The sequence below is a fragment of the Frigoribacterium sp. VKM Ac-2530 genome, assembly GCF_015350835.1.
In the GTDB taxonomy this organism is placed as follows: domain Bacteria; phylum Actinomycetota; class Actinomycetes; order Actinomycetales; family Microbacteriaceae; genus Frigoribacterium.
Window position 1 is genome coordinate 1,189,575 of record NZ_JADKSE010000002.1, and the last position, 109,908, is coordinate 1,299,482.

113 protein-coding genes, 1 tRNA gene and 1 pseudogene (1 of these 115 cut by a window edge) are annotated in these 109,908 nt (G+C 71.7%); 52 read left to right on the forward strand and 63 right to left on the reverse strand.

The features are described 5' to 3' along the window. Positions 1 to 639 carry the final stretch of a replicative DNA helicase gene (dnaB, locus tag ITJ48_RS14575; RefSeq protein WP_194614186.1) on the forward strand. The gene continues 765 nt to the left of window position 1, outside the view, so only the last 639 of its 1,404 coding nucleotides appear in the window; the start codon falls outside the window, past its left edge; it ends in the stop codon at positions 637 to 639. A gap of 1,016 nt (positions 640 to 1,655) precedes the next feature. Here the strand turns inward: dnaB and ITJ48_RS14580 are convergent. The 3 genes from ITJ48_RS14580 to ITJ48_RS14590 all read right to left on the reverse strand — a co-directional run bounded on the left by ITJ48_RS14580 (position 1,656) and on the right by ITJ48_RS14590 (position 3,832). Beyond that, positions 1,656 to 2,702 carry a hypothetical protein gene (locus ITJ48_RS14580; RefSeq protein ID WP_194614187.1) on the reverse strand — a complete coding sequence of 349 codons (1,047 nt, stop codon included), beginning with the start codon at positions 2,700 to 2,702 and terminating at the stop codon, positions 1,656 to 1,658. A 178-nt stretch (positions 2,703 to 2,880) separates the two neighbouring features. Further along, the gene (locus tag ITJ48_RS14585; protein ID WP_194614188.1) at positions 2,881 to 3,198 is read right to left on the reverse strand and encodes a hypothetical protein; all 318 of its coding nucleotides are present in this window, start codon (positions 3,196 to 3,198) and stop codon (positions 2,881 to 2,883) included. A 229-nt stretch (positions 3,199 to 3,427) separates the two neighbouring features. Then, complete coding sequence (locus ITJ48_RS14590; protein WP_194614189.1) at positions 3,428 to 3,832, reverse strand: hypothetical protein; 405 nt, start codon at positions 3,830 to 3,832, stop codon at positions 3,428 to 3,430. 332 nt (positions 3,833 to 4,164) lie between these two features. Here ITJ48_RS14590 and ITJ48_RS14595 point away from each other — a divergent pair, with 332 nt between their 5' ends. Next, on the forward strand, positions 4,165 to 4,662 hold the full coding sequence (locus ITJ48_RS14595; protein WP_194614512.1) for a recombinase family protein: 498 nt from the start codon (positions 4,165 to 4,167) through the stop codon (positions 4,660 to 4,662). A 137-nt stretch (positions 4,663 to 4,799) separates the two neighbouring features. Here ITJ48_RS14595 and ITJ48_RS14600 read toward each other — a convergent pair whose 3' ends face one another. From ITJ48_RS14600 to ITJ48_RS14615, 4 genes are all read right to left on the reverse strand, one after another. Then, positions 4,800 to 5,297 (reverse strand): CarD family transcriptional regulator, encoded by a 498-nt coding sequence (locus tag ITJ48_RS14600; protein ID WP_194614190.1) that lies wholly within the window; start codon positions 5,295 to 5,297, stop codon positions 4,800 to 4,802. Between the two features lie 4 nt (positions 5,298 to 5,301). Continuing rightward, positions 5,302 to 5,640 carry an Lsr2 family protein gene (locus tag ITJ48_RS14605; RefSeq protein WP_194614191.1) on the reverse strand — a complete coding sequence of 113 codons (339 nt, stop codon included), beginning with the start codon at positions 5,638 to 5,640 and terminating at the stop codon, positions 5,302 to 5,304. Positions 5,641 to 5,737: 97 nt separating this feature from the next. After that, complete coding sequence (locus ITJ48_RS14610) at positions 5,738 to 6,694, reverse strand: hypothetical protein (RefSeq protein WP_194614192.1); 957 nt, start codon at positions 6,692 to 6,694, stop codon at positions 5,738 to 5,740. Between the two features lie 343 nt (positions 6,695 to 7,037). Next, complete coding sequence (locus ITJ48_RS14615; RefSeq protein ID WP_194614193.1) at positions 7,038 to 7,976, reverse strand: abortive infection family protein; 939 nt, start codon at positions 7,974 to 7,976, stop codon at positions 7,038 to 7,040. A 271-nt stretch (positions 7,977 to 8,247) separates the two neighbouring features. Here ITJ48_RS14615 and ITJ48_RS14620 point away from each other — a divergent pair, with 271 nt between their 5' ends. Both ITJ48_RS14620 and ITJ48_RS14625 read left to right on the forward strand, forming a co-directional pair. Beyond that, positions 8,248 to 8,688: a hypothetical protein gene (locus ITJ48_RS14620; protein ID WP_194614194.1), complete on the forward strand. Its 441-nt coding sequence runs from the start codon at positions 8,248 to 8,250 to the stop codon at positions 8,686 to 8,688. A 31-nt stretch (positions 8,689 to 8,719) separates the two neighbouring features. Further along, positions 8,720 to 9,196, forward strand: a complete 477-nt coding sequence (locus tag ITJ48_RS14625) for a hypothetical protein (RefSeq protein ID WP_194614195.1) — start codon at positions 8,720 to 8,722, stop codon at positions 9,194 to 9,196. 87 nt (positions 9,197 to 9,283) lie between these two features. Here the strand turns inward: ITJ48_RS14625 and ITJ48_RS14630 are convergent, their stop codons facing one another. Beyond that, entirely contained in the window at positions 9,284 to 10,033 is a 750-nt protein-coding gene (locus ITJ48_RS14630) for a hypothetical protein (RefSeq protein ID WP_194614196.1), read from the reverse strand. 82 nt (positions 10,034 to 10,115) lie between these two features. Then, complete coding sequence (locus ITJ48_RS14635) at positions 10,116 to 10,652, reverse strand: hypothetical protein (RefSeq protein WP_194614197.1); 537 nt, start codon at positions 10,650 to 10,652, stop codon at positions 10,116 to 10,118. A 444-nt stretch (positions 10,653 to 11,096) separates the two neighbouring features. On the opposite strand from ITJ48_RS14635, the gene ITJ48_RS14640 reads away from it, so the two are divergent. Together ITJ48_RS14640 and ITJ48_RS14645 are read left to right on the forward strand one after the other, a co-directional pair. Further along, a complete protein-coding gene (locus ITJ48_RS14640) occupies positions 11,097 to 12,041 on the forward strand; it encodes a hypothetical protein (protein WP_370544945.1) in 945 nt (314 codons plus the stop codon). A 311-nt stretch (positions 12,042 to 12,352) separates the two neighbouring features. Continuing rightward, positions 12,353 to 13,510 (forward strand): DUF2357 domain-containing protein, encoded by a 1,158-nt coding sequence (locus tag ITJ48_RS14645; protein ID WP_194614199.1) that lies wholly within the window; start codon positions 12,353 to 12,355, stop codon positions 13,508 to 13,510. On the opposite strand, the gene ITJ48_RS14650 is transcribed toward ITJ48_RS14645, so the two are convergent. Continuing rightward, positions 13,507 to 14,793: an AAA family ATPase gene (locus tag ITJ48_RS14650; protein ID WP_194614200.1), complete on the reverse strand. Its 1,287-nt coding sequence runs from the start codon at positions 14,791 to 14,793 to the stop codon at positions 13,507 to 13,509. The genes ITJ48_RS14645 and ITJ48_RS14650 overlap by 4 nt on opposite strands. Before the next feature lie 495 nt (positions 14,794 to 15,288). Further along, positions 15,289 to 16,170, reverse strand: a complete 882-nt coding sequence (locus ITJ48_RS14655; RefSeq protein WP_194614201.1) for a site-specific DNA-methyltransferase — start codon at positions 16,168 to 16,170, stop codon at positions 15,289 to 15,291. A 434-nt stretch (positions 16,171 to 16,604) separates the two neighbouring features. On the opposite strand from ITJ48_RS14655, the gene ITJ48_RS14660 reads away from it, so the two are divergent. Beyond that, positions 16,605 to 16,940: a hypothetical protein gene (locus ITJ48_RS14660; protein WP_194614202.1), complete on the forward strand. Its 336-nt coding sequence runs from the start codon at positions 16,605 to 16,607 to the stop codon at positions 16,938 to 16,940. 298 nt (positions 16,941 to 17,238) lie between these two features. Here ITJ48_RS14660 and ITJ48_RS14665 read toward each other — a convergent pair whose 3' ends face one another. The 5 genes and pseudogenes from ITJ48_RS14665 to ITJ48_RS14685 all read right to left on the reverse strand — a co-directional run bounded on the left by ITJ48_RS14665 (position 17,239) and on the right by ITJ48_RS14685 (position 20,832). Then, on the reverse strand, positions 17,239 to 17,904 hold the full coding sequence (locus ITJ48_RS14665) for a hypothetical protein (protein WP_194614203.1): 666 nt from the start codon (positions 17,902 to 17,904) through the stop codon (positions 17,239 to 17,241). 34 nt (positions 17,905 to 17,938) lie between these two features. Beyond that, the gene (locus ITJ48_RS14670) at positions 17,939 to 18,616 is read right to left on the reverse strand and encodes a hypothetical protein (protein WP_194614204.1); all 678 of its coding nucleotides are present in this window, start codon (positions 18,614 to 18,616) and stop codon (positions 17,939 to 17,941) included. Between the two features lie 129 nt (positions 18,617 to 18,745). After that, positions 18,746 to 19,390 (reverse strand): annotated as a pseudogene (locus ITJ48_RS14675) (alcohol dehydrogenase catalytic domain-containing protein); the annotation flags it as partial. Positions 19,391 to 19,488: 98 nt separating this feature from the next. Next, entirely contained in the window at positions 19,489 to 19,827 is a 339-nt protein-coding gene (locus ITJ48_RS14680; RefSeq protein WP_194614205.1) for a hypothetical protein, read from the reverse strand. A gap of 57 nt (positions 19,828 to 19,884) precedes the next feature. Continuing rightward, complete coding sequence (locus ITJ48_RS14685) at positions 19,885 to 20,832, reverse strand: NADP-dependent oxidoreductase (RefSeq protein WP_194614206.1); 948 nt, start codon at positions 20,830 to 20,832, stop codon at positions 19,885 to 19,887. A gap of 164 nt (positions 20,833 to 20,996) precedes the next feature. Here ITJ48_RS14685 and ITJ48_RS14690 point away from each other — a divergent pair, with 164 nt between their 5' ends. Further along, positions 20,997 to 21,818, forward strand: coding sequence for a helix-turn-helix domain-containing protein (locus ITJ48_RS14690; protein WP_194614207.1), 822 nt, complete (start codon positions 20,997 to 20,999; stop codon positions 21,816 to 21,818). A 194-nt stretch (positions 21,819 to 22,012) separates the two neighbouring features. On the opposite strand, the gene ITJ48_RS14695 is transcribed toward ITJ48_RS14690, so the two are convergent. Further along, positions 22,013 to 23,614 carry an ATP-binding cassette domain-containing protein gene (locus tag ITJ48_RS14695; RefSeq protein ID WP_194614208.1) on the reverse strand — a complete coding sequence of 534 codons (1,602 nt, stop codon included), beginning with the start codon at positions 23,612 to 23,614 and terminating at the stop codon, positions 22,013 to 22,015. Positions 23,615 to 23,965: 351 nt separating this feature from the next. Further along, a complete protein-coding gene (locus ITJ48_RS14700; protein WP_194614209.1) occupies positions 23,966 to 24,664 on the reverse strand; it encodes an NAD(P)H-binding protein in 699 nt (232 codons plus the stop codon). A gap of 60 nt (positions 24,665 to 24,724) precedes the next feature. On the opposite strand from ITJ48_RS14700, the gene ITJ48_RS14705 reads away from it, so the two are divergent. Next, positions 24,725 to 25,333 carry a TetR/AcrR family transcriptional regulator gene (locus ITJ48_RS14705; RefSeq protein ID WP_194614210.1) on the forward strand — a complete coding sequence of 203 codons (609 nt, stop codon included), beginning with the start codon at positions 24,725 to 24,727 and terminating at the stop codon, positions 25,331 to 25,333. 28 nt (positions 25,334 to 25,361) lie between these two features. On the opposite strand, the gene ITJ48_RS14710 is transcribed toward ITJ48_RS14705, so the two are convergent. Next, a complete protein-coding gene (locus tag ITJ48_RS14710; RefSeq protein WP_194614211.1) occupies positions 25,362 to 25,988 on the reverse strand; it encodes a TetR/AcrR family transcriptional regulator in 627 nt (208 codons plus the stop codon). A gap of 101 nt (positions 25,989 to 26,089) precedes the next feature. Between ITJ48_RS14710 and ITJ48_RS14715 the strand changes: the two genes are divergently transcribed. Then, entirely contained in the window at positions 26,090 to 27,913 is a 1,824-nt protein-coding gene (locus ITJ48_RS14715; RefSeq protein WP_194614212.1) for a carboxylesterase family protein, read from the forward strand. Between the two features lie 109 nt (positions 27,914 to 28,022). On the opposite strand, the gene ITJ48_RS14720 is transcribed toward ITJ48_RS14715, so the two are convergent. After that, positions 28,023 to 28,691: a hypothetical protein gene (locus ITJ48_RS14720; protein ID WP_194614213.1), complete on the reverse strand. Its 669-nt coding sequence runs from the start codon at positions 28,689 to 28,691 to the stop codon at positions 28,023 to 28,025. A 132-nt stretch (positions 28,692 to 28,823) separates the two neighbouring features. Here ITJ48_RS14720 and ITJ48_RS14725 point away from each other — a divergent pair, with 132 nt between their 5' ends. From ITJ48_RS14725 to ITJ48_RS14735, 3 genes are all read left to right on the forward strand, one after another. Continuing rightward, positions 28,824 to 29,528 carry a response regulator transcription factor gene (locus ITJ48_RS14725; protein ID WP_370544946.1) on the forward strand — a complete coding sequence of 235 codons (705 nt, stop codon included), beginning with the start codon at positions 28,824 to 28,826 and terminating at the stop codon, positions 29,526 to 29,528. After that, entirely contained in the window at positions 29,518 to 31,302 is a 1,785-nt protein-coding gene (locus ITJ48_RS14730) for a HAMP domain-containing sensor histidine kinase (RefSeq protein WP_194614214.1), read from the forward strand. The genes ITJ48_RS14725 and ITJ48_RS14730 overlap by 11 nt, the downstream gene beginning before the upstream one ends. A gap of 277 nt (positions 31,303 to 31,579) precedes the next feature. Beyond that, positions 31,580 to 32,482 (forward strand): phosphotransferase, encoded by a 903-nt coding sequence (locus ITJ48_RS14735; RefSeq protein ID WP_194614215.1) that lies wholly within the window; start codon positions 31,580 to 31,582, stop codon positions 32,480 to 32,482. Positions 32,483 to 32,604: 122 nt separating this feature from the next. Here ITJ48_RS14735 and ITJ48_RS14740 read toward each other — a convergent pair whose 3' ends face one another. The 4 genes from ITJ48_RS14740 to ITJ48_RS14755 form a co-directional block, all read right to left on the reverse strand. Continuing rightward, positions 32,605 to 33,312 (reverse strand): hypothetical protein, encoded by a 708-nt coding sequence (locus ITJ48_RS14740; protein ID WP_228506229.1) that lies wholly within the window; start codon positions 33,310 to 33,312, stop codon positions 32,605 to 32,607. 113 nt (positions 33,313 to 33,425) lie between these two features. Continuing rightward, positions 33,426 to 33,956, reverse strand: coding sequence for a hypothetical protein (locus tag ITJ48_RS14745; RefSeq protein WP_194614216.1), 531 nt, complete (start codon positions 33,954 to 33,956; stop codon positions 33,426 to 33,428). A 67-nt stretch (positions 33,957 to 34,023) separates the two neighbouring features. Continuing rightward, the gene (locus tag ITJ48_RS14750; RefSeq protein ID WP_194614217.1) at positions 34,024 to 34,479 is read right to left on the reverse strand and encodes a hypothetical protein; all 456 of its coding nucleotides are present in this window, start codon (positions 34,477 to 34,479) and stop codon (positions 34,024 to 34,026) included. A gap of 6 nt (positions 34,480 to 34,485) precedes the next feature. Further along, positions 34,486 to 34,791 (reverse strand): Dabb family protein, encoded by a 306-nt coding sequence (locus tag ITJ48_RS14755; RefSeq protein WP_194614218.1) that lies wholly within the window; start codon positions 34,789 to 34,791, stop codon positions 34,486 to 34,488. A gap of 303 nt (positions 34,792 to 35,094) precedes the next feature. Here ITJ48_RS14755 and ITJ48_RS14760 point away from each other — a divergent pair, with 303 nt between their 5' ends. From ITJ48_RS14760 to ITJ48_RS14775, 4 genes are all read left to right on the forward strand, one after another. Then, complete coding sequence (locus ITJ48_RS14760) at positions 35,095 to 35,559, forward strand: phage holin family protein (RefSeq protein WP_370544947.1); 465 nt, start codon at positions 35,095 to 35,097, stop codon at positions 35,557 to 35,559. 89 nt (positions 35,560 to 35,648) lie between these two features. Next, positions 35,649 to 36,440, forward strand: coding sequence for an aquaporin Z (aqpZ, locus tag ITJ48_RS14765; RefSeq protein ID WP_194614220.1), 792 nt, complete (start codon positions 35,649 to 35,651; stop codon positions 36,438 to 36,440). A 117-nt stretch (positions 36,441 to 36,557) separates the two neighbouring features. Beyond that, entirely contained in the window at positions 36,558 to 36,971 is a 414-nt protein-coding gene (locus tag ITJ48_RS14770) for a hypothetical protein (RefSeq protein WP_194614221.1), read from the forward strand. Positions 36,972 to 37,307: 336 nt separating this feature from the next. After that, a complete protein-coding gene (locus ITJ48_RS14775; RefSeq protein WP_194614222.1) occupies positions 37,308 to 38,330 on the forward strand; it encodes a hypothetical protein in 1,023 nt (340 codons plus the stop codon). 146 nt (positions 38,331 to 38,476) lie between these two features. On the opposite strand, the gene ITJ48_RS14780 is transcribed toward ITJ48_RS14775, so the two are convergent. From ITJ48_RS14780 to ITJ48_RS14805, 6 genes are all read right to left on the reverse strand, one after another. Continuing rightward, the gene (locus ITJ48_RS14780; protein ID WP_194614223.1) at positions 38,477 to 39,322 is read right to left on the reverse strand and encodes an ABC transporter ATP-binding protein; all 846 of its coding nucleotides are present in this window, start codon (positions 39,320 to 39,322) and stop codon (positions 38,477 to 38,479) included. Beyond that, positions 39,319 to 40,350 carry an iron ABC transporter permease gene (locus ITJ48_RS14785; protein ID WP_194614514.1) on the reverse strand — a complete coding sequence of 344 codons (1,032 nt, stop codon included), beginning with the start codon at positions 40,348 to 40,350 and terminating at the stop codon, positions 39,319 to 39,321. Before ITJ48_RS14785 ends, ITJ48_RS14780 begins: the two co-directional genes overlap by 4 nt. A gap of 95 nt (positions 40,351 to 40,445) precedes the next feature. After that, positions 40,446 to 41,492 (reverse strand): FecCD family ABC transporter permease, encoded by a 1,047-nt coding sequence (locus ITJ48_RS14790; RefSeq protein ID WP_370544948.1) that lies wholly within the window; start codon positions 41,490 to 41,492, stop codon positions 40,446 to 40,448. Between the two features lie 36 nt (positions 41,493 to 41,528). Next, positions 41,529 to 42,566, reverse strand: coding sequence for an iron-siderophore ABC transporter substrate-binding protein (locus ITJ48_RS14795; RefSeq protein WP_194614224.1), 1,038 nt, complete (start codon positions 42,564 to 42,566; stop codon positions 41,529 to 41,531). A gap of 438 nt (positions 42,567 to 43,004) precedes the next feature. Continuing rightward, positions 43,005 to 44,057, reverse strand: a complete 1,053-nt coding sequence (locus tag ITJ48_RS14800; RefSeq protein WP_194614225.1) for a TerC family protein — start codon at positions 44,055 to 44,057, stop codon at positions 43,005 to 43,007. Between the two features lie 175 nt (positions 44,058 to 44,232). Beyond that, positions 44,233 to 44,754, reverse strand: coding sequence for an SRPBCC family protein (locus tag ITJ48_RS14805; protein ID WP_133738895.1), 522 nt, complete (start codon positions 44,752 to 44,754; stop codon positions 44,233 to 44,235). 221 nt (positions 44,755 to 44,975) lie between these two features. Between ITJ48_RS14805 and ITJ48_RS14810 the strand changes: the two genes are divergently transcribed. The 3 genes from ITJ48_RS14810 (at position 44,976) to ITJ48_RS16790 (ending at position 47,923) form a co-directional block, all read left to right on the forward strand. Beyond that, positions 44,976 to 45,899, forward strand: coding sequence for a PfkB family carbohydrate kinase (locus ITJ48_RS14810; protein WP_194614226.1), 924 nt, complete (start codon positions 44,976 to 44,978; stop codon positions 45,897 to 45,899). Positions 45,900 to 46,135: 236 nt separating this feature from the next. After that, positions 46,136 to 46,765 (forward strand): DUF1992 domain-containing protein, encoded by a 630-nt coding sequence (locus ITJ48_RS14815; protein WP_194614227.1) that lies wholly within the window; start codon positions 46,136 to 46,138, stop codon positions 46,763 to 46,765. A gap of 117 nt (positions 46,766 to 46,882) precedes the next feature. Beyond that, positions 46,883 to 47,923 (forward strand): C40 family peptidase, encoded by a 1,041-nt coding sequence (locus ITJ48_RS16790; RefSeq protein WP_194614228.1) that lies wholly within the window; start codon positions 46,883 to 46,885, stop codon positions 47,921 to 47,923. A gap of 170 nt (positions 47,924 to 48,093) precedes the next feature. Here ITJ48_RS16790 and ITJ48_RS14825 read toward each other — a convergent pair whose 3' ends face one another. Continuing rightward, a complete protein-coding gene (locus tag ITJ48_RS14825; protein ID WP_194614229.1) occupies positions 48,094 to 49,788 on the reverse strand; it encodes a SulP family inorganic anion transporter in 1,695 nt (564 codons plus the stop codon). Positions 49,789 to 49,888: 100 nt separating this feature from the next. On the opposite strand from ITJ48_RS14825, the gene ITJ48_RS14830 reads away from it, so the two are divergent. After that, positions 49,889 to 50,305, forward strand: coding sequence for a MerR family transcriptional regulator (locus ITJ48_RS14830; protein WP_194614516.1), 417 nt, complete (start codon positions 49,889 to 49,891; stop codon positions 50,303 to 50,305). Between the two features lie 36 nt (positions 50,306 to 50,341). Here the strand turns inward: ITJ48_RS14830 and ITJ48_RS14835 are convergent, their stop codons facing one another. Then, positions 50,342 to 51,445 carry a glycoside hydrolase family 6 protein gene (locus ITJ48_RS14835; protein WP_194614230.1) on the reverse strand — a complete coding sequence of 368 codons (1,104 nt, stop codon included), beginning with the start codon at positions 51,443 to 51,445 and terminating at the stop codon, positions 50,342 to 50,344. Between the two features lie 398 nt (positions 51,446 to 51,843). Here ITJ48_RS14835 and ITJ48_RS14840 point away from each other — a divergent pair, with 398 nt between their 5' ends. After that, positions 51,844 to 53,190, forward strand: a complete 1,347-nt coding sequence (locus tag ITJ48_RS14840; RefSeq protein ID WP_194614231.1) for a M23 family metallopeptidase — start codon at positions 51,844 to 51,846, stop codon at positions 53,188 to 53,190. A gap of 169 nt (positions 53,191 to 53,359) precedes the next feature. Here the strand turns inward: ITJ48_RS14840 and ITJ48_RS14845 are convergent, their stop codons facing one another. Beyond that, a complete protein-coding gene (locus ITJ48_RS14845; protein ID WP_194614232.1) occupies positions 53,360 to 54,292 on the reverse strand; it encodes a LysR family transcriptional regulator in 933 nt (310 codons plus the stop codon). A gap of 71 nt (positions 54,293 to 54,363) precedes the next feature. Here ITJ48_RS14845 and ITJ48_RS14850 point away from each other — a divergent pair, with 71 nt between their 5' ends. Continuing rightward, positions 54,364 to 55,401 carry an EamA family transporter gene (locus ITJ48_RS14850; protein WP_194614233.1) on the forward strand — a complete coding sequence of 346 codons (1,038 nt, stop codon included), beginning with the start codon at positions 54,364 to 54,366 and terminating at the stop codon, positions 55,399 to 55,401. Positions 55,402 to 55,501: 100 nt separating this feature from the next. Here ITJ48_RS14850 and ITJ48_RS14855 read toward each other — a convergent pair whose 3' ends face one another. Further along, positions 55,502 to 56,035 (reverse strand): N-acetyltransferase, encoded by a 534-nt coding sequence (locus tag ITJ48_RS14855; RefSeq protein WP_194614234.1) that lies wholly within the window; start codon positions 56,033 to 56,035, stop codon positions 55,502 to 55,504. Between the two features lie 147 nt (positions 56,036 to 56,182). Here ITJ48_RS14855 and ITJ48_RS14860 point away from each other — a divergent pair, with 147 nt between their 5' ends. Continuing rightward, entirely contained in the window at positions 56,183 to 56,836 is a 654-nt protein-coding gene (locus ITJ48_RS14860; protein WP_194614235.1) for a ScbR family autoregulator-binding transcription factor, read from the forward strand. A gap of 118 nt (positions 56,837 to 56,954) precedes the next feature. Here the strand turns inward: ITJ48_RS14860 and ITJ48_RS14865 are convergent, their stop codons facing one another. The 8 genes from ITJ48_RS14865 to ITJ48_RS14900 all read right to left on the reverse strand — a co-directional run bounded on the left by ITJ48_RS14865 (position 56,955) and on the right by ITJ48_RS14900 (position 65,296). Then, positions 56,955 to 57,905 carry a hypothetical protein gene (locus tag ITJ48_RS14865; protein WP_194614236.1) on the reverse strand — a complete coding sequence of 317 codons (951 nt, stop codon included), beginning with the start codon at positions 57,903 to 57,905 and terminating at the stop codon, positions 56,955 to 56,957. Positions 57,906 to 57,930: 25 nt separating this feature from the next. Then, complete coding sequence (locus tag ITJ48_RS14870; RefSeq protein ID WP_123548391.1) at positions 57,931 to 58,653, reverse strand: response regulator transcription factor; 723 nt, start codon at positions 58,651 to 58,653, stop codon at positions 57,931 to 57,933. Beyond that, complete coding sequence (locus ITJ48_RS14875; protein WP_194614237.1) at positions 58,650 to 59,972, reverse strand: sensor histidine kinase; 1,323 nt, start codon at positions 59,970 to 59,972, stop codon at positions 58,650 to 58,652. Before ITJ48_RS14875 ends, ITJ48_RS14870 begins: the two co-directional genes overlap by 4 nt. 53 nt (positions 59,973 to 60,025) lie before the next feature. After that, on the reverse strand, positions 60,026 to 61,066 hold the full coding sequence (locus ITJ48_RS14880; protein ID WP_194614238.1) for a MupG family TIM beta-alpha barrel fold protein: 1,041 nt from the start codon (positions 61,064 to 61,066) through the stop codon (positions 60,026 to 60,028). Beyond that, a complete protein-coding gene (locus ITJ48_RS14885; protein ID WP_194614239.1) occupies positions 61,066 to 62,658 on the reverse strand; it encodes a PTS transporter subunit EIIC in 1,593 nt (530 codons plus the stop codon). The genes ITJ48_RS14880 and ITJ48_RS14885 overlap by 1 nt, the downstream gene beginning before the upstream one ends. 28 nt (positions 62,659 to 62,686) lie before the next feature. Then, positions 62,687 to 63,595: an N-acetylmuramic acid 6-phosphate etherase gene (gene murQ, locus ITJ48_RS14890; RefSeq protein ID WP_194614240.1), complete on the reverse strand. Its 909-nt coding sequence runs from the start codon at positions 63,593 to 63,595 to the stop codon at positions 62,687 to 62,689. Positions 63,596 to 63,603: 8 nt separating this feature from the next. After that, complete coding sequence (locus tag ITJ48_RS14895; RefSeq protein WP_194614241.1) at positions 63,604 to 64,539, reverse strand: MurR/RpiR family transcriptional regulator; 936 nt, start codon at positions 64,537 to 64,539, stop codon at positions 63,604 to 63,606. Between the two features lie 136 nt (positions 64,540 to 64,675). Further along, positions 64,676 to 65,296 carry a superoxide dismutase gene (locus ITJ48_RS14900; protein ID WP_194614242.1) on the reverse strand — a complete coding sequence of 207 codons (621 nt, stop codon included), beginning with the start codon at positions 65,294 to 65,296 and terminating at the stop codon, positions 64,676 to 64,678. A 136-nt stretch (positions 65,297 to 65,432) separates the two neighbouring features. Between ITJ48_RS14900 and ITJ48_RS14905 the strand changes: the two genes are divergently transcribed. From ITJ48_RS14905 to ITJ48_RS14920, 4 genes are all read left to right on the forward strand, one after another. Then, the gene (locus ITJ48_RS14905) at positions 65,433 to 66,380 is read left to right on the forward strand and encodes a hypothetical protein (RefSeq protein ID WP_194614243.1); all 948 of its coding nucleotides are present in this window, start codon (positions 65,433 to 65,435) and stop codon (positions 66,378 to 66,380) included. Positions 66,381 to 66,465: 85 nt separating this feature from the next. Next, positions 66,466 to 66,942, forward strand: a complete 477-nt coding sequence (locus ITJ48_RS14910) for a hypothetical protein (protein ID WP_194614244.1) — start codon at positions 66,466 to 66,468, stop codon at positions 66,940 to 66,942. An 80-nt stretch (positions 66,943 to 67,022) separates the two neighbouring features. Then, positions 67,023 to 67,601 (forward strand): molybdopterin-dependent oxidoreductase, encoded by a 579-nt coding sequence (locus ITJ48_RS14915; protein WP_194614245.1) that lies wholly within the window; start codon positions 67,023 to 67,025, stop codon positions 67,599 to 67,601. Continuing rightward, entirely contained in the window at positions 67,598 to 68,542 is a 945-nt protein-coding gene (locus ITJ48_RS14920) for an FAD-binding oxidoreductase (RefSeq protein ID WP_370544949.1), read from the forward strand. The genes ITJ48_RS14915 and ITJ48_RS14920 overlap by 4 nt, the downstream gene beginning before the upstream one ends. Positions 68,543 to 68,673: 131 nt before the next feature. Here ITJ48_RS14920 and ITJ48_RS14925 read toward each other — a convergent pair whose 3' ends face one another. Next, positions 68,674 to 69,393: an SDR family oxidoreductase gene (locus ITJ48_RS14925; RefSeq protein ID WP_194614518.1), complete on the reverse strand. Its 720-nt coding sequence runs from the start codon at positions 69,391 to 69,393 to the stop codon at positions 68,674 to 68,676. Between the two features lie 152 nt (positions 69,394 to 69,545). Between ITJ48_RS14925 and ITJ48_RS14930 the strand changes: the two genes are divergently transcribed. Next, positions 69,546 to 69,944 (forward strand): MerR family transcriptional regulator, encoded by a 399-nt coding sequence (locus tag ITJ48_RS14930; protein WP_194614246.1) that lies wholly within the window; start codon positions 69,546 to 69,548, stop codon positions 69,942 to 69,944. Positions 69,945 to 70,089: 145 nt separating this feature from the next. Here the strand turns inward: ITJ48_RS14930 and ITJ48_RS14935 are convergent, their stop codons facing one another. Further along, on the reverse strand, positions 70,090 to 70,437 hold the full coding sequence (locus tag ITJ48_RS14935) for a hypothetical protein (protein WP_194614247.1): 348 nt from the start codon (positions 70,435 to 70,437) through the stop codon (positions 70,090 to 70,092). Positions 70,438 to 70,668: 231 nt separating this feature from the next. On the opposite strand from ITJ48_RS14935, the gene ITJ48_RS14940 reads away from it, so the two are divergent. The 3 genes from ITJ48_RS14940 (at position 70,669) to ITJ48_RS14950 (ending at position 74,566) form a co-directional block, all read left to right on the forward strand. Next, positions 70,669 to 71,127 (forward strand): DUF3817 domain-containing protein, encoded by a 459-nt coding sequence (locus ITJ48_RS14940; RefSeq protein ID WP_192042920.1) that lies wholly within the window; start codon positions 70,669 to 70,671, stop codon positions 71,125 to 71,127. Between the two features lie 95 nt (positions 71,128 to 71,222). Further along, the gene (locus ITJ48_RS14945; protein WP_194614248.1) at positions 71,223 to 73,463 is read left to right on the forward strand and encodes a heavy metal translocating P-type ATPase; all 2,241 of its coding nucleotides are present in this window, start codon (positions 71,223 to 71,225) and stop codon (positions 73,461 to 73,463) included. A gap of 239 nt (positions 73,464 to 73,702) precedes the next feature. Then, positions 73,703 to 74,566, forward strand: coding sequence for a tryptophan-rich sensory protein (locus ITJ48_RS14950; RefSeq protein ID WP_194614249.1), 864 nt, complete (start codon positions 73,703 to 73,705; stop codon positions 74,564 to 74,566). 104 nt (positions 74,567 to 74,670) lie between these two features. On the opposite strand, the gene ITJ48_RS14955 is transcribed toward ITJ48_RS14950, so the two are convergent. Continuing rightward, the gene (locus ITJ48_RS14955; RefSeq protein ID WP_192170254.1) at positions 74,671 to 75,708 is read right to left on the reverse strand and encodes an aldo/keto reductase; all 1,038 of its coding nucleotides are present in this window, start codon (positions 75,706 to 75,708) and stop codon (positions 74,671 to 74,673) included. A 273-nt stretch (positions 75,709 to 75,981) separates the two neighbouring features. Here ITJ48_RS14955 and ITJ48_RS14960 point away from each other — a divergent pair, with 273 nt between their 5' ends. Together ITJ48_RS14960 and aroC are read left to right on the forward strand one after the other, a co-directional pair. Further along, complete coding sequence (locus tag ITJ48_RS14960; RefSeq protein WP_194614250.1) at positions 75,982 to 77,001, forward strand: helix-turn-helix transcriptional regulator; 1,020 nt, start codon at positions 75,982 to 75,984, stop codon at positions 76,999 to 77,001. A gap of 309 nt (positions 77,002 to 77,310) precedes the next feature. Next, complete coding sequence (gene aroC / locus ITJ48_RS14965; RefSeq protein ID WP_194614251.1) at positions 77,311 to 78,396, forward strand: chorismate synthase; 1,086 nt, start codon at positions 77,311 to 77,313, stop codon at positions 78,394 to 78,396. 69 nt (positions 78,397 to 78,465) lie between these two features. Here the strand turns inward: aroC and dcd are convergent, their stop codons facing one another. Beyond that, positions 78,466 to 79,053 carry a dCTP deaminase gene (gene dcd, locus ITJ48_RS14970; RefSeq protein WP_123548404.1) on the reverse strand — a complete coding sequence of 196 codons (588 nt, stop codon included), beginning with the start codon at positions 79,051 to 79,053 and terminating at the stop codon, positions 78,466 to 78,468. Between the two features lie 44 nt (positions 79,054 to 79,097). Between dcd and ITJ48_RS14975 the strand changes: the two genes are divergently transcribed. Beyond that, positions 79,098 to 80,078 carry an NAD(P)H-quinone oxidoreductase gene (locus ITJ48_RS14975; RefSeq protein WP_194614252.1) on the forward strand — a complete coding sequence of 327 codons (981 nt, stop codon included), beginning with the start codon at positions 79,098 to 79,100 and terminating at the stop codon, positions 80,076 to 80,078. Positions 80,079 to 80,194: 116 nt separating this feature from the next. Here ITJ48_RS14975 and ITJ48_RS14980 read toward each other — a convergent pair whose 3' ends face one another. Beyond that, the gene (locus ITJ48_RS14980; protein WP_194614253.1) at positions 80,195 to 80,653 is read right to left on the reverse strand and encodes an Asp23/Gls24 family envelope stress response protein; all 459 of its coding nucleotides are present in this window, start codon (positions 80,651 to 80,653) and stop codon (positions 80,195 to 80,197) included. A gap of 129 nt (positions 80,654 to 80,782) precedes the next feature. Here ITJ48_RS14980 and ITJ48_RS14985 point away from each other — a divergent pair, with 129 nt between their 5' ends. Genes ITJ48_RS14985 through ITJ48_RS14995 form a run of 3 tightly spaced genes read left to right on the forward strand, consistent with a single transcriptional unit; the run spans position 80,783 to position 82,433 of the window. Next, on the forward strand, positions 80,783 to 81,340 hold the full coding sequence (locus ITJ48_RS14985) for an RNA polymerase sigma factor (RefSeq protein ID WP_194614254.1): 558 nt from the start codon (positions 80,783 to 80,785) through the stop codon (positions 81,338 to 81,340). Then, on the forward strand, positions 81,337 to 81,969 hold the full coding sequence (locus tag ITJ48_RS14990; RefSeq protein ID WP_194614255.1) for an Asp23/Gls24 family envelope stress response protein: 633 nt from the start codon (positions 81,337 to 81,339) through the stop codon (positions 81,967 to 81,969). The genes ITJ48_RS14985 and ITJ48_RS14990 overlap by 4 nt, the downstream gene beginning before the upstream one ends. Further along, complete coding sequence (locus tag ITJ48_RS14995) at positions 81,969 to 82,433, forward strand: hypothetical protein (RefSeq protein ID WP_194614256.1); 465 nt, start codon at positions 81,969 to 81,971, stop codon at positions 82,431 to 82,433. Before ITJ48_RS14990 ends, ITJ48_RS14995 begins: the two co-directional genes overlap by 1 nt. Positions 82,434 to 82,578: 145 nt before the next feature. Here the strand turns inward: ITJ48_RS14995 and ITJ48_RS15000 are convergent, their stop codons facing one another. From ITJ48_RS15000 to ITJ48_RS15010, 3 genes are all read right to left on the reverse strand, one after another. Beyond that, a complete protein-coding gene (locus ITJ48_RS15000; protein ID WP_194614257.1) occupies positions 82,579 to 83,499 on the reverse strand; it encodes an NAD(P)-dependent oxidoreductase in 921 nt (306 codons plus the stop codon). A 119-nt stretch (positions 83,500 to 83,618) separates the two neighbouring features. After that, a complete protein-coding gene (locus ITJ48_RS15005) occupies positions 83,619 to 83,792 on the reverse strand; it encodes a CsbD family protein (RefSeq protein ID WP_123548416.1) in 174 nt (57 codons plus the stop codon). Positions 83,793 to 84,081: 289 nt separating this feature from the next. Continuing rightward, positions 84,082 to 85,086 (reverse strand): aldo/keto reductase family protein, encoded by a 1,005-nt coding sequence (locus ITJ48_RS15010; RefSeq protein WP_194614258.1) that lies wholly within the window; start codon positions 85,084 to 85,086, stop codon positions 84,082 to 84,084. Between the two features lie 303 nt (positions 85,087 to 85,389). Here ITJ48_RS15010 and ITJ48_RS15015 point away from each other — a divergent pair, with 303 nt between their 5' ends. Next, a complete protein-coding gene (locus ITJ48_RS15015; protein ID WP_194614259.1) occupies positions 85,390 to 85,914 on the forward strand; it encodes a hypothetical protein in 525 nt (174 codons plus the stop codon). A 106-nt stretch (positions 85,915 to 86,020) separates the two neighbouring features. Here the strand turns inward: ITJ48_RS15015 and ITJ48_RS15020 are convergent, their stop codons facing one another. Beyond that, positions 86,021 to 86,173 (reverse strand): hypothetical protein, encoded by a 153-nt coding sequence (locus ITJ48_RS15020; protein WP_194614260.1) that lies wholly within the window; start codon positions 86,171 to 86,173, stop codon positions 86,021 to 86,023. A 108-nt stretch (positions 86,174 to 86,281) separates the two neighbouring features. Between ITJ48_RS15020 and ITJ48_RS15025 the strand changes: the two genes are divergently transcribed. The 3 genes from ITJ48_RS15025 (at position 86,282) to ITJ48_RS15035 (ending at position 88,505) form a co-directional block, all read left to right on the forward strand. Continuing rightward, a complete protein-coding gene (locus ITJ48_RS15025; RefSeq protein WP_194614261.1) occupies positions 86,282 to 87,523 on the forward strand; it encodes a hypothetical protein in 1,242 nt (413 codons plus the stop codon). An 81-nt stretch (positions 87,524 to 87,604) separates the two neighbouring features. Further along, complete coding sequence (locus ITJ48_RS15030) at positions 87,605 to 87,940, forward strand: PadR family transcriptional regulator (RefSeq protein WP_194614262.1); 336 nt, start codon at positions 87,605 to 87,607, stop codon at positions 87,938 to 87,940. After that, positions 87,933 to 88,505, forward strand: coding sequence for a hypothetical protein (locus tag ITJ48_RS15035; RefSeq protein ID WP_194614263.1), 573 nt, complete (start codon positions 87,933 to 87,935; stop codon positions 88,503 to 88,505). The genes ITJ48_RS15030 and ITJ48_RS15035 overlap by 8 nt, the downstream gene beginning before the upstream one ends. Positions 88,506 to 88,579: 74 nt before the next feature. Here the strand turns inward: ITJ48_RS15035 and ITJ48_RS15040 are convergent, their stop codons facing one another. The 3 genes from ITJ48_RS15040 to ITJ48_RS15050 all read right to left on the reverse strand — a co-directional run bounded on the left by ITJ48_RS15040 (position 88,580) and on the right by ITJ48_RS15050 (position 91,650). Continuing rightward, on the reverse strand, positions 88,580 to 89,464 hold the full coding sequence (locus ITJ48_RS15040) for a Rieske (2Fe-2S) protein (RefSeq protein WP_194614264.1): 885 nt from the start codon (positions 89,462 to 89,464) through the stop codon (positions 88,580 to 88,582). 83 nt (positions 89,465 to 89,547) lie between these two features. After that, positions 89,548 to 90,903 carry an APC family permease gene (locus ITJ48_RS15045; RefSeq protein WP_194614265.1) on the reverse strand — a complete coding sequence of 452 codons (1,356 nt, stop codon included), beginning with the start codon at positions 90,901 to 90,903 and terminating at the stop codon, positions 89,548 to 89,550. Positions 90,904 to 91,170: 267 nt separating this feature from the next. After that, entirely contained in the window at positions 91,171 to 91,650 is a 480-nt protein-coding gene (locus ITJ48_RS15050) for a hypothetical protein (protein ID WP_194614266.1), read from the reverse strand. A 149-nt stretch (positions 91,651 to 91,799) separates the two neighbouring features. On the opposite strand from ITJ48_RS15050, the gene ITJ48_RS15055 reads away from it, so the two are divergent. The 6 genes from ITJ48_RS15055 to ITJ48_RS15080 all read left to right on the forward strand — a co-directional run bounded on the left by ITJ48_RS15055 (position 91,800) and on the right by ITJ48_RS15080 (position 95,609). Beyond that, positions 91,800 to 91,873 (forward strand) — tRNA-Gly (locus tag ITJ48_RS15055). A 147-nt stretch (positions 91,874 to 92,020) separates the two neighbouring features. Beyond that, on the forward strand, positions 92,021 to 92,797 hold the full coding sequence (locus ITJ48_RS15060) for an alpha/beta hydrolase (protein WP_194614267.1): 777 nt from the start codon (positions 92,021 to 92,023) through the stop codon (positions 92,795 to 92,797). After that, entirely contained in the window at positions 92,794 to 93,489 is a 696-nt protein-coding gene (locus tag ITJ48_RS15065) for a hypothetical protein (RefSeq protein ID WP_194614268.1), read from the forward strand. The genes ITJ48_RS15060 and ITJ48_RS15065 overlap by 4 nt, the downstream gene beginning before the upstream one ends. Before the next feature lie 42 nt (positions 93,490 to 93,531). After that, positions 93,532 to 93,939 (forward strand): hypothetical protein, encoded by a 408-nt coding sequence (locus ITJ48_RS15070; protein ID WP_194614269.1) that lies wholly within the window; start codon positions 93,532 to 93,534, stop codon positions 93,937 to 93,939. Positions 93,940 to 93,986: 47 nt separating this feature from the next. Further along, positions 93,987 to 94,457, forward strand: coding sequence for a GNAT family N-acetyltransferase (locus ITJ48_RS15075; protein WP_192042944.1), 471 nt, complete (start codon positions 93,987 to 93,989; stop codon positions 94,455 to 94,457). 288 nt (positions 94,458 to 94,745) lie between these two features. Then, positions 94,746 to 95,609, forward strand: coding sequence for a DUF805 domain-containing protein (locus ITJ48_RS15080; RefSeq protein ID WP_194614270.1), 864 nt, complete (start codon positions 94,746 to 94,748; stop codon positions 95,607 to 95,609). A 127-nt stretch (positions 95,610 to 95,736) separates the two neighbouring features. Here the strand turns inward: ITJ48_RS15080 and ITJ48_RS16795 are convergent, their stop codons facing one another. Next, positions 95,737 to 97,455, reverse strand: a complete 1,719-nt coding sequence (locus ITJ48_RS16795) for an ATP-binding protein (RefSeq protein ID WP_370544950.1) — start codon at positions 97,453 to 97,455, stop codon at positions 95,737 to 95,739. Beyond that, on the reverse strand, positions 97,452 to 98,120 hold the full coding sequence (locus tag ITJ48_RS16800) for a response regulator transcription factor (RefSeq protein WP_192170244.1): 669 nt from the start codon (positions 98,118 to 98,120) through the stop codon (positions 97,452 to 97,454). Before ITJ48_RS16800 ends, ITJ48_RS16795 begins: the two co-directional genes overlap by 4 nt. Positions 98,121 to 98,282: 162 nt before the next feature. On the opposite strand from ITJ48_RS16800, the gene ITJ48_RS15095 reads away from it, so the two are divergent. Then, positions 98,283 to 99,035, forward strand: a complete 753-nt coding sequence (locus ITJ48_RS15095) for a hypothetical protein (RefSeq protein ID WP_194614271.1) — start codon at positions 98,283 to 98,285, stop codon at positions 99,033 to 99,035. Positions 99,036 to 99,637: 602 nt separating this feature from the next. After that, positions 99,638 to 100,489 (forward strand): GDSL-type esterase/lipase family protein, encoded by an 852-nt coding sequence (locus ITJ48_RS15100; protein WP_194614272.1) that lies wholly within the window; start codon positions 99,638 to 99,640, stop codon positions 100,487 to 100,489. Between the two features lie 152 nt (positions 100,490 to 100,641). On the opposite strand, the gene ITJ48_RS15105 is transcribed toward ITJ48_RS15100, so the two are convergent. Next, on the reverse strand, positions 100,642 to 101,454 hold the full coding sequence (locus tag ITJ48_RS15105; protein ID WP_194614273.1) for a ZIP family zinc transporter: 813 nt from the start codon (positions 101,452 to 101,454) through the stop codon (positions 100,642 to 100,644). Between the two features lie 312 nt (positions 101,455 to 101,766). Here ITJ48_RS15105 and ITJ48_RS15110 point away from each other — a divergent pair, with 312 nt between their 5' ends. Further along, the gene (locus ITJ48_RS15110) at positions 101,767 to 101,952 is read left to right on the forward strand and encodes a hypothetical protein (RefSeq protein WP_194614274.1); all 186 of its coding nucleotides are present in this window, start codon (positions 101,767 to 101,769) and stop codon (positions 101,950 to 101,952) included. Between the two features lie 162 nt (positions 101,953 to 102,114). On the opposite strand, the gene ITJ48_RS15115 is transcribed toward ITJ48_RS15110, so the two are convergent. The 6 genes from ITJ48_RS15115 to otnK all read right to left on the reverse strand — a co-directional run bounded on the left by ITJ48_RS15115 (position 102,115) and on the right by otnK (position 108,334). Beyond that, positions 102,115 to 103,344 (reverse strand): multidrug effflux MFS transporter, encoded by a 1,230-nt coding sequence (locus ITJ48_RS15115; protein ID WP_194614275.1) that lies wholly within the window; start codon positions 103,342 to 103,344, stop codon positions 102,115 to 102,117. A gap of 207 nt (positions 103,345 to 103,551) precedes the next feature. Further along, complete coding sequence (nhaA, locus tag ITJ48_RS15120; RefSeq protein WP_194614276.1) at positions 103,552 to 104,886, reverse strand: Na+/H+ antiporter NhaA; 1,335 nt, start codon at positions 104,884 to 104,886, stop codon at positions 103,552 to 103,554. Positions 104,887 to 104,961: 75 nt separating this feature from the next. Next, positions 104,962 to 105,132, reverse strand: coding sequence for a hypothetical protein (locus tag ITJ48_RS15125; protein WP_194614277.1), 171 nt, complete (start codon positions 105,130 to 105,132; stop codon positions 104,962 to 104,964). A gap of 289 nt (positions 105,133 to 105,421) precedes the next feature. Continuing rightward, positions 105,422 to 106,201 (reverse strand): DeoR/GlpR family DNA-binding transcription regulator, encoded by a 780-nt coding sequence (locus ITJ48_RS15130; RefSeq protein ID WP_314104633.1) that lies wholly within the window; start codon positions 106,199 to 106,201, stop codon positions 105,422 to 105,424. 10 nt (positions 106,202 to 106,211) lie between these two features. Continuing rightward, positions 106,212 to 107,009, reverse strand: a complete 798-nt coding sequence (locus ITJ48_RS15135) for a class II aldolase/adducin family protein (protein ID WP_194614278.1) — start codon at positions 107,007 to 107,009, stop codon at positions 106,212 to 106,214. Then, complete coding sequence (gene otnK / locus ITJ48_RS15140) at positions 107,006 to 108,334, reverse strand: 3-oxo-tetronate kinase (protein WP_228506925.1); 1,329 nt, start codon at positions 108,332 to 108,334, stop codon at positions 107,006 to 107,008. The genes ITJ48_RS15135 and otnK overlap by 4 nt, the downstream gene beginning before the upstream one ends. A 178-nt stretch (positions 108,335 to 108,512) precedes the next feature. Between otnK and ITJ48_RS15145 the strand changes: the two genes are divergently transcribed. Further along, positions 108,513 to 109,889: a homoserine dehydrogenase gene (locus ITJ48_RS15145; protein WP_370544951.1), complete on the forward strand. Its 1,377-nt coding sequence runs from the start codon at positions 108,513 to 108,515 to the stop codon at positions 109,887 to 109,889. Positions 109,890 to 109,908 lie beyond the last annotated feature (19 nt).

Below are 109,908 nucleotides of genomic sequence, written 5' to 3' on the forward strand. Positions count from 1 at the left end.
CACGGCCAGGCCTCGGTCTTCTTCTCGCTCGAGATGGGGCGCAGCGAGATCGCGATGCGCCTGATGTCGGCCGAGTCGAGCGTGCCGCTGCAGAACATGCGCAAGGGCACCGTCGACGCGCGCGACTGGACCAATATCGCGCAGGTGCGCGGTCGCATCAACGACGCGCCCCTCTTCATCGACGACTCGCCCAACATGACGCTGGTCGAGATCCGGGCGAAGTGCCGTCGGCTGAAGCAGCAGCACAACCTCAAGCTCGTGGTGATCGACTACCTGCAGCTGATGACCTCGGGCAAGCGTGTCGAGAGCCGTCAGCAGGAGGTCTCGGAGTTCTCGCGTGCGCTCAAGCTCATGGCAAAAGAGTTGCAGGTGCCGGTGATCGCGCTGTCGCAGCTGAACCGTGGCCCCGAGCAGCGTGCCGACAAGAAGCCCGCCATCAGCGACCTGCGTGAGTCGGGCTCGCTCGAGCAGGACGCCGACATGGTCATCCTGCTGCACCGCGAGTCCGCCTACGAGAAGGACAACCCGCGCCAGGGCGAGGCCGACTTCATCGTCGCCAAGCACCGCAACGGCCCGACGGACACGATCACCGTGGCCTTCCACGGCATGTTCTCGCGGTTCGTGGACATGCCCAGCTAGTCACGGTTCCTGTCGTCTGCGAACTAGTTTGTCGAAATGCAGCCTAGATCGTCGCTTTTGACGAAGAGTGACAATCTCATCTGCAGTTGAGTGAGCAGAATATTGAATCTGCGGCATCCAACTAAGGGTCGTTCATTGGGGCACCCCAAATAGTCCGCGCGGCGATTGCTTGTGTGATCGACGAGGGATTGGTCTACAACGTCCATGGCTTCGGCGCGTACGTCGGTTCCCGCGATATCTTCTCCAAAGCTCCGACGCTTAGTTCGGAGACGGGCCCGCCGAAGCCGTCGCGATCGGGTGGGCTTACGAGCAGGGAGGGGCCGGCTAGGGTCGGGCTTCGCCCGAGGCCGTGCGTACCATCACCGTGACAAGTGACGTTCCCCGAGTCGGCCTCGACCGGTGTCGCCGACGCCGTCCCGCGCAAGTGTCGTTCGGGCGACCCCTGTCCGGATCACCGTTGATCTATCACCCCAGGCCTACCGTGGGCTCATCGACTACGCCGCCAGCTTGGCGGTGACAAAGGGGCGGTTCGCTCGCGTACATGTCATCCATGCTCTTGTCGCTGAACTCATCGCCGACGAAGACCTCGAAGCCATCGGTGGCGCCAGCGTCCGTGCGCAGCTGGACGACTACCTACTCCATAACTCAGTAAATACGTGAATCTATGCTTGCGAGGGGCGTCGTGCTTCCACCCGGGGAAGCGTCACCGCCCCATCAGTTTCAACCGGACGGCGCTCGAGCGCTTGGTAGACCGTCGCGCGTCCGACGCTCAACAGCTCCACCAGCTCGGCGACCGTGTGGTCGCCGGCCCGGTGCGCGCCCCCAGCGACCGCGACGACGTCACGACGCCATTCCAATGGAAAATGTTTTGGGTAGTTGACCTTTTTTGGAGAACCCAAATCCTCATAGCGGAGGATTCGACTAAACCGGCAGTATTCCGTCGCCGAGCCACAGATCTTGGCCGCAAGGAGGCAAATTAGCCGACCGGCAGCTCTGATACAGAACTATCACCGTTCCTAATTTGCTGGAGTACGTCGCACGAAGCCGAGCAAACTGCGAAGTGCCTCGCGGTTGGTTGCCAAGCTGTCTACGTCCGAGGTAAGGCTCTGATCTCCGAGAACGCTCTCGGCAGTCCGATCCAGACTGATTGCAAGCAGGTGATCCGCAACGACTGACGTATGCCTTCGGTTGAGTACAGTAGCTCGTTGATGGAGAAGATGTACCTCCTTCTCGACGACCGCAGGATTCATTCCTGCGAGGGTTAGTTCAAGTTCGAGGGCCATGGCGAGGCCAGTTCGGAGAAGCGTCACGCGCGCGGCCGATTGGGTGGCATAGTCGCCAACCGTTTCATCTGAACCAGAGTCCCTATTGTCCATATATTGGATCATTCTGAGATGCTGAAGTGCAAGAGTGCACGTCGCGAGGATATCGCCGTCGTCCATATCTACTTGCCCAGCGAGGACATACCGCAGGTTTAGAGCTGCGAATAGGTCACAGATTGCCTCGGTTCGTACGTCGTGGCGGTCGAAGGCAGAGAGAAGAACAGTTTCCAGGCCAAGGGAAGAAAGTGGTAACCGTGGGGAATCTGCAGATCTCACTGGCCTGCCGCGGCGCACTTGAATTGCCTGTAAGTCGGCCTCGTAACTAGCTTCAACCTCAGTATTCAGGCCGATCTTCGCACGTTCTCTCGCGACGTCAAGCACTTCATGGAAAAAGTCGTCGTAGAGCACGCGCAAGTCGGGATACTCAAGCACTAGATGCATGACCTCGTGTCCGACCGCAAACGCTTCTTGCACCACCGACCTGCGGCTGCGTTCCAACAACTGTTCTTCTGTCTCTAGTAAGGCCGCCTCGCGTTCCTCGACCGAACATGCCATGCCAGACAAGACAATTAGTGCAGCTGCGGAGCGATCCCGATCAGCGATGTGCAATTGTTGCGCGCGCAGTTTAAACAAGTACGAGTCAACGACATTGGTTGGGGCATCACAAAGTTCAAGTCGTGTGAGTCGGTTAAAAATTTGGCCAATGTACTGGTCGAAGACGATGTGGTTCCCTGATTTCATGAGGAAAGTAGCAGGCTGGGCACCAGGGGAATGAACGACGTGCACCACTGGGGTACCGCCGCGTTCGTCGAGGCCTAGAATCGTTGAGTATGTCGACGCCCACTGCCTGTATTGGTTTGCAAGTGGGGGCATAACCCGATCGAAACAGTCCGCACCGTACATGGTGCGGACAAACTCGTCATTCACCGTCGCGAGGTTTTTTCGGTACCTGCTTGTGGACCGCTTCCAGTATTCTTTCGACTTCTGTGGGTGTGTAGCCCGAGAGCTGCGTCCCATCGATCACTACGCTGTACGATTTCCGCGACTGCGCGCGATTTCGGAGCCACGTTTCGAAGAAGGCGAACGTCGGGCCGCTAAGCAGTAGGACCGTCTGGGCAACCGTTTCTCCATCAAACGGTCGAGCCACGACTACTTCTTCGTTGCTTCCTGACACGGTCAGGAGGTCAGCGAGATCGGCGGCGTCTTGCTCTGGCACGCGCACTGCGATACTTGTCATGTCCTCATTTTGTCAGGTTTTGACGACTGGCGGGTCTGCCCCGGACTGGTGGGCATTTGATTTGTGAAGATTGGCTTGCCCCCGTTCGCTGCCCGCGGCAGAGGGGCTCCGACTCTTCTTGGCCGATTCGAGGAAGGCCGGAGTGGTCCAAGCTGCGTGAGGTCGTGGGCTTCCTTCTCGGGCCGACGTGTGGCATGCCGCTTTAAGCGGAGGCATTTCTAGTGCATGGTTACGCACTACGTATGAGGGCCAGGGCTTCCTTTGCCTCCTTCGTCAGCTGGAACCAGAAGGTGCCGTCAGCGTGACGAATTTCAATGACAGTCTCTTTTCCAAGTGGGGTACGCGTCCTCATCTGCCCGAGTGCGGCCCCGGAGACGTTCAGCGCGTCCTGGAGATCCGTATAGCCCGCGAGCCCGCCACGCTTGTCGAGCTCGCGGAGCAGACGCGCGAGCCCGGGTGGGGCGTTCTGAATCTTGACCGCCAGTACGTTCGACTCGATCCCCAAGGTTGTCTCGATCGCATCGAGACGATCTGCCAACTGCATTGCCTTTGACGCGATGGAGCGCAGCTCGCTGGAGGTTTCTGAGATGCCGGCCAAGGCCCGGCTTGCTTCACTGGAAGAGTAATTTTGCATAGCTCCAGGGTAGAGCAAGCTAAAAGCTCTGTCTAGAGAAAGCCGAGAAAAAGACTTGACATGAATTCTGGGCTGCAACGAGTTGCATCGTCCGACTGTTCCATGGTCAACTGCCTGCCTCAATGAGCTGTTGTGGGGCATACCCCAGCGCAACGGATGTCCTCGGGCGCGGCGCGCATGGCGTTGGAGCGTGTTTCGTTCCTCCTGCCACAGGCTTGTGTCAGGGTCTAGGGATTGTGCAGCACCAATCACAGGCCGTTGCATACGTCCGGGTGAGCTCGGTCGATCTGAACCTTGGCCGGTAGCTCGACGCTGTCGGGGACGTCGACAGGATTTTTGAGGACAAGGTCCCGGGTGGGGCAAGAGCGGATATGGTCGCCTTCCCGGATTGCATCCGGTACGTCCGCGAGGGCGACGTCGTGAGGGTCGCGTTGGTGGACCGCTTAGCCCGGTCGTTGGGGGATCTTCGGGAGATCGTGGACGAGATTACTGGCAAGGGCGCCTCGGTCGTCTTCGTGAAGGAGCAGCAGAACTACAGCCGGGACACGGATGACGCGATCGGCCAACTGATGCTGAACCTTCCGGGAGCATTCGCCGAGTTCGAGCGGACCCTGATTCGTAAGCGGCAGCGGGAAGGCATCGGCTTGCGCAGGCGGGTGGCAAGTACGAGGGCCGCGCTCAGAAGCTCACCGCTGAGCAGCTGGTCGACGCGCCCATCGAATAAGTCGGGGGTGCCGAAGGCGAAGGTGGCCCGGGATCTGCAGGTTGATCGGACCACCCTGTACCGCGAGCTTGCTCGAGGTCCTGTGGAGGCGCCGCCGGGGGAGTGAGGCACCCCACCCGTTCCAGGGCGTGGGGCGTCTCGTTCTCGGGGTCTGGGAAAGCGGACGGGAACACGAGGCATCCCCCGCCCTTGCCGCTTAATCAGAACACGTCGGCCTACCGGGGCAGTGGTAAGCGTGCCCTTCTACTGGGTGGCCGCCTGCAGGGCCTCGAGGAGCCGGGTGTCGGCGTCTTCGGTCGTGGTGTTCTGGGCGAGGGCGAGCTCTGAGACAAGGATCTGTCGGGCACGGGAGAGCATGCTTTTCTCGCCCGCGGAAATTCCCTTGTCTTGCTCTCGCCGCCAGACATCCCGAACGACTTCGGTGACTTTGTAGACGTCACCGCTGATCATCTTGACTTGGTTGTCCTTGAACCGCCGCGACCAGTTAGCTGCCTCTTCGACCTCACCTGCCTGGAGTAGGGCGTAGACCTTGTCGACGCCGGCCTGGTCGATGACGTCTCGCACCCCGAGGTCTGTTGATTTGTCGATCGCGGCCTGAATGATCAGGTCGCTGCTATGGACCCGGAGGGTCATGTACTTGGTCGGGGTGCCCTTGATGTCCCGGGTGGTTAGGCCCGTGATCGTGACGGCACCGTGGTGGGGATAGACCAGCGTCGTCCCCACCTCGTAGCTTGCAGGCACCGATTTAATGGGCAGCGTTGTAAGCGTTACGCACCGCAGCAGAGATCCGGCCACGGCTCGAGACGGTTAGACCGTTCTTGCCGGCCCAGTCGCGGATCATCTGCAGCTCCGCAGGGTCCGACTTCGTCCCCGAGGTACGGGCTGTGCTCTTTCGCCCGCTGACCTTCCGACCGGCGGCGATGTAAGGGGCAAGGGCCTTGGTGAATTCGTCGATGTGGGCCTGGCTTAGGTCGATGTCGTACGAGAGTCCCTCAAGCGCGAACGTGACGGTCTTGCCTTCACCGTCTGTGAGAACCGTCCCGTCGAGGTCGTCAACAAGTTGAATAAAGGTCTTCTGTGCCATTTGCATCTCCAAGGATCGACTGGTTCCTACCTTATTGGCTTTTTCCCTTACGCCGATCCGGATTCTAATGAGATCATCTATGTCCTTCTTGCCGTTCCTAGCGGTACGGCGCAGAGCTGTTAAGAATCAACGTCTGTCCGTAACCGTGAGAATCGAGTAACTGCCTGAGGGCTTTTTCGGCGCTCTCGCTGGATCTAGTTGGTCCAATTCGAACAGATCTCAGTGGCAATCTTCCGACTCGACTTGGCAATAGGAAATTTCGTTGCTGCTCTAGTTCCGTGGCCGAGGTGCCGTTGGCCGCGGCGACCTCGATGTAGGGCGTGATCCCAAATCGTGTTGGTCTGTAGAGAACGAATTTCCACCACGGATGTACCGTCCAGGTCATCCGGACCTCGCACTCATCCTGAAATCCTGCGTTCTTGAAGAGAACGCTGGGGTCAATGTCGGTGAAATAGTCACCGATGAAAGGCACAGTAGTTGTCCCGCGTACAGGCTTGCGAAGTTCCGGCACAATGCGCTTTAGCTCGTCCATGGCCCAGGGGCTGTCGTCCGTGAGATACCTGACGGCTCCCCAATCGCCGCCCCATGTGGAGGGTTCATCCGGGTCCTCGCCTGGGATTGGATCTCCTTCGTCGGTGTAGTCGAGAATGTCGCGGACCCAGCCGGGCGGTGGGTTCGGATGTTCTGCGGCGTCATTCTGCATGACGGGAACTAGTCCCACCGAAGCATCGAACTCAAGCGCGTATTCGGCCTCCGTGGCCTGTCCGTAACTGCGCCAGAGCGTTAGGGCATCACCCTTCGTTGATGCAGACAGAAGGAAGATTCTGTCGGGTTCGCCCTCGCTCAGAACCCCCAAGAGGCGCAGCTGCCGGATTTGCCAGTCCTCGAGCGGAGGCCAATGTGATGCTGCGGCAGCTTGCAGCGCGCGCTTGCCCGTTCTGATTTCATCAGAATCGTTCATGAACGCAGCTGAGCCTGCCCTCAGCTTGTTCTGGCTCAGAATTCCTAGAAGCCCGGCCGCCGTCGTGTAGTGCCAAGCCTGATTAAGTGCCACGTTGACATCTTGACATGCGAATGGAGGGACGGCCGGTTGCCAGTGGCCATGACGCGAACACACCCCTGGCAATCAAGGTGAGTGCCGTGGGTTGCGGACCGAATTGTCGGTTGCGCGACAGCATGCGCCTATGACTTCAGCGAGTCCTGGTCGGTATCGCGATCGTATGATCATGCAGGTCCGCCGGGGAATCGCCGACGCCCTGGCTTGGACGACAGGATGGCACGGGCCTAATGGTTTCGACTCGATTGGCCACCGCCTCCTCGCCTGGCTCGACGACAGCTGGTGCTTAATCCGGCCATCTGGGAGAACAAGATTATGAGCCGGCTACCGCCGCACCCCGTCAAACGGGCCGCTTGAGTCGACCAGAGTCGATTCGATCCTGCCAAGTGTCAAGGATGAATTCAGCGACAGTGACGGTTGCATTCAGCGCCAGCCTGGCATGGCGAGCCAGGGCAGCACTTCGTTCAGACTGGCCATGATCAATACCAAGTTCATTTCGCAGTTCGGCAAGTGTTCCAACCGTCGTGACTAGAGTGCGCAAGATTTTCTGCGAGGCCTCGCTTCCACGCGCGGAACCAGGGACCGATTCCGCGCTCAATGCAAGGAGATCGGCGACCTTTCTGTACAGCTGCGGCACGTCATCAGCCCTCGGGTACTCGACCGAACTTTGGTCCAGGACGATCTTGAACAAGCTCTCTAGCAGGCTCTTACACGAGGAGATCGTGGCAGCGGGATCGGTAGCAAGCCCGTTGCGAATACGGGTGAGGTGCTCGTGCAGGACGACTGGATCAGTCAGAGGTCGCGCCTCAAGCCGAAGGTCGGGCGAGGACCCGTGAAAAGCGTCGATTCGTTGCCAGCCGTAGACGGCATGCCCGCTGATCCAGTCTTTCGCGTAGAGCGCGAAACCATCAGCCCGTAGCATCTCGTTGAAATTGGCGAGGAGTTCGGCCACCTCGGCTTCGTCAGGGCGGACTACTGGATGAAGCATCTCTGTGAGCACCCTAAGGAACTCGTCATCGTCGGCGTACAGCAGGTTGAAGCGCGAATCAGTGAAGATCCAGCCGGAACCATAATCATAGTTCCGGACCTGATGTTGATAAATATCGTCACGAGCGTTTGAATACCTGGAGTCCGTGCTTGGCATTTGCATGAGATCGTAGATCCGGGCCAAAAAGTCAGGCTCGTCAAGACGTCCAGCCCACGGCACTCCGGAAAGCGCGATCGAGTCAGCTACCTTCTGGCGGGTGACCAGGGAAATTCGATGTCGAGATGTCGCCATACGACAGATGGTATTGGTCAACCATTGAGTGCGATAGAGCCCAGGTCCCAACTGGAGCCGAGCCGAGCCGGGCCACAAACGATCGTTCCTGACTGAGCCAAAGGGAATTGTTTTCCGGGCTATTGGACGCGACGACTCGCCCCCTTCAGTGTCCCCCGGGGTCAGGGGCCCCAAGACTGGGCACATTCGTGATTAGGCATAGACATCTTGTAGAAGTCGTGGCTCAATAGTTCTACACCGAACATAGACGCATCACAGACGGGACAAGATCATGATCGCCACCCTTACCATCACTGGGAAACTTGACGAGCTCACCGAGGCCGCCGCCATGCTCAACGGCCACTTCGCCCAGGTGCACACCAGCGTTGAGCCCGCCGAGTTCGGTGGCTGGTCCGTCGAGGCGATGCGCACTCTTTTGCGCCGCCTCGCACCGAAGCAGCTCGCCCTCGTCCAGCTCGTGAGCACCCGGGGCGGCTACGCCGCCGATGAAGAGGTACGTGCTCAACTCGGCAACGAGAGCGGCGGCATGAAAGGCCTGACCGGGCCCATCTCGAAGCACATCAAAGCCCTCGTCGACGCCGGCACCGTTTCGCCCGACGCGTCTTTCCTTATCAAGACCGAACGCGACCCAGAGAACCGCAGCAGCGCGGCCGGCTTCATGATGCCCCCCGCGCTGGCACCGATCGTCATTGCCGCCCTTGAGAACGTCTAACCCTCAACGCCACGAAGAGATCGCGACCGACATGACGACCACCGCCATCAGTACCACCCTCGACCGCACCGGCCACGACAAATGGCTCATCTACTGCCCTGACATCGCGCCCAGCACGCTGCTCCACTTGAACATCCAGGGCACGAGCTACGCCCTCCGCGACTTCACTGGTACCCTCATCGGCGCGCCGCACCACAGCGGTGATGGACAGTCCTTCAAGGCTATGGATGAGCACGGAGCACCCATCACCCTCACGGCTGAGTTCCGACACAAGATCCCGTTCGAGTGGCACATCGCCGTCCTCGACCTCGGCGTTGCTCTCGCGAACACGCGTCGGTGGCGCGAGTTCATCACCCGCCAGAACGACCGACTTGGCATCGGTCAGCAGGCTACGACTTCAGGGGTTGCAGGCCCCGTTCAGTTCCAGTCGACTGGCCGACCGGCCGCGGCATCGTGTCCGATTTGCTTCCTCGAGTTCGCAGGCGACGGCTCATGCGGCTGCAACTGACACAGCTGGGCCAAGATGCCGCAACTTGGGGTGCAGCCGACTTATGGCCGAGTGATGGCCTAAGCGGTACATCCAGCTTTCTGCCGCTCAGCGAGTCTGGCGGAGCAGAGCTTGCCAAGCTGTATTAAAGTCCGCTGTCCGGTCGGTTCCGTGTGCTCTTGACGATCGCAGCTGGGAGACCGTGACAACGGTGCCGTTCGTGTGCTGCTTGAACGACCCGTGCTCGCGGATGTCCTCCGGGGTCCATTCTCGTGCCGCGACGACCTGCCCGGCCTCGTTGTCGATGACCAGAAACGCGCACAGGTCGAAGTCGAACGACCGGATCGGAGAGAACACGGCGCCGCTGGCCATGCCAGGCCGCACTAGTCGAACTTTCACCTGCACCTTGCGACCATCGGCAGCGGCGAGGTCATACGACTTTTCCGAGTTCGGAGCAAGCAGCCCGTCGTAGACCATCGCGGCGCAGAACTCGGCCAGGTCTCCAATGGGTGCGTTGTTCGTGCGAACAAGATGTCGGGCGCGAAGCTCGGCAAGAACGTTCGTGTAGGTGTCGAGTAGTTCCCCGACTGTCAGTTGCGCGAGGGGCGTTTCGTCTTCCCCAGCGCCGTCGTCAAGGCCGGTCGGTGCAGGCGCGACGCTTCCTTCCATCGAGATCGACCCTGCGGGGCTCTTCGAGAACCTCGCCGTAAGAATCGCGACTTGCTCACCGGTCAAAGCCCACGGTTGCCCCGCTTCAGCCGGGTGCCGCCAGCCCTGCGTCCGCATCCACTCGCGAACCTGCTTGGGGTCGGCGCCTATCTGCGCAGCTAGTTCGGCGACTGACAGATGCTCGCTCATGAGCAAACGATAGCTGCCCGAAGCTAGAACAAGCTTCGGCGGTTGCCAGCCCTACACCAGCCGCCACGGTCAGCTACTGGCGCTACTCCTCCGTAGTGATTTGCAGCCAGCGCTTCGCCCGCTCCACCGAGCGGAACGAGTAGAGCACGCGGGCGTCACCCTGCTTGCCGTCCGGGAGGCGGGAAGCAGTACGGGTGGCGAGGGGCCACTCGGCGGGGTAGCCATTGCGAGGGTTTGAGATGTACCGACCGAAGCCTGACCAGACTTTCGGCATCTGCACCGGGTCGATGCCGGTTTCGGCTGCGAGATCGTCGTTACCAACCCACACGCGCTCGCCTTCTTCCATCGTCTTCCTGGCGATGACGGTCATTGCAGCTGCGGCGTTGTGCGCCGATCGCAGAGTGTCAGAGGCAAGGCGCCTAAGGAGCTCGTCCGCCCAGACGGCATCCTGTCCAACGAAGTCCTCGTGCGCGGGAGCGTGCCGTTCATGCTCGTCTGCCGTGACGGACTTCGGAGCGCCGAGGGAGACGAGGTACTCCATGAGGGCAGGGACGTGCTGGGTGGGAACGGGAAGGTACGTGTATCCGGTCGGGGCGCCGGCATCGATGGGGTTCGACATATGGGGGGGAGTCCTTTCTGGACGGGTCAACTCGCTGATCGTGACAGATTTGACGTCAACTTTCAAGGCCTTTACGCTCCTTGCTGGCACGGGGGTCGCTTGATTGCCGGTTGCTCCTGGGTAACGTCAGCATCGGCGCGTGACTCGGAGAGTGACCCGGAGCACCGATCGCATTGCGCGTGCGGAGAGGCATCTCGTTCAGTGCGAACCGGTACATGAAAGTGGAGGTAGAGAGTTCAAGTCTTTTCGGGTCCACCCCGTGGGCCAGGAGTTCAACTTGTTAGAACACCACCCTTACGTTGAGCCCCTGCGCTGCGCAGGGGCCCTTCAAGTTCTAGGACGGGGCTGCCGGTCGCGTAAGTGATCCATGTCGACCCCTTGCTGGGCACGCGGGTTGCTCAGGCGCGAGGGAAACTCGGGTCGGTATATCGCTAATGTTGCGAGATGGAAGTCCACGCTCTCGGTCCGCAGCGACGGGGCGACTCAAGACTTCTCCGCCGCATTCGAGCCCATCAGTCTTGGTACAGGCTTGAAGCCTTGGGTCTGTCTTCGTGGGGTGCCACTGCTCCTCCGAACGTGAGTGAGTACGGCAGCATTCTCGCTACGGAAGCTGCTGCCGAAGGGGCAAATTTCACGTCAACTGTGGCCTTTGAGGCCTACAAGCTTCGTCGAAAGGGTGGCTGGGGCGTCGAGCCCTACCGATGCGAGCGCTATCTCACGTCGAGTCAGACCCTCACCATCAACTTTTTTGCCCCGCTTGCAGCTGACCTGCCTTGGTTGAGCCGCTTCCTTGACGCACTCGGTCTAGCTGCGGGAGGTGCAGCGCAGGCCCTCGAGCTCGAGTACCAGCCTGCTTTTCGCCGGGCAGAGCATCTTGACCGCACCTTGGCGGACGCATTCGTTCAGACCTCAACCGGCGGGGTCGTCTTCGAAACAAAACTGGCAGACCAATTCAGTCGACGATGGAGCACCGTCGTTGGCAACCCTTTCTACGAGCAGGTGAACCGCGAGTTGCAACTCTGGAACTCGCCACGGTCCACTTTCGACACGACAGCAAAAGACCAGTTGGCTCGAGTGCACGCGCTCGGAGCCCTTGCTGCTGGAGCACCACCTCCCATCGTTGTCATCCACCATCCCTTAGACGACGTAGGAGCGCTTAACGCTGAGGGATACAGAGAGGTCCTGCAGGACCCATCCCTGCTCACCGTCATGGATCTCGCGTCGGCTCTTCAGCGAATGGGTGAGACTGCAACCACCAAGCCCCAACGAGAGATGGTCCAGGATTTGAGACGTAGGTACACCGCCCACGAGCTCAGCGAAGAGGCCTTCGGGGCCCTCGAATCCCTGCGTCTTAGACGGCGTCCCCACGTACCCGTGGCAGCGCCATGACCGCGAATACACGACGGAGCCAAGGCGCTTCATCAAGGCATGACCCCATTATTCGGGTCCTTGCTGGTCGATTTGAGGTCTTACTTGGCGATGAGCCTCAGATTGTCCCCGCCACGCAAGTAGTCATCTCTGTCGCCGGAGCACAAAGCAGAAATGTCACGCTGGACGGGCGAGCTGTGCGCCTCTCATCGGGACAGGCGGGCGTCCTAGCGCTCGACCTCGTGCGTTCAACGGGGTTTCACCATCTCGTCGTAGACACTCGCAGCTACTGGTTCGGCACGGAAGACGCAAAACTTGGTCTAGCAGGCGTCGTGGCCATGCTCGAAGAACTCAACAACACGGGAACTGGGTGGACCGGGCAAGCGATGTTCTCCAGCGGCGCCGGCATGCGGGACCCGCACGTCAGTTATGGATGGCTGGACCAATGGGCAGACGAAGCATTACGAGCCGTCGCGGCAGTCATCGAAACTCCCCGGGCAACATTAACCACCAGCCAAATGCTCCGCCGCCGAGGCGGAGCTGGCGTACTTCTTGCACCGACCATTCGCTTACTTCGATCCGACCCCCAGCGCTATCTCGTGCCACGCCCAAGCGGCGTCATCAAGGTGAATGACACCCGCTACGACCCCCTTCGAGTCGTCGCACGACGGAGAGATTTCACCCTGGACACCATCGCCAACAGGAGAGCCCTAGCTATCCTCGGTTGGATCGAGCAACTGTGCAAGGACGTCCTAGCCAACCGTGCAAGTGCAGACGCCGTGGCTCGGGCGCGACTGTGGTCGAACACGACTCGCGCCCTACTTCGCCGGCCTTTATCGCAGACACTGGGCGCGCAGACTCTTGGCGCAGAAGTACGGCAGCCAGAGGAAATTACCCACCCCCCATACCGACTGACGTTCCAAATCGCGCGAGACCTATCAGAACGTTTTGGCTGGAGCGCCAGCCTTCAACCTCAGTCGCGCCTGAGCTACGTCGAGCAATCTGACGTCATCTACCAGGCCTATGTTGCCTCACGGTTGGCCAAAGAATTCGGCATGCGGCAAACCTCCGATGTCCTTGGGGCAGCCCAGCCGGCGTTCTCTGGCGATCAATTCGACCTGTACTACGACACAAAACCTCCACCCGACGTGCTGCGCTCGTGGCGTCACTACAGCGACCGAGCAGACGAGTCGCGGCCAGATGTGCTGCTGCACGAACGATCAACCGGAGCGATCGCGCTTCTCGATGCGAAGTATCGGCGAGCCAGGGATGGGGGCGCCTCGGAGGACTCGCGGAAAGACATGAGCGCCTACATGGGCTTGTACGGACTGGCCCAGGTGACCATCTTGTTCCCCGGCGAGTACGCCCACGTGACGGAGGTCTCAGGTCGAGGACAGCGCATCGTCGAAGCAGCCATCGCGCCGGCGATCAACAACCTCGACGATGTCGTATCGGCCATTCTCGGAACGCTCGCGCAACCCACGTTCTAGAGCAAGGAGATCAGTTCATCTGACGGTCCGTCCATCATGCGGTCCATGAGGCGATCGATTTCATCAGCATTCGGCAAGCTGGCGTAGGCGGTCCGGAAATCTTCCACATCGCTGAACGTTCCGCGTACCTGATGAATGAGCTTGTCGGCCACCGAATGGCCTAAAGCCTCTTGCTCCGCGAATTCGTCCCGGGGAGCGAGGGCGATATTGAGTACGACGTCACGCAGGAGCCCCATCGTGAACCACGACCGTCCTGCGGCCGTTTCAAGCACCGATGACGTGACTTGAGTGAGAGCTGCACGCACGCCGTCGCTCAGGTCGTCAATTGAGTCGACCGTTCCGAGGTTGTGGAGACGAAGTCCGTCGAATTGGGCGGCAGCGGCACGGTCAGATCGCAGCTGAATTCGGTTCCGTTCCGCGACGATGAGATCGGTAGCGAGGGACGCGACCGCATTGTCGGGGTCCTCGTCGTACCGATCGCCAAGCACGTTGGGCATGGTGATGATCGTCGAACGCCGCTTAGTGGGGGAGCTGACGCGGGTTCGTGTCTCAGGTTCATCGCGGTACGAGTTGCACGTGGCAATGATGAACGTGTCGATCGGGAGTTGTGCCTCTTCGCCCGCGGGAAGTCGAATCAAGCGCTCTTGGTCTTGAGTCGCGACCAAGACAGACGAGAGGTAGGTCTCGATGGCGGCGAGGTTAAATTCCTCGAGAATCACCACCCGTGCTTCGAGAGGGTCGTCAGTTTTGAGAACGGCACGTGTGAAGTCCCTGTACTCCGGTGAACCATCTAGTCGCTCATAACCGATGAATTCGGCTTCGTCGAAGTCAGATCGGATCGGCACTACCAGGGGCGCTTCCAAGTCCAACGTCGACTCCATAGCCCTGCCCAGAAGGTTGGCAAACAATGACTTTCCCGTGCCGGGCTGACCCACGAGAACTACAAGGTCGCCGCGCATCCAGGCGACTAGGACGCGGCGAACCAATCCGGGCGGCAGCACGTAGCCGGCCTCAACAATTTGAGTCGACAGGCTCGAAATAAGTTCATCCAGGGAAAGGGTGACTACTGGTGCTGGGGGCAGTGACCCGAGCAGTTCGTAAGTGCCTTCTGTGACGGGGCTGGCTAAGAATGCTTCGGTTCGATAATCCGCAGGGATTTCTGACTTGTAGATGGTCCCCAAAAGGTCACCTCGAGCGGGCTTAAACTCGGCAACGAACCACGAAACGAGCATGTCGATGGGTTCAGTGGCATCCGCCACCACGGCCGGATCGAGAGCGTCCACGTCAACATTGCGTCCAAACCAGAGAGCCAGATCCACTATCCGGACGGGGTGATCTTCTCGATCGCGCAGCTCGGCTCCAGCGCGAGCAGTCAAAGACCACGTATCCCTTCCCTGTCCTCGCGGGGTTGCGTTCTGGACAAAGACGGCACCCTGGTTTGTGAGATGGTTCCGCTGCCGCTGAAGGCCGCCGCCTGGATACTTCGCTGTTTGCCAACTTGGACCCGCTGCCGATCGGGACCATGGCGCATAGAACGGACGATCTGCCTCGGGTGGGCGAGGGAGCTCGAAGAAATCTCGGAGCAGCTCGCTCTCTTCCGTCGAGCCGAACGGCACTGCCCTTTGCGTGGGGTCAGTTCCGATTCTGGAACCTGCGCGCAAGAGGGCAGGCAGCGAAACAACCGCGAGCGGGTGCGCACCGTCCAGTGCAGCCACAGCAGCAAGGACAAGTTGGGGAGGAGCAAATCTCACACACTGAGAGTAGCCGTGTCCTAGGGATTACTTCGGGTCCGTCTGCTTCGCCATGTTGTCGGCAATGAGGCCACAGAAGGACGGATTCAGCTCGACACCGACTGATGATCGGCCCATCTCCTCGGCGACGTACATTGTGGTTCCTCCGCCCACGAATGGATCCAGCACTGTTCCGCCCTCAGGGCATCCTGCAGCGATGCACCGTTCCACGAGTTTGCGGGGATACGGCGCATAGTGGGTGCCTCGCGCAAGGGACTTCCTGTCCGGTTCGATGAACCACACATCTTCCTCGCCCGCCAGTCCTTCTCGATTGAAGTAGTAGCGAGGGCTTTTCGAGAAGAGGAAGACGTGCTCGTACTTCCGCCACGGCCGGTCCTTGCTCGTTGGCTCGGGAATGGCACTGTTCCGAACCCAAATGATGGAGCTTCGGAGAGTCCAACCATCCGCCTGCATGGCGAGAGCGACCCGCCACGGAATGCCGATGAGTGACTTGCGAGGAAGGCCAAGCCCAGGTCCATCGACAGCGCGAAGGCCAGGGAGACGACGACTCCGGTGCTTGTTGTCCTGACCATGGGGCTTGCCCTTGGCGCTGTAAAAGGTGTCTCCCAAGTTAAGAAAGACAGTTCCGTCAGCTGTCAGGGCCGGCTTAATCGCGGCGAAAGCCTCAACGAGGTTGTTGACGAATCCGTCGATCGTTGATTCGAGACCAAACTGCCCGTTTACCTCATAGTCGCGTTGCCAGTAGTAGGGCGGTGAGGTGACAACGCTGTTGACCGACTCGGGCGCCAAGTCGCGAACCGCCTCACGGCAGTCACCGAGCAGCAGTTGCCAGGTTGTGTCGTCGCGGCCAGTGCCCCCTGCAAAGAGGTGGCTGTCAGAGTTGTCGAGAGAAGTAGGTGCGATCGTCACAGTGCTGAAACCATCGCATAGGGGACTGACATGCGATCAGTGTAAGAGATCTCCGACGGCAATGCCAACCCCGAACACGGAGTGTCGATAGAGCGGCCGGCGGGCCGTCTGCTCGGGGCCGGTACGGTTGGTACGTGTCGGAGCCTGAAACGGAGCCAAGCCTGCGTGGCCTCGCCAAGTTTCTTGTCGGGCCAGCAGAGATTGCTGAACGACTAGGTGTGGAAGCCAACACCATCAACGTCTGGAAAGTTCGGCACCCCAAATTTCCTCAGCCGGTCCGGCGCCTCAGATCTGGCGACGTTTGGGACGTGCGCGAAATTCGATCTTGGGCTGAACACACCGGCCGTGCATTCCGGGATTAAGGCTTTACGACCACAGTCGTGCGCTGCGCCCACCCAACAGGCAACGACGGACGCTTTACGTACGCTCCCGGTGTGGGAGTCAAGAGGTCAGGTGAAGCGGCGGCGAAAATTCTGCGCCGACCGATCCCGACCCACCCGTTTGCAGTGCCGCCGATCCCCGGCACGTTCGGTGTGTGGCAGGTCCGCCGGGACCGTGCCGCGCCCCTCGGGTATGTACTTTCCCGGCACGAACTGGGCGGCATCGTCTACCACTGCTACGCCCACGGGCGAGACGATGGCGGCGGTCGCCCGTGGCTGCGTCGAGAGAGCAGCCTGAACAGCGCGGTCGCGTGGATGATTCAGCACGAGCGTGAGCTGTCGGCCCTGACTGGCCGGCTGCACCCCGAGCTGGACGAGTGGCCGTCGTGACCAGGGAATGCGCCCGGGCGTCAGCTGGTTCGGCAGGCACCACCCAAGGGTGCCCCGCCGGGTACGAGTGCGCGGCCGAGGCGGTCGACGTGGGCGGCACCCCGTGGAGCTGCACCCGCCGTCGAGCTCCCACCGACGCTGAGCACCACGCCGTGTTCGGTCAGCTCGGAGACGGACCCACCTAAGCCGACAGGATCACGGCCGACGTGCCGTCGAGCTTCTGGGCGTGCGACAACGACCACGTTCGCGCGTCAATCTCCGTGTGCGCCGGGAAATCGTCAACAGCGCCTTCGGCGGCTCAGCCAGATGCAGACGAATGTCCGTTCATGATCGCGAAGATGGCACGACGGTATGCCTGCACCTCGAGAAGGCCGGCTTTCCACTCTTCATCGAGCTTGGCCAAATCCGTTGTCTGATCGGGTGTCGGCCGGAACAGCTCGTACGGGGGATCTCGCCGCTTCTGATCCTCGTACGACTCCGGATAGTCCCGAGGCAGTTCCGGATAGGCATCCGGAGCTGGCACAGGGGCAGGCAAAATGGGGTTGCTCAGAGCGCGCCGGAGGATCTTTGCTCGCTCCGAATGCGAGAGGCTGCCTTGTTCGCCAGCCTGGTCGAGCGCTTGAACAAGCTCTGGCGAGCCCGGGAGTCGGGCGAGCAGCTCGAGCGCCTCGTCGCGGGTTTGCGGGTCGGGCGTGCTGAGCTTCTGTGTGATCGTGGCGACGTAGCCGGGACGCTCGGAGTGCAGGTCCCCCACGAAGGTGTTCGCATCTCCGTAGTTGCCATTTATCTGCTCAGCGAGGCGCTGGATCCGAAGCCGTGTCGGCCACGGGCCACCTTCGTACATGGTGCTCAGCGTGCGGGCGAGATCGGTTCGGTCAGTGGTTGGGAGGTCCTGCAGCAGGTCCTCGCACCACACCAGGACGTACTCGGTCAGGGAACTGGGGAGGCCGCGACTGTCGGACACGTCTGCACCTTCTTTCGGGTCGCGATCAAACTGTCTAGGTGAGCCAGGGTGACATCACGATGTCCGTCACGCGCCGGACGTCGCCTCCATCTCGCAACCAGGCAACAGGGGTCTTGTTGCCCTCGCCGTAGAGGTCTTCTTGGGGTGTGCCCATGAGGCCGGCCAGGATGATCCAGCTCTGCTCCGAGCTAGCGGCTGCGATCACCTCCGCTAGTCCTGGGAGAAGCTTGCCGGGTGACGACAGGCTGAGCTGCCATTCGGGAAACCGGAGCCGGCCCGAGATCTCGACTGCGTGGAGCCGACCGTCAGTGGCGGCGGTGGTGACCTCGTCTTCACTCCAGTGCAGGAACCTGGCAATCGCCGTGAGCGAGAGGGTTCCCGCGAGGCTCGAAAACCACGACTCAACGACCCGCAGTTGCAGGCTTCCGCGTGCGACGGATCGCCGTGCGGCGTCGTATTCAGCGGCCGAGAAGGAACCCGAAGTGATTAGGAAGGCCCGGTCGCTTTCGCCATCGGGTTCAGGTTTCAGCCGGGGCTCGATGGACAACAACTTTTCGGTCAGTGCGTCCATGAAGTAGTCGGCGTCGTTGCCGAGCCGTTCGACGGCTTGGGCAAGCCGACGTACGGCGTCTTCGGAGGCGTTGCCGACGAGGAAGTCGTTGTCGGTCTTCGACTCCGTTGGCTGCGCGTTCGGTGCGGCTGGGTCCGTCATGGGGCCGATAGTGGCACAGCACAGCGAAATATCGAATGGCTATGCCCACCGTCGATCCCTAGAAGGAGCCACTCCACGGGAGTCAGCTGAACTCCGTTTAGGTGAGCGTCTTGCTGGCGGGTGTTCATGAATCCGGGTGGCGCCGAACTCGCGGCCGAGGTCTGTACGGGCGGTGTGGCGGCCCATGAGGATGATCGTCTCGGCACCGAGCTGTTTCGAGGCGAGGACGGCGGAGAGACCCACAGCGCCGTCGCCGATCACGGTGACGGTCTTGCCAGGGCCGACCTGCCCCTGCACCGCGGCGTGGTAGCCGGTGAGGTAGACGTCGGACAGGGTCAGCAGGCTCGGCATGAGTGCCTCGTCGGTGCCCTCGGGGATCTTCACTGCAGTGCCGTCGGCTTCGGGGACGATGAGCTTCTCCGCCTGGGTGGCCGAGGGAGCCCCGTCGAAGAACCCACCGTGCACGCACGAGGTGGTGATGCCGTCGCGGCAGAACGGGCAGGTGCCGTCTGACCAGGCGAAAGGCACGATGACGGTGTCACCGATGGCGAGGGTGCGGACGTCGTCGCCGATCTCCTCGACGACGCCGATGGCCTCGTGGCCCATGCGGCGACCCTCGGGGGTATCGCCGAGGTCATGGTACGGGTGCAGGTCCGAGCCGCAGACGCAGGCGTACGTGACACGGATGAGGGCCTCGGTGGGCTTCTGGATGATGGGGTCGGGGACTTCTTCGACGCGGACGTCGCCGGCGCCGTACATGACTGTCGCTTTCATGGTGTTCCTTTCAGGGTGTGTCGAGTCGCACTCGACGTTAAGCCGTGCTGGAGTGCGTAGGCAGGCCCGCTCAGGGCCTGCTTCGCGCGGACGAGGGGTCAGCGGACGCGGGTCCAGGTGCCGTGGAGCTGGACGAACTCGCCGCCGATGACGGAGCTGGCCATGCAGGCGCCGTTGGTGTAGTCCTCGATGTGGGTGACGTGGTCGCCCGAGTCGGGCTCGGTCCAGCGGACGACGTGTAGGCCGTCACGGAGCTTGGTGGTGGTGTACTCCATGGTCTGCTGTCGGCCCTCGATGGCACCGCTCGTGACGAGGAACGAGACCTGAGTCTCGGTGTCGAAGGTGATCTCGACGGTGAAGTGGCCGAGGGGCGTGTCGGGGCCGAGGTCGGCGAGCCAGGTCTGTCCGACGCTGGGGAGGGGTGCGGCGATGTCCATGGGATGTCCTTCTCTGGTGATGTGGGGCTGGTGGGTCGTTGAGTGGGACCGGGTGGGTCAGAACTCGAGGATGAGACGGCCGCGGAGGCCGCCCTGCTCGAGCCGGGCGTGGGCGATCGAGGCGTCGGCCGCGGGGAGCGTGCCGGCGACACGAGTGGCGATCTCGCCACGGTCGGCCAGCTGCGCGAGGGCGCTGATGGCGTCGTGGCGACGGTTGGACCGCATCACGTACGACGAGAAGACCTGGACGTCGCGACCGGGGGTGCTGTCGGTGGGGAGGTAGAACGCCGCCTGTCCTCCGTCGCGGACGGCGCCGAAGACGGACTCGCCGACGATCGCCGGGTCGGCGAGAGCGTCGGCGCCACGACCTTCGGTCAGGGCGAGGACGCCCGCGGCGAAGTCCTCACCGCGGTCGATGATGTGCGTCGCCCCGAAGCCGCGGACGAGTTCCGCCTCCGCCTCGGATGCCGAGGCGATGACGGTGATGCCTCGGCGGGCGGCGAGTTCGACGAGGTAGCCGCCGACGGCTCCGGTGGCACCGGTCACGGCGAGGGTCGATCCGGGCTCGAGGTCCAGGTGCTCGAGGGTGATCTCAGCGGTCAGAGCGTTGGAGAGGAACGAGGCCCCTTCGACGAACGTCAGGTCGCCGGGCAGCAGGGTCACCGATTCCGCGGGGAGGACGACGAATTCGCTGTAGCCTCCGTGGCTGCCCTCGGGGACGACGAACCCGATGACTGCATCGCCGAGGGTCAGCGGTTCGGTCGTCGTCAGCCGGTCACCGATCTCGTCGATGACGCCGGTGATGTCCGTTCCGGGGACGACGGGTTCGGTGATGACCCCGTCCTTGCCGGCGAACCCGCCGGAGCGGATGATCGTGTCGACCGGGTTCGCTGCCGCCGCGTGGACGCGGATTCGGACCTCGCCGGGCCCTGCGTGGGGTTCGGGGATGTCCAGAGCGTGGAGGACGCTCGGCCCTCCGAATTCAGTGAGCCCGATGGCCTTCATGGTGTCCTCCTGTCGCGCGCCGGAGGGGGATCGTCCGGCGCCGTGACATCACGTTCCCACTCGGAGTCAGCCGCCCACAGGGGAAGGAAAATGACCCCCCTGCTACCGACGAGATGGGGGATGACGGTCTGCATGTTCTCTGAGCGCTCTGGCAGGATCGGCAGATGGCTTCCGAACCGAGATGGCGAGAGATCGGAGACTTCCTTCGAGCGCGACGGGCCGAGCTGCGACCGCACGACCTCGGCTTGGCCGAGACCGAGCAACCCCGCCGAGTCCCTGGCCTTCGACGTGAAGAGGTGGCCCGGGCCGCCTCCATCAGCACCGATTACTACACACGCCTCGAGCAGGGGCGATTACCGGCGTCAGCGCCCGTGCTCGACGACCTCGCCCGAGTTCTGCGGCTCGCCGTGGATGAGCGCACCTATCTCGCGGGACTGGCCGGGAAGGTCTTGCCCGGCGAAGCGCCAACTCCTCCGGCTGGTGTCGCCCCTTTCGTGCTGAGGATGATCGCCGACCTGAGCGCGACGCCGGTCTTCGTCATGGGACCCCGGACTGAGATCGTCGCCTGGAACCAGCTCGCCGCGTCACTCATCACCGACTTCTCCGAGATCCCCGAGGACGAGCGCTACTTCATCCGGCTGCTGTTCACCGACCCCGCTATGCGCACGCTCTACACGAACTGGCTCGGGGTCGTCGACTTGGCTCTCGCGCAGCTACGGATGGACAGTGCACGTGATCCCGAGGAGCCTCGGCTCCAGGCCCTGATCGCCGAACTGATCGGCCTCGGCACAGAGTTCGAGGGGCTGTGGACCGCGCACGAGGTAGCAACTCGCGGCACGGGTACCAAGGTCTTGCACCATCCCGTCGTCGGCGAGTTGACGCTCGATTGGGGCGCGCTCGATGCGGGGGATGGCCATACAGCGATCGTCTGGACTGCCGCAGATGGGTCTCCTTCGCAAGAAGGCCTGCGACGGTTGGGGCATTAGGAGTCGCCTGCTGGTCTTGTTGAGCGACGTCACTGCGAGTGGTGAAAACCATTCGGCTGAGCACGGAGGCACGCCTGGACCTGGCAACGGACCTGACATTTTGAGTGGCAGCAGGCCCAGACAGATCGAGTGGCGGGAGTGTCAAATCGAGGCGTGTCGCGGACAATCAGAGTGGCGATCGACACACGGTCCCGTCAGTCCAGAGCCACGCGGGCGTGCAGCCCCAGCCGCTCGAGGAACCTCTCGTCGTGGCTGACGACCACGAGGCCGCCGCGCCAGGCCGCGAGCACGTCGACGAGGTGGTCGGTCGTCGCCATGTCGAGGTCGTTCGTCGGCTCGTCGAGCACGAGCAGCTGGGGGACCGGGTCGGCGAGCACCAGGCCCGCGAGGGCCACGCGGAAACGTTCTCCTCCAGAGAGTGTTGCCGTCGTCCGGTCGACGACTGAGCCACGGACGAGGAGGCGCGCGAGGGCGTTGCGCAGCTCACGGTCGGGCATGGCGGGAGCGGCGCGGGCGACGTGCTCGAGGACGGTGTCGTCGTCGTCGAGCAGCCCGTCGCGGCGCTGGGGCAGCCAGGCGACACGTTCGGTGAACGACGTCGCCCCCGTGTCGGCCAGGGGGTGCGGCCTCGCGCCGGGAGCACCGACGAGCTGCTCGAGCAGCGTCGTCTTGCCCGTGCCGTTCGCACCGACGACCGCGATCCGCTCCGGCCCCTGCAGCACGGTGGTCCTGCCCCGCACGGTCAGCTCCGCGAGGCGTCGCCCCGCCGGTATCGCCGGATCGGGCAGGTCGACGCGGACGGCGTCGTCGTCCCTCACCGCTCGCGAGGCGACGTCGACCTGGTCCCTGGCTCGCGCCTCCGCGTCCCCGTGGCCCGAGCGCAGCCGGCCCGCGGTCGCTTCCGCCTTGTTCCTCCTCGCGTGGGCGATGATCGCGGGCATCGACTCCGCCGAGCGTCGACCGGCCCGCGCCCGACGCGCGATCGTCGTCTCGGCCTCGATGCGCTGCCGCCGTTCGGCGCGCAGCAGCTGATCGGCGTCGCGCAGGTCGCGCTCGGCAGCCGACCGCTCGACGGCCAGGCGCTGCTCGAACTCGGACCAGGTCCCTCCCGAGGTGCGGATCGAACCGTCCCGCAGCTCGGCGATCTCGTCGACTTGCTCGAGGAGCTCGCGGTCGTGGCTCACGACGACGAGCGTGCCGCGCCAGCGATCGACGAGGTCGAGCAACAGCCCGCGCGACCGCAGGTCGAGGTCGTTCGTCGGCTCGTCGAGCACGGCGACGGGCCGGTCGCGCAGCCGCACGCCGGTGACGGCGGTGAGGACGGCCTGCCCGCCCGACAGGGTCGCGACCGGACGGAGCAGGTCCCCGGTGTCGAGGTCGAGCCCGACCTCGCTGAGGGCGGCGACGGCCCGGGCCTCGAGGTCCCAGTCGTCGCCGAGGGCGTCGTAGTGCCGCGGGTCGGGGTCGCCGCCGAGGATCGCGTGCAGGGCGTCGAGCCGCGGGCGGATGCCGAGCAGGTCGGCGACGGTGTCGTCCGGTCCGCGACGGAGGCGCTGCGGCAGCAGGTCGACGGGTCCGGTCGCCGAGACCCTCCCGCCGGTGGGCGCGAGATCACCCGTCACGAGGCGGACGAGCGTCGACTTGCCGGCGCCGTTGGCCCCGACGAGGCCGGTGCGGCCCCGCCCGAAGGCCGTGGTGACCCGGTCGAGGACGACGGCGCCGTCGGGCCAGGCGAACGAGCAGTCGGTGAGGACGACGGACGGTGAGGGCGTGGTGGTGCTGAGGGTGGAGGGCACGGTGCTCCCGGGGGTGGTGTCGGCGCACGACACCACCGCGCTCCCGGCCGGAGGCAGGGGAGCGTCGGCCTCGCCCGGGTCAGCGGGCGGGCACGGGCGGAGTCAGTGCGAGGGCAGCTGCTGCGTCGTGGACGCAGTACCGGTGCTGGTGCGCAATGGGCCGTCTTCCGTGCGGGGAGCCCCCGTGTCCGCGAGCCGTCCGGTCGGCCGGTGAGGTGGCCGCACCGACGTCGCGGCTCACGACGAGGTACGCGCCGATGCTAGGCGCAGGGTGCGGAGCGGCGCAAGGGCAGGGCGTCGCAGGGCAGGGCAGGCTGCGGTGCCGGCGGATCGACCGAGGAGGGCCGTCGCCTAGTCGTCCGTGTGGCGCCGGACGGCCTCGGGGATCGGCGTGCCGCCGTCGTTCAGCTCGAGGATGCGGCGGGCGACGGACGGGGCCAGCACCAGGGCCTCGAGGACGGCCGCGACGTCGGCTCGCGCGATCTCGCCGTGGTGCTCGGCGGGGCCGAGGGAGACGTGCCCGGAGCCCGGGTCGTCCGTCAGCAGGGAGGGTCGGAGGACCATCCAGTCGAGGTCCCGCCGGGTCAGCCGCACCTCCGCCGTCTTCTTGACCGCGAAGTAGTGCTCCTCGTCGTCGCTCAGCGATCGCTCACGCCAGGCCTCGGGGAGGACGGACAGCAGGATCAGGCGCGTCCCCGGGTGCTGGGCGACCGCCTCCGAGACCCGGTCGACAGCGGCGAGGTCGATGTCATCAGTCACGCTCTGCGGGCCGGCGTTCGAGCCGGCCGCGTAGACCACGACGTCGACGTCCGCGAGCATCGTCGCGAGTTCGTCCGACGACACGGCGCCGAGGGCGCCGACGTGGGTCGAGACCCCTTCTTCGCGCAGGGCCGCGGCCTGATCCGGAGTCCGCACGAGACCGGAGACGGGCACGTCGCGAGCTCGGAGGCGCGTCGTGAGCAGACGCCCGACCCGTCCGGTGATGCCGAAGACGAAGACGCGAGGCTCCACCGCCTCCTCGGGGACAGGTCGGAGGGAGTGCGGTGTCATGGTGGTTCCTCTCATAAGCTACTTCTCGTAGCTAGAACGTAACCTACAGAAGGTAGCTTAATGGACGCCCAGGGATCGACAGTGCCGAAGCGCCGCCTCTCGTGGGACGCTCGCCACCAGGACCTGCTCGAGAAAGCCCTGGCCATCGTCGGGGAGCAGGGCGTGGACGCCCTGACCCTCGGTGTCCTCGCGCTGAACGCAGGAGTGTCGAAGCCCGTCGTCTACGACCACTTCGAGACGCGCTCGGCCCTGCTCACGGCCCTGTACCGCTGGATCGACGCCGAGCGGAAGCGCGCGTTCCGGGACGGCATGGCCCAGGGCGACATCGCGTACGAGGCGATGATCGAGGCGCTCGCCTCCATCTACATCCGGTGCGCGACCGACGCGAGCGGGGAGTTCTTCGCCGTCGGCGCGGCCATGACCGGCACCGGAGAGCGGTCACGCATCTACCGAGAGCTCGTCGACACGGGCGTGACGATGTTCGAGGACGTCCTCCGGCCTCACGTCCGGATGCCCGACGCTGAGCTCCAGCGCCTTTGCATCGCGCTCGTCGGCGCGGGGGAGTCGCTGTCGTCGGCGGTCCTCGGAGGCCTGACCACCGAGGCGGACGCCATCGCGACGTACTCCTTGCTGCTCGGGCAGGCGACGACCCCGGCGGCGATCCGCTAGGCACCAGGGCGCGGGCCGACGAGCAGCCCTACGGCACAGCCGACTCGACCGTCAGCCCGCGGATGACCGCGGTCACGGCGACGACTTGCGTCCGCACGCCGTCGGGGTCGACGGCCGTCTGGCCGACCGCGCCTACGTGGGCGGCGACGACGGCCTTCGCCAGGAGGGCCGGCTCGACGACGGGCTCGCGTCCGTGGGCGGCGGCGAGGGCGACGAAGCGCGCGCCCAGCTCGGCCGCGACGGCGCCGTCGTCGATCCTCATCAGGTCGGCGAAGACGGGGTCCGCCGCCGCGCGCGCGAGCAGCACCGACCGCAACGAGAACCACTCCCTGCTGTCGGGCAGCGAGTCCAGGAGGTGGCCCACCGCCTCCTCGAGGGAGTCCTGCCGCCCCTCACCTGACGTCTGCGCCTCCAGGGCCGCCCACAGACGGTGCCAGACCCGGCCCGCCTGCTCCTCGTGCAGCGCGAGATAGAGCTGGTCGACGCTGGTGAAGTTCGAGTAGAAGGCCCCGCGGGTGAAGCCCGCCCGTGCGCAGATGCCCTCGACGCTCTGGCTGATCGTGCCGCTCGCCTCGAACAGGTCGGCCGCGGCGGCCAGGAGGCGACGCCGGGTGTCGGTCCGTCGGCGCACCGAGGGGGTTTCTCCGTCGTTCACGGGACGAGCCTATGCGCCCCGGCCCGCACCTCCTCCAGGTTGGATGCAATTCGTATCGAGTACGGTTCGTATCGAGTACGGACCGCATCGAGAGGATCAGGGTGACGAAGAGAACGCAGGACGGACCGCGCAGCAGATCGCACGGCAGGAGGTGGTGGCTGCCGACCGCAGCCGTGGCGCTGGTCGGCGCGGTGGTCGCCTGGCTGAACCAGGCTCCGTGGTGGGGGTGGCTGCTCGTGGCCGCGACCGTCGCGGCGGCCGCGCTCCTCTCGCGGACGTGGCGGCGTCGACGGTGGTTCGTCCGGGGCGCCGCCTGGGTCGCGGTGGCCGGGCTCACCGGAGGCGTGGCCCTGGCGGCGGGGCCGATCGTCGGCACCCGGACCCTAGACGGCCCTCACACGGACGCCGTGACGACCGCCCAGGGCGACGTGGTCGGCGTGCGCGACCCGAGCGGCGTGGACGCCTTCGCGGGGATCCCCTACGCGGCCCCGCCGGTCGGCGACCTGAGGTGGGAGGCGCCGCAGCCGGCCCCCGCGCGATCCGAGACCCTCGTCGCCGACGACTTCGGCACCTCCGTGGTCCAGGCCGAGCCCAGCGTCGTCACCCGGGCCGCGACCCGCGTGCTCGACCTGCCGCTCGAGCAGACGCTGCTGGGCGGGTACGCGACCGACGAGGACAGCCTGCGGCTGAACGTCTGGAGGCCGTCGGAGGCGCCTCCTGGGCCCCTGCCCGTGCTCGTCTACCTGCACGGCGGCGGGTTCGTGGCGGGCTCGGGCGCACTGCCCGCCTACGACGGGACGGCCCTCGCGTCGACCGGCCGAGCCGTCGTCGTGACGATCAACTACCGGCTCGGGGTGTTCGGGTTCCTGGCCGGCGATGCCCTCGGCGGCGACACCCCGGGCAACCAGGGCCTGCTCGACCAGCTCGCCGCCCTGCAGTGGGTGCACGACAACATCGGCGAGTTCGGCGGGGACCCGGGGCAGGTCACCGTCGCGGGGGAGTCGGCGGGCTCGGGAGCCGCGTGCATCCTGGGCGTCTCGCCCCTGGCCACGGGCCTCGTCCACGGTCTGATCGGCGAGAGCGGGGGGTGCCTGGGCAGTGCGGGCGACCGCGACGGGGGCGACCTCTACGACGACGCCGAGCACGCGCGCGAGGCCGCTCGCGGCCTGAGCGACGCACTCGGCGGCGCGACCCTGGCGGAGATGCGCGCGATGCCGGCCGAGCGCATCGCGGCGGCCGCGGCGGCCGCGGACCTCACGACGCACTGGTGGCCCGTCGTCGGCGACGCCGTGCTGCCCGACACCCCGTCGGCCCTCTACGAGGCGGGGCTGCAGAACGACGTCCCCCTGCTGCTCGGCAGCAACGCCGACGAGACGTCCCTCGACCTGATCAGCGGGGTCGACCCGGACCCGGCGACGTGGGCCCGGGAGGCCCGCGACGAGTACGGGGACGACGCCGACGAGTTCCTCGCGCTGTACCCGGGAGGGGACGAGGAGGAGGTGACCGAGTCGCGGATCCGGTCCGGCACCGACCAGTCCATGACCGCCCCGATGCGGAAGTGGGGCCTGACGGCAGCTCGGTCGGGGGAGTCGCCCGTCTATCCGTACTGGTTCACGCGCGTCCCCCCGGACCCGGACCTCGAGCGCTTCGGCGCGTACCACGGGTCCGAGGTGATGTACGCGTACGGCAACCTCGGCGCCGACGGGGACATCGACTACACGACCGTCGACCGACGGCTCGAGTCGGAGATGACGGGGTACTGGCTCGACTTCGTCACGCGGGGCGATCCGAACGGAGCCGACCGTGAACGGTGGCCGACGCTGCAGGAGGCGCCCGACAGCGTCCTCGAGCTCGGTGACGTCACCTCCGTCACGTCGCGCCCGTCGGCGGCGGCGGTCGACTTCTGGCTGCGCCGGGAGGGGTGAGGCTGCGGGACTGCCGGGCTGACGCTGCGGGGTCGGCGCCGCGGGGCTGACGCCGCAGGGCCGCCGCCGGTGTCGGCGACGGCCCTGCGGGTCAACGGGCGAGCGGAGCTCAGCCCCGGGCGACCTCGAGCGCGACCGAGGGCAGGAGCTCCATGCCCTTCGAGATCGAGGAGGCGTCGTTCCCGGCGCCGCCGAACGCGATGCCCACGCGGTCGCCGCCGTCGTCCGGAGCGACGGCCACCTCGGTGACGCCGGCCGCCTCCAGGCGCTCCACGACCTCGGCGGCGAACGCCGGTGCCTCCGGGTTGCTGCGGTCCAGCTCCCACGGCGGTGCCGGCTCGAGCGGTGCGCAGAACGCCTCGGCCTGCTCGCCGACCGCGGTCTCGGCCGCCGTCGCGGGCCGCGTCAGCGACGACGAGTCCGCGGTCTCCGTGGTCGTGGTGCCGGTCGTGGTCGCAGTGCCCGTCGCCGACTCCGCGCGGTCGGCGATGCACCGGAGGTACAGGTCGTTCGCCGGGTCGGCCGTGGCCAGGTAGGCGAGCGACTCGCGGCCGGGCGTGCCGTACTCCTGGATCGCCGACGTCGCCGCTGCGTCGACGGCCTTCGCGACCTCGTCCGCAGCGGCGCCGGTCGTCGTCGACGAGACCTCAGCGGAGGCGCGGGTCACGCCCGTCGCGGGAGCCTCGGCAGCCTGGGCGGACATCGAGAGACCTGCGACGGCGGCGCCTCCGAGGACGAGTGCGCCGCCGACGACGGCGCTGATCTTGGTGAGGGACATGTCGGTCCTTTCGGTTGGGAGATCTCAGCGTCGGCCAGGAGTGTGAAGGACCTGTGCGCTCGCCGTGCCGGTTCGGTGAGAAGAGCCGTCGCGGGGAGATCCCCGGGCTCACGGCCCCGTAGCGTGGCTCACGTGGCGCGGATAGTGGTGGCAGAGGACGACGAGCTCCAGGGGGAGCTGCTCCGGCGCTACCTCGAACGCGAGGGGCACGAGGTCGAGGTGGTCTCCGACGGCGTCCGCGCGCTCGAGAGCGTGAAGGACGGCCGCGCCTCCTTGTTGGTGCTCGACGTGATGCTGCCGGGCCTCGACGGCCTGCAGGTCAGCACCCGCCTCCGTGAGGAGGGGTCGGAGCTGCCGATCCTGATGGTCACCGCCCGCGTGGCCGAGAACGACCTGCTGCTCGGCCTCGACCACGGCGCGGACGACTACCTCACGAAGCCGTACAGCCCACGCGAGCTCCTCGCCCGGGTCCGGGCGCTGCTGCGGCGGAGCGCGCCCCAGCGCGTGGACGGCGTGCTCCGCGCCGGGGACATCTCCCTCGACCCGGCGCGGCGCGAGACGCGGACCTCCGGCCGGCTCGTGGACCTCACGCGTGCCGAGTTCGACCTGCTGAGGGCGTTGATGTCGGCAGCGGGGAGCGTGCTGAGCCGGGGGCAGCTGCTGGTCGCGCTGCACGGTGACGGCCGCTTCATCACGGAGCGGACCATCGACGCCCACGTGAAGAACCTCCGGGCGAAGCTCGAGCTCGACCCGGAGGCGCCCTGCGGCATCGAGACCGTCTACGGCGTCGGGTACCGCTTCTCCTCGACCGGGGAGACGGGTCCTCGTGCGTCGTAGTCTGCTCGTCCGCTTCCTCGCGATCGGCATCGTCATCGTCACCCTCTCGATCGCGGGCACGACGTGGATCGTCTCGACGGCGGTCACCCGGCGGGACGCCGTCCAGATCGACCGGGACGCCCGCACCGACCAGGACGTCGTGGCGGCGGTGCGGAGCTGGGCGGGCCGGGAGCAGAGCTGGGCCGACGTCGCGACCGAGCTCGACAGGCTCGGCGACCGGTTCGATCGGCGCCTCGTCCTCCTCGACGTCGACGGGCGGACCATCGGCGACACCGACGCGTCGCGGCCCGTGCCCCAGCTGCCCGGCACGCCGGTCGACCCGCTCTCCGAGACCTTCGCGGACACGCTGAGCCCGATCAGCACGACGGTCGCGGGCGCGATGGTGCTCGACGAGTCGCAGGCGCGGTCGTCCCGTGCCGCGGCGGAGGCGGTCGCCGCCTGCGCAGGGCTGCCGTCGTCGTCGGTCTCGCTCTGGCCCAACGGCCGGGCGGTCGTCTCGGGTGCGTTCCCGCCCGGCTGCGAGACCGAGGCCTACACGGCACCGCACGGCCCCGAGCAGGCGGCCCTCGGCCTGCTCACCGCGCAGACCAACGAGTGCCTGGCCGCCCAGTCGATCACTCCCGTCAGCGCGGTCCAGCTCGACCTGGTGTCGCCGGGCGCCGCGCAGGGCATCTCGCTCCGCGTCGTCGGAGGCGACGAGGCGGTCCCCCTCGAGACGCTGCAGCGGACCAGGAGCTGCGTCACGAGAGCCTGGACGACGATCAACGAGGACCTCGTCCCGCCCCGCGCCTACCTGGTCACCTCGCCGGTCGACGGCGCCCGGCCGGCTCTGGACTCGTTGACGACCGACTCGCTCGCCCGGATCGCGGCGGTCGTCATCGGCCTCGTCGCGCTCAGCGGCGCCCTCGTGCTCGTCGCGAGCGGCCAGGCGGTCCGTCGGATCCGTCGCCTGCAGCTCGTCACCGAACGGCTCACGGCAGGGCAGCACACCGCGAGAGCACCGGAGTCAGGGCAGGACGAGATCTCGCGACTCGGCAGCGCGGTGAACGAGCTCGCCGACGGTCTCGAGCAGGCGCGGCAGCAACGCGACCAGCTGACGGCCGACATCGCCCACGACCTCAGGACCCCCCTGACGAACATCCGCGGCTGGGCCGAGGCCTGGGACGACGGGATCGTCTCGGACAAGGACGAGGTCGCCAGGGTCATCGGTCGTGAGGCTCGGCACCTCGAGCGCCTCATCGACGACCTGCGGACGGTCGCGTCGTCCGACGCGGGAGAGCTGAGGCTGCAGCCGCAGGAGGTCGACCTCGCGGCGTTGCTGCAGGAGGCTGTCGACGCGCGGCGGCTGCAGGGGCCGGCGGTCGAGTACCGAGGGCCCCTCCGCGTGGTCGTCGTCGCGGATCCCGTGCTCCTGCGCCAGGTCGTGGGCAACCTGCTCGACAACGCCCTCGTCCACGGTCGCCCCCGCACGGTGGTCGTCAGCCTCTCGCCCGGGGACGGCTCGGCCCAGGTCGACGTCGAGGACGACGGGGTCGGCATCCGCGAGGAGGACCTCGGGTCGGTGTTCGACCGCCTCTGGAGAGCGGACCGTTCACGCCGGCGTGACGGCCCCGGGCACGGCCTCGGGCTGACCATCACCCGCCGCATCGTCGAGCTGCACGGCGGGAGCATCGGCGTCGTGGCCGTGCAGCCGCACGGGGCCCGGTTCACGTTCCGCATCCCGTCGACTCCGTCGTCCGTGTCGGACGGCGAGCAGCGCCTCCTCGGGTCCTGACGTCTGGCATCCTCGGTCCATGAGCGAGGAGACGCATCTGCCCAGGGCTCGAACCGTCGAGGTGCGTGAGGTCGTCGAGCAGCGGTCGCCGTGGCCGTCCGTCGCGGAGGTCGTGACCACCGTGCTGCTGGTCTTCGTCGGCGGCGCCCTGTCCTGGTTCGTCGCCGATCGGCTCGACGAGCCGGCGAAGGCGCGAGGAACACCGGAAAGGGACGATTTATCCGGAGGCCCCAGGGCATGTCGTCCCTTTCCGGGCATCTCACCGAGAGGAGCGGACATGACCAGGACCACGTGGGCAGAGGTGCCCACCACGGTGCGCCGTGCACTCGAGGAGGCGCTGGGCGACCAGGTCGAGGAGGCGGTGAGCCAGTCGGCCGGGTTCTCCTCCGGCAGTGCCGATCGGCTGGTGCTCCGCAGCGGACGGCGAGTGTTCGCGAAGTCGGCGAGTCGATCGCGCAACGCCGGCACCCACGAGCTGCACCGGCGGGAGGCGACGGTCGTCCGAGGTCTGCCCGCGTCGGTGTCGGCACCCCGAGTGGTCGCGACGGTCGAGCAGGACGACTGGGTCGTCGTGGCGTTCGAGGACGTCGACGGCCGTCACCCCGGGCCGGACGACACGACGCTCGTGCTCGACGCGCTGGCCGACCTGCCCCGGATCCCCGAGGCCTCGCTGCTGCCGCGCCTCCCGGACGAGCTCAGGCCCGACTCCACGAGCTGGGAACGCCTGAGCGCGTCCGGGACCGTGGGGAAGCTCGATCCCTGGACCGTCGGGCACCTCGACCGACTGAGCGACGTCTCGAAGCTGCTCCCGGAGGCAGCAGTGGGGGAGCACCTGGTGCACCTCGACTGCCGTGCCGACAACCTCCTCCTCGACGCCAGCTCGCGCGTGTGGCTGGTCGACTGGCCGTGGGCCTCGGTCGGCGCGCCGTGGTTCGACTCGGTGACCTACCTGCTCGACGTGCTCGTGCGCGACCCGCGCAGCGACGTGGAGGGGCACCTCCTGCACGACTCCCTGCGGGAGGTGCCGCCGGAGGCGGTCGACGCGGTCCTCGCCGGCCTCGCCGGTTCGTGGACGGAGGCGCTGCGGACGCCCGCACCGGCGGGCATGCCGACCCTGCGGGAGTTCCAACGGCGAGAGGCCGCGGCCGCCCTGGGCTGGCTGAGGCGGCGCTGGGCCTGAGGCCCGCCCCAGCACACGGAAAAACCCCATCCCGCTCACGAAGCGGGATGGGGTTCCACCGGGATGCCGGCCCTACGAGGTACGGCGCAGCACCGGCGCGGTCGACACCGTGCGGGAGAGAGTTACTCGGTGGCGACGGTGATCTTCGCGACGCCGACGAGCATCTCGTCCTGGACGGCGTCGGTGTTGAAGGTCTGGTTCAGCAGGGCTGCGGCGTCGGGGCTGATGTGCACGGTGGTGCCCTCGAGGACGGCGTTGGTGCCCTCCATCTGGAGGGGCTTCAGGGTGCCGCCGTAGAGGTTGAAGAGGTAGGCGTCCTCGGCTGCGACAGCGCCGTTGGCGGTGACGGTGCCGTAGAGCTTGCTCTCGCCCGGGTCGATGCGGAAGTCGCTGAGCTCGACGACGGTGCCGTCGGCAGCGGTCAGGGACAGGCCGGAGCCGTCGTGGTCGATCTCGCCCTGGACGTAGGGGCGCACGTCACTGGAGGGGTCGTAGTAGTCGACGTTGCCGCCGGTGATGGGGAAGGAGAAGGTGCCGGTGGTGGCGTCGAACGCGGCGGTGCCGACGACTCCGGGGGTGAGGCCGAGGCTCGTGAGGGCGTCGACGAAGGACGCGTCGACGGCGACCTGGGTGTCGACGCCCTTGCTGAGGTCGGGGAGCGACGCGACGGGCTCGGTCGACGCAGCCGACGACGAGGACGACGGGGCGGCCGAGGACGACGAGCCGGAGGTGGCGTCGCCGGAGGAGCAGGCGGCGAGGCTGAAGATGAGGGCGCCGGAGGCGACGATGCCGAAGGCGGACTTGGTGATGGTCTTGCGCGAGATGTTCACGATGTTTCTCCTTGTCTGTGGTTCCCGGTGGGGAGTTGACAGGGGTTCGCCACCCTCGCTGGATGAGTTTGGTGCGTTACCTGACCGTGACCTCGGCGGTCCGTCTGCTCCGATCAGGGGTCGAGCAGGACTCGCATGGCCTCGGTGAGCACGCGGTTGCCGGCACGGAGCGCGGCGACCTCCGACTCGAGGGCCGCGATCTCGTCAGTGTGCGCCACCGGAGCGCGGGCAGCGACGGGTGTCGGGGCAGGAGGTGCGGACTGGGTCTCGACATCCGGTCCGGCTTCGCGGTCCGGCTCCGCGTCCGCCTCCGGCTCTGGCTCCGGCTCCGACTCCGACTCCGACTGGTGTTCTTCCTCAGGCTCGACGTCCGCGTCCGGCATGACCTCGGGCGCCGGCGCCGGCGCAGGCTCGATCCGCGTCGTCACGACCTGCGAGAACTTGGGGCGGGGCTTCCGGGCCGGCTTCTCGGGCTCGGGTGCCGCCTCCTCGACCCAGGCGCGCAGCGTCTGCTGCGGGATGCCGAACTCGTCGGCGACCACCGTGAGCACGTTGCGGTCGCCCGGCTTCGTGGCCCTGCGCTCGAGGACCCGCGCCGTCGCCGCCTCTCGGGTGTCGTCGTCGTACCACTCGTCGTAGGGCATGCGCCGATTCTAGGGACGGCTGCGCGGCGACCGACCGCACCGCCGCGGTGTCGTCACGGTCGAGTCGTCACCGCGTGGGCGGGAACGACTGCACCCATGCGGTGAACGAGTCGAGGTCGTCGCCCGCGAGCACGACCTGGGGCGCGGCCTCGACGGGGCTCACCACGAAGGCGAGCGAGCGGTCGGGGAGGTGGGCGGTGACGTCGCCCACGATCGACGACCGCGCGGCCGCCCGGGGCCACGCGAGGTAGACGGGCCACTCGGCGCCGACCGACTCGACGATGCCCTGTCGGTCGGCCACGAGGTCCGTGAGCTCGTCGTGCCTCACGAGCACCCGGGCGACCCCGTCCGAGAGCGCGACCGCCGGCAGGGCTCGCAGCTGACGGATGCCCTCGCGAAGGATGGCAGCCTCGGCCGTCAGCCCGGCTCCCGACCACGGAGCGACCGCGTCGAGGGCCGCCTCGAGGGCTGCCGCGGCCGCGGCGTCGGCCTCGGCGCGCGCCTGTCGCCTGCGCTCGAACACCGCGCCCTACGCCGCGATGTCGAAGACGACGACCCGGGCGGCCCAGTCGCGCAGGAAGCCCGCGACCGGCAGGTGCTCGGGGTGCGGGAGGTACGCGTCGAGGGCGGCCCGGTCGCGGAAGCGGACCACGAGCATCCAGTCGAAGCCCCCCTCGAGGCCCTCGCCGCTGACGGTGGGGCCGCTCGACACGGACAGCACGCCGTCGATGGTCGTCAGGTGCTCGTCCGACAGCTCCGTCGCCCGGGCGGTCTCGTCGACCCCGTCGTTCCACTCCGCCAGCACCACGTGCAGCACCTCTGTCGTCTCGGCCATGTCGCGTTCCTCTCGTCGCCGACCGGCTCCCGGTCGCTCGTCCCAGCCTGGACCCCGAGGAGGCGCGGCGCCGGGAGCGCAGAGAGCCCGGGCGGGCAGAGAGCCCGCGCACACAGAGAGAGAGGAGCGACGCACCGTGGCCGGACGCGGCTGGCCGGGGGGCGAGTCCCGGCCCGCGCGAAGCTGGGAGCCAGCCGGAGGTGCGTGACGGCAGGGGAGCGGGACACGACTTGATGGGGAGCCCTGCACCGCGCCTCCCCCGGGGAGATGCGGGCGAGCAGGGCCGAGACCAGGAGGAGCCCCGTGGCCGAGAAGGACACCACCGACACCGGCGCAGCCGAGACCCGCACCGACGACGGCCGCACCGGAGCGCGCCTGCGCGACCAGCTGAGCAGCCGGGCCGACCAGCTGGGCAGTCGCGCGATCGAGCCGATCGTGAAGGCCGTGCGCGGCGAGATCGGCAAGGCGAAGGCCGAGGTCGCCGACCGTGCCCGGAGCGCGCGGACGGGACTGGTCCTCGTGGGGGTCGGCGCCGTGCTGGCCGTCGTCACCGTGGGGCTGCTCGCGGCCGTCGTCGTCACGGCCCTCGCCGTGGCGCTGCCGCTCTGGGCCGCGACGCTCATCGCCTTCGCCGTGTTCGCGATCGCCGCGGCGGTCGTCGTCGAGGTCGGCGTCTCCGCCCTCGGACGCGGCGTGCCGCCCGTCCCCAAGGACACGATCGCCGGCCTCACGTCGCGCGGCGACGAGTCCGCCACCGGTCGCGACTGACCAGCCGCACGCTCACACGCACCACCGCACAACCGCACCACCGCATCGACCGCACCCGACCGCACCACGCACCGGAGAGAACCGCACCCATGGCACGTCAGACCCCCGTCAGCCGCTCGACCTCCGAGCAGCGCACCCAGCACGCCGAGACCTGGTCGAGCGGCGCCCGCTACGCCTCCGAGGCCCTCGGCGCGTTCCTCCTCGTGCTCGGCGGCGTCGGCACCGCCGTGCTCGCCTCGTCGTTCCCCGACGACGGCAACGCGGTCGGGGTCGGGTTCCTCGGCGTCGCCCTCGCCTTCGGCCTGAGCGTGATGGGGGGCATCTACGCCGTCGGCCACATCTCGGGCGGCCACTTCAACCCCGCCGTGACGGTCGGCTTCGCGATCGCCGGACGCACCGAGTGGCGCCACGTGCCCGGCTACGTCGTGGCCCAGGTCGTCGGCGGCCTCGCCGGCGCGGGAGTCGTCGCCGCGGTCGTCGCCGACGGCCCCTCGGGTGCCTTCGCCGCCGCTCGCGAGTCGGGCTTCGCCTCCAACGGGTTCGGCGCGCTCTCGCCCGGCGGCTACGGCCTCGGTGCGGTGCTGCTGATCGAGGTCGTGCTCACCGCGGTCTTCGTCGGCGTCATCCTCTCCGTGACCGCGAAGAAGGAGTACGCCGCCCTGGCGCCCGTCGCGATCGGCCTCACGCTGACCCTGATCCACCTCGTCAGCATCCCGGTGAGCAACACGTCCGTGAACCCCGCGCGCTCGATCGCCGCGGCCGTCGTGGCAGGGCCGGATGCACTCGGTCAGGTGTGGGCCTTCGTCGTCGCGCCCCTGGTCGGCGCGGTCGTCGCGGGGGTCGCCCACCGCCTCCTGCGCCGCCCTGCCCGCGGGCGCTGACCCGCGCTCGCGCTCCCCGCGACGCCCACCCCGCGCCGGGACGCGCACGATGTACCCCAGACCGCACGACACCGCACGACACGACGCCCGCCCAGCGGGCAGACGAGGAGACACCCCATGAGCGAGTCCTTCAGCGACAAGGCCAAGCGCGCCGCCAGCCGCGCCCTCGACGAGGCCGAGCGCCGGTACGCGGCCCCCGGCGACCGGGACGGCGGCAGCTCCGCCGGACGCGACAGCGACGGGCGCAGCAGCACCGGCGGGCTGAGCAGCACCGATCGGCTGGTGCAGAAGGCTAAGGAGGCGGCCTCCGAGGTGCTGGACCGCGCCCAGGACCGAGGCGAGCGGTTCGCCGACAAGGCAGGCCGGGCGACCTCGGACGTCGTCGACCGCACCGTCGGCTCGCTGGACACGGACGACGAGGGCACGGGGGTCGCGGCGTTCGTGCGTCGGAACGCACGGCGTCGGCCCGTCGTCACGGTCGTGGCGGCCGTGCTCGTCGGGGTCGCCGTCGGCAAGACGATCAGCAGGTAGCCGGGCAGCCGCAGGGGGCTGGGGGCTCGGCTGATCCAGGGCGCCGAGCCCCCGTGCGTGTCGACGACGGGTCGGGTCCGTCAGTCGAGCGGGAGCAGGCGGGGTCTGGGCCTGACGGGACAGATTTTTCCGCATCCTCCCTCTCGTGGCAAGACCCGGGAGCGACGGATGTGCATTGGTTCGTCACAGGACTTCCCAAGCAGGCCTTAATCAGTGACACTTGCTCAGAACCTTTCTCGATGCGACGGCGCACCCCTGCGCAGACGCCGTGATGGGGGGGATCACCGTTCTGCCGCTCCTCACCAGACGCGGCTCACTCTGAGAAAAGGATCATCTGTGAAGCAGTCCCGCATCTTCTCCGTGGCCGTGGCGTCCGCCGCGGTCCTCGGTTCTGTCGTCGCCGTCTCCGGCACGGCGAACGCCTACATCGACCCGTCCGTCGCCACCTGGGTCGACTCTGCCGACGAGCTCGGCGTCGAGACGGCCGACGGCTACCCCGTCGACGGCTGGTTCCGTGGCATCGCGGAGCCCGCCGGCACGACGACCTTCACCGTCGACGGTGTCGACCTGACCGGCAACGCGCAGATCCTCAACGTCGCCAGCGAGGCCGGTGCCGACCTGCTCACCCTGGTCACGGAGGCCGAGTTCATCTCCGCCGGGGCGGCGACCTTCCAGCTTCCGATGTTCCTCAACGGCACGGGCACCGACACGGACTTCACGACCCTTCGCCCCGTCGCCGTCGGCGACGCTGGCCTCACGGCGACCTCCGAGTGGGTCACCTCGCAGGCGTTCGGCACCCTTCCCGCCGGCACCACTGCGCCGCTCACCACCTTCGCGACCGAGATCACCGCCATCGACGCGACCGACCCCGCCGCGGACGCGGAGATCATCGCCTACGGCTTCATCACGCCCGTCGGCGCCACCTCGACTGTCCAGGCCGTCGCCTTCGGCGACGAGACGACGTACTTCACGCCCGAGGCGCGCGGCACGCTCATCCCGACGACGATCGCCCTCTCGGCGCTGCGCACCACGGGCATCACCATCGAGGCGACCGGCTACTTCCCCGGCGAGACCGTCTCGGTCGCCTTCGTGCCCCAGGGCACGCAGGGCGCGAGCCCCGTCGACGGGCTCGTCTTCACCGCTGACGCGAACGGCGCCATCGCCGGCCAGGTCGTCGTCCCCGCTGACGTCGCCCCCGACGCCGGTACCTACGTCCTGTCGCTCGTGGGCGACACCTCCGTCATCGTGCTGGCCAGCGACGTGAGCGTCACGGCCGACGCAGCTGTGGCACCCGTGCCCGCCGGCCCGACCGCTCCTGTCGCCGTCCCCGTGCGCGCGAACGCCGCGTTCACCGGCTAGTCAGCACCGAACCACCTGCAGCACCAGCACCGCCCGGAGGGCCGTCCGACGAGAGATCGTCGGGCGGCCCTCCGTCGTGTCCGGCGCGAATCAGCAGAGGAGGCGTAGGAGGTGCGCGAGCTGCGGGCGGGACGCACCCGCGCCTCCTACGGCCTCGGCTCGGACGAGGACGCGCGGCGCACGGGCCCCTCGCCGACGACGTGGTGCCGTCCGAGGGGCAGCATCATCGGCGCGCCCGTCGTCGGGTCGTCGACCACCCGGCTGTCGAGGCCGAAGACGGCCCGGACGCAGTCCTCGGTGAGCACCTCGTGCGGCGTCCCCGCGGCGTGCACCCGCCCGTCGGCGAGGGCGACGAGGTGGTCGGCGTAGCGCGCGGCCAGGTTGAGGTCGTGCAGCACCATCACGACCGTGGTGCCGCGGCTGCGGTTGAGGTCGGTGAGCAGGTCGAGCACCTCGACCTGGTGGCTCACGTCGAGGAACGTCGTCGGCTCGTCGAGCAGCAGGACGTCGGTCTGCTGCGCCAGCGCCATGGCGATCCACACCCGCTGGCGCTGCCCGCCCGAGAGCTCGTCGACCGAGCGGTCGGCGAGGCCGGTGGTCTCGGTGGCCTCGAGCGCCTCCGCGACGGCGAGGTCGTCGGCGGAGCTCCAGCGCGAGAGCAGGCCCTGGTGCGGGTGCCGCCCCCGGCCGACCAGGTCGGCGACGGTGATGCCCTCGGGCGCGACGGGCGACTGGGGCAGCAGCCCGAGCGTGCGGGCCAGCTGCCGCGCGGGCGTCCGGTGCACCTCGGCGCCGTCGAGCACGACCTGCCCGGCACGCGGCCGGAGCAGCCGCGACATCGAGCGCAGCAGCGTCGACTTGCCGCAGGCGTTGGCCCCGACGATCGCGGTGATGCGGCCGGGCGGCACGACGAGGTCGAGGTCGGCGACGACGACGCGGTCGCCGTAGCCGAGGGTGAGTCGCCGGGCGACGAGCGAGTGGTCGGTGGTCACAACGAGCCTCCGGCACGGTTGGTGCGGACGATGAGATAGATCAGGTACGGGGCGCCGAGCACCCCGGTGACGACCCCGACGGGGAACCTCGTGCCGAGCGCGAACTGCCCCACGACGTCGGCGACGAGCACCAGCAGCGCGCCGACGAGAGCCGACGGCACGAGCAGCGAGCCGTGCGGCCCGACGATGCGCGCCGCGATCGGCCCGGACAGGAAGGCCACGAACGCGATCGGCCCGCAGGCCGCCGTCGCGAACGAGATGAGGCCCACGGCCGCGAGGATGACGACCAGCCGCGTGCGGTCGACCCGCACCCCGAGGGCCGAGGCCGTGTCGTCGCCGAGCTGCGTGACCGAGAGGTCGCGCGACCGCGAGAGCAGCACGGGCGTCAGCACGACGAGCGCGACCAGCACCGGGACGACCTGCGGCCAGCTCGTGCCGTTGAGGCTCCCCGTCAACCAGCGCAGCGCCTCCTGCAGGTCCCACTGCGCCGCGCCCGACAGCACGTAGGCCGTCAGGCTGTCGAGCATCGCCGCGACGCCGATCCCCACGAGGACGAGCCGCGTGCCCGCGACGCCGCCCTTCTTCGACAGCAGCCAGACGAGCACCGCGACGGCGAGCCCCGCGGCGATGGCGAAGGCCGACACCTGGGCGTCGTCGAGCGAGAGGGTGACGATGGCGAACGCGGCGGCGGCGCTGGCGCCCGAGCTGATGCCGATGATGTCCGGGCTCGCGAGCGGGTTGCGGAGCATCGTCTGGAACGTCACGCCGCCGAGCCCGAAGCAGAGGCCGGCAGCGATCGCGAGCACGGCCCGCGGCAGGCGCAGGCGGCCGACCGTGAAGGAGGCGCCGGGCACGTCCTGCCCGAGGACCACGCCGAGCACGTCGCCGGGCCCGTAGACGGTGCGCCCGACCATGAGGGTCAGCACGAAGACGACGAGCACGGCGGCGGCCAGCAGGCCGATCACGGCACGGCGACGGCGGCCACGACGGGCGCGGCCGCGGGCGACGTCGGAGGCGACGCTCGCGATGCGCGCGGCACGGTCGTCGCGGGTGTCGCCCGCGTCGAGGTCGGCACCGGCAGCCGTCGAGGAGGCGCCCCTCGCGTGGCGCAGGTCGGTGCCGCTCACAGCGCCCTCAGCTTCGCGCGGCGCACGATCCAGATGAAGAAGGGGGCGCCGATCAGCGCCGTGACGATCCCCACGTCGATCTCGGCGGGCCGGGCGACGACCCGCCCCACGACGTCGGCGGCGGTGAGCAGCACCGCGCCCCCGACCGCGGAGAACGGCAGCAGCCAGCGGTGGTCGACGCCGGTCAGCAGTCGACAGGCGTGCGGCACGACGAGGCCGACGAAGCCGATCGGGCCCGTGACGGCGGTCGCCGCCCCGCAGAGCACGACGGCGCCGAGGGCCGAGAGCCCGCGGACGACCGCGACGCGCTCGCCGAGGCTGGCCGCGAGCTCGTCGCCGAGGGCCAGCGAGTTCAGCGCCTTGGCCGACAGCAGGCAGACGACGAGCCCGACGGCGAGGAACGGCAGCACCTGGCCGAGGCTCGAGAACGTGCCGCCGCCCACGCCGCCGATCTGCCACGAGCGGATGTTCGCCGAGATGTCGCCACGGGGCAGCGCGACGGCGGTGATGAACGAGGCGAGCGCGGCCGAGGTCGCGGCCCCGGCCAGGGCCAGCTTGAGGGGGGTGGCGCCTCCTCGTCCCAGCGATCCGACCGTGTAGACGAACAGGGCCGTCGCGGCGGCGCCGACGATCGCGACCCAGACGATGCTGGTCGCGGCGCTCAGGCCGAAGAACGCGAGGCCGGTGACGACCGCGAGGGAGGCGCCGGTCGTGACCCCGAGGATCCCCGGGTCGGCCAGCGGGTTGCGCGTCACCCCCTGCATCACGGCCCCGGCGACGGCGAGGGCGGCTCCGGCTGCGACCGCGAGCAGGGTGCGGGGGATCCGCTTCGCGACGGAGGCGCGGTCGAATCCGTCGGTCGCGCCTCCCAGTGCGGCGAGCACGTCGTCGATCGACACCGACCGTGAGCCGATCGTCAGCGAGAGCACCATGACCACGACGAGCACGCCCAGCAGCGCGAGCAGCCAGGCGGCACGGAGACGCCTCGGACGGCGCACGGCGGCGACGTCCGAGGCGGGCCCGGAGGGGGTGGTGACGGTCACGCTGGTGCTGGCTGCTCTCGACGGCTCGGCTGGGGGCTACTTCTGCGACGCCTCGGCGAGGAGGTCGGCGTACTCGGCGAGGATCCACGAGATCGACAGGGGCGTCGGGTTCGCGGCCGTGCCCAGCGGGCCGGTGCTCGGCAGCGCGACGATCGCCTTGTTCGCGACGGCGGGCATCTGCGACAGGACGGGGTCGCCCTCGAGCGTCTGGACGAGCTCGTCGTCGCCGTACGTAACGATCACGTCGACGTCGTCGAACGTGTCGGCCGTCTCGGCGCTCTGCGTGAGCGAGAACAGGTCGGTCGAGTCGGACGCCTCCTGGATGCTCGCGGGCTGCTTCAGCCCCAGGTCGTCGAAGAACTGCACGCGGGTGTCGTGCGTCGTGTAGAAGCTGACCTCGCTGAGGTCGGTCGTGTCGACGTGCGTGAGGAACATCGCGGTGGAGTCGGTCAGCTCGGGGTGCGCGTCCGCGACCTCGGCGATCTCGCCCTCGAGGTCGGCGACGAGCTGCTCGCCCTCGGCGGCCATGCCCATGCCCTGGCTGTTGAACGCGATCATGTCGCGCCAGGAGGTGCCCCACGCGGTCTCGGGGTACGCGACCACCGGAGCGATCTCGCTGAGCGTGTCGTAGTCCTCCTGCGTCAGGCCGGAGTACGCGGCCAGGATCACGTCGGGCTCGGTGTCGGCCACGGCCTCGAAGTCGACGCCGTCGGTCTCGTCGAACAGCACGGGGGCCTCGCCGCCGAGCTCGTCCAGCTTCTCGCTGACCCACGGCAGGATGCCGTCCCCGTCGTCGTCGCCGAAGTCCGCACGCGCCATGCCGACCGGGACGACGCCCAGCGCGAGGGGCACCTCCTGGTTGGCCCAGTTCACCGTGGCGATCCGCTCGGGCTTCTCCTCGATCGTCGTCGTGCCGAGCGCGTGCTCGATCGTGACGGGCGTGAAGTCGCCGGACGTTGCGCCGTCGGTGCTGCCGCCGTCGGTGCCGGTGCCGGCCCCGGTCGAGCAGGCGGTCAGGCCGAGGGCGAGGACGGAGGCGGCGCTCAGGGCGAGGAGGCGCGAGGTGCGGGTCATGGGGGCCTTCCGGAGGTGGGGCGAGGGAGTTCCTGTCGCAGGCGGCGTGCTGCGGGCACGACGGATCGCCCGGTGTCGGGAGGGCACGCCGGGTGCGTGCCGCGTCGACGGACAGCGCCTCTCGCCGGTGCTGTCCGGCTCGGGGGCCCTCACGGATGATCGCCGTGTTAGGTGTGCCTTACCTTATCCGGGGCGACGGGTGTCGGCAACCCGATCCCTGCCGCAGATGCCGACCGGACGGCCGCTGAAGCGCGCGACACGCCACGTGGGGAGGTGCATCCCGGGCGTGTCCGGGCGTCACGGTCGGCATCTGCGGGGTCGAGGGCGGCGGCGAGCACAGCCGCAGGAGGCGGCGGCCCCGGAACGGCAGAGCGCCGCGTCCCCGAGACGGGGACGCGGCGCTCGGCGGCGGGGCGAGGAGGAGCGGAGCGGTGCGGGCTAGTGCGCCGCGCTGTCGTCCTTCTTCGAGGAGGAGTCGTGCGCGTGCGTGATCGGCTCGCCCTCGACGGTCTCGCGCTTCTTCTTCTCGGCGTCCCCGCGGGTCTTGGCGAGGCTCGCCACGGTCGCGACCGTGATCGTCGCACCGATGAAGAGTAGCGACAGCCAGATCGGGATCTCGGGCACCCAGAGCAGCGGCTCGCCGCCGTTGATGAAGGGCACCTCGTTGACGTGCAGGGCGTGGAAGACGAGCTTCACGCCGATGAAGGCCAGGATGACCGCGAGGCCCTGCGACAGGTAGACGAGGCGCTCGAGCAGGCCGCCGATCAGGAAGTACAGCTGACGCAGGCCCATCAGCGCGAACGCGTTGGCCGTGAAGACGATGTACGCCTCGTTGGTGAGGCCGTAGATCGCGGGGATCGAGTCGAGCGCGAAGACGAGGTCGACGAAGCCGATCGCGATGACGCAGAGAAGCAGGGGGGTGACGAAGCGCTTGCCCGAGATCTTGACGGTGAACTTGTCGCCGTTGAAGTCGTCGTGCACCGGCAGGATGCGTCGGGCCACGCGCACGAACATGTTGTCGGCCGCGTTGCCGCCGTGGTCGCCCTTGAGCTGCTGGTAGGCCAGCACGAAGAGCAGGGCGCCGAAGATGTAGAAGACCCACGAGAAGTTCTCGATCAGCGCGGCGCCGGCGGCGATGAAGCCGGCGCGCATGATCAGGGCGATGACGATGCCGATCATCAGCACCTTCTGCTGGTACATCCGCGGGATGGCGAACCCGGTCATGATCAGCAGGAACACGAAGAGGTTGTCGATCGACAGCGCCTTCTCCGTCAGGTAGCCGGCGAAGTACTCGCCGCCGAAGCCCCAGCCGCTCGTGAAGCCGATGCCGACGCCGAAGAGCAGCGCGAGGCCGATGTAGAAGGCCGACCAGCGAGCGGACTCGCCGATCGTGGGCTCGTGCGGCTTGCGCACGTGCGTGAAGAACTCGTAGACGAAGAAGGCGATCGTCACACCGATGGTGATGAGCCAGGTGGTCAGGGTGATGTTCACGGGAGGTCTCTCCGCAGAGGTCGGGCTGTGAGGCAGCGGGCCCTGCGCACGCGCGGCGAAGGGGGTCTGATCGACGGTAAGTCGATCGGCGCTGTCAGCGTGCCCCCAAGCTGCCCCGACACTGCTGTGAAGCTGCGGTCGCTGCAAGCTTGGAGCGGTAGGGGCCTGACTGGATCTAGGCGGTGGGAGCCTGGTCGGAGGAGGCGGCGACCCGGTCGATCTCGGCGGTCACGCCCCCGAGCACCTTCGTCATGTACGGCCCCCAGAGCAGCCGGACCACGGCACGCACCAGCAGCCCGCGGCCGGGCTTCGCGTCGAACGAGTACTGCCAGCAGACGCGGGTGCCCGATCCCTCCTCGTCCTGGCGGTCGAGGGGCTCGTACCACCACTCGGCGCGGCCGCGCTCGACGAGCGAGCGGAGCGGACCACGGAAGTCCGTCAGCTCGTAGACGAACAACGCCGGACGGGCCACGGTCACGAGCGTCTCGACCAGCTGGCCTCCGCCCGAGAGCTCGAGGCGGCGGGTCTGGCCCGGGGCGTCCCAGGGCCCCGTCTGTCCGTGGACGGCGACGACGGCGGGCAGGGGGCCGGAGCGCGGGTAGAACCCGACCGGCGTCATCGGGGTCCCGATCTCCCACGCCCGCTCGAGGGACGCCGTCGTCACTCCCTCGCGGATCGCGCTCGCTGTGGTGGTCATGAGGATGGTTCGGAGTCACCCGCTCGGGGGACTGGTCGGTCTGCAGGGGGCCGGTTGCGCGCCTCCTCGACCGGGCCTGCGGGGCTGCCGCGCGCCTCCTCGGCCGGGGTGTCCGCCATCACAGAGCCGCCCGGGAGACTGCTGGGAGCCGCGCACCGCACCACGTGGTTCGTTCTGCCTGTCAGCCGTCGCACCCGCGGGGCCCCACAGAACGGACCACCATGGCAGGCCGAGTCGCCGTCTTCGCCCCCTCTCCTGTGCTCACGGTCACCGTCGAGGACCACGGCTCCGGCGCCGACGTGCACGTGCACGCGGGCGGGCAGGGCCTCTGGCAGGCGCGGATGCTGCAGACCCTCGGCGCCGAGGTCGTCGTCGTCGCCGCGCTCGTCGGCGAGACGGGCGCGGTCGTCGGGCACCTCTGCGACGACGAGGGCGTGCCGCTGCTGTCGGTCCGCCGCGAGGGCCGGGGCGCGGCCTACGTGCACGACCGTCGCGACGGCGAGCGGGACGAGCTCGTCGAGACCCCCGGCGACGCCCTCAGCCGGCACGACCTCGACGAGCTGTACGGCCTCGCGCTGCGGGCCGGGCTCGAGTCGGACGTCACGGTGCTCAGCGGCCCGTCCGGCGACGACACCCTGCCCGTCGACGTCTACCGGCGCCTCGCGGCCGACCTGCGGGCCGTCGACCGCGTCGTCGTCGCCGACCTCGCCGGCGAGCGGCTGGAGGCGGTGCTCGAGGGCGGCGTCGACGTGCTCAAGGTCAGCGACCAGGAGCTGCTCGCCGACCAGCTGATCACCGAGAGCAGCCCCGAGCAGATCGTCGAGGCGATGCGCGACCTGCGCCTGCGCGGGGCGTCGTCGGTCGTCGTCACCTGCTCGGACCTGCCCACCTTCGTGCTCGACGGGCCCGGCGCGCGCGTGTTCGAGGTCAGCGTGCCCTCGATGCAGGTCGTCGACACCCGCGGCGCCGGCGACTCGCTCACGGCCGGCGTCGCCGCCGTGCTCGCCGCGGGCGGCGGACTCGAGGAGGCGGTCGTCACGGGCACCGCGGCCGGCGCGCTGAACGTGACCCGCCACGGGCTGGGCTCGGGCGACCCGGACGCGATCGCGGCCCTGCGTGCGGTCGTGAGCGTGCGCGAGCTGTAGCCCGCCTCCGGCCGTCACGGCTCCGCCCGGCTCGGCTCGGCTCCGCTCAGCTCCGCCCGACCCGGCTCCGGCCTGTTCCGCTCGACTCGGCTCCGCAAATGCCGACCGGGGACGCCCTCGGCGCCTCGTGATACCCGGATATCCCTGTATTGCAGGCCCCGCGGTCGGCATCTGCGGGCCGCGGTGACCCCGAGCAGCCTGGGACCGCGCGGCAGGCGCGGCGTACCCTCGACGGCATGTCAGCGGAGGAGGGCGCCCCGGCGGCCCGGGACGACCCGGCGCGCAGCGACCCGCGCCGCAGCGACCCGCGCGTCGCCGCAGCCCGCTACCGGGCCGAGGGCGAGCGCCCGCCCGACGACGCCCCGCGCGACACCCGCACGGCCGCCGAGATGCGCGCCTGGGCCCGCACCGCGATCGACCTCGCGGTGCAGCGCGGCGAGTTCGACGACCTGCCCCTGGCAGGCAAGCCGCTGCCCGGCCTCGCCGGCGGCACGGTCGACCCCGACTGGTGGATCCGCGGCCTGATCGAGAGGGAGGGGCTCACCGGCCTGGCGCCTCCTGCGCTCTCGCTCCGCACCGAGCACCAGCAGCTCGACGACGTGCTCGACGGCCTCGGCACCGAGGCCGCGGTGCGCGCGCACCTCGACGACTTCAACGCCCGCATCGTGGAGGCGCGGCGCCAGCTGACCGGCGGACCTCCCGTCGTGACGCCCACCCGCGACGTCGACGACGAGCTGAGGAGGTGGCGCGAGCGCCGCGAGGACCGTCGCGCGGCCCGCGCCGCTGCGGTCCCACCTGCCCCGCCGACCTGGCGCGAACGACGTGCGCTGCGCCGTGAGCTGAGGAGGCGACGGCGCGACGGGTGAGACGGCTCACCCGCCGCGGCTGACCCGGATGAACCTGGGAGCGGACTCGGCTCGGGGGACGAACCGCGATACAGTCGAACGTTCCCTCCTGACCGACCTACCGTGAGGACCGCCCGCGTGACGACCACCGCCTCCCCGAGCACGTCAGGTCACGACGCGCACGGACGAGGCGGAGAAGCCGCGCCGCTGCTGCGCCCCCGAGGTCGTCGTCGTGCCGAGGCCGCCGTGCTGCCGCAGAGCTGCCGGGCCTCGTTCGTGCAGCCCGAGGCGCTCGTCGACGCGTCCGTCGCCGCCGCCGAGGCCGCCGTCGTGACGGTGCCCGGGCTGAGCGGCCGCCGCGCTGCCCGTGCCGCCCTGTCGGCCCGTGTCGAGCGTCGCGGGGTGCTCGCGCTGGCCCGACGGAACGCGCGCGCCGTCCGCTCGTCGTCCGCCGGTGCCCCGGCCTCGGCAGCATCGGCCTCGCCTGCTCCCGTCTCGCGCCGGCTCGTCGCCGTCGTCAAGAAGGTCTCCGTCGTCGCGGCGCTCGTGGGCTTCGCCGCCAGCGGCACGCTCCCGCTCATCGCCGGCTCCGACCAGGAGGCGCAGGCCGTGGCCGTCGGCTCGGGCTTCGCCGCCGCCGCTTCCGCGAGCGGGCAGCAGCACCTCTCCGTCGACGCGGCGGTCGTCCTGGACGACGTCGAGCGTGACGAGTACTCCGCGACGTCGATGGTCGACGCTCAGACGCAGCTGCTCCGCAACGCGAAGGCGGCGACCTCGAGCGAGTGGGACGGCCGGACCACCGCCTCCTACCTGGCCGACCCGCTCTACGACACCCTCGACCGCGACCAGGTGCTCGCCGTCGCGATGCAGTACATCGGCACGCCCTACGTGCACGGCGGCGAAGACCCGACCGCGTTCGACTGCTCGGGCCTGATCACGTTCGTGTACTCCCAGTTCGGCATCTCGCTGACCCACTACGTGCCCACCCAGGACACCGAGGGCACGCGGGTCTCGGCCGCCGATGCCGTGCCCGGCGACCTCGTCGTCTTCGACAACCTCGCCCACGACGGCATCTACGCGGGCAACGGGATGATCCTCGACGCACCGAAGCCCGGCGGGTCCGTCAGCGTGCGGCCCATCTGGGACTCGCCGCACCACTTCGTGCGCATCGGCGCGTAGCGCGCCGCGCGTAGCCCGCCCGGACACCCGCACCCGCACCGGCCGAAGCCGCGCGCCAACGCGTCCGTACCCGTCGGACCCGCGCGCACCCTCGTGCGCGCCGCCGGGTGTGCGCGGGTTCGACGGGTGCGGGCGGGGCCGAGCATCGTGCAGCGCGCCGCGCCGCGCGCTCAGCCGCCGAGCTGCCCCGTGAGGCGTCCGTGGAACGAGCCGCTGCGCTCGTCGAGGCCGACGAACTCGACGGCGAGGCCGTGCGCGGCGAACTTCGTCTCGACCGAGTCGAGGGCGGCGACGCTCGAGGCGTCCCACACGGAGGCGCGGCTCAGGTCGACGAGGACGGTCGCGCCCGGACGCGACGTGCGCCGCGCCTCCTCGCCGTCGGGTGACGCTGTCGTGCTGACGCCGGTGACCTCGAGCGACTCGGCGTGCGTGTGGGCGCCGGCGACCCCCGAGGACTCGGCGAGCAGCGCGTCGTCCGCGTACGCGAAGTGCTCGACGAGGTCGTTGCTGCTGCCGAAGAAGAGCGGGCCGACGACGTCGTAGCGGACCCGCGCGCGCGGGCGGGCGGAGCCGTCCGCGTCCGGACCGGCGCTGGCGCCGTCGCGGTCGCCGGCCGCCGGCTCGACGGTCCGCTCGACCCGGATGACGTGCGCGATGCGCCGGGCGAACAGCACCATGGCGAGCAGCACGCCGACGGCGACCCCGATCGCGAGGTTGTTCGTCGCGACGACGACCCCCACCGTGACCACCATGACCAGTGTCTCCGGCACTGGCATGCGCCTCAGCGTCGACGGCCGGACGCTGTGCCAGTCGACTGTCGTGATCGCGACCACCATCATCACGGCGGCGAGGGCGACCATCGGGATCCGCGCCATCACCGAGCTGAGCCCGGTGACGAGCAGCAGCAGGAACAGGCCGGCGGCGAGGGTCGAGACCCGCGTCCGTGCGCGGCCGATCTTCACGTTGACGACGGTCTGGCCGATCATGGCGCAGCCCGCGATGCCGCCGTAGGCGCCCGCGGCGATGTTCGCGACGCCGAGGGCCCACGACTCCTTGCCCTTGTGCGAGGGCGTCTCCGTGATGTCGTCGACGAGCTTCGCGGTGAGCAGCGTCTCCATCAGGCCGACGAACGCGACGCTGAGCGCCGTGGGCAGGATGATGCCGAGGGTCTCCGGGCTGAACGGCACGAGCCACGGGGTGAGTCCCGGCAGGCCGCCTCCCATCGGTCCTTCGTCGCCGACGGTGTGCACGTCGGTCAGGCCCGCGGCCACGACGATCACGGTCACGACCACGATCGCCACGAGCGGCGCCGGGACGACGGTGGTGAACCGCGGCAGCAGGACGACGATCGCGATGGTCAGGGCGAAGAGCGGGTAGACGATCCACGGCACGTCGATCAGGTGCGGCACCTGCGCGACGAAGATCAGGATGCCGAGCGCGTTGACGAAGCCGATCATCACCGAGCGCGGGATGAACCGCATGAGGCGGGCGAGGCCGGCGGTGCCGAAGACGATCTGGATGACGCCGGCCAGCAGCACGGTCGGCAGCACGTACTCGACGCCGTGGGTGCGCACGAGCGGCGCGATCACGAGGGCGACCGAGCCCGCTGCGGCGGTCACCATCGCGGGTCGGCCGCCGAGCAGCGACATCACCACGGCGAGCACGACCGACGCGACCAGGCTGACCATCGGGTCGACGCCGGCGATGACCGAGAACGAGATCACCTCGGGCACGAGGGCGAGGGTGGTGACGATGCCGGCCAGCGCCTCCCGGGTGAGGAGGCGCGGCGAGCGGAGCACCGCGCGCACGCTGTCGTCGGGACGAGCGGGCGCGACGGCGCGGGGCTGGGGGGTTTCGGCGGTCACGGCGTGCTCCGGGTGGGGGTGGTGGGAAGATCGGGGGACCGGCGACACTGCCGTGTGATCAACCCTACCCTCACGTGAGGGTAGAGATGGGCCAGTGACGATGACGGACGTCGACGCACCGATGATGCAGATCGGCGAGCTCGCCGACCGTGCCGAGATGTCGCTGCGCACGATCCGGCACTACGACGAGGTCGGGCTGCTCACCCCCTCGGGCCGCAGCGACGGCGGGTTCCGCCTCTACACGGACGCCGACTTCTCGCGGCTGATGGTGATCCGGCGCATGAAGCCGCTGGGCTTCTCGCTCGACGAGATGGCCGAGCTGCTGCGCGTCGTCGACGCCCTGGGGGCAGCGGACGCCGACGCTGGCGCCGACGGCGCCCAGAGCAGAGGAGGCGCGGTGCACGACACCCGCGCCCGTCTCGACGCCTTCATCGCGGACGCCGCCGAGCGCCGGGCCCGGCTCGAGCGGCAGCTCGCCATGGCCGACGAGTTCCTGGAGCTGCTGCGCAGCCGCTGACGCGGTACTGCGGGCTCGGCCCGCGCCTCCTGCGAGCTAGTAGTCGCTCCGGCGTTCGACGAGGCCCTCGGCGAACGACGCCCACCACTCGCCGGCGGGCGGCCCGCCGTTGCAGGTGCCGTCGCTGATGCCCGGCGTCTTCACCCACAGGAACGCGTCGAGGCCCTTGCTGCCGCCGGTGACGTGCGGGTCCTGGCCGAGGCCGGCTCCCTCGGGGTTGCACCAGGTGCCGCGCCAGCCCTGGCCGTTCCGCGAGACGTCGATGACGTAGCGGCTGTCGTCGGTGAGCTCGCTGACCCGCTCGGCGTAGGCGCGCTCGTCGTCGACCGGGTAGAAGCTCGCGACGTTCGTGTAGAAGCCGCGGGCGCGGTCGATGCCGGCCTGCTCGAGCCGCTCCGCCATCTCCCGGGCGGGCACCCAGTTCGAGTTGCCGCCGTCGAGGTAGGCGGGCACCCCCGCGTCGGCGAACGCGGCCACCGACTCGCGGATCAGGGGGATCCTCTCGTCGGCGAGGTCGGGGCAGCGGGTGAGCATGCCCAGCGAGTCGGGCTCGACGATCACGACCGCGCGGTGGCCGCGCAGCGTGTCGGCGACGAGCTGGTTCCAGGCGGGGTAGTCGTCGGCGGCGAGGCCCCCGGCGGAGTAGTTGCCGCAGTCGCGGTCGGGGATCGCGTAGGTGACGAAGACGGGCGTCGCGTCCTGGATCTCGGCCGCCACGAGGTAGTCGGTGATCTCGTCCACGAGCGCGGCGTCGTCGTGGCCGTCGCCGAGCCAGAGGGCGACGGGGCGCTCGGCGATCAGCTCGGCGGCCCGGGCGGCGTCGTCGTCGCCGCGGGCGGTGAGGCGCTCGGCCGCCCGTGCGGCGAGGGAGTTCGGCTCGACCGCCAGGCCGCCGTCGAAGACGAGCGTGTTGGGGGCGGAGCGGATCGTGTCCGGGGTGATCGCGCCGAAGGGCCGCGGGGCTGCGTCCCCGGTGGGGGCAGGCGTGCCCGTCGTGTCGCCCGTCGGGCTCGCCGTCGCGTCCGCCGTCGGGTCCGCCGTGTCGCGGTCGGCGGAGGTGCACCCGACCACGCCGAGGGCCGCGGCCACGACGAGCGTGCCGAGGGCGGTGCGCAGGAGGTGCGGCGTCAGGTGCGGCATCGATCCCGTTCCCGGGCGCCGTGGGGAGGGCCCCGACGATGGTGGACCTCCATGACAGCACGCCGCGCGCCCGTGCACAGGGGGCCCTTCGGGGGACACCGGCTGTCCCCGACGCGCGATCCGGTTCCGCAGATGCCGACCTCGCGAGCTGCTATGACGGGAAATCCGGTTCGTGTGCGGCTCGTGAGGGGCTGGCTGTCGGCATTTGCGGAACGGACGGGAGGGTCAGGGTCGTCCCTCCACAGGGGCGGGATGGTCCACAGGTGTCGTGTACCGCTCACGGGGGGAGGTGCGACGAGGAGGCGGTCGGTAGGGTGGACGGACCGCCGCGCCCGAGCAGCGTGATCACGACCGGCCCACCGCCGGTCCTGCCGCCGCCACACGACGAACCGAGAACCATGCTCCGCCGCCCTGCCCCCTCGTCCGCCCCGCTCGCCGCCACACCTCCCCTGATCCGCGTCGGCGCCTCCCGCGCCGTGTCGCGCGCGGCGATCGCTGCCCTGCTCGTCGTGGGCCTCGCGGCCGTCCCCGTGCTCGCCGCCCCCGCCCCGGCCCAGGCGGCCGGCCCGAGCTGGCAGCAGGTGCTCGACGCCCGCGGCTCCGAGCAGGCGAAGAAGGCGGCGCTCGCCGACATCCAGGTCGCCCTCCAGGCCGCGTCGACCCGGGCCGCCGACGCCCAGACGGCGGCGGACGAGGCCGGTGCCGCCCTGACGGAGGCGCAGCTCGCCGTCGACGAGGCCACCGGCGAGTACGAGACGGTGCAGCAGAAGGCGGCGGCCGCACGGGCCGACGCCGACGCCGCGCAGGTCGTGGTCGGCCAGGCCGCCGCGCTGCTCGCCCGTCCGGGCAGCGGGGGGCTCACCGGAGACCTGCTGTCGTCGGGCGCCGACGCCGAGACGGTGCTGCGCGGCCTGAGCATGTCGACCAAGATCGGCGAGAACCTGAGCACGCTGCGCGACCGCGCCGTCTCGGCCGAGAACCTCGCGACCTCGCTCGCCGACCAGGCCGCGGTGGCCCTGGCCGAGCGCGACAAGCTGGCCGACGAGGCCTCCGACGCCCTCGACGCGGCGGTGGCCGCGAGCGACACCGCCCAGCGCGACGTCGCGGCCGTCGACGAGGAGAAGGCGACCCTGGCCGCACAGGCCGAGGCGCTGCAGGACGACCGGCTCACGCTCGAGCAGGCCTACGCGTCCGCCCAGGCCAAGGCGGCTGCCGAGGCGGCTGCGGCCGCGGCGCGTGCGGCTGCGGCCGCGCCCGCGCCCGCACCTCCCCGGGGCGGCGGCGGATCGCGCCCGGTCGGTCCCGGCTCGCCGGGCACGTCCGTGCCCGACCCGGGAACGGGCTGGGTCGCGGGCATCCGCTCGTACTCGTCGTACCAGGCGTACGGCTACCGGGTGCACCCCATCACGGGCGAGCACAAGCTGCACGCCGGCGCCGACTTCGGCGCCAGCTGCGGCACCCCGATCTACTCGGTCGCGGCGGGCACCGTGACCTACGCGGGCGTGGCCGGCGGCTACGGCAACCTGATCATCATCGACCACGGCAACGGCATCAGCAGCGCCTACGGGCACATGGAGCGCTCGGGCATCTACGTCGCCAACGGGCAGTCCGTCTCGGCCGGCCAGAACATCGCCGGCGTCGGCACCGCCGGCGGCTCGACCGGCTGCCACCTGCACCTCGAGATCCGTCGCGGCGGCATCGCGACCGACCCCGTCGCCTTCCTCGCCACGAAGGGCGTGCGCTAGGCCCCTTCCGCGGGGCCTGCCGGCGGCGTACCGTCGTCATCAACGGGCCCTCGGGCCCGCCGCGCCGGTCCCCGTCCGGCGGCACGGCTCCCGACTCGTTTCCCGTGAGCCGGGGGCCATCCCTCGTCCCGGGCGACGCGACCCGGCCTCAGCGCGACGCGACCCTGCCTCAGGAGGCGCGACGCGCCTCCTCGGAGGCGGCCTCGGTCGCCCGCGCCTCGGCCGCGATCTCCGCGACGACCGTCTGCACGACCGGCCGGGCTGCCCGCTCGGGCCGCATCAGCGCCTCGACGTGACGGCCCGCCTGCACGCTGTCGAGCGTCGCCAGGCGGAACCGCCCCGGTGCCCGCCCGGCCGACGTGTGCCGGGGCACGAGCGCGACGCCGAGCCCCGCGGCGACCATCGCCTCGATCACGGGCAGGTGCACCGTGCGGTGCACGACCCGCGGGACGACCCCCGACTGCAGCGCCATCGAGACGAGCACGCGGTCGATGGGGTACCCCTCGGGCACGCCGACCCAGGGCTCGCCGATCACGTCGGCCACGGTGACGCGCTCGCGTCCGGCCAGCGGGTGGTCGAGCGGCAGGGCGACCTCGAGGGGCTCGCGCAGCAGGGGCACGACGGTGAGGCCGGGGTGCTCGACCGGCACGACGCCGTCGGAGCGGTGCCCGATCACCACGTCGACGTCGGCCGTGAGCTGTGCGAACTCGTCCTCGGAGACGTCACGGTCGCTGATCTCGAGCTCGATCCCGGCGTGCTCGCGCATCCGCACGAGCAGGCCGGGCAACAGCAGCTCCGCCGCGGAGGGGAACAGGGCCAGCCGCACCACGCCGACCCGGCCGCCGCGGTGCGCCTCGAGGGCCGCCTCCGCCTCGGCGACCGCCGTGGAGACCGCGACGGAGGCGCGTGCCAGCACCAGCCCCGCGTCGGTCAGCTGCACCCCGCGTCCCGACCGCCGCACGAGCTCGACCCCGAGCTGGCGCTGCAGCGTCCGCAGCTGCTGTGACACCGCGCTCGGCGACCGGTGCACAGCGAAAGCGACGGCGGTGACGCTCCCGCGGTCCGCGAGCTCGCGGAGCAGGTCGAGGTGCTGGATCTCCATGAAGGGACGCTACATCGTCGATGACGAGACCTGCGCTGGTCCTGCATCCGCACCTCCGCCAAGCTGGTCCCATGAGCCCCCGCGACCGCCTCCTCGCCCTCGTCGTCGTGGTCTGCTGGGGCGTCAACTTCCCGATGACGGCGCTGGCGCTCGACCACTTCCCGCCGATCTTCCTCGTGGCCCTGCGGTTCGCGCTGCTCGCGGTCCCGACCCTGCTGTTCGTGCCGCGGCCGGCGATCCCGTGGTCGCGGCTGCTGATGGTGGGCGTCGGGCTCGGCATCCTGCAGTTCGGCTTCCTGTACCTCGGCATGGCCGCGGGCATGCCGTCGGGCCTCGCGTCGCTCGTGCTTCAGGCGTCGGCGCCTGCCACCGTCGTCATCGCGGCGATCTGGCTGCGTGAACGCATCACACGGCGCCAGGCCATCGGCATCGGCGTGGCCGTGCTGGCGCTCGCGGTGATCGCCGCGCACCGGTCGCAGGTCGCGGCCCTGCTGCCCGTGGTGCTCACGCTCTGCGCGGCGGTCGGCTGGGGCCTCGGCAACGTCGCGGTCCGGCGTGCGGCCGCCCCCGACCCGCTGCGCCTGACGCTGTGGATGTCGGTCGTGCCGCCCGTGCCGATGCTCGCCCTCGCGCTCGTCGTCGAGGGTCCCGAGCGCATCGGCGACAGCCTCGCGGGCGCGTTCACGGTCGCGGCCCTGCCGTCGGTGATCGGCCTGCTCTACGTGGTGCTGGTCGCCACCGTGCTCGGCTACGGGCTCTGGACCCGGCTGCTCGCGGCGTACCCGTCGAGCACCGTCGCCCCCTTCTCGATGCTCGTGCCCGTCGTCGGCGTGGCCGCGTCGTGGGTCGCCTTCGACGAGGTGCCCGACCTCGTGGAGGTGTGCGCCGGGGTCGTCGTCGTCGCCGGGGTGCTGTTCGCGAGCCGCCCGCCGCGGGGCGGACGCGCTGCCGCTGCTGCTGCCGGGGCGCCGGCCGTCGACTCCGAGGAGGCGCCGGCCGCGGAGGCTGACGGGGTGCTGGCCGCCGACGCCGAGGAGGTGGTGGCCGCGACCGCCGTGCCGGTCCCGTCGGTCCCGTCCGCGCCTGGCGCCCCGCCTCCCGCGCGCTGAGGCGCGACGACCTCGGGACCGCTGCGCCGCCTCTCGTGCGACGCACCGTGTCGAGATCGGGTGCGGTGCACGGAACACGGTGCACCGACGTGCGCGGAGACTACGCGCCGCTGCCGCTGCCGCCGACCGGCTTGCGCATCTGCACCGCCGTCGTCTCGTAGCCGAGCGACTCGTAGAGCGCCCGGGCGGCCGTGTTGTAGCCGAACACGTTGAGGCCGAGGGTGGCGGCGCCGTGGCGGGCCGCCTCCTCCTCGGCGAGCTGCATCGCCGCACGGCCGTGGCCGGCGCCGCGGTGCTGCTCGTCGATCTCGACGTCCCACACCCACCACGCGTCGCTGCCCTCGGCGAACGGCCCGATCCAGAGGACGCCCACGACGGTGCCGCCGTCCTCGCCAGCGCCAGCGCCGGCTCCGGCTCCGGCTCCGTCGGACGCCGTCACCACCACGTCGTGCACCAGGTGCCCCGGCGCGGGGCGGCCGCCGGGGAAGTTCTGCTCGAACGAGGCACGCGCCGCCTCCGCCGCGATCTCGGCCGGCTCGCCCGACGCGAGCCGCGACCGCTCGTACTCGGCCTGCGAGCGGGCGATCCAGGGGCCGAGCCGGTCGTCGGGCATGAGGCGGAGCGCGGTCGTCATGCCCAGACGGTACCGCCCCGGGGCCCTACCCTGGGGTCAGCCTCGTCACGGCTGCCGACGCCGACGCCCGCCGACCACGGGCGCGCGACCCGCAGCGCGCACGTGACGAACAGCACGCACACGACGAGCAGAGGGCAGGAGGCGACCGTGGCGCAGCAGCGCAGGGCCCGCGAGACGCGGGCGGCCATCGTGCGGGGCGCCTCCTCGGTGTTCCTCGCCCGGGGCTACGCCGAGACGTCGCTCGACCAGGTGACGGACGCGGCCGGGGTCACCAAGGGCGCCCTCTACTTCCACTTCCGCTCGAAGGCCGACCTGGCCGGGGCGGTCGTCGCCGAGCAGCAGCGCCTGTCGCGGGCGTGGACCGAGCTCGCGATCGCGGGTGCGCCGTCCGCGGCCGGTGCGCTGATGCTGGCGTGCGCCTCCTTCGCGACGCAGCTCTCGACGGAGCCGATGGTCGCGGCCGGACTACGGCTGTCGACCGAGTCGATCGGCGAGGTGCCGAGCAGGGCGCCCTCGGCGCTCGCCTGGGTCGACGAGACCGCGGGGCACGTGGGGCGCGCGCGCGAGGAGGGGACGTTCCGCGACGACCTCGACGTCGACCGCGCGGCGCGCTTCGTCGTCGGCGCCTTCAGCGGGGTGCAGACCTTCTCGGCCCTCAGCACCGGCCACGCGGACGTCTTCGAGCGGCTGCAGGACATGATGCGCTTCGTGCTGCCATCGTTCCTGTCGCCGCGGTCCGCCGGCCTCGCCGACGAGCTCGCCGCGCTGATCAGGCCGACGGACCGTCCCCCGATCGACTGACCAGCGTCAGCCGACCGGCAGGCGCCCCCGCCCCGACAGTGTTCCTCTGTACCCCATCATGCATACTCCGCGACCTGTTCCGTAACCCCCCGTCGGAGGGCCGAGGCATCCTCGCCTCCTAGAGGCCCTTCGGCCGCTCGGGTCCGAGCCGCTCGATCGTGCGGTCGACGAGCTGCTGCGCCGCGACGAGGGGGCCCGTGTCGATCTGGGCGAGGCGCTCGCCGTAGTCGTGCGGCACGGTCAGCTGCTGCTGCCACTCGGCCTCGTAGAGCGCGTCGAGGTAGCCCGAGGCGGCACGGCAGGCGGCGTCGGTCTCGGCGAGGTCGCGCTCCTCGTCGCCGACGGCGGTCGCGGGGTCGTAGGAGGTGAAGGCCTGGGCCATGCGCGTGGTGGGCATGTCCGCCGGGTCCTCCGGCAGGTCGTCGGCCCAGGGCCCGGCGCCGACGCCCTGGTCGAGCATGCAGGCGTGCCACGCGTCGGCCGCCCGGCGCACGGAGGCGTCCTGCCGGGCCTCGAGGAACGCCGCGTTGCTCAGCCGGATGGCGACGTCGCCCACCGAGCCCGTGGTCGACGACGCGGAGGCGCCCGTCAGCAGCTCCGGGTGCTCGCGGTAGGCGCGCTCGAGGCAGGTCGCCCGGTCGGCCGCCTCGTCGGGCGAGGTCTCGCGGTACGAGAAGGCCCGCCAGGCGTCGGCCCCGGCGTCGACGGTGGGAGGCACGTGGTACCCGCGCTCCCGCGCGGCGGCGAGGTCGAAGGCGCGGAGCGGCTGGCGCTCGGTGGCGTTCGTGGCCGCGTCGACGTCGCGCCAGGGCACGACCGCGTCGTCGTGGCCGGCGTCGACCATGCAGCCCTGGATGAGCAGCTCGGTCGCGTAGTTCAGGCGCACGACCCCGACGCCCACGTACTGGTCGAGCGGCATCGTCCACGACGCCTGGTCCTTCTCGGGCAGGTCGGGCAGGGTCCAGGCGGCGTTGGCGGGGATGCCGACGGCCACGACCCCGGCGACGAGCGCGGCCACCGCGACGACGGTCACCCGCTTCGCGACGCGCTCCCGGCCGCCGGCCCTCACCGACCGGCCCCTCGACGCCCGGCCGTCACCGGCGCGGCCTCGGCCCGCCGTCGGAGGCGGGCACGAGGCCGTTCTCGTAGGCGAAGACGACGATCTGCACGCGGTTGCGCATGCCGAGCTTCTGCAGCACCGACCGGACGTGGCTCTTCACCGTCGCCTCGCTCAGGTACGCCTCGCCCGCGATCTCGATGTTGCTGAGGCCCCGGGCGACGAGGGTGAACATCTCGCGCTCGCGCGGCGACAGCGGCTCGAGCGGGTCGACGCGGGGGGCCGGGGTCGTCGGCACGGCGAACTCGTGCACGACGTCGAGCGCGGCCGCCGCGGTCGGCACCGGGTCGCCCGCCCACGCCGCACGGATCGTCGTGAGCACCTCGTCCGGCGTCGCGTCCTTCGTGAGGAACGCGTAGGCCCCGGCCTTGAGGGCCCCGAAGACGGCCTCGTCGCGCTGGATGGTCGTCAGGGCGACCACCCGGGGCAGGTCGTCGGGCGAGACCCCCTCGAGGATGCGGGCCGTCGCCTCCAGCCCGTTCATCACGGGCATGCGGAGGTCCATCAGCACCACGTCGGGGTGCTCGCGCTCGACCAGCGCCAGCGCCTCGCGCCCGTCGACGGCGGTGCCGACGCAGCGCAGGTCCGGCTGCGCCTCGATCAGCATGCGCAGGCCGGAGGCGAAGAGCGGCTGGTCGTCGACGACGGCGACGGTGATGACGGCCGGGCTGGCGGTGCCGGCGGCGGGCGAGTCGGTCATGAGGAGCTTCTCTCGGTGGGGCCAGAGGCAGATGCGGGGGCAGGGGCAGGGGCAGAGGAGGCGTCGGGCGCGACGACCGAGGAGGCGCCGGTCGTCGGCACGAACGCGGTCACCTCGAACGCGGTCCCGTCCGCCGAGGGCTGCGCGGTGAGCCAGCCGCCCGCGAGGCGGGCGCGCTCGGTCATGCCGCGGACGCCGGCGCCGCGGTCGGCCCCGGTGCGGGCCGCGACGAGCGGGGCTCCGCGGCCCCGCGACGTGACCTGCAGCGTGAGGCCGCGGCCGCGCCAGTCGAGCTGCACGGCGACGCGGCTCGAGGTGCCCGCGTGCTTCAGCGCGTTCGTCAGGCTCTCCTGCACGATGCGGTAGACGGCGAGCTCCTGCGAGGGGGCGAGGGCGCCGGCCGGCCCCTGGGGCCCGGGGGCTCCCTCGGTCGTGACGTCCACCTCCATCCCGACCTCGCGCATCGCGACGACGAGGGCGTCGACGTCGGCGAGCGTCTCGCGGGGAGCGGTGACGTCGTCGTCCTGCGTGATGCGCTCGACCAGCCGCCGGACGTCGAGCAGGGCCGTGCGGCCGACCTCGGCGATGGTGCGGAGGGACTCCTCCGCCACCTCGGGGCGGGTCGCCTGCAGGGCGAGCCCGCCCTGGGCCTGCGAGACCACGACCGCGAGGGAGTGCGCCAGGGCGTCGTGCACGTCGCGGGAGATCCGCGCCCTGTCCTGGGCGAGCCGCAGCTCGAGGTCGGTCGCCTCGAACCGCGTCTCGGTCGCCTCCAGGGCCTGGCGGATCACGAGCACCCGTCGGATGCTCGCGAACGCGACCCCGATCGCCCACGCGCCGGCGAAGACGCCGAACAGGGCGGCGGTGAGCAGCGAGAACTCGATGCGGAGCCCGGTCGTCCCGGCGCCGACCCAGGTGCTCCAGCTCTGCGGCCGCGTCAGGGTCGGCACGGCCAGCAGCCACGCGGCGAGGCCGGCGGCGACGCCGGCGACGAGCAGCGCGGCGAGCCGGAGCCAGGGCGACGGCTTCACCGCCACGAAGGCCATCACCAGGGCGATGGCGACGTAGGCCGTCCAGGTGTCCTGCGACGGGGCCTCGGCGAGCCCGAGCAGCTGCAGCACCGGGACGATCACGACGAGCACGAGCGACGTGGTCGGGATCCACCAGGCGAGGGCGATCGCGATCGCGAAGAGGCCGAACACCACGGTGTTGTCGGCGACGCCGCCGCGGCCCCACGAGCTGGCGACCCAGAAGACGAAGTAGACGAGGGCGGCGGCCGGCGCGACGACGTGCCGTCCCCACCGCCTCGCGTCCGCCATGTGCGCCAGGTTAGGTGCAGGGCCGCGTGCGGCGCGCCTCCTGCACGGGGTTTTCATCCCGAGGTCGGACGTCGGAGGTGCACGGCGACCCCGGCCCCACGACGCACGGCCACCACCTCGTCGACCCACCCGACGACGGCCACCCGCTCGTCCCCGGGCAGATCGCGCAGCGCCACGGCGACCTCCCCGCAGTACCTGCCCGCCGCCGGCAACTGCACGGTGACGGACCCCGCTGGTCGAGGCTGCCCGCCGACGCGAGGCAGCGGCAGGCCCGCGAACCGCGCCCGCGAGCCCTCGAGCCGGATCAGCGCCTCGGCGGGATCGACCCGGTTCCGATCGGGCACGGCCAGCGCCGCCGACACGGCGGCGTCGACCCCCGGCGCCGCGACCCCGTCGAGCACGACGACGCCCTCGCGCGCGAACGACCCGAGCCGCGACCACGACCGCTCCGTCAACGCCGGATCGCCGACGTACACGTCGTCCACCCCGGCATCGACGAGTGCGACGGCCTGGGCCAACGGGGACAGGCCTCGATGCGCCTCGACCGTCGGCAGTCCCTCGCCGAGCGGGCCCCGGCGGACCGAGTCGCCCGCGATGAACGCCCCCGCCCGCCACCCGAACGAGTGCGCGAGCTCGGTCGACGACACGACCGAGGACAGAGCCGACCCGGTCCACTCCCGCGGGTAGAAGTTGTGGACGAGCTCGACGTCGACGTCCGCGAACGGCGCGAGGTCGACAGCCCGCAGCGTGCTCGCGTTCAGGGCGATCGGCAGCACACGGGCGATCGCGAGGACGGTCGACTCCGAGAACCCGGCGTCGATCCGCACCCGGTCGACGCCGATCGACCGGAGGAGCTCCCAGGGCGAGTCGCCGAGCAGCCGCGCCGTGTCGGGGGAGACGTCCGCCACGACGGCCAGGCCCGACGACGACGCCGCACCCACGACCGCCGCGGCGACGGAGCGTGCCGACGACGGATCGTCCTCGGGGATCTGCAGCGACGTGAACGCGAGCGTGGCCCCGGTGTCCGCAGCGGCGGCGAACGAGGCGGAGGCCAGGTCGGCGTGCGCCAGGTACCCGCTCGCCCCGAGCCGCATCAGCGCGACGACCCGGACCCGGACCTGACCGGAGCGCCCGCATCGGCAGCACCGGACGGGGCAGCGGCACCGGCAGCAGCCCCCGCGACCGGGGACGTCGCGTCCGCGGGCTCCGCCGACGCGACCACGTCGAGCGGCGCCCCCGGCGCGGACTGCTCGGCCAGGTCGGCCCGCACCGAGTCCGACACCCCGAACAGCAGCGTCGCCAGGAAGCCCACGACGTACGCGGTCACGAGCCCCGAGCCGTACCCGAGGATCGCCCAGCCGTACCCCGACGACCCGTCGAGCAGGGGGAGGAGCGACAGGTCGGAGGCGCCGATGGCGATCGCCCCGACGGTGTGCCCGAGCTGGTCGAACAGGCCGACGACCCCACCGCCGAACGCACCGCCGATGCACGCGGTGATGAACGGCCGGCCGAGGGGCAGCGTCACCCCGTAGATGAGCGGCTCGCCGACGCCGAGGAGCCCGGCGGGCAGGGCGCCGCGGATCGTCCGCGTCAGGGCGGCGTTCGAGCGGAAGCGCAGCCAGAGCGCGATCGCGGCGCCGATCTGCCCGGCCCCGCCCATGGCGAGCACCGGCAGCAGCACGGTCCACCCGGTCTGGTCGATGAGCGTCGTGTGGATGGGCGTGAGCGCCTGGTGCATGCCGGTCATGACGAGCGGCAGGAACAGCCCGCCGAGCACGAACCCGGCGAACGCCCCGCCGTTCGCGAGGAGCCACGTGGCGGCGGAGCCGATCGCGACGGAGACGACCCCGGCGACGGTCATGAGCACGCCGAGCGTGAGGGCACCGGCGACGAGCACCGTCACGGTCGGCACGACGATGAGGGCGACGACGTCGGGCGTGTGCCGACGCATGGTCCGCTCGACGTACGCGGCGACGATCCCGCCGGCCATCGCGGCGAGCACCCCGCCCTGCCCCGGTGCGAGCTGCTGGCCGAGCACGCTGACGTTCGCGACGCCGGCCGCCACGATGATCCCGCCCACGGCGCCGCCGAGGATCGGCGTCCCGCCGAACTCCTTGGCCGCGTTCATGCCGACGAACACGGCGAGGAGCGACAGGAACCCGCTCGACAGGACGCCGAGGAACGGCGTGGCGGCGGGCAGCCACCCAAGGTTCGTCAGGATCCCGTTGATGCCGGCGATGAGGCCGCACGCGATCAGGGCCGGGATGAGCGGGATGAAGATCGCCGAGATCTTGCGGACGGCGCGCATCGCCCGACCGTCCGACCGGGAGCGTGCGGTCGCCTTCATCGCGGCCCCGCGAGCCGCCAGTTCCTCCGGCGACGCCCCGGCCGGGCCGGCATCGGGACCGCCGCCTGCGGTGGTGGGGGACGGCGCGGACGCGCGCAGCGCCTCCAGCCCGACGGCGACGCGGTCCACGAGGCCCGGGCCGAGCACGATCTGCAGGTTCGACCCGGCGGCGATCGCCGCGATCACCCCGTCCGTGCCCTTCAGCGCCGGCAGGTCGACCGCCGCGTCGGACACCACCTCGACGCGGAGCCGGGTCATGCAGTTCTCGACGTCGGCGATGTTCGCCGATCCGCCGACGGTGTCGAGGATCTGCTGCGCGAGTTGCTGTGCATCGGTCATTCGGGGCTCCTCGGTGAGGGATGGACGGTCAGGAGAGGACGGCGCGGAGCGATCCGTCGGCGGCGTCGAGGCGGTCGCGGGCGGATGCCGCGGAGAGGCCGGTGAGGAGGACGGCGATCGCCGTCTTGACCTCGCCGGACGCGTCGTGCAGGGCGGCGTCGACGTCGGCGTCCGATGCGCCGGTCACGTCCTGCACGAGCGAGAACGATCGGGCGGCGAGCTTGGCGTTCGTCGCGCGGACGTCGACCATGCGGTTGCCGAACGTCTTGTGACGGCGGAGCATCGCGAGCGTCGTCAGCATGTTCAGGACGAGCTTCTGCGCCGTGCCCGCCTTGAGCCGCGTCGACCCGGCGATGAACTCCGGCCCGGTGACGACGTCGATCGCGATGTCGGCGATCCGTCCCGCAGCCGAGCCCGCGTTGTTCGTGACCGCGACGGACGCGGCGGAGCGGCGCCGTGCCTCCCGGAGGGCGGAGAGCACGTACGGCGTCCTGCCGGAGGCGCTGATCCCGACCACGACGTCACGCGAGGTCAGGCCGAGCGCGTCGAGGTCGCGGACCGCGGCCGACTCGTCGTCCTCGGCGCCCTCGACGGCGGTGGTGATGGCGGGCGTGCCGCCGGCGATCACGCCGACCACCATGCCCGGGTCGGTCCCGAAGGTGGGCGGGCACTCGCTGGCGTCGAGGATGCCGAGCCGGCCCGGCGTGCCGGCGCCGACGTAGAGGAGCCGGCCGCCGGCCGCGAACGCGTCCGCGATGCGGTCCGCCGCCTCCGCGACGGCCGGGAGGCACGGCTCGAGCGCGACGGGGACGCCGCGGTCCGCGGCGTTCATGCGCCGCGCGGCCTCGAGGGTCGGGACGAGGTCGATGTCGTCGAGGCTCGCGTCCGTCGCCTCGGTGGTCAGGGTCGCGAGTTCCTCGCGGAGGTCGTGGGTCATCGTGGTGCTCAGTTCCGGTGGTGGGTGCGGACGGCGTCGCGGCTGCGCGCCAGGAGGGGACGGGAGCGTGCCTCGGTGCGCTGGGCGACGACGACGAAGAGCGCGTCGACGATGGCGAGCTGGCTCATGCGGCTGCCCATCGCCGCGGGGCGGAGGTCGCTCTCCGCGCCGGCCACGCCGAGCAGGACCTCGTCGGCGTCGCGGGTGAGGGCGGTGTCGCGGTGCCCGGTGATCGCGGCGACGGCCGCACCGCGGGCGACGGCCTGCCGGGCGACCTCGAGCACCTCGGTCGTCGTGCCGGAGTGGCTGACGAGGACGACGACGTCCTCGCCGCCCACCACGCTCGCCAGGGTCAGTGCGTTGTGCGGGTCGTCGGCGATCGAGCTCGCGATGCCGATGCGCTCGAGCTTGAGGTGCAGGTCACGCGCGACGAGACCGCTCGCGCCGACGCCGTAGAGGACGACGCGGCGGGCGTGCTCGATGGCCTCGGCGACGCGCGCGAGGGCGTCCGGGTCGAGCGCCGCCCGGGTGTCGGTCATCACGGCGCGGACGTCCTCGGTGATCTTCGCGATGACCGTCGCCACGTCGTCGTCGACGCGCACGCCGGCGTGGATCTCCTGGTGCGCACGGGCGTGCTCGTGTATGCCCCGCTCGACGGCGCGGGTCATGCTCCGCTGGAGCTCGGCGTAGCTCGCGAAGCCCAGGTGCCGGACGAACCGCGACACCGTGGCGGGGCTGACGTCGGCGCGGGCCGCGAGGTCGGCAGCGCTGCCGTCGACGGTGGCGTGCGGGTCGTCGAGCACCGTGTCCGCGATCGCGCGCATGCTCGCCGGCATCGTGACGGACTGGCTGCGGACGAGCGCGAAGGCGTCAGCGCGGTCGGGGCGTGCCGACGTGGGGGTGCGGCCGGGATCCGTCGAGGTCGTCCGCGTCGTCGTGGGCATGCAGGCCATGAAAGCGTATTTCACGAGGAACCGCTAGACGTGAAAGCACATTGCTTCATCCGCACGGCGCGGGATGCACGAAGGAGGCGCGGTGCAGGAGATCCCGCACCGCGCCTCCTCCGAGGGCAGGCTGCTGCTAGAAGGTCAGCAGGCCCTGGGTCTTGCTGGTCGCGGCGGCGTAGCGCTGGCCGACGTTGTCCCAGTTCACGATGTTCCAGAAGGCCTTGACGTAGTCGGCGCGCACGTTCTGGTAGTCGAGGTAGTAGGCGTGCTCCCAGACGTCGAGCATCAGCAGCGGGACGAGGCCGAACGGCACGTTGCCCTGCTGGTCGAAGAGCTGGAAGACGCTGAGGCGCTGACCGATCACGTCCCAGGCGAGCACCGACCAGCCGGAGCCCTGCACGCCGAGCGCGGTGGCGGTGAAGTGGGCCTTGAACTTCTCGAGGTCGCCGAAGTCGCGGCCGATGGCCTCGAGCAGGTCGCCGGTGGGCTCGCCGGTCTCGGGGGTGAGGTTCGTCCAGAAGATCGAGTGGTTGACGTGGCCGCCGAGGTTGAAGGCCAGGTCCTTCTCGAGCTTGTTCACGTTCGCCAGGTTGCCGGTCTCACGGGCCTCGGCGAGGGCGGCGTTGGCCGTGTTCGCGCCGGTGACGTAGGTGTTGTGGTGCTTGGAGTGGTGCAGCTCCATGATCGTCGCGCTGATGTGCGGCGCGAGGGCGCTGTAGTCGTAGGGGAGATCGGGGAGGGTGTACTCAGCCATGTGGGAGTCCTTTCGCAGTTGACCTCCGTCCACCGTACGACTCCCGTGGGGTGCTGTGTCGAGCAACTCCCAGCAGGGACGCAGCCTCGCGGGCTGATGTCCGGCTGAGCGTGCAGAGTCTGCAACGATCTGGACCGTGCACGTGCCGATCACCCGAGTCGAGGTCTTCGAGGCCGCCCGTCGACGGCAGCTGCCGATCAACGTGCCCCTCGACCCGTGGCGCTCCGCCCTGCGGCGTGAGCTCGGCACGCAGCGCTTCGCGCGATGGTTCACCCTCGCCCTGTTCGGCGTGCTGCCCGCGGTGCTGGCCGTGGGCATCGTCGTCACGAGCGCTTCGCTGTCGCGTGCGCTCGGGGACCTCGTCCCGCTCGTGCTGTTCTGGTCGATCGCCGCCGTCGTCGTCCGCCTGACGGGTCGGCGTCGCCGGGGCATGCGGGCCCTGCTGACGGTGCTCGACCACCCGCCCGTCGAGAGGCCGCGCGACGAGGGACGCCTGACGGACCAGGAGCGGCACCTGATCCGCAGCCTGCCCGAGCCGATCGCCGCCGCCGACTTCCTCTTCTGGTTCGGCGCCCGCGACGGACGCGACCTCGGGCTCGAGCTGCTGCACGAGGTCGTGCTGTCGCGGGCCGAGGACGACCTGTGGGCCGCGCTGCGGGTCTGCTTCGTCTTCGGGCTCGACGGCGACCACGTGCCGTTGCTCGCCCGTCTCTGGGACGGCGACTGGCACGAGGAGCACCTCGACGTCGTCACGGCGCTGGGCGAGACGGGGGCGGCCTCTGCGGTGCCGGTGCTGCTCGGCGTCGTCGACGACGTCCCGCGGCACCTCGAGGGGCCGGACGCCTGGCGCGTGCCCGTCGCCGTGGTCGACGCGCTGGGCATGCTCGACGTCCAGGGCGACGGCGACCTCGACGGCGGTGCCGACGTCGGCGACGCGCGCGAGCTGGCGCTCGCCGAGCTGACGGGGCACGTCGACCGCGTCGTCGCCGGGTACGCCTGGGTCCGCCTGGTCGACCTGCACCCCGACTGGTGGCAGCAGATGGTGGACGAGGGCTCCGAGGCCGACCGGGCCCCCGCCTCCTGAGGCTCGCCTGCTCCTGGGCTCGCCTCGACCGCGGTCGGGCACGGAGGAGGCGCGCGGCCGTGGACGGCCCTGGCACCATGGGTGCATGGCCGAGACGACCCGCCCCCGACGACCCGCCGCCCCCCGCCTCGCCCTCGTGGCGGTCGCGGCGACCTTCCTCCTGGGCGCGTGCGCGCAGGCCGGGCCGGGCGACGCACCCGGCGCGGGGGCGGCGCCGACCGGGTCGTCGACCCCGTCGGTGCCGGTGGACGGCGGCGCCGGCACGGACGACGGCGCCGCCGAGGGCGGCCCCTCGGTGGCCTGGCTCGACGAGGGGACGTCGTTCTCCCTGACGCTCTTCGGCAGCTCGACCTGCCCGCCCGCCGTCGAGTCGGTCGAGGCGGCCCGTGCCGACGCTGTGACCGTCCGGCTCGCGCCTGCCGACCCGGGCATGTGCACGATGGACTACGTGCCGGCCGTGTCCGAGCACGAGCTCCCCGCCGGCGTGGACGGTCGCCCCGTCACGGTCGACGTCGTCCCCGCGGAGGAGGGCGCCGAGCCCGTCTCCCTCGAGCTGCCGTAGGGCCTGAGCCGCCGACCGTTCGTCCCGACCAGGTGTCGGTCGGGGCGGCTAGCCTGGCGTCGACCACGAGGAGGCGCACCATGGCAGGTTTCACGGGCTTCGGCCGACGTCGCGAGGCCGACCCGCGCCTCCCGCCGGGGCAGCACCTCGAGAAGGGGTTCCCGGTGCTGTCGGCCGGCCCGACCCCGAACATCAAGCGGTGGGAGCTGCAGCTCGGCACCGAGCAGGGCAGCCGCTCGCTCAGCTGGGCTGACTTCCAGGCGCTGCCGCACGAGCAGATCGAGACCGACATCCACTGCGTCACGAGCTGGTCGAAGCTCGGCACGCACTGGTCGGGCGTCTCGCTCGACACCCTCTTCGACGGCCTCGACACCACGCACGAGTACGCGATGACGACCAGCTACGGCGGCTACACGACGAACCTGCCGCTCAGCGAGCTGCTCGGCGGCAAGGCGTGGGTCGTCGACACCTACGAGGGCGAGCCCCTGGGGTCGGAGCACGGCGGCCCGGCCCGTCTCTTCGTGCCCGGCCTCTACTTCTGGAAGAGCGCGAAGTGGGTGCAGGGCATCCAGACGATGGCCTCCGACCGCCGCGGCTTCTGGGAGAGCATGGGCTACCACGCGCTCGGCGACCCCTGGCGCGAGCAGCGCTACGCGTGAGCTCGCCCGACGACGGGGTGCCTGCCTCCTCGCCCGAGTCGCTGCCCGCGGACCCCTTCCGGTGGATGCCGGCGACGATCGTCGCCGCGGCGGGGCAGACCCCGACCGGGCGCTCGATCGTGCTCGAGGTGCCGGGGTTGCGACCGGCCCGGGCCGGGCAGCACGTCGACGTCCGGCTCACCGCGGACGACGGCTACCAGGCCGTCCGCTCGTACTCGTTGTCGGACGTCACGCGGTCGGACGTCTCGCTGTCGGACGTGCGGGCGAGCCCAGGAGGCGCGGGTCGGGCACCGCAGATCGAGCTCACGGTCGAGGAGCTCCCCGACGGCGAGGTCTCGCCGTACCTCGTCTCGGCGGCCGAGGTCGGCGACCCGGTCGAGGTGCGCGGCCCGATCGGCGGCTGGTTCGTCTGGCCGCCGACCGAGTTCGACCCCGACTCGGCGGTGCACGCCGTGCTGCCCGAGCCGGACGGGGCACCGGCACCGGGTCGCTCGCCGGTGCAGCTGATCGGGGGAGGGTCGGGCATCGCCCCGCTCGTCGCGATGGTGCGCGCCCGGGCTGCGGGGGCTGGTGCTGCTGACGCTGATGCTGCCGCGCCCGGCGCGGCCGGCGCGGCCGGGCCGCCGCCGATGCGGCTGCTCTGTTCGGTCCGGACGCCGGCCGACCGCTGGTTCGGCGACGAGCTGGCGGCGCTCGCCGAGGAGTCGGCGGGCGAGGTGCGGGTCGACTGGGTCTTCACTCGCGAGGCTCCCGCCGGGTCGACCCGCGCCTCCGGCAGGCTCACGCGTGACGAGCTGCTCGACCTCGTGCTGCCCGCGTCCGCGCACCCGCTCGTCTACGTCTGCGGCACGAACTCGTTCGTCGAGACCGTCGCCGGCTGGCTGGTCGACGCCGGGCACGACCCGACCCGCGTCCGCACGGAGCGCTTCGGCGGCGTCTGACCCGCCCGCACCGCCCGCGCCTCCCTCGAGTGGTCCGAAGTGGTCGCTCCCGGCTCGATCGAGGACACTTCGTGACCACTCGGCGCGGGGCCGGCCGACGGGCCGGCCGACGGGCCGGCCGAGAGGGCAGCTCAGCCGAGCAGCTCGCGCATCTTCGCGTAGAACTCGGCCGGGTCGCCGGCGAGCGACGCCTTCACCATCGCGCTCCAGTCGTCGACGACGACCTCGATCGCACCGGCGGCGAGGCCGTCGAACGAGCTGCGGGGCACGTCGCGCGGGTCGATCTTGGGTCCGTCGTAGTTCGCCGTGATGTCGGTGTCCGCGGCCCCGAGCATCACGCCCTGCACGAGCGTCCCCTGGGCGGCGAGCTCGAGCCGGACGGCGTTGGTCATGTTCCACTCGGCGGCCTTGGCGGCGGCGTAGGCCCCGCTGCCGGGGGCGGCGAACCACGAGAGGGCGGAGAGGACGTTGACGATCGCACCGCCCCCGTTGGCCGCGAGCACGGGGGCGAACTCGCGGATGACGTCGAGGGTGCCCCAGTAGTGCGTGTCCATCTCGCGGCGGGCGTCGACGAGGTCGCCGGTGATCAGCGACGCGCCGGTCGCGATGCCGGCGTTGTCGACGAGCACGGTCACGTCGTGGGCCGCGGCGGCGGCGGCCACCACGGAGGCGTGGTCGGTGAGGTCGAGCTGCAGCGGCACGACCCGAGGGTCGGCGAAGTCGAGGGTCTCGGTCCGGCGAGCCGTGGCCCAGACCTTGGCGGCTCCGCGCTCGAGCGCCTCGAGGACGAACTGGCGGCCGATGCCGCGGTTGGCCCCGGTCACGAGGACGGTCTGGCCGGTGATGTCGATGTTCATGCGTGGAGTCTTCCTGGTCGTGGACGGTCGGCCGGGCAGTCTCGGCTGGCCCGGCCTCGGCTACGCTAGGACTTCACGTTGACGTCAAGGGCAAGTCCGACACGCGGACCAGGCAGAGACGCCTTCCAAGAAGCACAGGGGCACGGATGCGCATCGGCGAGGTGGCAGAGCGAGCGGGCGTCAGCACCCGCGCGCTGCGGTACTACGAAGAGCAGGGCCTACTCGAGTCCGACCGCACGAGCAGCGGCCAGCGCAGCTACGCGGAGGCGGCCGTCGAGCGGGTGCAGCTGATCCAGCAGTTCTTCACGGCGGGGCTCCCGAGCCGCACGATCCTGCAGCTGCTGCCCTGCGTCGACTCCGGCACGAGCTCTCCCGAGGTCTTCGCCGTGCTCGAGGCCGAGCGTCGGCGCATCACCGCGGCGATGGCCGACCTCGCCGCTGCGCGCGACGCCCTCGACCGCATGGTCGAGATCGCGCGGCACCCGACCCCCGAGCACTGCCCGGCGCTGCGCGAGCCCGCCGAGCCTGCCCGCGACGCGGCCTGACCTGCCCCGCCTGACCGGTCCCGGTGTTCACGGCCGGCCGGCGCATCGAGTGGTCAGTTCCGGCCCTCCCGAGCGGCGTCGACGACCGTTGCTGACCACTCGTTCCTGCGTGTGCGACGTCGCCCCGAAGGAGGCGCGGGTCGCGTCAGGCGCGCGGGTCGCCCTCGTCGAGCCACGACGGCGGCGAGGGCCGCGGGTGCCGGAGCGTCTGCACGACGCCGATCAGGCAGACGACGAACACGACCGCGACCAGCACCAGGAACACGATGCCGAACGGCGTGGGCGCCTCGCCGCGGCCGAGCGAGACGGCGGCCGTGACCAGGTGCAGGAACAGCGGGAACGCGAGCACGCCCCAGAGGAACGGCGACCCGCGGAAGGTCGGCCACTGCGGGCGCAGCCTGCCTCGCGACCGACCGTCGGCGGCAGGGCGCGTCGCACCGGGGCGCTCGTGTCGATCGTGCGGGCGGTGCTGCTCGGCGTCGTGGTCGCTCATGGAGTGCCCTTCGTGGTCGTCGTCGATCCGTCCACCGTACGCCGCGCCTCCCCCGCCCCTCGGGCCGGGTCGAGAGGCCTCGGATCGACGTCCGGAGGTGCTCTGAGGTCGATCCGGGGCCTCTCGCGGTCGCGGGGACGGGCGGCGGTGCAGGCGCTGCACCGGGGGAGGTGGCGTCCAGGGCGGTGCTGCGACCATGGAGGCCCACCGACCCCCTCACCAGGAGCCGCCATGTCGCCCCGTGCCCTCTTCCGCTCGTTCGCCGTCGCCGAGGTCGTGACCTGGGCCCTGCTGATCGGCGGGATGCTGCTGAAGTACGTCGCGAAGGTGGGCGACTGGCCCGTCAGCGTCGCAGGGCCGATCCACGGGTTCGTGTTCCTCGCCTACCTCGTCGCGGGAGTCGTCGTCGCCGTGAACCAGCGCTGGTCGCCGGGGGTGACCGTGCTCGCCCTCGCGAGCGCCGTCGTGCCGTTCGCCTCGCTGCCCGTCGAGCGCTGGATCGACCGCCGCGGCGGGCTCGACGGCGACTGGCGGCGCGAGGCGACCGGCGACCCGCGCGACCGCCGGCCGCTCGACCGCCTCCTCCGCTGGGTGCTCGGGCACCTCGCGCTCGCGGTCGTGCTGCTGCTCGCGGCCGTCGTGGTCGTCTTCGTGCTGCTGCTGATCGTCGGCCCGCCCGTCGGCGGCTGATCCGTCAGGGGGCTGACAGCGAGGGGGCTGACGGTCGAGGAGGCGGTCGCCCTGAGACCTGGACCTCTCGCGTGATACCCCCCTAGGGTATGGGGATGAGCACCCCGCACGACCACCACGCCCCCGTCGACGACGAGCAGGTCGGCGCCGACCACTCCGGACTCGCGACGGCCGACCACGGCCAGGCGGCCGCGGCCGTCGGCACGGGGCATGCCGGCCACGACGCGCACGCCGGCAACGACGCGCACGCCGGGCACGACCCGCACGCGGGCCACGACGCGCACGCCGGGCACCACGGCCACGGTGGTCACGGAGGCCACGGCGACCACGCCGCGCAGTTCCGCGACAAGTTCTGGGTCAGCCTCGTCGTCGCCGTGCCGGTGGTCGCCTTCAGCTCGATGTTCGCCGGGCTGCTCGGCTACGACGTCCCGTCGTTCCCCGGCTCCGAGTGGATCTCGCCGGTGCTCGGCACGTTCCTCTTCGCGTGGGGCGGCTGGCCGTTCCTCAGCGGAGGCGTCGCGGAGGCCCGGGCGAAGCAGCCGGGCATGATGCTCCTCATCGCGATGGCCATCACCGTGGCGTTCGTCGCGAGCTGGGCGACGACGCTCGGCATCGGCGGCCTCGACCTCGACTTCTGGTGGGAGCTCGCCCTCCTCGTCGTCATCATGCTGCTCGGGCACTGGATCGAGATGCGGGCCCTGGGCGCCGCCTCCGGCGCCCTCGACGCGCTCGCCGCGCTGCTGCCCGACACGGCCGACCGCGTAGACGGCGGCGCCGGAACGGACGCGGGCGCCGGCCCCGGCACCGGCGCGACGACCGAGGTGGCGCTCGCCGACCTCGTCGCGGGCGACGTCGTGCTCGTGCGCTCGGGCGCCCGTGTGCCCGCCGACGGCGTCGTCGTCGACGGCTCCGCCGAGATGGACGAGTCGATGGTCACGGGCGAGTCCCGGACCGTCGCGCGCGGCGAGGGCGACCGCGTCGTGGCGGGCACCGTCGCGACCGACGGCGCCCTGAGGGTCCGGGTCACCGCGGTCGGCGACGACACGGCCCTCGCGGGCATCCGGCGGCTCGTCGCCGAGGCCCAGGCCTCGTCGTCGCGCGCCCAGGCGCTCGCCGACCGCGCCGCCGCCCTGCTCTTCTGGTTCGCCTCGGGTGCCGGGGTGGTCACCTTCGTCGTGTGGCTCCTCCTCGGCGACCTCGACCAGGCGATCACGCGCACCGTGACCGTGCTCGTCATCGCCTGCCCGCACGCCCTCGGGCTCGCCATCCCGTTGGTGATCGCGATCTCGACCGAGCGCGCCGCCCGGGCGGGCGTCCTCGTCAAGGACCGCCTCGCCCTCGAGCGCATGCGGACCGTCGACACCGTCCTGTTCGACAAGACCGGCACCCTCACGAAGGGCGAGCCCGGCGTGACGGACGTGGCCACCGCCTCCTCGTCCGGGGGGCTGACGGGCGATGAGGCCCTGCGCCTCGCCGCGGCCGCCGAGCGCGACAGCGAGCACCCGGTCGCCCGGGCGCTGGTGCGTGCCGCGGACGCAGCGACGTCGGCTGCCCCGCAGGAGGCGCGGGTCGAGTCGTTCCGCTCGCTCACCGGCAGCGGCGTCTCGGCCCGGGTCGACGGGGTCGACGTCGCCGTCGGGGGTCCCGGACTGCTCCGCGACCTGGCGCTCGAGGCGCCCGCCGACCTCGAGGCGGCGACCGAGCCGTGGCGCGGCGACGGCGCGGCCGTGCTGTGGCTCGTGCGCTCGGGCAGCGTCGTGGCGGCCTTCGCGCTGCGTGACGAGGTCCGGCCCGAGTCCGCCGAGGCGGTGCGCCGGCTGCACGACGCCGGGGTGCGCGTCGCGATGGTGACGGGCGACGCCCGGCAGGTCGCGGACTCCGTCGCGCGCGAGCTCGGCATCGACGAGGTCTTCGCCGAGGTGCGCCCGGACGAGAAGGACGCCCGCGTCGCCGAGCTGCAGCAGCGCGGCCAGCGCGTGGCGATGGTGGGCGACGGCGTCAACGACGCCCCCGCGCTGGCCCGGGCCGACGTGGGGATCGCGATCGGCGCGGGCACCGACGTCGCCGTCGAGTCGGCCGGCGTCGTGCTGGCCTCGAGCGACCCGCGCGCGGTGCTCTCGGTCATCTCGTTGTCCCGAGTCGGCTACCGCAAGATGATCCAGAACCTGGTCTGGGGCGCGGGCTACAACGTGCTCTCGGTGCCGCTGGCCGCGGGCGTGCTCGCTCCGGTCGGCTTCGTGCTCTCCCCGGCCGCCGGGGCCGTGCTCATGAGCCTGTCGACGGTGATCGTGGCGCTGAACGCGCAGCTCCTCCGCCGCTGGCGCCCCGCCGCCTGAGCGCCGCGCCTCCTCGTCCCCCTGAGCGCATCTCCGCGCCTCCTCGCTCGGTGTGAGCCGCAAATGCCGACCGAGGTCGCTCCAAAAGGCGAGAATCCGGGGGTTGTGAGGCTGTTCGGGCGTTCACGGTCGGCATTTGCGGACACGAGGCTGCCGAGGGCCCGGGCGCAGGAGGGGCGGGCTGGGAGATCGCTGATGATTCAGTTGCTAAGAGATCGGGCGGGGATAGCGTCGGCGGCATGAGCACAGCAGCGACCCGTCCCGCCACCGCCACGGCACCTCCCGCGTCCGCCGACGTCGTCCGCCAGGTCGTCGTCGTCGTGGGCGCCGTGCTCGCGATCGTCCTGGCCGCGGTCGGCTCGGGGGCCTTCGGCGGCACCTCCGTCTCGGGTGCCTCCGGCGGCGCGCTCAGCGCCGACGCGACGCCGATCGCCCCGGCGACGACGGCCTTCTCGATCTGGTCCGTCATCTACGCCGGCCTCGTCGCCTACGCCGTCTACCAGGCGCTGCCCGGCCAGCGGGCCGTCGACCGACACCGCCGCCTCGGCTACTGGGTCGCCGCCTCCATGCTGCTCAACGCGGCCTGGTTGTTCGCCGCCGTGCAGCTCGGCCAGGTATGGCTCAGCGTCGTCGTGATCGTCGCGCTGCTCGCCGTCCTGGTCCGCATCTTCCTGCTCGTCGTGCGCACCCCCACCCGCAGCTGGGTCGACGCCGTCGTCACCGACGGGACGATGGGCCTCTACCTCGGCTGGGTGTCGGTCGCGACGGCCGCCAACGTCGCCGCGGCCCTCGTCGAGTCCGGCTTCGACGGGTTCGGGCTGCCGAGCGGGCTCTGGTCGACGATCGTCCTCGCGGTCGCCGGGCTCTCGGGCGTCGCGGTCGCCGTCGTCGGGCGAGGTCGGATCGCCCCGATGCTCTCGCTGGTCTGGGGCCTGGCGTGGGTCGCCGTCGGCCGGTTCTCGGGGCAGCCGCTCGACACCGCCGCGGGGGTCACCGCGCTGGTCGCCGCCGCCGTCGTGCTGGTCGTCGTGGTGGTGCTGCGGGTGCGCGCCGAGCGGAGCGGCTCGGCCCTCGCTCCCGGGGAGCCGACGCGCGCCTCCTAGAGGCCGCGTCTCTCCGCCAGAACGACGAACCGACGTGGTCGCCCACGTCGGTTCGTCGTTCTCGCGTCGCTCAGGCGCCAGCGCCGCTCAGGCGCCAGCGCGGCTCAGCGGCCGCCGGTGAGCTTGCGGTCGCGCTGCGCGACGCCCGCGGTCCCGTACGGGTAGTCGTCGACGCGCGGGCTGCTCGACGCGTCGAGGCGGGCCAGCTCGTCGTCGGTGAGCAGCTTCGCGAGGTCGGAGGCGCCGAGGTTGTCGTCGAGCTGCGCGACCGTGCGCGCGCCCAGGATGACCGAGGTCACGGCCGGCTGCCGCAGCAGCCACGCGAGCGACACCTGCGACGAGGAGGCGCCGTGCGCGTCCGCGACGGAGGCGACGGCCTCGATGGCCGACCAGGTCCGCTCGTCGCCGTTGCGCGCCTCCCACGCCTCCATGCCGCGCTTCGGGTCCTCTCCCAGACGGGTCGCGCCGGTGGGCGCCTCGTCGCGGCGGTACTTGCCGCTCAGCCAGCCGCCGGCGAGGGGCGACCACGGCAGCAGGCCGATACCAGCGTCGAGCGATGCGGGGACGATCTCGTGCTCGATGTCGCGGACCAGCAGGTTGTACTGCGGCTGCAGCGTGACGGGCGGCGCGAAGCCGAGCGCCTGCGCCCGGGCGACGGCCTTCGTCAGCTGCCAGCCGAGGTAGTTCGAGAAGCCGTAGTAGCCGATCTTGCCCGCGGTGATCGCGTCGTCGAGGAACCGCAGCGTCTCGTCGATCGGGGTGAAGGAGTCCCAGGCGTGCATCTGGTAGAGGTCGACGTGCTCCACGCCGAGCCGGCTGAGCGACGCGTCGAGCGCCGTCGCGAGGTGCCGGCGCGAGAGGCCGACGTCGTTGGGGCCGTCCCCCATCGGGAACCGCCCCTTCGTCGCGAGCACGACCTGCGCCGCCTCCGTGGGGTGCGCGGCGAGCCAGCGCCCGATGATCTCCTCCGAGGTCCCCGCCGAGTACACGTCGGCGGTGTCGACGAGCGTGCCGCCGGCCGCGACGAACGCGTCGAGGATCTGGTGAGAGGTGGTCTCGTCGGCTTCTGCGCCGAACGTCATGGTGCCCAGTGTCAGCTCCGACACGGAGGCACCGCTGTTCCCGAGGGTCCTGTAGTCCATGCCCCGACGCTACGCCGCGAGCTCGGGGCCGTGCCCGAGGAGGCGGTGCCCCCGTGCCCGAGGAGGCGCGGGCCGGAGCCCCGAGGAGGCGCCGGCCCGGCACCCCGGCCACGTTCGATACCGGGCGGTCGGGTGAGAGTCGCCCGAGTCGAGCCTGAGAGGTAGCATCACGGGAATCGGTGGATCAGGCCGATGCGACCCGAGGTGCGTCGACCACCGACCTCGTCGCCCACGGGAGCACCTCGTGCTCCGCTGCACCGCCTGGAGGGGCGCATGGCGAGTCCCCCGACGGCGAGTGCCTGGACCCGCACCGGTGCCCGCCGTACGGACTTCGACGATCCTCGGGTCCGCGGCGTCGAGACGAGCGACCCCGCGGTCGCCCACTCGATCATCAGCCGCATCTACCGCCTCCGTCACCTCACGCCCGCGGGCGGCCCGGACTTCAGCTTCGGCCGGGTCGTGTCGGGCGACGACCGCTTCGCGATGGGCCAGATCCACTACCGGGGCCAGCTGCACGCGGTCAGCGAGCCGCTGCCCGAGTTCTTCTGCATCAGCCGCGTGATGGCCGGGCGGTACGGGCTGTCGGACGGCACCGCCGAGCTGCGGGCGCAGGCCGGCGACCGATTCGTGTTCCCCAGCGACCGCGTCAAGGAGCACCACTGGGACGACATGCACCTCGGCCAGGTCATGCTCGACCGGGCCGCCGTCGAGCGCGAGCTCACCGGGCTGTCGCTCGCGACGCCGCCCGGGGGCCTGCAGACCCTCGCGATGGAGCCCGTCTCGGAGGCCCTGGGCGAGCACTGGGGCAGCACGACCCGGCACGTGCTCGACGGGGTCCTCTCGAACGACGCCGCGATGGCGAGCCCGCTCGTGCGGGCGGCCGCGTTCCGCTCCCTCGTGACGGCGTTCGTCGAGGCCTTCGACACGAACGTGGTGGGGACGGGTCGGTCCTCCGACGCCGGGGCGCTGCCGTCGACGGTCCGTCGGGCGCTCGCGTTCGTCGAGGAGCACGCCCACGACGACATCGGCGTCGTCGAGATCGCGGAGGCGGCCCGCCTGACCCCGAGGGGGCTGCAGCTGGCGTTCCGTCGCCACCTCGACACCACCCCGATGGCGTCCCTGCGCGCGGCGCGCCTGCGCGGCGCCCACGGCGACCTCGTGCTCGGCGACCCCACGCTCGGGCACACGGTGGCCGGGATCGCACTGAGCTGGGGTTTCGCCAACCCCGGGCGGTTCGCCGCGCTCTACTCGACGCAGTTCGGCCGGACTCCCCGCGAGACCCTCGAGTCCTGAGGCCTGCCCCTCAGCCCCCTGGGCGCCGGCCCCCTGGGGGAGGCGGCCGTCGCGGTCCCGATCCTGCGCCTCCTTCGCTCCGTGTCCTCTGCCTTCGTTTCGTGACCACCTGGTGGCCACGAGGGCCTGACACGACGCAGAATGAGAGTGCCTCGCGATTTGGGTTCAGGATCGCGAGTCGTCACGCAGCTCGCCCAGGGACGTCGGGTCCCGTTCGCGGCTGCGAGGGGTGCGGGTGAGGGCGTCGGGTCCCCGCCCGCACCCCCTTCTCGTTCCGCCGTCCCGGCCCGCGGGCCGTAAGGTCGTCCCATGTCTGGCAGCACCTTCGGTGAACTCTTCCGCGTCACGAACTTCGGCGAGTCGCACGGCGTCGCCATCGGCTGCGTCATCGACGGGTGCCCTCCGGGCCTCTCCCTGAGCGAGGCCGACATCCAGGTCGAGCTCGACCGCCGCCGCCCGGGCACCTCGCGCCACGTCACGCAGCGCCGGGAGCCCGACGCCGTCGAGATCCTGTCCGGCGTCTACGAGGGCCAGACCACGGGCACGCCGATCGCCCTCATGATCCGGAACGTCGACCAGCGCAGCAAGGACTACGGCAACATCCTCGACACGTTCCGCCCCGGCCACGCCGACTACACGTACTGGCGCAAGTACGGCGTGCGCGATCCTCGCGGCGGCGGCCGCTCGTCCGCCCGGCTCACCGCGCCGATGGTCGCCGCGGGTGCCGTCGCGCGCAAGTGGCTGCAGGAGCAGGGCGGCATCTCGTTCACCGGCTGGATGAGCCAGCTCGACGACATCGCCGTCCCGTTCACCGACGAGTCGCAGATCGCGCAGAACCCGTTCTTCGCCCCCGACGCCGCGATCGTGCCGCGGCTCGAGGAGCGCATGGACGAGCTGCGCCGTGCCGGCGACTCGTGCGGCGCGCGCATCGACGTGGTCGCCCGCAACGTGCCCGCGGGCCTCGGCGAGCCCCTGTTCTCCAAGCTCGACGCGGACATCGCCGCCGCGATGATGGGCATCAACGCCGTCAAGGGCGTCGAGATCGGGGCGGGCTTCGACAGCGTCTCGCAGCGCGGCAGCGAGCACGGCGACGCCCTGACCGCCGACGGCTTCGAGACCAACGACGCGGGCGGCGTGCTCGGCGGGATCTCGACCGGGCAGGACTTGAGGGTCTCGGTCGCGATCAAGCCGACGAGCTCGATCAGGACGCCCCAGCGCTCGATCGACCGCGAGGGCAACGAGACGAGCGTCGAGACCTTCGGGCGGCACGACCCCTGCGTGGGCATCCGCGCGACGCCGATCGTGGAGGCGATGCTCGCCCTGGTCGTGATGGACCACGTGCTCGCGTTCCGGGCCCAGATCGGGCCGGTGCCCTTCACGCCTCCCGGGGCCTGATGGGCGCTGCTCGGCCGAGCGCGCTGCTCGGCCGAGCCGCGCCTCCTGCAGGGCTGAGCCCTTCGCGGCTCAGTCGCGCGCGGACACGTCCGTGTGGACGAAGTTCGTCGCCGAGCGGCTCGCGGTCGGTCCGCGCTGGCCCTGGTACCGCGAGCCGTACTCGCCCGAGCCGTAGGGGTGGTCGGCCGGCGAGCTGAGGCGGAAGAAGCAGAGCTGCCCGATCTTCATGCCCGGCCAGAGCTTGATCGGGAGCGTCGCCACGTTCGACAGCTCGAGGGTGACGTGCCCGGTGAAGCCGGGGTCGATGAAGCCGGCCGTCGAGTGCGTCAGCAGGCCGAGGCGGCCGAGCGAGCTCTTGCCCTCGAGGCGGGCGGCGACGTCGTCGGGCAGCGTGACGCGCTCGTAGGTGCTGCCCAGGACGAACTCGCCCGGGTGCAGGATGAACGGCTCGTCGGCGGGCGTCTCGACCAGTCGCGTCAGCTCGGGCTGCTCGGCGGCAGGGTCGATGAACGGGTACTTGTGGTTGTCGAACAGCCGGAACAGACGGTCGAGCCGCACGTCGATGCTCGACGGCTGGATCAGCGAGGAGTCGTAGGGATCGAGGCCGATGCGCCCGGCGTCGAGCTCGAGCTTGATGTCGTGGTCGGAGAGCAGCACGCAGGCAAGACTAGGTGGTCAGGCGGGAGGGGGAGGATGGGGGCATGCGCGCCGTCACCGTCCCCGTTCCCGGAGGGCCCTCCGCCCTCGTCGTCAGCGAAGTCCCCGAGCCCGTCGCCGGTCCCCACGAGGTCGTGATCGACGTCGCCGCGGCGGGCGTGAACCGTGCCGACGTCTCGCAGCGCGAGGGGCACTACCCGTCGCCGGACGGGGCGCCCGCGTGGCCGGGGCTCGAGGTGAGCGGCACCGTCGTGAGCGTGGGCAGCGAGGTGACGGGCGCCTCCCTGGGCGACTACGTCCTGGCGCTGCTGTCCGGCGGCGGCTACGCCGACCGCGTGGCCGTCGACGAGGGCCTGTTGCTGCCCTACGCGAAGGGCCTCGACCTGGTCGAGGCGGCCGGGCTGCCCGAGGCGCTCGCGACCGTGTGGTCGAACGTCTTCATGTCGGCCGGGCTGCAGCCGGGCGAGACCCTGCTCGTGCACGGCGGGTCGAGCGGCGTCGGGTCGATCGCGATCCAGCTCGCCGCGGCACTCGGCTCCACCGTCTACGCGACCGCCGGCTCGGCCGAGAAGACGGCGTTCTGCGAGCAGCTCGGCGCGGCCCGCGGCATCGACTACAAGCAGGAGGACTTCGTCGAGGTCGTGCACGAGCTGACCGACGGGCGCGGCGTCGACGTCGTGCTCGACCTCGTCGGCGGCGACTACCTGGCGCGCGACGTCGAGGCGGTGGCCCCCGGCGGTCGCGTCATGGTGATCGCGACGCAGGGCGGCACGTCCGCGACGATCGACGTGGGGCGCCTGATGGCCAAGCGCGCCCGCATCTGGGGCACGACCCTGCGTGCCCGTCCGCTCGAGGAGCGCCGCGCGATCATGGCCGAGGTGCGCGAGCACGTCTGGCCGCTCGTCGCCGCCGGCACCGTGCGTCCGGTGCTCGACAGCGTCTACCCGCTCGAGTTCGCCGCGACCGCCCACAAGCGGATGGAGTCGGGGCAGCACCTCGGCAAGATCGTGCTCGCGGTGCGCTGAGGACCGCGCGCCCTGCCGACACGCTGAGGAGGTGCGGTGCAGGCAGACCTGCACCGCACCTCCTCGACGTGGTCGCGTCGCCGGTCGCGTCGCTGGTGCGCCGCCGGCGCGTCGGCTCAGCGGACGCGGGCGTCCGACTGGTCGTCGTCCTCGTCGTCGTCGCCGGGGATGTGCACGTCGGTGACGGACACGTTGACCTCGGCGACGTCCATGCCGACGAGCTGCTCGATGGCGGCCGCGACGGACTCACGGACCTCGTCGGCGACCTTGCTGATGGCGACGGGGTACTCGACGACGATCGTGACGTCGGCGGCGACCTGGGTCTCGCCGACCTCGACGCGGACGCCCTGGCCGAGGTCCGTGCTGCCGACGACGTCGCGGAGGGCGCCGAACGCCCGCGCGGCCCCGCCGCCGAGGGCGTGCACGCCGGGCACCTCACGGGCGGCGATGCCCGCGACCTTGGCGATGACGGCGTCGGCGACCACCGTGCGGCCGGGCGTGGGGCCGTCGGTCGCGAGGCCGGTCGGGGTCGGGGTCGTGGCGGCGGCGGGCGTGGTCTGCGTGGTGTCGGCCATGGTGGCTCCGTTCTGCGTGAGTCTGGTGTAGTCATGATGGGACGCACCCCGCGACCCGATCGTCACGGAACTCGTCGAAGTCGTTCCACCAGCACGCCCTCACCGGGGCCGCCGCGCAGAGGAGGCAGCATGCCGATCGACCTCTCGGACGCCGCCGACGGCACGCTCGCGTCCCGTGCCGCGGAGGGCGACGAACGGGCCTTCGAGGTGCTGCTGCGACGCCACCTCGGCCTGATGACGGCGTACGCGACGCGGCTCACCTCGTCCCGGGCCGACGCCTCCGACGCGGTGCAGGAGGCGTCGATCACCATCTGGCGGGAGCTGCCGGGCCTGCAGACACCCGACGCCGTCCGCGGCTGGATGATGACGATCGTGTCGCGCAAGGCGTTCGACCTGATCCGTCGTCGCCGTCCCGCCGCCGACGTCGACGACCTGGAGGTGCCGTCGACCGACGGCGCCCACGACGACCCCGAACGCCGGGCGCAGTCGTCCGACGCGATGGTCGCGCTGCGCCAGGCGCTCGACCGGCTGCCTGCCGCCCAGCGCCGCGTCTGGGCCATGCGCGAGGTCGGCGGCGAGTCGTACGCTGACATCGCGGAGCGGACCGGTTCGTCCGTGACCGCCGTGAGGGGCCAGCTCGCCCGTGCCCGAGAGTCCCTGACCCGAGAGATGGAGGCCTGGCGATGAGTGACCCGACGCCCTTCTCGCCTGCCGCGCAGCCCGCCGAGAGCCCCCGTGAGAGCTCGGAGCCGGACGTCGACTCGGTCTCGACCGAGCGGCTCGCCGACTACCTCGACTCCGGCCGTGAGCCGTACGACCCGCTCATCGAGGACGACCCCGAGTGCCTCGCGCAGCTCCTCGCGCTCGAGCGGCTGCGGGCGCTGTCGTCCGAGCTCGTCGAGAGCGACGTCGCGACGGCTCCCGCGCCCGACCCGTCGTGGATCGCCGGCGTCATGGACCGCGTGCGCCTCGAGTCGCGCACCGGCCGCGACATCCCCCTGGCCTCGCCCGACGCGCGCAGCACGGTGCACATCACCGAGGGCGCCGTCCGCTCGCTCGTCCGCGAGGCCGGCGACTCGGTGCCCGGCGCCGTCGTGGTCTCGTGCGGGCTCGCGGGCGACGTGGGCATCGCGGACGCGCCGATCCGCGTCGACGTGGCGATCAGCGTCGTCTACGGCGCCGACCTGCGGAGCGTGGCCGACCTCGTCCGCGAGGCCGTGGCCCGGGCGCTCACCCGCCAGACCGAGATCGTCGTCGAGGCGCTCGACGTGACCGTGCGCGACGTGCACCTCGGTGCCCGAGAGGCAGGACTGTGATGGACGAGGCGACGAGGGACGACGCGACGACCGACGCGGAGGCGCCCGTCGCCTCCCCGGGACAGGCGCGGCTCGACGACCTCGCGCTCGAGCTCGGGGCGCTCGCCGCCGAGACGGACGGCGTCGCCCGGGTGCAGGCCCGGCCCGGCGCCGTCGAGATCGCCCGCCAGGCGCTCGACGGACTCGCGGCAGCGGTCGCCAGCGTGACCGCCCGCGTGGGCACGGGTGCCGGCGGTGCCGACGCATCTGACTCTGCGACGCAGCCTGCGGGGCGCTCGCAGCCCCTGGTGACGCTGGTCGTGACCGACGACGAGACCCGGGTGGTGCTCGACCTCGCCGTGGACGAGGCCGCCTCGGGGCCGGCCGTGGCCCGCGACGTCGCGGCGCGCCTCCTCGTGCACCTCGCGGAGCAGCAGCTGCCCGACCCCACGGTCGACGTGCGGATCGTGGGCGTCGCCTCCTAGCCTGCCGGCGGCCCGGCGGCCCGTCGGCCCGTCGGGGCACGAGCGTCGGCACCCGCCGAACCCGCGTGCACCCGCCGGACCCGCGCGGACCCTCGTGCGCACCCAGGGGTGTGCGCGGGTCCCGAGGGTGTCGACGAGTCGGCCGTCAGCGGGTCATGCGGTCGAGCGAGAAGGCCGCCGAGGCGAAGGGTCCGCCCTGCGGGCCGGCGACGGTGCCCGTCTCCGTCGGCGCGACGCCCTCGGGAGACGGCTCGGGGAGGGGGCCGTCGGCCGCCACGGAGGCGTCGTCCTGCGGGCGGAAGCCGACGGCCTCGCCCGCGGCGAGGTCCCACCACCCCTCGGCATTGGCGGACACCGCGTAGAACACGGCCGCGTGGACATCGGTCGTCATGGCGGCGACGAACGCGCGCACGGCGTCCGGGCGGCTGAGCCAGGTGTGCAGGTGCCGGGTGTCCTCCGGCGCCTCGCCGTAGCTGCCGATGCGGAGCGCGATCGTGCTCAGGCCGAACTTGTCGGAGTACAGGCGGCAGAGGGCCTCGCCGGCGACCTTCGAGACGCCGTAGAACCCGTCGGGGCGGGGCGTCATGCCGACGTCGACGGTCGTGTCGGTGTCGTACGCGCCGGTGAGCCGGTTGCTGCTCGCGAAGACCACGCGGCCGACGCCTGCCCGTCGCGCGGCCTCGAGCACGTGGTACGTGCCGACCACGTTGACCGTCGCCAGGTCGTGGAAGTCGGCCTCGTCGCTGAGGCCGCCGAGGTGGACGACCCCGACGCAGCCCGTGAGGAGCTCGGTCAGGGCCTCCAGGTCGGCGACGTCGACGACCTCACGGCGCTCGGGGGCGGCGGCTGCGGCGTCAGGGTCGGCACCGGAGACGGAAGCGGCGTCGGCAGCCGCGCCGGGGGCGCCGGCGACCGGCGGCACCTCGACGACGTCGGTCGAGACGAGCTCGACCCCGAGCTCGTGCAGCGCGGAGCGGAGGTGCACCCCGATCCGCCCGGCGGCCCCGGTCACGGCCCATCGGGCTCCTCGCAGGCGGGCGGCATCGGGCTCGGCGTGGTCGCTCATGCCCCCACCGTAGAGCCGACCCCCGACCCCGAGCCCGACCCCGGACAGCAGTCGAGCCCGGCACCTGTGCAGGTGCCGGGCTCGGACTGGAGGGCGCGACGTGTCGACGCCCGGGTGGATCAGTGCTGGTCGCCGTCCTTGGCGCGCTCGGTGGCGAGACGGTCCTCGCTCATCGACTTGTCCTTCTGGCCCTGAGCGGTGAGCTCGGCGTCGTCGGTCTTCTTGCCGACGGCCTCCTCCACGTGTCCGGCTGCCTTCTGCACTGCGTCCTTGGCCTTGTCTCCGATGGACATGCGGTTCCTCCTCCTGCTGAGTCCCGGGATGTCCCGGCTGTGTCGTGGACGGTAGGCCCGCCCGACAGCCCGCGACCGGCGTCCGGCAGATGTACAGGGAAGACACACGAGCCCAGGAGGCGCCACGCAGGCGACCGGGACCGGTCCCGACGCCCCGGCCACCGCCTCCTGCGACGGCCGCACCCGCGGGACCCGCGTGCACCCACGAGCCGCGCACGAGGGTGGACGCGGGTTCGAGGGGTGCGGCGGCGCGAGGCGCGGCCGACGCCGGTGCGGCGGTGCGGCGGTCCTAGACCTCGCGGCCGGCGGGCATCTGCGTCTTGCGGGGGTCGGTCTCGGCGAGCCCCTCGAAGATCGACTCGATCTTCGCGAGCACGTCGGCCTCGAGCACGACGCCCGACGCCTTCGCGTTCGACTCGACCTGCTCCGGACGCGAGGCGCCGATGATCGCCGACGCGACGTTCTCGTTCGACAGCACCCAGGCCAGCGACAGCTGAGCCTGCGTGAGGCCGAGGTCGTCCGCGACGGGCTTGAGCTGCGCGACAGCGTCGAGCACGTCGTCGCCCATCCAGCGCTCGATCATCGCGGCGCCGCCCTTCTGGTCGGTGGCCCGGCTGCCCAAGGGCAGCTCGCCGCCCTTGGTGTACTTGCCGGTCAGCACGCCCTGCGCCACGGGGGACCAGACGATCTGCGAGATGCCCAGCTCCTTGGAGGTCGGCACCACCTCCTCCTCGATGACCCGCCAGAGCAGGGAGTACTCGGGCTGGTTCGAGACGAGCTGGATCTTGAGCTCACGGGCGAGCGCGTGCGCCTCGCGCAGCTGCTCGGCGTTCCACTCGGACACGCCGATGTAGAGGACCTTGCCCTGGCGGACGAGGTCGGCGAACGTCTCCATCGTCTCCTCGAGGGGAGTCTCGACGTCGTAGCGGTGCGCCTGGTAGAGGTCGACGTAGTCCGTCTGGAGCCGCTGCAGCGAGCCGTTGATCGACTCGGTGATGTGCTTGCGGCTGAGGCCGGTGTCGTTGTGGCCCTTGGGGCCGGTCGGGCCGTAGACCTTGGTGAAGATCTCGACCGACTCGCGACGCTCGCCCTTCAGGGCCTCGCCGAGCACCACCTCCGCCTGGGTGTTCGCGTACACGTCGGCCGTGTCGAAGGTCGAGATTCCGACGTCGAGCGAGGCACGGACGCACGCCGTCGCCGTGTCGTTCTCGACCTGCGAGCCGTGCGTGAGCCAGTTGCCGAACGTGAGCTCGGAGACCTTGAGTCCTGAGTTGCCGAGGTACCTGAATTCCATGGGGTTCTCCTTGTCGGGGGCGCTCCGCTGCGCACCGCCGTCGACGCTACGCCCCGGCGGCGTGAACGTTCACGCTCGGGGTACGGCGCCCTGGCGGCCGGGCGTCGGCCTCGAGTGGTCAGGAGGTGTCGTTCCCGGTGCCGGGAGGGACAGATGCTGACCACTCGACCCCGCGGTGCCGGGGAAGAGGCCCACCGAGAGGAGGCGTGGCCCCCTGAGACGGGGTCGATCGGGCCGGGCGACTCGACGAGGATGGCGGGGCAGTGCAGGGCTCCCGTGCCCGCGCCGCAGGGGGAGAGAGCGATGAGCAAGTCGATCGTCGGGCACGAGCTGGTGCGCGTGCTGGTCTGGGCCGGTCTCGACCCGCGGTTCGGCGGGCCCTTCTCGTGGAACGTCGTCGACGACGACGGCGATCGCGTGGCCCGGACCCTGACCCCGCAGACGGCTCCGGCCCTCGGGGCGCTCCTGGCCGCGCTGAACGAGCGCACCTTCGAGGAGTACTACGGCGAGGAGCACCACGAGCAGTACGTCCACTCGGCCCCGGCCCACGACACGTGGGCGGCCTACGAGGTGCTGGCGCTCGTGTCGCACTACGCGTACCACGCGTTCCCGGAGGACCTCGACGAGGAGGAGTTCGAGGCCGACGAAGCCGCCATGTACGTGTCCGCCCTGAACTGGCGCGTGGCGCTGAGCGTGCCGGGGTGGGACGTCGACACGTTCCGGCCGTCGATGCTCACCAGCGTCCCGGAGTTCCGGGCCGCCCCGATCTGGATCGACGCCTCGACCGTGCCGGCGGCCGGTCCCTCGACGCCGACCCGCACCTCCTAGGCCTGGGCCGCACGACGAGAGGCCCCGATCCGACCCCCGCAGGTGCGGGCAGGTCGGTCCGGGGCCTCTCGTGGTGTGCGGGAGCGCTCCGGGGAGCAGCTCTAGCTCAGGCCTTGTCGGCGTCCGAGTCCTTGTCGTCGTCGACGAGGCCGTCCTTCGAGCCGTCGGCCAGCTGCTCGGTGTGCTCGGCCTGCTCGTCGCTGATGTTCGTCGAGCCGTCGGGGGCGGTGTCCGGTGTGGTGTCGTCGTGATCGCTCATGCGGACGACGATACGCCGCACCGCGCCGGGCAGGCCGGTGCGCCGCTGCCGCACGTCTCCGCCCTCGCTAGCATCGTCTCGTCCGATCCGCGACGGGGGGAGCACCGGATGGCCGAGCGCGCGACGTGGGTGGAGCCCAACGGGGTGACCGTCACGGTCGACGGGGAGGTCGTGGTCCGCGGTGACGGCGTCCGGCCCGACCCCGACCGGCCGGGCAAGGTCCTCGTCTCCCTCCGGGAGCGTGGAGGGTGGTCGTCGTACCCGGTCGACGTCGGCACGGTGACGCGCCACGCGGCGACGGGGTGGTTGTTCGGGCACGAGGTCGCGATCACGGCCGGTCGTGACTCGGCGTACGAGCTCAGCGGCTACGCCCGTGAGGGTGCCCCGCCCTTCGCGACCGGGCGGCTCGAGGACGACGGCTCCTTCTGGCTGGCCGCTGACGACCTCTCCGACGTCGAGGCCGTGGAGTCGGTCGCGGACACCGTCGTCGACGCCGCCGACCTCGCGCGTCCGGACAGGTGCGTCGCCGGCGCGTTCGTGCTCGGCCCCTCCGGTCCCGAGCCGCTCCGCTCGCTCGCGCCGGTGCCCCTGCCCGGGGACCCCACTCGCCCCGGGGTCCAGCACGCCGACGGACGCGTCACCCCGTTGGTGGACGAGACGGTCCGACGGTGGGTGCACAGGATCGGGGTCATGGGAGACCGCTCGATCGAGGTCCTCGCCGAGCGGGACGGCCTGGCCTTCGTGGGTGCGCGCAACAGCCGCGTCGTCGGGGCGGAGGCCTGGGTCGGCACCCGTCTCCTGCACCGCATGGGCAGCGTGTACGTGGCGTGGCTGCCCGTGTCGACGCCCGACGTCACGATGACCTTCGAACGCGACTGGGCCGGGGACGACGGCCTGCCGCTGCTCCACGGCCGGTACGGCGTGGTCGACGGAGCATGGCGGTCCCTCGACCTGGCGGGGCTCCCGCTCTTCGGGAGGGAGGGCGAGCCCCTCCGGGTGCCGGGGCACGCCCTGGCCTGCACCACCGTCCCCGTTCCCGTCGACGACGCCGACTACCAGTGGTCGAGACGCTTCGGTGCGAGGTCCGTCACCGACGACCAGGTGCACGACAGCGTCACCGTGCGGACGACCGCCCGGGTGGCGGGCATCGACGTCGAGCTGTACGAGCCGTGGGATCCGATGACCGACGGGGCCGTGCTCCTCGTGCGGGGCACGGGACGCCCTGGACCGCCCGTGCTGCTGTCGGACGGGTACACCTTCGAGCCCGGCGTCCTCCAGGAGGGCGGCTGGTGGATGGCACGGGCCCGGCGCGACCACCTCGACGACGTCCGCACCGAGGTCGTCGAGTGACCTCAGGCCTGTGAGGTATCCCTCGCAGCCTGAGGCGTTCCGCCCTTGACCTGTCTTGCACCGCAAGGTAGCTTGTGACGCATGACAGCGGACGTGGGTGCGCAGCTGCGCAAGGGCGTCGTCGAGTACTGCGTCCTGGGGCTGCTCGACCGAGAGCCGATGTACGGCTGGCAGCTCTCCGAGCAGCTCGTCCAGGCCGGGCTCGTCGCCAGCATCGGGACGCTCTACCCCGTGCTCGGCCGTCTCCGGGCCCAGGGCCTCGCCACCGCCTTCGACCAGCCCTCCGCGACCGGCCCCGTCCGCAAGTACTACCGGCTCACCCCGCTCGGCCGGGCCCAGCTGACGGCCTTCCGCCTCCAGTGGGGGCCCTTCACCACGTCGGTGCACCAACTCATCGGAGAGGACACCCATGACTGACACCACCCCCGAGGTCACCACCGCGTACCTCGCCCGGCTCGACTCCGAGCTCGACCAGCTCCCGGCAGATCTGCACCGCGACATCGTCGCCGGCGTCGAGGAGGAGCTGCAGGGCCTCGACGCCGAGTCGGCCGCTGCCCGCATCGAGCAGCTGGGCGACCCCGCGTTCATCGCCGCGGAGGCGCGCACCGGGACCGCGACGGAGGCGCGCGCCGAGAAGCCGACCGCGGCTCCCCTCGGGGCCCCGGACGCGCCTCCCCCCGGCCGGGCGTTCTCGATCGCCGCCGCCGTCGTCCTGATCGCCGGCTCGCTCCTGGTGCCGGTCGTCGGCGCCCTCGCCGGCCTCCTCTTCGTCAGCCAGGCCCAGGCCTGGACCCGACGGGAGAAGGCCGCGGCGTGGCTCGCGTCCGTCGGCGTCGCGCTCCTCGCTCTCGCGTCGGCGGCCCTGATGTCCTCGTCGGGTGTCGGCGGCGGCCACCTCGTCCTCCTGGTGGGCTACCTCGTGTTCCCCGTCGTGGGCATCGTGCTCGCCGTCCGAGCGCACCGTCGCGGCTGGCGCGCCTGACCGATCCCCACGTCGCAGGCTCGCGCCGGCGCGACCGCCGGCGCGCGCACCCGCCGACCCGCGCCTCCTCGGCCTCAGCCGGCGTTCGGCAGCCGCACCTCGACCGCGCCGTCGACGACGCGGGTCTCGAAGACCGGCTGCGGCGACGTCGCCGGGCCGTGCACGACCTGGCCCGTGCGCATCGAGAAGACGCTGTCGTGCCACGGGCACGAGACGCAGGCCTCGCCCGGTCGTCCGGCGTCGAGCACGACCTCGCCCTGCGAGAGCGGCCCCGAGAGGTGGGTGCAGACGCTCGAGAGCACGTCGACCTCGTCCCCGCGCCGCAGGGCGACCAGCGGCTGGCCGTCGAGCTCGAGCCCGGTCAGCTCGCCCTCGGGCAGGGCGTCGAGCTGGGTGACGGCGTGCCAGCCGGGGCTGACGAGGTGCGGGACGTCCTCGGCGTGGTTCGCCCCGAGGGCCTGACGGTAGGCGAGGTGCCCGCCGATGAACCCGCCGAGCCCCACGGCTCCGAGCCCCGCGAGCCCGAGGAGCTTGGCGCTCGCCTGCTTCCCGCGCACCCGCTGCAGGTACGAGGCGCCGTACAGCCCGGTCGCGACGAGGTTGGCGACGGAGTGCACGAGGCCGGTGCGCTTCTGCTGCTCGTGCGACGCGGCCCAGTCGACGAAGCCCGCGAGGGCGGCGGGCGCCACGGCCAGCACTCCCACGCCGACGAGCGCCCGCGACGCCTTCTCCTGCCCGGGCACGAAGTCGAGCACGGCCGAGCTGATCCACGCGCCCGTCGGCACGAGCACGAGCACCGGGTGCAGCGGGTGCCCGGCGGGGACGCCGTGCAGCAGGTCCTTGAGGGCGCGAGGCCGGACGACCGCGTCGACCACCCCGGCGACCCTGTCGATCAGCGGGTCGAGCGCGGAGGCGTTCTCGACGGCGGTCAGCGCCTCGACGATGGTGAGTTCTCGCATGGCTGCTCCTCTGGTCCGGGCTCCGGTGCCCGCTGGGTGATGGTGGTGGCGCTGGCAGGTCGTCGGGTCGTCAGGTCGGGTCGTCAGGCCGTCGGTCGGCGCCGCGACCCGGCACGGGCGACGAAGAACAGCACCGTGCCGACCGCGAGCAGCGCCGCGCCGAACAGCCACACCCGGCCGCTCTGCTGGGTGAGCAGCAGCACGCAGGAGGCGGTGCCCAGCACGGGCACGGCGGTCCAGACCCTGAAGTGCGAGTGCTCGACGCGGTCCCGGCGCAGGACGAGCACGGCGACGTTCGTGCTGATGAACACGAAGAGCAGCAGCAGCACGACCGTCTCGGCGAGGACGCTGATGTCGCCCACCGTGGTGAGGAGCATCGCGACGGCCGTCGTGACGAGGATCGCCGCCCACGGCGTGCGGCGGCGCGGCAGCACGGCGGCGAGCGCGCGGGGCAGCAGCCCCTGCTCGGCCATGCCGTAGGTGACGCGGCTGGACATGATCATCGTCAGCAGGGCGCCGTTCGCGACGGCCACGAGCGCGATGATGCTGAAGATCCACTCGGGGACGCCGACCCCCGACGCCGAGACGACGGCGAGCAGCGGGCCGGTCGAGTCGCTCAGCTCCTCGGCGGGCAGGGCGATCGAGCTGGCGAGGCCGACGAGCACGTAGACGACCCCGGCGGTGGCGAGCGACGCGAAGAGCGCGCGGGGGTAGACGCGGCTGGGGTCGCGCACCTCCTCGGCGACGTTCGCGCTCGTCTCGAAGCCGACGAACGAGTAGTAGGCGATGATCGCGGCGCCGAGCGTCGCGATCGCGGGGTTCGCGTCGACGGGGAACTCGCCGACCCGGCCCACGTCGCCGCGGCCCCCGCCGAGCATGATGGCGACGACGGCGATCACGACGACGAGGCCGCTCACCTCGATCACCGTCATGACGACGTTGCCCTTGAGCGACTCGCTGATGCCCCGGGCGTTGAGGCAGGCGACGAGCGCGAGGAACGCGATCGCGGTCGGCACCGGAGGCAGGTCGACGAACGTGCCGAGGTAGTCGCCGGTGAAGGCGAGCGACAGGCCCGCGGCGCTGGTGACCCCGGCGGCCAGCATGCTGAACCCGACGAGGAACGAGACCAGCGGCACTCCGTAGGCGCGCTCGGCGAAGATCGCCGCGCCTCCTGCCTTCGGGTACTTCGTCACGAGCTCGGCGTACGAGCCCGCGGTCAGCAGGGCGAGCAGCAGCGCCAGCAGCAGCGGGGCCCACAGGGCGCCGCCGACCTCGGCCGACAGCGTGCCCATCAGCGCGTAGATGCCCGCGCCGAGCACGTCGCCGAGGATGAAGAGGTAGAGCAGGGGGCCGGTGATGGCCCGCTTCAGGGCGGTGCCGCCTCCCGAGTCGCCGTCGGAGGCCGCGGGGGCGGCGTCGGGGGGAGCGGGGATCGACATCGATGGCCTCCGGACACGTCGGTGCACCCGCTCGGTCAGTGCGGGTGTCCCGGTGATCGTCGTCCCCCGACGCGCGCGCGGGCCGTTCTGCGCACGGGGCTTGCGCGGAGGTGCGCGACGTGCAACGCAGGAGGCGCGGGTCGGCCTGCGAGGGACGGCCCGCGCCTCCTGCGCTCACCCCCACGCACCGCACCCCCTGCCGTGCGTCACACCCCTGAATTCGGGGGTGCAGCGCACGGAAGGGGGTGCGGGGCGGGTGCTCGCGGGCTAGCGGGCGGTCTCGCCCGCGTCCGCGATGCAGCTGAGCGCCTGCTGGCCGGCGTCGGACTGCTCGGCCGACGAGTCGGACGAGACGGGCCAGGTCGACGACGACTGCGCGTCCTCGTTGACCGACTCGAAGGTGCCGTCGAACTCGTCCGACTCGACGTCGCCGGTCGTGGTCCAGAGGCCGACCGTGTCGCTCAGCACGTTGTTCTCGCCGACGGGGGCAGCGACGTACCAGGTACCGTCGTCCTCGCGGGCGTAGGCGAGCAGCACGTCGTCGTCGACCTCGTCGCCGAGGGCGTTCAGCGCGCTGTCGAGCACGCGGGTGCAGTCGACCTGGTTCGACTGGGCGGGGCTGGTCGCCGTCTTCTCGCTGCCGGGCACGTCGCCGGCCGGGTCGACGACCTGGGCGCCGCCGGTGCAGCCCGTCAGCGGCAGCAGCAGGAGGGCGGCGAGGGGCAGCAGCGTCTTCTTCGTGATCATGGGGCGACCGTACGGCGGTGGGGCGCGGGCCGTCCGCATCCACAGGAGATCGTGCCCTGCGGACGCCCCCGACGCGCTGGCCCGGAGCCGCGACGACCCGAGGAGGCGCGGGTCGGTATAGTAGGAGACACCTGCCTCAGAGCGGGTTCGCGAGTGTAGTTCAATGGTAGAACTCCAGCTTCCCAAGCTGGTAGCGCGGGTTCGATTCCCGTCACTCGCTCCACTTCCCCGTCGACGCGCCGTCGTCGCCGTCTCCCGTGTGACCGGGGCCTCTACCGCGACGTCGGCGGTCTCCCGTAGGTTCGAGCCAGGCCGTCGTCGTCCCCGGACGACGCGGCCGCAGCTGCTCCGCCTCTCCGGAAGGACCCCTATGGACATCCTCTTCGTGCACGGCGCCCTGGTGCGCGACGGCCGGTGGTGGTGGCGGCCGACGGCCGACCTGATGGAGGCGGAGAGCGGCATCCGGAGCCGCTCCCTCGCCCTGCCCTCGTGCGGGGATCGCCCGGCCGACGGCCGCGACGACGTGCGGGTCGGCTCCGATGCCGGCGGCGGCGCCGGCGTTGCCGGCGATGAAGATGGCCCCGCGACCGGCCTCGTCGCCGACGCCGCCGCCCTGCGCCGCGCCCTCGACGAGGCGAGCGGGCCCGGCGAGGTGATCGTCGTCGCGCACTCGTACGGCGGCACCGTCGTGGCCGAGGCCGGCGCTCACCCGGCCGTGGCGCACCTCCTGCTGGTCTCGTCGTACCTGCCCGACGTCGGGCAGTCGCAGGGCGCCGTGATGGGCGGCGAGACGGACCCGGTGCCCCTCGGCGACGCCGGTGCGGGGCGGCTCGGGCTGGTCGGGGACCTCGACGCCCCGTGGTTCGGCGCCCGGTTCCTGCAGGACGGCACGCCCGAGCAGCAGCGCGAGGCCTTCAGCCGGGTCGTGCCGCAGGACGCGGCCTCCTTCACGACGCCCACCACCCGGGCCGGCTGGCAGGGCGTCGACTCCACCTACCTCGTCTGCGCGGACGACCGCAGCACCTCGGTCGGGCTCCAGCGCGAGCACGCGGCCCGGGCGACCCGGTCGGTCGAGCTGCCGACCGGGCACCACCCCTTCGTGACCCGGCCGGACCTCGTCGTCGAGCAGCTGCGGGCGTTCGCGTGAGCGCGCCGAGCGCGCCGAGCGCGTCGGGCACGCCGAGCATGCCGGGCACCCTGAGCCCGATGTCGGGCTCGACCCGGACGACCCTGGTGGCGGGCGTGCTCGTGGGGCTGTCGGCAGTGATCGCCCTCGTCGACCTGGCCGTCGCCTCCTCGTTGCTGCGCACTGCCGGGCCGCTGCTCGCGCTCACGGGCGCGGTGCTGCTGGTCGTCGGCGTCCGGGGCGAGACCGGGCTCGGGCGGGTCTCGGCCCTCGCGTCGACGGGCGTCGTCCTGCTGTTCGTGCCCGACGTGGTCGACCAGGCCCTGTCGTCCCTCCTGCGTGACCTGGCGACGTCGGCCCCCGTGGGGGCCCTGACGCTCGGCACGGCGCTCAGCGTGCTGCGGCTCGTGGCGGTCGGGCTCGCGGTCGCGGCCGTCGTCGTCGTGGTCCGCCGGCGCCTCCTCGAGCCGTGGCCGCGACGCGCCCTCGTCGCCGTGGTGGCCGCCGCGGCGTTCTTCGCGCTGATGCCGCTCGTCCCGTCGTCGACGCTGGGCCTGCTCGTGATCGTCACCCGCCTGTACCTGCTGCCGCCGGTGCTGTCGCTGCTGCTCGGCGTCGCCCTGGTGCTGCACGGGCGAGGGGGCCGGGTGCGCTCGCGCGTGGGGCGCGGCCTCGAGGCGTGGCGCGCGAGCACGGACGTCGTGCGCCGGTGAGCGCCGCCGGAGGTCGTCCGTGAGCGCCGCCGGCGTGCGTCCGTGAGCTCGGCGGTCCGCCGCAGCCCGCCGCTCGGGCGACGGGCGATCGCGGGGATCGTGGTCGCCACGATCGTCGCGGGCGTGGTGGTGCTGCTGGTGGGGCTCTTCCTCCTCCGGATGATGATGCAGGTGGTCTTCGCGACGGAGGGCGACGTGCCCGACGCCTCCTCGATGGACCTGCCCGTCGGCAGCTCGGTCACGGCGAGCGAGACGAGCTGCGGGTCCGGCGGGTGCTGGGCCGTGTTCACCGTGCGGCCGCCCGACGGCACGACGCCGACCGAGCTGGCGCGACAGATCGAGGACGAGCACGGCGACGGCATCCCGGGCGACCTCCTCGACCCCCGGACGATCTTCGTGTCGACCGAGGTGGGCGCCTCCGACGTCGCGGTGCGCGGCAGCTTCTGGTGAGGCGGGGCGGGGCCGCTACGGTGCGAGGAGCACGAGAGGAGCCGCACATGACCTGGCAGATCGAGGTCGTCCCGTACGACCACCCCGAGGCCGACGAGCTGCGCCGGGCCCAGCGCCGCGAGCTCGACGAGCGCTACGGCAGCGACGACCACGAGCCGGGCACGCCGCCCAGCGCGTCGGACGTGCCCGTCTTCGTCGTCGCACGCACCGCCTCCGGTGCCGCGGTCGCGTGCGGAGGGCTGCGCCCGCTGCCCGACGACGTCGCCGGGCCCGGCTCGGTCGAGGTGAAGCGCATGTTCGTCGATCCGTCCGCTCGAGGCTCGGGGGTGGCCGTCGCGGTGCTCCGGGCCCTCGAGGAGGAGGCGCGCGGCCTCGGCGCTCGCCGCGTCGTCCTCGAGACGGGCACGCGGCAGCCCGACGCGATCCGCTTCTACGCCCGCGAGGGGTACGGCGAGGTGCCGCTGTTCGGGGCGTACGTCGGCAGTGCCGAGTCGGTCTGCTTCGCGCGCGAGCTGTAGGAGGCGCGGCGCGCGTCGCCGAGGGCGGTCGCGTCCGGCCCGGCCCGGCCCGGCCCGGCCTGGCCCGGCCCGGCCTGGCCTGGCCCGGCTCAGCTCGGCTCGGTGCGGCTCTGCCTCGTGCGGCTGGCTCTGCGCCGAGGGCGGGTCTTCTGGCTCGAGGGCGGGTCGCGGCCGACCCGCCCTCGGCCCGGGACACCCGCCCTCGGCAGGGCTCGCTGCCGCTCGCTTGCTGGTCGGCTGCCGCTAGCCTGGGCAGGTCGCGAGGGGCGACGGCTCGAGGGGGACGACATGAGCGACGCACGAGACGACGAACAGGGCCGGGCCGAGGGGCAGCAGCCGCCTCCCTACGGGCCGCCGCAGCCTCACGGAGAGCCGCAGCAGCCGCCGGCGGACGGTCAACCGCAGCCTCCGGCGTACAGCCAGCCGCAGCCTCCCGGAGAGCCGCCGGCGTACGGTCAGCCGCAGCAGCCTCACGGAGAGCCGCCGGCGTACGGTCAGCCGCAGCAGCCTTACGGCCAGCAGCCGGGATACGGCCAGCAGCCTTACGGCCAGCAGCCGGGGGACGGCCAGCCGCCCTACGGCCAGCAGCCTCATGCCCAGCAGCCTCATGCCCAGCAGCCGTACGCCCAGCAGCCGTACGCCCAGCAGCCCTACGGCCAGCCGCAGCAGCCGTTCGGCGCGCCTCCCGGGGTGTCCCCGCGCCTCGCCGACGGCTCGGTGCCGCTCTGGGCGCCGCTGTACGGCGCCGGGCCCCTGGAGTCGGTCGGGCGCTTCTTCCGCAAGTACGCCGACTTCAGCGGCCGCGCGAGCCGGAGCGAGTACTGGTGGGTGGTGCTCGCCACGGTCGTCGTCTGGCTCGGCCTCGGCCTCCTCGGGCTCCTGGCCGGTCTGCCCGGCATGGAGGTCCACGCCGACGGCTCGTCCGACCCGGGACCGGGCTTCTACCCCTTCGCCCTCGTCTTCACGGTGCTGCTCTTCGGGACGATCGTGCCGTATCTCTCGATCGGGGTCCGACGGCTGCACGACGTCGACCTGAGCGGGTGGCTGCTGCTGATCAACCTGTTCCCGTACCTCGGCGGCATCGCGCTCACCGTCCTCGCGATCCTCGGCCCGAAGCCGGGCGGCGCGCGCTTCGACCGCCCCCGGCCCTAGGGCTCGCCGGCCCGGCCCGACGCACCTGCCGGCTCGCACCCCCGAACGAGCAGCACACCCCCGAATTCGAGGGTGTGCTGCTCGTTCCGGGGTGTGACGTCCGCGCGGGCGGGTGGGCGGGCGGGCGTCAGCGAGGGAGAGGGAGCGTCAGCCGGAAGACGGCGCCGCCGGGGGCCGCGCCGCCGGGCTCGCAGACGAGGTCGCCGCCGTGCGCCCGCGCGATGCCGCGGGCGATGGGCAGGCCGAGGCCGGCGCCTCCGTCGCCCGTCCGCCGGGCCTCGTCGAGCCGGACCAGTCGGTCGAAGACGCGCTCGCGGTCGGCCTCCGGCACCCCGGGGCCGTCGTCGGCGACGAGCACGGCCGCGACCTCCGGCGACGAGCCGTCGACCGTCAGCACGACCGTGCCCGTCCCGTGCGTCGCCCGCGCCGCGTTGTCGACGAGGTTGCCGAGCACCTGCGCCAGCCGACCGGCGTCGCCGAGGACGACCAGCTCACCAGCACCAGCCGCGGCACCGGCACCAGCCCCAGCACCTGCGCCCGCACCGACGCCAGCGCCCCCACCGCCGTCGACTCGCGCCCCCGCACCCGCGCCCCGCACCTCGACCCGCAGCTCCAGCCCCGGCCGACGCAGCCGCTGCCCCTCCACGACCGAGGCGACCAGCGCCTCCACGTCGACGGGTGCGACGTCGAGCTCGAGTCCGCGGTCGACGCGGGCCATCAGCAGCATGTCGTCGATGAGGCGCGACGCGCGGGCGGCCTCCCGGACGACGTGGACGGCCAGCCGCTCGCGCTCGTCGGGCCCGACGTCGGCCGACGAGCGGACCAGAGTGTCGGCGGCGGCGCGCATCCCGGCGACGGGCGTGCGCAGCTCGTGCGCCGCGTCGGACACGAACGCGCGCACCCTCTGCTCGGCCTCCAGCGCGGTGCGCTCCGCGGCGAGTGCCGTCCGCTCGGCCTCGAGCGCGGCCTGCTCCGCGCCCTCGACCCCGTCGAGCATCTCGTCGAACGCGGCGGCGACGCGGCCGATCTCGGTCGACTCCTTCGCGGGACGCAGCCGCCGACCCCGGTCGCCGTGGGCGATGGAGCGCGCCACGGCGGTCATCCGGTCGAGCGGACGCAGGGTCGCCCGCACCACGAGCACGAGCCCCGCGGCGGCCACGACCAGGAACACGCCCGACGCCCCGAGCATCACCCAGCGCAGCTGCGTCAGCGTCTGGCCGACCGAGCTCGAGTCGGCCGTCAGCGTGATCGTCGACCCGTCGCTCAGCTCGCTCATCAGCGTCGTCACCTCGTCGTCGGCCGTGACGCTCGAGGCGGTGACCGTGACGGAGTCGGAGTCGGCACCGGCGTCGGCCGCGGCGCCGTCGGTCGCACCCGGATCCGAGGAGGTGCCCGTCGCCTCCTCTCCCGGGGCCGCGGGGCCTGCGGTCGCGTCGCCGGTCGGCGTGTCCGTGCCCGCGCCTCCTGCGCCCCTACCCGGTCCGGCCGGCAGGCCGTCCCCGAGCGCGGGCGGGCCCTCGCGCAGCTCGTCGGGGGAGGGGCCGGCGACGATCGCGCCGCCGTCGGCGTCGCGGATCACGACGGAGAGGCCCTGCGCCGACAGCCGGTCGGCGAGGTCGTCGCCGTCGACGGTGCCGACGAGCGCGGCGGCCGCCGAGGCGCGGTCGCGGAGGCGGTCCTCGACCTGGGCGCGGAGCCGCTGGCCCAGAGTCGCCTCGACCGCGACGGCCAGCCCGGCGAGCAGCAGGGCGAGCAGCACGAGCACGGCGACGACGGTGCGCGCCCGGAGCGACCCGGTGCGGAGCCGCGGGCCGTCGGGCCGCACCGTGTCGGACCCGTCGCTCACGCGCTCATCCGGTAGCCGAGCCCGCGGACGGTGTGGATGAGCCGCGGCCCCTCCCGCTCCATCTTCTTGCGGAGCGAGCTGAGGTGCACCTCGACGAGGTTCGGGTCGTAGTCGTCGTAGCCCCACACCTGGGTGAGGATCTGCGTCTTCGAGACGGTCCGGCCCCGGCTCTCGGCGAGGAAGGTCAGCAGGCGCTGCTCGGTCGCGGTGAGGTCGAGCGCGACCCCGGAGCGGGTGGTGACCGAAGCCTCCGGGTCGACGACCAGGTCGGCCACCTCGATCACCGCGGGGATGCGCCCGCGGCGCCGCAGCACCGCGCCGATCCGGGCGAGCAGCTCGGCCACCGAGAACGGCTTCACGACGTAGTCGTCGACGCCCTCGGCGAAGCCCCGGAGGCGGTCGTCCAGCTCGTCGCGCGCGGTCAGCATGACCACGGCCGCGTCGCTGCTCGTGCGGACCGTCGCCGCGAGGCGGATGCCGCTCGCCCCCGGCAGCATCCAGTCGAGGACGACGAGGTCGGGGACGAACGCGCGGAGCGCCTCCGGCAGCTCGGAGCCGTCGGGCAGGCCCTTCACGGCGAAGCCCTCCGCGCCGAGGGCGGCGACGACGGACGAGAGCAGGGCAGGGTCGTCGTCGATCACGAGGACGCGGGCAGGGGAGATCACCGGCTGGACGGTACGGGGCCGAGATGCGCCGTCGCCGCCGGTCGCCTATGGAACCGCTGGACGCCCCGGCGACTTAAGCGCGGCTTCAGGTGCGCTCCCGAGGTTGGTCACAGCGGCGGACGACCGGTCCGCACCACCACCACCCCCTCGTCAGGAGACGACATGAACGACCAGCAGAACCCCTTCGACCGTGACGGCGACCTCGGCCGTGACGGCAGCGGCGCCGGCGACGGCGACCGTCACCGCGACCAGCGCGACGCGTTCGGCGCCCCCCGGCAGGACTCGACCGCCGACGACGCGACCCGCGAGCTGCCCCTCTCGCCCCGCGTCGCGTCGGAGCAGGGCGTGCCCGCCGCCCCGCGCCGACGGGTGACGAAGCGGCTCGGGATCGGCCTCGGCGTCGCCGCGGTCGGGCTCGCGCTCGTCGGCGGCACGGCAGCGGTGGCGTCGTCGGGTGGCGCGAGCACGCTCACGGCGGCGACGTCGAGCGCGTCACCGAGCCCCAGTGCGAGCTCGGACGCAGGAGGCGGCACGGACTCCGCAGACGAGACCGGCCCTGCGGCCCCCGGCTCGGACGCCTCGGGGTCGCCGACGCCCGCCGCGCCGGGTGCGACCGGCGACGAGGCCGACGGCGACGCGCCGGCCGGCCCGCTCGCGGGCGGCCCCGGCTGCGCGCCGGGCGCTGGCGCCGAGGGTGGCCCGGCCGCACCCGCGCCGGGCGACGCACCCGCGCCGGGCGCGAAGGGCGCCGACGGCGCCGAGCGCCCGACGCCGCCGGCCCCGCCGGCCGACGCCCCGGCCCCCGGCGAGGAGGGCTCGGGCAGCGGCGACCGCCCCACGCCGCCGACCGACGCGCCCACCCCGCCGACGGACGCTCCGTCGGCCCCCGCCGACGAGTCCGCCACCGGCAGCTGACCCGCCCGGCGCGCGAGCCCGCCGGCGTGAGCCCGGCGGGCCGCGCGCCGGCGCCGCCGGGCGGCTCCTCACCCGCGGAACCCGCGTGCACCCGTCGGCGCGCGCGAGGGTCCGCGCGGGTTCCGCGGGTCCGAGCCGCGCCGGACGTACCCGGCCAGCCCGGCGCGCGAGCCCGCCGGCGTGAGCCCGCCGCGCGAGCCCGGCAGGCCGCGCGCCGTCGCCCCGGGCGGTCCTCACCCGCGGAACCCGCGTGCACCCGTCGGCGCGCGCGAGGGTGCGCGCGGGTTCCGCGGGTCCGAGCCGCGCCGGACGTGCCCGGCCAGCCCGGCCCGCGAGCCCGCCCCAGCCGGCCCGCACCTCCTCGTCCACTCCGGGATGTCGGGCCGCCGCACCCGGCCGTGCCGCACCCGCCGTGCCGCACCCGGCCGTGCCGCATCCGGTCGCACCGCGCCGCCCCGCCGGGGCAGACCGCTCGGTCTGTCCGCAACGCGCAACCGCGGCGGCCGGTGCTGGCGCGTAGATGCGGCCGCATGTACCGTCAGCGAGCGCCACCGCGCCACCCGACCGGGACGGATCCCGGCACCGCACCGCCAGGACGGCCCATGCACACCCTCCGAGACCGCACAGCAGCGACCCTGCTCACGCTCGCGCGCCCCTACCTCGCCCTCCACCTCGGAGTGCTCGGCCTCAAGGTCCGCAGCGCGCCGTTCCCCCGGGACGAGGTCACCGCGACCCTCCCCGGGCCGCGTCCCGCCCGCCTCCTCGTCGTCGGCGACCTCGCCGCCTCCGGGTACGGCGTCCTCCTGCACGGCATGGCGTTCCCGGCGCAGCTCGCCGGCGTGTGGTCGAGCCGCACCGGCCGCGGCTGCAGCTGGCAGACCGTCGCCGACCCGCTGCTGACCGTGCGGCGGGCGGCCCACCATCCCCGTCTCGGCTCCTCGGCGGCGGGCGCCGACGCCGTCGTGGTCGCCCTCGGCATCCCCGACGTGCTGAGGATCACGCCCAGTGCGGACGTCGTCGCGTCCGTCTCTCGCCTCGTCGCCCGCGTCCGCTCGGCTGCTGGCGCGGACGTGCCCGTGCTGCTCGCCGGGCTGCCCCCGATGACGCAGTTCCAGGGCCTGCCGCCCGCCGCCGCGCGGCTGATCGGGTCGCAGCTGCGCCGCGTGGACGCCGCGCTGCGTCAGGTCGCCGACGAGCACGCCGGCGTCGAGTTCGTCTCGTTCCCCGCCTGGGACACCGACGGCACGACCCTCCGCCGCGCCTTCTCGTTCCGCGCGATGCACCGCGGCTGGGCGCTCGCCGTCGCCGCCCGGCTGGCGGTGGCGCTGCCGGGCTCGGGGCCCGATCCGGTGCCCGAGCCGACCGACGACGTCGTGCGGCAGGCCGAGCAGGTCGCCGAGGAGGCGGCGGTCGCGCCCGACGCGACCGACGGCCCCCTGACGCTGGCCGCGTAGCCCGCCTCGGGGCCGGGCCGCTCGTCGGCGGTGTGCTCCTTACCGAGCGCCGCGGGGCCGGGCGTCGGCGCCGACCACCGCGGGCCGGGCCGCTCGTCGGCGGTGTGCTCCGCGCCTCCGCGGCGTCTCTGTGTCCGCGGCCGGCCCTCGGCTCAGCCGACCTGGTGCACGGCGTAGCTCGCGACGAAGCCGAGCACGGTCACGAGCCCGGTCAGCGTCTGCGCCTTGCGGAACGCCTCCGGGATCATCGTGTCGCAGATCATCGCGAGGATCGCCCCGGCCGCGAACGCCATGACGAACGACTGGGCTCCCTCCGGCACGCCGCCGAGCAGCACGTAGCCGCCGATCGCCGACAGGGCGCAGACCACGGCGATGCCCGACCAGAGCCCGAACACGTACCGGGCGCCGCGCCCCGACTCCTTGAGGTCGGCCGTGCTGGACATGCCCTCGGGGAAGTTGGAGATGACCACCGCGACGAGCACGGCGACGCTGAGCGTGCCGCCGCCCGTGAGGCTCACGCCCTGCACGGCGGTCTCGGGCACGCCGTCGAGCAGGGCGCCGAGCGCGATCCCGAGGCCGGTGCCGCCGCTGGCCGCAGCGGCCTTCGCGCCGCTGCCGCCGCCTCCTCGGCCTCCGTGGTCGGTGCTGGCGGCGCCGGTGTCGGCGTGGTGCCGGCGGTGTCGCTTCAGCCGGAACCCGCCGTGCTCGAGCAGCTGGTCGAGGACGACGTAGACGACGGCCCCGGCCACGAAGCCGGAGATCGTGGGCACGAACCCGCCGCTGCTGGTCGCCTCGTCGACGAGGTCGAACGCGAGCGCCGAGATGAGCACGCCGGCGCCGAACGCCATCACGAGGGCGACGAGCTCGCGCGGCACCTTGACGAACCAAGCGACGAGGGAGCCGACGACCAACGACAGGCCGGAGAGCAGACCGGCGAGGCCGGCGAGGAGGAGCGGTGAGGTCACGCGGTCCGGTGTACTCCGTGGAGGAGGCCTCCGTAGGGGCGGCCCGCGTGGGGAGGTCTCCGTGGGGGACGGCCGATGTCGGTCGTCGGTGCGGACGGTCTCCGCCGTGGGGCCGGGCCGGCTCCGTCACGGCGGCGGGTCGTCCCGACCGGTGCCTCCCGACTGGTCCCTCGCGTACCCCGTTCCGTCGCTCCGCCTCTTGTACCGCACCCCTCCTTCGGGGCGCAAGCCCCTGCCCGAGGTCGGCTCGCCGCCCTAGCCTCGGAGGCAGAACCACACGGGTGTCCTCGACGCGGAGGGAAGGGAACCGACATGAGCCTGTACGAGACGGACCCGCGGGTCCGACCTGCGGCGATCGAGGCCTACCCGAAGCGCCGGCCTCCCGTCACGGACCTGCCGCCGATGCGCTCGGCCCGGCCGCCCGAGCCGGCGTACGCCGACTTCTTCGGGGGGGAGCACGCGGCACTCGCGACCGTCTCTGCCGTCGCGACCCGCTGAGGTCGCACGCCCCTCAGACCTGCCGGACCGCGCCTCCTCGGCCCTGCCAGGACCGCGCCTCCTCGGCCCTGCCCGGGACCGCGCCTCCTCAGCACGACTGCGGCCGCGCCTCCTCGGCCCGATCGGGACTGCGCCTCCTCGGCCCACCGGCATCGCGCCTCCTCAGCCCGGCTGGGCCTCCGCCTCGGGCTGCGGCCGTGACCGCACCGCCAGCTGCACCGCCAGCCCGACGCCGACGAACGCGACCATGAGCCCGCCCATGACGAGGGCAGTCCCGCCCAGGGCGCCGGCCAGCGGCGTCGCCAGCCCGCCGAGCCCGAACTGCAGCCCGCCCTGCAACGCGGCCGCGGAGCCGGGCCAGCGGTGCCCGAGCGCCTGCGTCAGCGTGATCGACCCGGGGATGACGAAGCCCCAGCCCGCCGTGACGAGCGCGAGCGCCGGCCAGATCAGTGCCGGTCCGATGCCGGTCGCCGCGCCCGCCAGCACGAGCGCCGACCCGACGGTGCAGGTGACGAGGCCGGCCGTGTAGAGCGAGTCCTCGGCGAACCGCCCCACCAGCCGCCGGAACAGCAGCGTCGACAGGATCATGCACGACGCGTTCGACGCGAAGACGAGGGTGTAGCCGAGCTCGCTGAAGCCGTACTGTTCCTGGAACACGAACGACGACGTCGAGATGTACGAGAAGAAGCCGATCGTGGCGGCGCAGCCCGTGACGAGGTACCAGCGGAACCGCGGGATCCGCAGCAGCTCGCCCATCCGGCGGCCCGCGGCGCCGAGCGAGGCACCGGACCGGGAGGCGGCGGGCAGCGTCTCGGGGAACCGCACGGCCGACAGCAGCGTGAGCGCCAGGCCGAAGACGGCGAGCACCACGAAGAGCGACCGCCAGGCGGCGACGGTCAGCACGACGCCGCCGACCAGGGGCGCGACGACCGGCCCGAGCGAGTTCACGACGGCGAGCGAGGCGAAGAGTCGGCTGCGGCGCGTGCCCGTCGTGGAGTCGCCGACCATCGCCCGCCCCGCGATGCTGCCTGCCGCCCCGCCGAGTCCCTGCAGCACCCGCGCGACGGTCAGCGTCGTCGCGTCGGGCGCCAGGGCACAGCCGAGGGAGGCGACGGTGAAGACCGCCGTGCCGATCAGCAGCACCCGGCGTCGGCCGATGCCGTCGCTGAGCGGGCCGATCACGAACTGGCCCAGCGCGAAGCTGACGAGGAACGCGGTCAGGCTGAGCTGCGCGACGGCCGTCGTGGTGCCGAGGTCGCGGGCGATGGCCGGCAGCGCCGGGACGTACATGTCGGTCGCGAACGGCGAGATGCCGACCACGAGGGCGAGCAGGGTGATCGACGACCGCCGACGGGTCCACGAGGAGGCGGGGGTCGCGTCGTCGTCGTCCACCTGACCGACGCTAGTCGCTCATCGTCGCGGGCCGCGCCTCCTGCGGGGTGCTCGTCGCCGGGGCGTCGTGAGCGTCGTGCGGGTCTCAGGAACTCTCCCCGCGCCGATCCTGCATGGTGCACGGTTCAGGAGCTCGGCTCCCCCCGTGGCGAGGATCAGGACCGGGCTTCCTGAATGGGGAGCGGAGCTGACGTCGGCGCGGGCCGGCTAGCGCTCGGCGTCGGCGTCGGTGCGGGCGCGTTGGCGGGCGCGCACCGTGAGGACGGCGGCGCCGATGAGCGCCGAGACCAGCGACCCGACGAGCACGCCGACCTTCACCACGTCGTCGCGCTCGCTGCCGCTGCCGAACGCGAGCTCGCCGACGAGCAGCGACACGGTGAAGCCGATGCCCGCGACGAACGAGAGGCCGACGATGTCGGGCCAGCGCAGGCTCGGGTCGAGGCGGATGCCGGGGAGGCGCGTCACGAGCAGCGACGACACGGTGATGCCGATCGACTTGCCGAGCACGAGCGCCAGGACGATGCCGAGCGCGACGCTGTCGGTCAGCGCGTCGCGGAGGCCGGCGAGGCCGCCGACCGTCACGCCCGCCGAGAAGAACGCGAAGAGCGGCACGGCGACGCCGGACGAGACGGGGCTCCAGCGCTCGGCGAAGTGGTGCGTGAGCGGGTGCCGCTCGACGTGGCCGTCGGGGCCGGTGTGGTCGACGCCGGCCCGTCGGGTCGCGATGGCGGGCACGAGCAGGCCGAGCACGACCCCGGCGATGGTGGCGTGGATGCCCGACGCGTGCACCAGGGCCCACGCGACGACGCCCAGGGGGATCAGCAGCCACCACGAGCGGACCCCGCGACGGACGAGCAGCGCGAACGCCGCGAACGGGACGAGCGCGGCGAGCAGCGGCAGGAACAGGATGCCGGAGGTGTAGAAGACGGCGATGATCGTGATGGCGAGCAGGTCGTCGACCACGGCCAGCGTCAGCAGGAACGTGCGGAGCGCCGGCGGCAGCCGCTTGCCCACGACCGCGATGACCGCGACGGCGAAGGCGATGTCCGTCGCGGCGGGGATCGCCCAGCCCTGCAGGGCGTCGCCGCCCGCGTCGAGGTTGACCAGCGTGTAGATCACGGCGGGCAGGGCGACGCCGCCGACCGCCGCGGCGATGGGCAGGGCCGCCGCGCGCGGGTCGCGGAGCGAGCCCGCCACGAACTCCTGCTTGAGCTCGAGGCCGACCACGAAGAAGAAGATCGCGAGCAGGCCGTCGGCGGCCCAGGCCCCGACGCTGAGGTCGAGGTGCAGGGCTGCAGGTCCGAACGTCGTGTCGCGGACGGCGCCGTACCAGTCGGCGGCGGGGCTGTTGGCGAGCACGAGCGCGAGCACGGTCGCGCCGAGCAGCAGCAGGCCGCCCGTCGTGTCGCGGCTGACGAAGCGCGCGAGGCGGGCGCCGCGGCCGAGCGGGCCGGGGGCGTGCGCGGGCGGCGCGGGCGTGGAGGGGGCCGGGCCCGTCGGGACGGGGGCGGACGAGGAGGCGTCGGGGACGTCAGGGGACACGGGTGAGCTCTCAGAGGTGGTCGCGGAACGGCGGGCGCGGGGAGGCGCCCGGGTCGTCGACGATCCCGGGCGCGGTCACGCCGTCGGCGGTGGGCATCCCGCGATCTCGCCGTGGGCGTTGCTGCCCCAGAGGCTCATCCAGCCGTTGGTGCCGCTCGTGCGCTTGGTCAGCACGAGCCGCTTCGGGAACGCCTGCCGTGCCGCGCGCTGGCGGCGCGTGCTGCGGGCGATCGGGTGGCTGGTCACGTCCCCGAGACTACCTGCGCCTCCTGCCTGAGCACGCTTCGTCTGCCGAGGGCGGGTCAGCGTGGACGAGGGCGGGTCCGCGGCGACCCGCCCTCGACCACGGCGACCCGCCCTCGACGGGAGTTCGTGCGCGCGGACCGCCAGGCGCAGGAGGCGCGGCGAGGGTCCGCGAGGGAGGCGCCGCTGCGGGGAAGCTCCGCGAGAGCGACGAAGCGGCGCGATGTTCCGCGTCGTCTTGTCGCTTTCGCGGAGGGAAGCGGCCGGAGGCGGCAGGCGGCAGGCGGCGGCGTCAGCGGGCGGCGAGGCGCAGGTCGACGCCGGCGTCGCGCAGCGCGGCGGCGGCCTCGTCGCCGAGGGCGTCGTCCGTGATCACGCCGTCGAGCTCGTCGAGCCGCAGCGCCCGGTACCGGCCGAAGCGCCCGTACTTCGAGCTGGCGGCGACGAGCACGGTGCGCTCGGCGACGGCGAGGGCCGCCCGCTTGGCCTCGATCTTCGCCTCGACGGGGGTGGTGACGCCGTGGGCGAGGTCCCACGAGCTCGACGAGACGAACGCGAGGTCGAGCGACAGCTCGGCGAGGGCGACGCCGGTCAGGCGCCCCATCGTCGACTGGTTGGCCCGGTCGACGCGTCCGCCGACGCAGATCAGGTCGGCCGTGGGGTGGTCGAGGAACGCCTGCACCGTCGCGAGGTCGTTCGTCACGACGGTCAGGTCGGAGACGTCGTCGAGGTGGCGGCGCATCGCCTGCACCGTGGTGCCCGCGTCGAGGTACACGGTCATGTGGTCGTGGACGAGGGCGGCCGCCTCGCGGGCGATCGCCTCCTTCTCGGCGACGTCCGCCTCCTGCTTGACGGCCCGGCTCGGCTCCTCCACCAGGCGCGAGGCGAGCTTGGCGCCGCCGGCGGTCGCGCTGACGCGGCCGGCGTCCTCGAGGGCGGCGACGTCGCGGCGCACCGTCATCTGGCTGACGCCGAGCAGCTCGGTCAGCTGCCGGTAGCTCAGCACCCGCTCGCGCTGCAGGTGCTCGACGATCGACTCGCGGCGCTGCTCGGGGATGAGGGGGGTCGACACGCGCGCCAGCCTAGTTGTCGCGGCCCTCGCCGGCGGCGGGCGGGACCGGGGCCGAGGAGGCGGGCGAGACCGCGGCCGAGGAGGCGTCGCCCTCGTCGGCGGGACCGGTCCAGGGCATCCCCCACGCGGCCGTGATCGCCCGCACCTGGTCCGGCGCGATCAGCCGGCGGGCGGCGCCCTGGGTGAGCAGGGCGATGCGGCACGCCTCCTCGAGCTCGATCGTGCTCTGCACGGCCCGGTCGAGGTCCTCGCCGCTGACGACGGCGCCGTGGTTCGACAGCAGCGCGGCCCGGAACGGCAGCGGGCTGTCGCCGACGAGCGCGCCCATGGCCGGGTCGCCGGGGGCGACGAACGGCAGCAGCGGCACCTGGCCGACCCGCATCAGCGCGTACGGCGTCAGGGGCGGGACGGCGCTGTGGGCCGACCACGGCTCGAGGCACGACAGGGCGACGGCCGACGGCGAGTGCACGTGGACGACGGCGGTGTGGGCAGGGTCCTTGGCGTACATGGCCAGGTGCAGCGCCACCTCCTTCGACGGCGCGGGGCCGCCGAGGTGCGTGCCCGCCAGGTCGAGCACCGACAGGTCGTCCGGTGCGAGGTCGCCGAGCTGCGTGCCGGTGCCGGTCATCAGCAGGCGGTCGCCGTCGCGGACGCTGACGTTGCCCGAGCTGCCGGGGCTCAGCCCGGCGGCGACGAGGGCGCGACCGGCGGCCACGAGGAGGCGGCCTGCCGTCGCGTGCTCCGCCGCGGTCTCGAGACGGCCGGGCTCCGCGGCCCGTGTCGTCGTCCGTGCGTCGGCGCCGCTCATGCCAGTGCCTCCCAGGCGCTCGAGAAGAGGTCGACCGCGCCGAAGTTGCCGCTCTTGAGGACGAGCGCCACCTCCCGGCCGTCGTCGGTGGTCGCCGCGCTCCAGCAGACGCCGGGGGCGAGCAGGGGCCCGATCGTGAGCAGGCCGACGCCGAGGGAGCCGACGACGGCGCCGCTGGTCTCGCCGCCCGCGACGACGACCTGGTCGACCGTGCCGTCGGCGACGAGGTCGAGCACGAGGCCCGACAGGACCGTCTCGACGACCTCCGCGGCGCTGACGGCGGCGCCCGCGCCTCCTGCGGGCAGTGCCCCCGCGGGCACGACGTCCGACGGCTGGCCGACCGAGTAGACGACCGGCACGGAGGCGTCGTCGAGTGCGCGCACCCACTCGGCCAGCGAGGCGGTCTCGGCCTCGGGATCGGCGAGCGCCTGCGCGATGTCGACCTTGCGGGTCGGGTGCCCGGCGGCGACCGCGGACGCGACCTGCGCCTGCGTGGTGGTCGAGGCCGAGCCGCACACGACGAGGCGACGACGGGAGAAGGAGGGGAACGGGACGGCGGCGTCGGCTGCGCCCGCTGCGCGCGTGCCCGCAGTGCCTGCGCCCGCCGCGTCCGTCGCGACCGCCGCGTCCGGCGCGACCGGGTCGAGCCCGAGCGCGAGGCCGGCCCCGCCGCTCACGAGCCGGTGCCCGGCCGTCGCCTGCGCGATGGCCCTCAGGTCGTCGTCCTCCACGGCGTCGACGACGAGGTAGCCCGCGGGGGCCGCGTCGAGCGCCTCCCGCAGCGCGTCGGCCCCGCGGCGCACCACGTCGAGCCCGATCTCGGTGACCGTGGCCGTGGTCTGCGGCGCGAGCAGGTCGCGCAGCCGCGACCGCGTCATGGGCGTGAGCGGGTGGTGCCGCATGGACGAGTCCTCGAGCAGGTCGTCGCCGACCCACAGCGAGCCGTCGCGCACGGTGCGGCCGGTGCCGGGGAACGCGGGCACGACGACGCTGCGGTCGGCGCCGAGGCGCTCGCGGAGCGCGTCGAGCACCGGCCCGATGTTGCCCTCGTCGGTCGAGTCGAAGGTCGAGCAGTACTTGAGGTAGAAGCGGTCGGCACCCCAGCCGAGGAGGCGGTCGGCGGCCCCCAGGGACGCGCCCACCGCCTCCTCGACGGGGGCGGTGCGCGACTTGAGGGCGACGACGACGGCGTCGAGCCCGGCCACCTCCTCGTCGGGGACGGGCCGGTCGCCGATGACGACAGCGGTCCGCAGCCCGCGCGAGTGCAGGGCGGCGGCGAGATCGGTGGCTCCTGTGAAGTCGTCGGCGACGGCACCTGTGAGCATGGGGACCTTCCGGTGGAGACATGTCGTCCGTCGTCGGACGCGACGGAGCCATCTCAGCATATGTGACTATTTGGTGCGATCTTTGACAATCTGTGAAGTCAGGCTACGGTTGCCCACGAAGCCCCGGCCGACCGATCCCTCTCGGACGACAGGCCACCTCGAACGAACGGGAACAACGGTGATCCTCCACTCGACGTCGCGCCGCGCGACCCAGGCCCGCGAGACCCCGGTCCGCGTCCTCCTCACCGGAGCGAACGGCGGGTACGGCCGCACCCTGCTCGACCAGCTGCGCCGGCTCGACGACATGGTCGCGACCCAGCTCGTCGACCCCGACGTCTCCGGCACCACGCGGATGCTCGACGAGCTCGGGGTCCCCGCCGACCGCGTCGCGACCACCTCCACCGTCGCCGAGACGGCCGCCGCGCTCGCCGCCGGCCAGGTCGCCGTGATCGCCGACGGCGCCGCCGTCGACTGGAGCGCCGCCGACGTGCTCGTCGAGGCCACCGGGCGCATCGAGGCCGGCCACGGCTACGCCGACACGGCCCTCGACCACGGCGTGCACGTCGTCATGGTCAGCAAGGAGATCGAGTCGGTCGCCGGCGTCGCCCTCAGCGCCAAGGCCCGCGCGGCCGGCCTCCGCTACCTGCCCGGCGACGGCGACCAGCCCGCGAACCTGCTGCGCCTCGTCGCCTGGGTGCTCGACTGCGGCTTCGACATCGTCGCCCTCGGCAAGTCGAGCGAGTACGACCTCGCCTTCGACCCGGCCACCGGCGTCGTCGACCAGGCCGGCACGACCGTCGACGCCCCCGGGCTCGCCGACCTGCTCGAGCTCGGCGACCGCCCCCTCGAGACGGTGGAGGCGCGGGCCGCCCAGGTGGCCTCGCTCAAGCGGTCCGCCGCGGCCGACCACTGCGAGATGACCGTGGTGTCGCTCTACACCGGCGCGCACGCCGACGTCGAGGGCATGCACTACCCCGTCGCCCGGCCGCACGAGCTCGCCGACCTCTACGCCACCCGCGAGGACGGCGGACTGATCGGCCGCACCGGCAGCGTCGACGTGTTCTCGATGCTCCGGCTGCCGGGCGAGGCCAGCTTCGCCGGCGGCGTCTTCGTCGTCGTCCGCACCGGCGACCCCGTCACCTGGGAGACCCTGCGCGGCAAGGGCCACGTCGTCAGCCGCGACGGCCGGTACGCCTGCATCTACTGGCCGTACCACTTCATGGGCGTCGAGACCCCGCTGACCATCGCGGCAGCCGTCGACGGCGGGTCGCCCGTCGCCGAGCCCCGGCAGCACACGGTGCTCGCCGCACGGTCGAGCTCGGCGCTCGCCGCGGGCACGACGTTCCGCGTCGAGGGGCACCACCACGAGATCGCCGGCGTCGCACCCGTGATCGTCGATCCCGACGACCACGGCGTCGCGCCGTACTACCTGCTCAGCGGCGCACGGCTCGTGGCCGACGTCGCGCCGGGCGAGCTCGTGCGCCTCGACGACCTCGCCGACGTGCCCGCCGCCGCGCTGGCCGCGTACCGGACGGGCCTGGCCCTCGGGGCCTGACCCGCGCCTCCTTCCCGCT

Coding starts and splice junctions, on each gene's coding strand:
- ITJ48_RS14835 (WP_194614230.1), bottom strand. CDS start 51,445: ATGCCGCACCTGACGCCGCACCTCCTGCGCACCGCCCTCGGCACGCTC.
- ITJ48_RS14625 (WP_194614195.1), top strand. CDS start 8,720: ATGACGACCACCGCCATCAGTACCACCCTCGACCGCACCGGCCACGAC.
- ITJ48_RS15075 (WP_192042944.1), top strand. CDS start 93,987: ATGACCTGGCAGATCGAGGTCGTCCCGTACGACCACCCCGAGGCCGAC.
- ITJ48_RS14685 (WP_194614206.1), bottom strand. CDS start 20,832: ATGAAGGCCATCGGGCTCACTGAATTCGGAGGGCCGAGCGTCCTCCAC.
- ITJ48_RS14980 (WP_194614253.1), bottom strand. CDS start 80,653: ATGGCCGACACCACGCAGACCACGCCCGCCGCCGCCACGACCCCGACC.
- ITJ48_RS15025 (WP_194614261.1), top strand. CDS start 86,282: ATGGCCGAGCGCGCGACGTGGGTGGAGCCCAACGGGGTGACCGTCACG.
- ITJ48_RS14805 (WP_133738895.1), bottom strand. CDS start 44,754: ATGACCACCACAGCGAGCGCGATCCGCGAGGGAGTGACGACGGCGTCC.
- ITJ48_RS14830 (WP_194614516.1), top strand. CDS start 49,889: ATGACGGACGTCGACGCACCGATGATGCAGATCGGCGAGCTCGCCGAC.
- ITJ48_RS15020 (WP_194614260.1), bottom strand. CDS start 86,173: ATGAGCGATCACGACGACACCACACCGGACACCGCCCCCGACGGCTCG.
- ITJ48_RS15100 (WP_194614272.1), top strand. CDS start 99,638: ATGCACACCCTCCGAGACCGCACAGCAGCGACCCTGCTCACGCTCGCG.
- ITJ48_RS14875 (WP_194614237.1), bottom strand. CDS start 59,972: ATGGCGGACGCGAGGCGGTGGGGACGGCACGTCGTCGCGCCGGCCGCC.
- ITJ48_RS14670 (WP_194614204.1), bottom strand. CDS start 18,616: ATGACGGACCCAGCCGCACCGAACGCGCAGCCAACGGAGTCGAAGACC.
- ITJ48_RS14935 (WP_194614247.1), bottom strand. CDS start 70,437: ATGAGCGACCACGACGCCGAGCAGCACCGCCCGCACGATCGACACGAG.
- ITJ48_RS14855 (WP_194614234.1), bottom strand. CDS start 56,035: ATGACGACCGCGCTCCGCCTCATGCCCGACGACCGGCTCGGCCCCTGG.
- ITJ48_RS15110 (WP_194614274.1), top strand. CDS start 101,767: ATGAGCCTGTACGAGACGGACCCGCGGGTCCGACCTGCGGCGATCGAG.
- ITJ48_RS15010 (WP_194614258.1), bottom strand. CDS start 85,086: ATGGAATTCAGGTACCTCGGCAACTCAGGACTCAAGGTCTCCGAGCTC.
- ITJ48_RS14680 (WP_194614205.1), bottom strand. CDS start 19,827: ATGGACATCGCCGCACCCCTCCCCAGCGTCGGACAGACCTGGCTCGCC.
- ITJ48_RS14635 (WP_194614197.1), bottom strand. CDS start 10,652: ATGTCGAACCCCATCGATGCCGGCGCCCCGACCGGATACACGTACCTT.
- ITJ48_RS14690 (WP_194614207.1), top strand. CDS start 20,997: ATGGCTTCCGAACCGAGATGGCGAGAGATCGGAGACTTCCTTCGAGCG.
- ITJ48_RS14990 (WP_194614255.1), top strand. CDS start 81,337: ATGAGTGACCCGACGCCCTTCTCGCCTGCCGCGCAGCCCGCCGAGAGC.
- ITJ48_RS14580 (WP_194614187.1), bottom strand. CDS start 2,702: ATGAAATCAGGGAACCACATCGTCTTCGACCAGTACATTGGCCAAATT.
- ITJ48_RS14845 (WP_194614232.1), bottom strand. CDS start 54,292: ATGGAGATCCAGCACCTCGACCTGCTCCGCGAGCTCGCGGACCGCGGG.
- ITJ48_RS14945 (WP_194614248.1), top strand. CDS start 71,223: ATGAGCACCCCGCACGACCACCACGCCCCCGTCGACGACGAGCAGGTC.
- ITJ48_RS14735 (WP_194614215.1), top strand. CDS start 31,580: ATGACCAGGACCACGTGGGCAGAGGTGCCCACCACGGTGCGCCGTGCA.
- ITJ48_RS14590 (WP_194614189.1), bottom strand. CDS start 3,832: ATGCAAAATTACTCTTCCAGTGAAGCAAGCCGGGCCTTGGCCGGCATC.
- ITJ48_RS15095 (WP_194614271.1), top strand. CDS start 98,283: ATGAACGACCAGCAGAACCCCTTCGACCGTGACGGCGACCTCGGCCGT.
- ITJ48_RS14885 (WP_194614239.1), bottom strand. CDS start 62,658: ATGACCGATGCACAGCAACTCGCGCAGCAGATCCTCGACACCGTCGGC.
- ITJ48_RS15030 (WP_194614262.1), top strand. CDS start 87,605: ATGACAGCGGACGTGGGTGCGCAGCTGCGCAAGGGCGTCGTCGAGTAC.
- ITJ48_RS14620 (WP_194614194.1), top strand. CDS start 8,248: ATGATCGCCACCCTTACCATCACTGGGAAACTTGACGAGCTCACCGAG.
- ITJ48_RS14640 (WP_370544945.1), top strand. CDS start 11,097: ATGGAAGTCCACGCTCTCGGTCCGCAGCGACGGGGCGACTCAAGACTT.
- ITJ48_RS14840 (WP_194614231.1), top strand. CDS start 51,844: ATGCTCCGCCGCCCTGCCCCCTCGTCCGCCCCGCTCGCCGCCACACCT.
- aroC (WP_194614251.1), top strand. CDS start 77,311: ATGTCTGGCAGCACCTTCGGTGAACTCTTCCGCGTCACGAACTTCGGC.
- ITJ48_RS14940 (WP_192042920.1), top strand. CDS start 70,669: ATGTCGCCCCGTGCCCTCTTCCGCTCGTTCGCCGTCGCCGAGGTCGTG.
- ITJ48_RS14975 (WP_194614252.1), top strand. CDS start 79,098: ATGCGCGCCGTCACCGTCCCCGTTCCCGGAGGGCCCTCCGCCCTCGTC.
- ITJ48_RS14810 (WP_194614226.1), top strand. CDS start 44,976: ATGGCAGGCCGAGTCGCCGTCTTCGCCCCCTCTCCTGTGCTCACGGTC.
- ITJ48_RS14850 (WP_194614233.1), top strand. CDS start 54,364: ATGAGCCCCCGCGACCGCCTCCTCGCCCTCGTCGTCGTGGTCTGCTGG.
- ITJ48_RS14950 (WP_194614249.1), top strand. CDS start 73,703: ATGAGCACAGCAGCGACCCGTCCCGCCACCGCCACGGCACCTCCCGCG.
- ITJ48_RS15040 (WP_194614264.1), bottom strand. CDS start 89,464: ATGCGAGAACTCACCATCGTCGAGGCGCTGACCGCCGTCGAGAACGCC.
- ITJ48_RS15045 (WP_194614265.1), bottom strand. CDS start 90,903: ATGTCGATCCCCGCTCCCCCCGACGCCGCCCCCGCGGCCTCCGACGGC.
- ITJ48_RS14900 (WP_194614242.1), bottom strand. CDS start 65,296: ATGGCTGAGTACACCCTCCCCGATCTCCCCTACGACTACAGCGCCCTC.
- ITJ48_RS14585 (WP_194614188.1), bottom strand. CDS start 3,198: ATGACAAGTATCGCAGTGCGCGTGCCAGAGCAAGACGCCGCCGATCTC.
- ITJ48_RS14770 (WP_194614221.1), top strand. CDS start 36,558: ATGAGCGAGTCCTTCAGCGACAAGGCCAAGCGCGCCGCCAGCCGCGCC.
- ITJ48_RS14745 (WP_194614216.1), bottom strand. CDS start 33,956: ATGCCCTACGACGAGTGGTACGACGACGACACCCGAGAGGCGGCGACG.
- ITJ48_RS15050 (WP_194614266.1), bottom strand. CDS start 91,650: ATGATCACGAAGAAGACGCTGCTGCCCCTCGCCGCCCTCCTGCTGCTG.
- ITJ48_RS14985 (WP_194614254.1), top strand. CDS start 80,783: ATGCCGATCGACCTCTCGGACGCCGCCGACGGCACGCTCGCGTCCCGT.
- murQ (WP_194614240.1), bottom strand. CDS start 63,595: ATGACCCACGACCTCCGCGAGGAACTCGCGACCCTGACCACCGAGGCG.
- otnK (WP_228506925.1), bottom strand. CDS start 108,334: ATGCTCACAGGTGCCGTCGCCGACGACTTCACAGGAGCCACCGATCTC.
- ITJ48_RS14915 (WP_194614245.1), top strand. CDS start 67,023: ATGGCAGGTTTCACGGGCTTCGGCCGACGTCGCGAGGCCGACCCGCGC.
- ITJ48_RS14960 (WP_194614250.1), top strand. CDS start 75,982: ATGGCGAGTCCCCCGACGGCGAGTGCCTGGACCCGCACCGGTGCCCGC.
- ITJ48_RS14630 (WP_194614196.1), bottom strand. CDS start 10,033: ATGAGCGAGCATCTGTCAGTCGCCGAACTAGCTGCGCAGATAGGCGCC.
- ITJ48_RS15135 (WP_194614278.1), bottom strand. CDS start 107,009: ATGAGCGGCGCCGACGCACGGACGACGACACGGGCCGCGGAGCCCGGC.
- ITJ48_RS14815 (WP_194614227.1), top strand. CDS start 46,136: ATGTCAGCGGAGGAGGGCGCCCCGGCGGCCCGGGACGACCCGGCGCGC.
- ITJ48_RS14870 (WP_123548391.1), bottom strand. CDS start 58,653: ATGACCGACTCGCCCGCCGCCGGCACCGCCAGCCCGGCCGTCATCACC.
- ITJ48_RS14700 (WP_194614209.1), bottom strand. CDS start 24,664: ATGACACCGCACTCCCTCCGACCTGTCCCCGAGGAGGCGGTGGAGCCT.
- ITJ48_RS15015 (WP_194614259.1), top strand. CDS start 85,390: ATGAGCAAGTCGATCGTCGGGCACGAGCTGGTGCGCGTGCTGGTCTGG.
- ITJ48_RS14910 (WP_194614244.1), top strand. CDS start 66,466: ATGGCCGAGACGACCCGCCCCCGACGACCCGCCGCCCCCCGCCTCGCC.
- aqpZ (WP_194614220.1), top strand. CDS start 35,649: ATGGCACGTCAGACCCCCGTCAGCCGCTCGACCTCCGAGCAGCGCACC.
- ITJ48_RS14895 (WP_194614241.1), bottom strand. CDS start 64,539: ATGCCCACGACGACGCGGACGACCTCGACGGATCCCGGCCGCACCCCC.
- ITJ48_RS14995 (WP_194614256.1), top strand. CDS start 81,969: ATGGACGAGGCGACGAGGGACGACGCGACGACCGACGCGGAGGCGCCC.
- ITJ48_RS14605 (WP_194614191.1), bottom strand. CDS start 5,640: ATGGCACAGAAGACCTTTATTCAACTTGTTGACGACCTCGACGGGACG.
- ITJ48_RS15035 (WP_194614263.1), top strand. CDS start 87,933: ATGACTGACACCACCCCCGAGGTCACCACCGCGTACCTCGCCCGGCTC.
- ITJ48_RS14615 (WP_194614193.1), bottom strand. CDS start 7,976: ATGGCGACATCTCGACATCGAATTTCCCTGGTCACCCGCCAGAAGGTA.
- ITJ48_RS15000 (WP_194614257.1), bottom strand. CDS start 83,499: ATGAGCGACCACGCCGAGCCCGATGCCGCCCGCCTGCGAGGAGCCCGA.
- ITJ48_RS15005 (WP_123548416.1), bottom strand. CDS start 83,792: ATGTCCATCGGAGACAAGGCCAAGGACGCAGTGCAGAAGGCAGCCGGA.
- ITJ48_RS14705 (WP_194614210.1), top strand. CDS start 24,725: ATGGACGCCCAGGGATCGACAGTGCCGAAGCGCCGCCTCTCGTGGGAC.
- ITJ48_RS15080 (WP_194614270.1), top strand. CDS start 94,746: ATGAGCGACGCACGAGACGACGAACAGGGCCGGGCCGAGGGGCAGCAG.
- ITJ48_RS15060 (WP_194614267.1), top strand. CDS start 92,021: ATGGACATCCTCTTCGTGCACGGCGCCCTGGTGCGCGACGGCCGGTGG.
- ITJ48_RS14880 (WP_194614238.1), bottom strand. CDS start 61,066: ATGCGGCTCGGGGCGAGCGGGTACCTGGCGCACGCCGACCTGGCCTCC.
- ITJ48_RS14930 (WP_194614246.1), top strand. CDS start 69,546: ATGCGCATCGGCGAGGTGGCAGAGCGAGCGGGCGTCAGCACCCGCGCG.
- ITJ48_RS14720 (WP_194614213.1), bottom strand. CDS start 28,691: ATGTCCCTCACCAAGATCAGCGCCGTCGTCGGCGGCGCACTCGTCCTC.
- ITJ48_RS14795 (WP_194614224.1), bottom strand. CDS start 42,566: ATGACCCGCACCTCGCGCCTCCTCGCCCTGAGCGCCGCCTCCGTCCTC.
- ITJ48_RS14955 (WP_192170254.1), bottom strand. CDS start 75,708: ATGGACTACAGGACCCTCGGGAACAGCGGTGCCTCCGTGTCGGAGCTG.
- ITJ48_RS14755 (WP_194614218.1), bottom strand. CDS start 34,791: ATGGCCGAGACGACAGAGGTGCTGCACGTGGTGCTGGCGGAGTGGAAC.